Below are 114,863 nucleotides of genomic sequence, written 5' to 3'. Positions count from 1 at the left end.
ATGAAAAGGATGGTATTGGGCGCCTAAAGCGCTGAGGCGTCATCGCTTCGTAACGCCGTCAAGACCAACGAGCTTTGTGCTGAGCGTTTTGAGAACGATCTGCTCGGAGATTTACTGTTTGCTTGGCCGAGCTCTTCGACAAAGCTCACGGCCGGCCAAGTCAGCGACTGTCTGATCGCCGTGGTGCGTCACTTTGGAAAAAGCGAACCAAGTGCTGACCTCTCCTCTGAGATAATTTTAGTGCTTCAGGCCGCCCTAGCCGCACGCGAATAGTGCAGCGCACGCTAACAATTTAATCATCGCGCAGCCAGTCGCCCGCTTGACTACCTTTGTCACTTAACTATCTTCTATTGCGATTTATCGTCGCGTGACTACAGGAATACACATGGCCCAACCGCAGATACTTGACACTCGTTTTCGTTCGGCGCTTGCACGCTTGGCCAAGAGTGATCGTATCCTGACATTCGAAAAACCAGTCGACCCGCATCTAGAGATCGCAGCGATCCTCAAAAAGCACGACGGTCGGCAGACAATGCTGTTTCCCTCCGTAGTGGGTTACGATGTTCCTTTAGTCGGCAATCTTTTGAGTTCGAAGGAGAATTGCGAAGCGGCGTTTGGCATCGATTACAGCGGCATTCGCGGTCTTGTGCAGCGCGCCATGGGGGCACCGCTGCCGCCCGAACTAATTCCCAATGCGCCATCTCAGGAGGTCGTGCTCAAGACCGGATTCGATATCACGAAGCTGCTTCCGGCGCTCTTCCATGCACCCAACGATGCCGGTCGTTACATCACGGCGGGGATTGTCGTGGTGAAGGATCCGGAGACTGGCGTCTACAATGCGTCCTATCACCGCCTGCAATTGCTGGGGCCTGACAAGGTCGCCATCAAGCTGGATTTCGGCCGTCATCTGCGTCTGGCCTTCGATCGCGCCAAGGCTCAAGGCAGGTCGTTGCCGGTGGCGGTCTGTATCGGTACCGATCTTGCGCTGCATTTCACGGCGGCCACCATGGGCTCGCAGATGCCGGAAAGCGCGGACGAACTCGCGGTTGCCGGCGGTCTCGCCGGTCGTCCGCTGACGGTCGCCAAGGCGGTCTCGCAGGACATGATCGTTCCTGCCGAAAGCGAATTCGTGCTCGAAGGTGAGATTTCTTTCGACGAGGTTGCGCTTGAGGGGCCGTTCGGTGAATTCGTCGGCTTCGCGGCGCCGGCTGCCGATGCGCCGGTTCTGAACATCACTGCCGTGACCCATCGTCTGCGCCCGATCTATCACGTCATCAACGGCTTCGGCCGCGAGACCGTCATCCTGCGCAAATATGTGCTGGAGGCGAGCCTGCTGAAGGTGCTGCAGGCAGCGATCCCGATCGTGGTCGATGCAGAGATGACCTCCGGCGGTCTGCATCGCTTCCACGCCATCATTCAGGTCAAGAAAGAGAGCCGGCAGCATAACGGTCTGCAGCGCAACGCGATCCTGGCGGCGTTCGGTGCGCTGAAGGATCTCGACCTCGTGACCGTCGTCGATCACGACATCGATATCCGCGATCCCATCGATGTCGAATATGCCATTGCCACCCGTATGGAAGCGTCGAGCGACCTGTTCATGATCCCGGGCGCACGCGGGCATGAATATGTGCGCGTCAGCAAGGACGGCATCCGCACCAAGCTGGGCATCGACGCCACCATCCCGTTCGAGGACCAGAACAAGTTCCGGCGCGTCGAATTCGCAACGACCGATGTGCAGTTGAGCGATTTTGCAAGCGGAGAAGACAAGGCGATCCAGGCGCTCGGGATCGTCGGAACGAACATTGCATAGTCTGAAGCCGATTGAATTATCCTCTCAAAGAACAGGACTAAATCGATGAAGCGACTTCTCGTAGCGACCATGCTGGTAGGCGCAGGGATCGGTGTCTCCACTGCATCAGCTCAGGAATGGCCCAGCAAAGCGATCAAGCTAATCGTGCCATATGCGCCTGGCGGCTACACCGATGCTGTCGGTCGTATCACCGCACGCTTCCTTGAGAAGGAGCTCTCGCAGACCGTGGTCGTGGACAACCGTCCCGGCGGGGGTGGCATCGTCGGCTCCGATCTAGTGTCGAAGTCGCCAGGGGATGGCTATACGCTGTGCGTCTGCAGTGCCGGCGCGATCTCGATCGCACCGGTCGCGCAGACGACATCGTATGATCCGCTGAAGAGCTTCAAGACGATCAGCGTCGTGAGCACCATTCCGCAGACTATCATCGTCAACAATGCGCTTCCCATCAATTCGATGGACGAACTCGTGAAGTACGCAAAGGCCAATCCTGGAAAACTCACCTATGGGTCGAGCGGCGCCGGCGGCCTGATGTATTACTCGGTCGCGCTGTTCGATAGCCGCGTCGGCACGAAGATGATCCACGTGCCTTATAAGGGCGGCGCCCCTGCAACGATGGCTGTGGTTGCAGGCGAGGTGAATCTGTCCTTCACCAATATGACCGACGCTTTGCCGCAGATGGAGGCAAAAACCGTTCGCGCGCTGGCGGTGACATCGGCGAAGCGCAGCGAGTTCGCGCCGAACCTGCCGACCGTTGCCGAAACTGTGGTTCCTAACTATGCGGTGGAATCGTGGAATGGCATCATGGCGCCCGCATCGACGCCGGACGCGATCGTCACCAAGGTCTCGAATGCGCTCAAGAAAATGGCCGCAGATCCGGACGTGAAGAAGCAGATGGCGGTTGTCGGTGCATCCACCGTGTTCACGACCCCGGCAGAGTTCTCGACGCAGATCGGCAAGGAAGTCGATCAGTGGCGCGACCTGCTCAAGGAAATCGGCGAGAAGAAGACCTGAGATGGCGAACGGGCGGACGGTGTCCCCACCTCACCGTCCGCCTTTCTGACACGTTGGCTAAGGAGAGTGCCAATGAAGACCTTTGCACAGAAGGGCAATACGGATGTCTATTCGGGACTGCTTCTGGTCGCGGTAGCCGCTATTGCTCTGCTCTATATCCGAACGCTAACCATCGGCACAGTTCTCGACATGGGACCGGGATACTTCCCGCTTGGTCTGGCCTTGATCGTGTTGGCCATGGGCCTGGTGCTGGTATTCAAGGGACTGACGACGGCGGGCTTGCCGGTCGGCGCGATCCATCTCCGGCCTTTGTTCTTCATTCTGTTGTCCTTCGTCGCGTTCGGCTTTCTGGTCGAACGTGCAGGTCTCCTGATCGCGATCCTCGTACAGGTCGCAATCGCGCATTTTGCGTCTAGCGAAGCAACCTGGCGCGCAACTGCCATCACCGGCGTTTCGGTGGCCATCCTGTCGTCGGTTGTCTTCGTTCTGCTTCTTAAAATCCCGGTGAACATACTGCCATGATGGATATTTTCTCTGGGCTTGCGCATGGCTTTTCCGTCGCCGCCACGCCGCTGAATCTCTTATTCTGTCTAGTCGGCGCGATCTGCGGCACGCTGATCGGCGTTCTTCCCGGTCTCGGTCCAGTTGCAACGATCTCGCTGCTGCTGCCAGCAACCTATGCACTCGATCCGACCGGCGCGATCATCATGCTGGCTGGAATCTATTACGGCGCGCAATATGGTGGCTCGACCACGGCAATCCTGGTAAACATCCCTGGCGAGTCCACATCGGTCGTTACGGCCATCGACGGCTATAAGATGGCGCAACAGGGCAGGGCCGGTGAAGCGCTCGCCATTGCGGCGATCGGTTCGTTCATCGCTGGCTGCTTCGGTACTGTGATCATAGCGTTGCTAGGCCCACCGCTTGCGCTGATGACGCAGAAATTTGCGTCGCCCGACTATTTCTCGCTCATGATCCTCGGTCTTGTATCGGCTGTGGTACTGGCCAATAGCTCGCCGTTCCGCGCCATTTCAATGATCTTTCTTGGGCTGCTGCTTGGAATGGTGGGCATGGACATCAATACCGGCGAAGCGCGGATGACGTTCGGCCTGATCGAACTGTCGGACGGCATCAATTTCGTCGCATTGGTGATGGGTCTTTTTGGCGTCGCCGAAGTCATCTCCAATCTGGAAGGCGTGTCGCAGCGCATCGTCAATCATTCGAAGATCTCCAGCATTTGGCCATCGTTCAAGGTGCTTCGCGGTGCCTGGGGGGCGGTAACCCGCGGCACATTGCTCGGCACGTTGTTTGGCATTCTGCCTGGCGGCGGCGCGACAATTGCGTCCTTCTCGTCCTATGCGCTCGAAAAGCGCGTATCCAAGACACCCGAACGTTTCGGCAATGGTGCCATCGAGGGGGTGGCCGGTCCGGAGTCGGCCAATAATGCAGCTGCGCAAACCTCGTTTGTTCCTCTGTTGACCATGGGCATTCCGACCAGCGCCACGATGGCTCTGCTTGTTGGTGCCCTGACGCTGCACGGTATCTCGCCCGGACCGACAATCATCTCGCGTCAGCCGGACCTTTTCTGGGGCCTGATCGCGAGCATGTTCATCGGCAACGCGATGCTGGTGATCATCAATCTGCCGATGATCGGGATCTGGGTTCGCTTGCTCAATGTGCCGTATCGGATCCTATATCTCGTCATCGTCGTGATCTGCGCCATCGGCGTGTTCTCGGTGAACAATTCGAGTTTCGACATCTATATGACCGTCGGATTCACGGCTCTTGGCTACATCCTGCGCAAGCTCGATGCCGAACCGGCACCGCTCTTGATGGGCTTTGTGCTTGGGCCGATGGTGGAAGAGAACTTCCGTCGCAGCCTGATCACCGCGCAGGGAGATCCGACGATCTTCCTTCAACGGCCTATCAGTCTGGCGCTGCTGTTAATGGCGTTGGCTTTGTTGATCTCGATTCTGATGCCGTCGATCAAGAAGCGCCGCGAAGAAGTGTTCCAAGAGTAACATCGCGAGAGCTCCACGCACCGAACCGAAGAGGATCCGCGGATGATGGCATGTCAATCGGCTCAGGCAGGGATTCTGAGAAACGGTGGAGAAATCTTGGTCGCTGCCTTGCAAGGCGGCGGCGCGGACCGGATGTTTGGCGTCCCCGGCGAGAGTGCGTTGCCAATCTTCGACGCGCTCTACGAGTCCAATACGGGAATCCAATTCGTCGTATGCCGCCACGAGGCGACGGCGTCACATATGGCGGAAGCGGACGGAAAGATGTCGGGGCGCCCCGGTATCTGCATCGTCAGCCGCGGTCCCGGCGCCATGCATGCGGCGATCGGGCTGCACACTGCATGGCAGGACTCGACGCCGATGATCCTGATCATCGGACAGGTGCCGCGCAGTCATCGTGGCCGCGAGGGCTTTCAAGAAATCGACTACACGCGCACCTTCGATGAAATGACCAAATGGGTGGCGGAGATCGACAATGTCGACTGCATTCCAGAAATGGTCAGCCGCGCTTTCCATGTGTCCATGCAGGGGCGGCCGGGGCCTGTGGTGCTGTCGATCCCGGAAGACGTACTCAGCGCCACAAGTGCGGTCAGCGATGTCGTTCCCGCGACGACTATCGAGGCGGCGCCGTCCGCGGCGCAGATGGCGGACATTCACCGACTGCTGCTACAGGCCAAGCGGCCGCTTGTCATTGTCGGCAATTGCGGATAGACGCCGGATGCGGCGGCGGCCTTCCGCCAGTTCGTCGAGCGCAATGATCTGCCAGTCGTCGCGGGATTCCGGTCGCAGGACGTGCTCGACAATCGTAGCAACCAGTATGTCGGGGATATCAGCCTGGGCTGCAGCCGCGCTCTGATGGCACATGTCCAGACGTCGGACTTGCTCCTGGTGATCGGCGATCGTTTGGGAGACGTCACCACCAATCACTACACGCTCCTCGACGTTCCGGTTCCGAAGCAGGTGTTAATCCATGTATTTCCTGGACCGGAGGAACTAGGCCGCGTCTTCAGGCCCACAGTGGGAATTCCAGCGAATTCAGCACGCTTCGTCGAGGCATTGGCGACGGTGGCACCACTCGATAAGAATACTTGGGCACCATGGCGTGCCAAGTTGCGTGCAGCGTATGTGGATTATCAGGCGCCGCGGACGGATGCGCCACCTTTCGATCTCGCCAAGGTCGTCGATCATCTGAACGACGTTTTGCCCGATGATGCCATCGTCACCAATGGCGCCGGAAACTATACGATCTGGCTCCATCGATATTACCGCTATCGCAAATTAGGCACGCAAATCGCACCTAAGTCTGGATCCATGGGATACGGCCCGCCTGCCGCGATTGCGGCGCAGTTGCGACATCCCGAGCGGCGGGTGGTCTGTTTCGCGGGCGACGGTTGTTTCATGATGGCGTCGCAAGACTTTGCAACCGCCGTCCAGCATCAACTTCCGATCATCGTGGTGATCGTCAATGATGCGATGTACGGATCGATCCGCATGCATCAAAAGCTGAATTATCCGGGGCGACCGAGTGGTACTGACTTGCTTAATCCAGATTTTGCGGCGCTTGCGAGAACCTATGGGGCTCATGGAGAAAGCATCAATCAACATGATCAGTTCCCAGGCGCATTTGAGCGCGCCATGCTTGCGGAGATGCCGGCGGTGATTGAAATCCGTGTGGATGGGAAGCAACTTACTCCAGACAGGAAGCTGCCGCTCTCCTAAGGCGTCGTTGCCCAGCACGGCGCCGACCGGTACGAAGCTATTTCTTCGGAGGTCGAGCGCGTGAGCAACGTAAAACCGGGCTCAGCTTGCGTTTCGTAGTAAGTGAAGCCGGTCCTGTTGTCGCGACGTCCTTTCGATAGGACGGACAGACCTAGATCCATTGCTTGTTGTTCGGCCGCATCGGTGCTATCTGCCGAAAAGCCGATGTGATAGTCGCCTTCTCCTTTCGCATCGAGAAAATCCCGCTAAGGACACCGTTTGTGAAGCGGCTGGCAGAGTTGAACCTGCACATTCGGCAGACTGCAAACATGATACGTCAGCTCTGCGAATGCTTCGGAGTTCGGAGCAGTCAGTTCGGTATATTCGATCAGGGGTGGGTAATCCTGCCAAGGTCCGATGCCTATAGATTGGTAGTGCGCCTGTGTTTTGTCGATATCGTTCGCGACGAGGCAGATATGGTGAAGGTTGGCGAACAAGTTCATTCTCCAGCTCCTTGCTCGGGCATCACACAATTCAGCACGCGGCGTCCGCCGTCCAGATATATGGTTTCGCCGGTGATGTAGGAAGCGTCGTCGCTTGCAAGGAAGGCGACAACAGAAGCGATCGAGCGCTCCCATGGCGCCGAGCGTGCGACAGTTTCTCCTCATTCTTTGGAACTTCGAGGCCCGCACCGCAACCTTTCCATGCTCAAGCGCGAAAAGGCAGACATGCAGGGCTAAGTCAGCTCGCCGGATAGGTGTTCCCCTATTCCCTCGGCAATGGCGGACCATCTGTATTTGCTAGGCTTCCGGTCCGTTCCGCACCGGCTACCGACGGTGCCGGAGATCGACCTAACAGGTCACCTCGATCGTCTCTTCGGAAACATCAGAAGCGGCGTCATCGGCGGCCGGTCTATTGGTAATCAAGCTTGAAGTGTCCCCGCCCTGGCGTCTGGCGGTGACCGAGGGCATCGCCGAGCGCACGACGAACTTGAGTGCCTCGTAATTGAGAAGCTCGACACGTTAGGTTACAGGCGTTTCGTAGTGAACTCACTTCACTTTGCAGGTCTAGGTTGTCGGCGACGCATCCATGCTGACCGGAGGGGAATACTGAACCCGCAATTGTCAGAAGCTCGCCAGTCCGCTGCGTGTCATCGTCTGATCGAACGAGAGAACGAATTCCGGATGTCGATTACATGCTCGCGCATCAGCATTTCCGCTCGCCAAGATTCCCGTGCTTTGATCGCCTCGTAGATCCGATGATGATCGTCGTGCCGACGACGGACTTCCCGATGTTCAAACGCCACAATGTTCCTTGCAGACGAAGAGGGCACATTCTGGCAATTCCGGACCATCTCGGCGAGCATCCTATTGTCGGCGGCCGAGATCAAAGTCTGGTGAAAATCTGCGTTGATATCGCGATAAGCAAGCAAATCCGTTTCAGACAAGGTGGCGTGGGAAAGCAACTCGTCTCCCGCTACCAAGCTCGCTTCCATCACAGCGTGCTCGTTCGGATTAAACCCCCGTTCGGCAGCGAGCCTCGCTGCGAGCCCTTCAAGCGATGCCCGGATTTCGAACGCGCCAACGATGGCGCTCAACGGAAATTCCCGGACTGTGAAGCCGCGATTAGGTGAATAGTCTAATAGGCCTTCCCCGGCGAGAGCCTGAAGAGCGGCTCTGACTGGAGTTCGTGACACATCAAGCCGCTTGCTGAGCTGCACCTCGTTCATGCGTTCGCTTGCCGCGACAGTCCCGTCGAGAATGTCGTTGCGAACACGCTCCAGCACCGACAGAGATCGTGTACCCGCTCGAACCGGAAGGTCGATAGGAGGGGCGGCAATGGCAGTCACGGCAGCTAGCCTTATCTGAGGTCGGCGGTTGTATCAGAAACTGTGCGTAAGTCACTCAATCGCTACGATGGGATATTTGATCGATCTTTGCCGTTACGACGACGAGTCATCGAACGTACCAAACTTGTTTTTACGGTCGCGACATGTTCACGCATCAGAAGCTCAGAGCGATGGGCATCGCGCGTAAGGATTGCGTCATAGATTCTATGGTGGTCGTCGTGACGACGGCGCACATCCATATGCTCAAAAGCAACAATGTAATGCAGGGACGACTGAGGAACGATCTGGCAAAGACGGATCATTTCCACGAGCATCCGGCAACGTGCTGCCTTGTGTATAGTTTCGTGAATTATGAAGTTAATCGCACCGTAAACTTTTCGTTCGGTCTCACCGAGCGGCTCCTTGGCAAGTAGCTCGTCGCCATCCGCGAGGGCTTGCTCGATGACGTCGCGTTCCTCATCGCTGAGGCCACGTTCGGCCGCAAACCGTGCAGCCATTGCTTCTAGGTTCGCGCGGATTTCGTAAGCATCGATGATCTCTGGTGCTTGAAAACTTCGAACTGAGTATCCGCAATTCGGGGCGTATTCGAGAAGCCCGTCCGCTGCCAAGGATTGCAGTGCGGCACGTATTGGCGTCCGCGACACCCCCAACATCTCACTGAGCCTAACTTCTTGCAGTCGGGCGCCGGGTTCGAAGTCCCCCTCCAAAATGAAGGACCGGATGCGGTCGGCGACTGAAAGTGATCGCGTGGCGGTACGGTCGGGCGATTGAGCTGACTGATCGGACATGATTTCACGTTGTTTGCTTGGAAATGCATACAGTATCTCGATGAGTCTCGCAAGACGAATATTGCAGTGCACGCACCTCATTAGTTCCCTGTAAGCGCGATAAAAGGTCAAAAATTAGCTGCATCGCACGAAGTGAAGCAACAAATTGCCAATTTTTTGCTCTCAGAATGTATACAATAATTGTTGACTGTTGGGTGGATTGTACTCAATGTTGCGTAATCGAATACACGTTGGGGAAGGGCGTACGGAAAATGGAAATGAACGGCACGGCGCGACACGTAGCAAAGCGGGAGCGATCGGAAGTTGCGCTTCCGGAGTGTGTCTCGGCCTCATGCCTGCGTGAGTTCCAACGGTGGTTGGCGTGACCGGCCGGATGAAGCATCTCCTGGCGACCGGGGGGGCGGCTATTGCGGCAAACTCCGGTGGGGGCGCTCTTCCGGTTGTTGATGTACTGGCCGATTTCGGCGTGAGCTGTCTTTTCATCGACTGCGAGCGAACGGCGATCTCCGTGGAGAATGTTCCCGTCTTAGCTCGTGCGGCACAGGCGCGCGGGATGAGTGCGATCGTACGAGGCCCGTCCAAAGACTCGGCCGTCCTCACTCGATGTCTTGATTGTTGTATCGACGGTTTAGTTCTTCCAGGCGTAGAGAGCGCGCAAAAATGCGTGCTACTGAGGAGCGTCGACCGGACTGCTGCGCGCGGCCGCGAGGCCGATCTGGCCCCCATGGCGCAAATCGAAAGTCTCCCAGGGGGCTTCGCGTGGGCCGAGATCTCCTCGTCGTCTGGAATCGATGCCGTCCTCGTCGGGCCGAGCGACCTCGCGCATTCGATGGGCCGCCTTGGTGACATCGGCCACCCAGAAGTGGCCTCAGCGGTTGATGGACTCGTGACGGACTTGGCCATCGCGGGCAAGCCGTTTGGTCTCCCGGTGACTCCGAGCTCCGCCCGTGAATGGCTCGGGCGAGGCGCCCGTCTTCTCTACGTATCACTCGCAACCCTGATGGCGCCTGGTCTCCGAGATTTGCGGGGCATAGTCCGATGAATGAAGTCGGCCTCGTTAGTCCAACAGAGCTTGGCGGAATGCAGCGTTACTCGAAAAATCTGCTCGGCTTTTGCCCGCTTCTCGGATGCTTTGTGCGTCTATTACCTCACTGAAACTGTAGAGAATAAAGGAACTTCCGTATGACCGGCCCAACCTTGCCACGCGATCGATGCGACTATTCTGCAATCGTCGATCGTCCGAAGCTGAAGCTGCCGGGCAACTCCCGCATGATCGTTTGGACAATCGTGAATCTGGAGGTCTGGGATATCGCCAAGCCGATGGCGCGTCAGGTGCTGCCTGCGCCGACCGGCCTTCCGTTGTTGCCGGACGTCGCCAATTGGGGCTGGCATGAATACGGCATGCGCGTCGGCGTTTGGCGCTTCTTTGACCTCTACAAGAAGCTGGCTATCAAGCCGACGCTTTCGATCAATGCGCGTGTGTGTGAAGACTATGCCCGCGTTGCGCAAGAGGCGAAGGATCTCGATTGGGAGTTCATGGGCCATGCATACGAGCAGGGGCCGATTCATAAGGAAGAAAACCAGAAGGCGATGATTGATCGCTCAATGGATGTGATCGAGCAGTTTGCTGGTAAGCGCCCGGTTGGTTGGCTCGGGCCGGGTCTGACCCAGACGCTGGAAACGCCAGAATATCTTGCGGAAGCAGGCGTTAAGTACATCGGTGATTGGGTCTATGATGATGAGCCGACCGTCATTCGTACAGCGAAGGGGCCGCTTACGACGCTGCCATACACCGTCGAACTGAACGACATCCCGATGATGATGGTCCAGCACCACGACGCATCACAGCTCTTCAATCGGGCCAAGGATCAGTTCGACCGTCTCTACGCTGAGAGCGCCGATCGGCCGAAGATAATGTCGATTGCGATCCACCCGTACATCTCGGGTCAGCCGTTCCGCATCAAGTACCTCGAAGCAATCTACGACTACGTGAACAAGTTCGACGGGGTCGTACACTGGAACGGTGCCCAGATTCTCGATTGGTACAATGGCCAGGTGGCGAAGTGAACGCCGCCCGCCAACACGTGATCCCGCCGGTCCCGGCAACCGGCGTGCCGGTTGTCGGGGGAGGGTACTTTCCGGTCCGCCGCGTCTACTGCGTCGGCCGGAATTATCTCGATCACATCCGCGAAATGAAGGAGGGGGACGAGCGAGATCCGCCGTTTTTCTTCCAGAAACCGCGTGACAGCGTCGTTCCGGACGGCTCGCGTGTTCCTTACCCGCCGTACACTGAAGATTTTCAGTACGAAGTCGAACTTGTGATTGCGGTCGGCGAACCGGGGCGCAACATTGCGGTCGATGACGCTCTCGATCATGTTTGGGGCTATGCAGTCGGCATTGATCTGACCCGCCGCGATCGGCAACGCGACGCGCGCGATCTGCGGCTCCCTTGGGAGATGGGCAAGAGCTTCGATGCGTCGGCGCCATGCGGAGTGATCGCATCCGTCCGCGATGCAAGACTCTTCAGCAACTGCGCCATTATGCTTTCTGTGAATGGTGTCGATAAACAGTGCGGCGACATCGGCCAGATGATCTGGAATGTGCCGGAAATCATTTCTCAGCTTTCCAAACAGATAAAATTAGAGCCTGGCGACTTGATCTACACCGGCACGCCCGCGGGCGTGGGCGCCGTGGTGCCCGGCGACGTCATCGATGCGCGTATCGAAGGGTTGCCTTCGTTGACCATCACCATCACTGCAGCGGAGAGCGATCGTGCTGCCCACTGAACGCATTTCCTACTCACCGATTGACGGTCGCCCCAAGCTGGCGCTGCCAGACGGCAAGCGCATGGCGGTATGGGTGATCGTCAATGTTGAGGAATGGGACGCCAAGCAGACCATGCCGCGCACAGTTCTCACTCCGCCGGCTGGTGGCGTCCCGTCGCCTGATATCCCTAATTGGGCTTGGCACGAGTACGGAAACCGCGTCGGCTTCTGGCGCATGCTGAAAGTATTCGACGATTTTCGCATCCCGGCTGCACTCGCGATCAACGGTTCGGCGATCGTCGCCTATCCGTCGATCGTTGAGGCCGCCAAAGCGCGAAACTGGGAGTTCATGGGCCACGGCTTCACCCAGCGAAACATGCAGAAAGTGGAGAATGAGCGCGAGGATATCCGCAAAACCGCCGATGTAATTGAGCAGGTGACTGGCAAGCGTCCCCGCGGCTGGCTCGGACCAGGTCTCACCGAAACCTGGGAAACTCCGGATCTTCTGAAAATTGAAGGCTACGAGTACGTGTGTGACTGGGTTTTGGACGATCAACCAGTTTGGATCAAGACCGAGACGACACCCATTGTAAACGTTCCCTACACGCAGGAGTGTAACGATGTGGCGATGATGCTCATCCAGCATCACAAAGCATCAGAATATTACGATCGCGCCATCGATCAGTTCGAGCAGATTTATGAAGACGCGGAAGATTCCGCGCGAGTTATGGCACTGGTTGCGCATCCGTACATCATGGGCGCGCCGCATCGCCTGAAGTACTTCCGGCGCATCTTCGACACCATCGCAAGCAAACCGGATGTGGCTTTCATGACCGGTGAGCAAATCCTCGATTGGTACCTCTCCGTAGGTCCCAAGGCACCGACAGCATAGACGGCGTAGCTAGGCATGAGCTTCTTTCAAATCCTTAACGGCTTAACGTTCGCCGCACTGCTCTTCGTGGTTGCGAGCGGCTTCACACTGATCTTTGGTCTTCTTCGCATCGTCAATCTTGCGCATGGCGCACTTTACCTATTCGGCGGGTATGTCGGGTACAGCGTTGCCACGAAAAGCGGCAGCTTCGTACTTGGTGGAGTAGGTGCCATGGCAGCCATTGCGGCCATCGGTTTCGTCCTCGACCAGGGGCTTCTGCGCTTTGTCAGAGGAAGTGACACCAAGCAGGTCTTGATGACACTTGGCGTTGCATTCTTCTTGAACGACCTTGCGTTGGTCATTTGGGGTGGAGACAGTTTCACCGTTCCTATCCCGCAGATACTGCAAGGTGGCACACGAGTCTTCGGAACATTCTATCCGATCTACCGACTGTTTGTGCTTGGGATGGGGGTTTTCATCTTCATCGGACTTTGGATGATCCTTAATCACACACGGATCGGCGCTCTCATCAGAGCAGGTGTGGACGATGCTGAAATGGTGGAAGCATCGGGTGTGAACATCCGCCGTGTCTTCCTTTTCACTTTCCTTTTCGGTTCGGCGCTGGCGGGTCTGGGCGGATTGATGGGTGGCGCGTTCCTATCGCTCTACCCCTCTGCGGACGCAGAAATCCTCACGTTTAGTCTTGCGGTTGTGATCATCGGTGGTCGCGGCAGTCTGGTTGGCGTCGCCGTCGGAAGTTTGCTGGTGGGTCTCCTGAATACGCTCGGTCAAGTCATGTTCCCCGAGCTCGCCTATTTCGTAATTTTCGGGCCGATGGCAGTTCTTCTTGCCTTCCGTCCTCTCGGTTTGTTCGGACGTGCAGCATGATGAATCAGACAGCAAATCCCTCCCGTCTCGCCGGAATAACCGGCCGAGCCGCAATCGCCGCCGCAGCAATCGTCGTTGCTATCGCCACGCTGCCTTTGGTGCTTTCTAGCTATCAGGTCGGCCTTGCTACGGAAGTTCTGATCTTTGGGATTCTGGCGATGTCAATCGACATCTTGGCAGGATTTGCAGGGCGCACATCGCTTGGCCACGGCGCTATTTTTGGCGTCTCGACTTATGTGGTGGTGTATCTCTCGGCTCAGACAGAGATTTCTCCGTGGCTGGCGCTATTTGCGGGCGTAATCGCGGCAACGGCTGCCGCCGTGGTTTTCGCCGCCCTCGCGGTGCGTACGTCAGGAGTGTACTTCCAGCTGCTGACCCTCGCATTAGGCATGATCATCTGGGGCGTATGCCTACGTTGGACGCAGGTGACTGGCGGCGAGAACGGCATCCGCGGCGATGTACGTCCTCAGTTGTTGGCCGATCATGGCGCGTTCTTCTGGGCAGTTTTGGCAACTACGGTCATTGTGTCTTTCGCTATGTGGCGCTTTGTACGCTCGCCATTTGGTCTAACGCTCCGTGGTATCCGCGACAGCGAAAGTCGTATGCGAAGCCTTGGGTACAACGTGCCACTGCATCTGTTCATCGGCTTCACCGTCTCCGGCTTCTTTGCCGGTGTCGCAGGCGCGCTCTACGCGATGTTCAATAACTTCGTCAGCCCTTCGAGCGTTGCTCTCGCTCAATCTGTCGAAGGCGTCCTTATGATGATCGCGGGCGGCATTGGAACGCTGTTCGGTGGATTCATTGGCGCCGCAGCAGTAATCGCCCTCGAGAATATCGTCAGCGGAATGACAGAACGCTGGTTGATGGTGCTCGGTATCACGTTCGTCGTGGTCATGATCTTCGCGCCGGAAGGGGTTATCGGAAAAGTCCGTTCCCTTCTGTCACGCAAGAAACGCTAGTCGCCCCTTGGTTTCACATAAGCTTGTAACAAAAGGACTTCGAGATGGATCGTAGGACGTTTCTCAAGACTTCCACAGCTGCAGTTGCAGCGGCTGGTGTCGGTGTCGCGCCTTGGCGCAGCGCGCAAGCTCAAGCCGGGCCGATCAAGATCGGCCTTATGGCTTCGCTGACCGGCGTCGTCGCCGCCGTCGGCCGCGAAGTGGTCGAAGGCACTCAGTTTTATCTGGAGCAGAACAACCAGATGATGGGCGGCCGCAAAGTCGAGCTGATCGTGGAAGACGATGCCTCGAACCCTGACGTCGCTTTGCAGAAGGCACGTCGTTTGGTCGAGCAGGCAAACTGCCATCTGTTGCTTGGAAATGTGCTGGCAAATACCGGTCTCGCCGTTGCGAACTATGTGAAAGGCAACGGTACGCCGTACTTCATCTCGAACATTGCTGCCGATGACCTTACCCAGCGTGCACGGATCAAGAATGTCATTCGCGTGGCGGGCTACAGCGCGAGTGCATCGACCCATCCGGTCGGCGACTGGATGCTCAAGCAGGGCTACAAGAAGATCGCAATAATCAGCCAAGATTATACCTACGGCCATGAGCAGTGTGGTGGTCTCTCGCAGGTGTTCACCGAAGGTGGCGGACAGGTGGTCCAGCAGTTCTGGCATCCGCTCAACACCGCGGACTTTAGCCCTTACCTTGGCCAGATCGCTGATCTGAAGATCGATGCTCTTTATTCAATGGAGACTGGCGCAGACGCGACCCGATTCATTCAACAGTTCTCGTCGTTCGGTCTCAAAGGCAAAATTCCGCTTCTCATGTCGATGAACGGTACCGACCAGGCGGTTATCCGCACGCTTGGACCGGAATGCGAAGGCATCATCTCGTGCGCGCACTTCGCCGAAGGGGCGCCCAATGCCACAACCGGGGCCTTCGTGAAGGGGTATGAGGCGAAGTTTGGCAAGATTCCATCATTGTACGCATTCTCGATGTACTCGGGTACAATGTGGCTCGATGCCGCGCTTAAGAAGATGGACGGCAAGGTTGAAGATCGTGAGAAGTTGATCGAGACGGTACTGAGGACCGAGCTCGACAATTCGCCCCTTGGCCAGACAGTCAAGTTCGACGACTACGGCAATCCGGTTTACGACCATTACATCCGCAAGATCGTCAAGCGAGACGATGGCAAGTGGTGGAACGTTCCGTTCGAGACTTATCCGCAGGTCTCGCAATTCTGGAAGTACGATCCGGCGACCTACCTGAAGCAGCCGCCGTACTCGCGCGCCTTCCAGGGCATCAAGAAAACCTGACCTATCGACATTGAGGCGCGGCTTTGCCGCGCCTCCTTCAACGGGAAAGTTTCGTGTCCGAACCAATTCTCTCGCTCAGCGACGTGGCCGTCGCCTTTGATGCGCTTCGCGCAGTCGATGGCGTCAGTCTCACGGTACCGCGTGGCCAGCGCCGCGCCATCATCGGCCCCAACGGCGCGGGAAAAACCACGCTGTTCAACGCGATTGCCGGCGCTCATCCGCCGACATCTGGCAAAATTGTCTTCAACGGCTACGACGTCACCAAGATGCCGCCACATCGGCGCGCACAGCTCGGGATTTCGCGCACGTTTCAAATTACCAATCTGTTCCCCACGCTGAGCGTGCAGGACAACATGATGTTGGCGTTGCGAGGCTTAAAGCCGAGCAAATTCTCAATGTTCGGATCTCCGGAGCCTGATTCAACGGACGCCGACCGCGTAGACGCCGCATTGAAAGCTGCGCGTATCGCGGAGCGCGCTGACGTAATCGTGAAGGAAATGTCCTACGGAGAGCAACGCCAGCTGGAAATCGCGATAGCCTTGGTCACGACGCCCACGATGTTGCTGTTGGACGAACCTGCGGCTGGTTTATCGCCATCGGAACGATCGATGATTGCTGAAGTCATTCGATCGCTCGATCCATCAATCACTGTCGTCTTGATCGAGCATGACATGGACCTGGCACTGGGTCTCGTCGATCACGTCACCTGTATGTTTGAGGGCCGGGTACTTGTTGAGGAGCCGCCAGAGGGCATCCGTCGCAATGCAAAGGTTCAGGAAGTCTATCTCGGGAAGCCGCGTCATGCTTGAGGTTCGCGATCTGCACAGTGGTTACGGGGACGCCGTCGTCGTGAATGGCGTTTCTCTTGACGTCAAACGAGGCGAGATCGTTGCTCTGCTAGGCCGAAATGGAATGGGCAAGACGACGTTCATCCGCTCGATCATGGGGCTCACACCCCCAAGAGTTAAAGCTGGAACTGTCAGGTGGAAGGGAGAAACCCTCACTGGCCTCACTGCGCATGAAATCGCTGATCGGAAGATTGCGATCGTTCCGCAAGGCCGACGCTTGTTTCCGTCACTGACGGTGACCGAACATCTGACCATGTTGAAGAGCGCGCGCGCGAAGCACGGCTGGACGCTTGATCGTGTTTTCGGGATTTTCCCGCGGTTGGCTGAGCGTAAGAATCATCGTGGCGGGCAGCTCTCTGGCGGTGAACGAGGCATGCTTGCTGTTGGCCGCGCGCTGATGATCGACCCTCAATTGATTTTGATGGATGAACCGTCGGAAGGTCTCGCTCCGGTCATGGTGCAGCATCTGGAGGGCATCATCGAAGACCTGAAGAGGGAAGGCCTCTCGATCTTGCTTGTCGAGCAAAACCTCTACAGCGCCCTTGAAGTTGCTGATCGGGTTTACGTCATGGAAACGGGTCAGATCGTTCATCATGGAACGGCGGAAGAGCTGAATAATCAGAAAGAGGTGTTGTTTAAGCGCCTTGGTGTGCATTGAGGTGGTCATGAACGAAGCCCTACTTCGCGCCATAGCATCCGACCTTAACCAAGCGGAATCTGCTGCCACACGAACAAGTCGAATGGCAGCACTTGTTTCTGATACGAATGTTCGGGTTTCAGTACTGGCTTTGGATCAGATGACGCTCGACGACACGCCATATTCTTTCGTGTCGTGGTTGTCGGCGAAGGACTCTAGCAAATGAGTAAGTTGGATATCGCTGCGCTCGATCTGAGCGGGCTGGCGTCCGCCATCGCCAAGGCCGAGGTTACGTCGTTTGATGCCACGACGGTCGCTCTTGATCGTTTGGATAGCATCGGCCGCGTGCTTCATGCCGTAGTTCAGCTTGATCGTGAGAGTGCATTAGAAGCGGCGTCGATGGCGGATAAACTCCGTAACTCGGGGGCTCAGCTGGCTTCACTCCACGGTGTTCCGCTCGCGCACAAGGATCTCTTTTATCGGAAGGGACATATCTCCGGAGGCGGTTCGAAGATCCGTTCCGCTTTCCGGGCTGAAACGACTTCCACGGCAGTTGCTCGTTTGGATGCTGCTGGCGCGCTCGATCTCGGCCGTTTGCAACTCGCCGAATTTGCACTCAGCCCCACCGGCTATAACGAGTTCCTTGGGCATCCGCTGAACCCTTGGAATCCGGCACATGTTCCGGGTGGTTCCTCATCGGGGTCCGGCGTCTCCGTTTCTGCACGTCTTGTTACGGCATCACTCGGTACTGATACCGGCGGATCGCTTCGGCATCCTGGAGCAATGTGTGGCCTTGTAGGGCTGAAGCCGACATGGGGGCTTGTGCCGTCGGACGGTGTCATGCCGATGTCTTCGACGTTGGATTGCCCCGGGCCCTTAACGCGTACTGCGATGGATTCTGCCCAGATCCTATCGATTATCGCTGCGCGGGATTTTCTCGCAGGAATCGATGGCGGCATTGCCGACATGAAGATCGCCGTGCCCGGCGGCTATTACCGGGAATTACTGCATCCGGAGATAGCGTCAGCCCTTGGCGAAGCTACCATTGTTCTGAAATCGCTCGGTGCACTCGTCATTGAGACGTCTCCGCCCGATATGGCTACGATCAATGCGCTCATGCACCTTGTGATGAGCGTCGAAGCAGCGACCATTCACCGCCGCTGGCTAGTCGAACGTCCACAGGACTACGCCGATCAGGTCCGTGCACGTATCGAGCCGGGACTGTTCTATCCAGCGACGCGATATGTCGAGGCGCTGTCGATGCGAGCGAAGATCGCGCAGGAGTGGATTTCAGCTTCTATAGGCGAGGCCGATCTAGCGCTTCTGCCAGCGATATCGATCCCCGTACCCACGATTGCCGAAACAACGGAAGGCGACCCAGGTGACGTCGCGCGCGTGATTGGGCAAGTGACGCATTGCACCCGCGGCATCAACTATCTGGGTCTACCCGGAGCGTCGGTGCCTTGTGGCTTTGACAGCGCAGGACTCCCGATTGCCTTCCAGCTTGTCGGACGGCCTTACAGCGAAGGGGCCATCCTTCGTACTGCGCATGCTTACCAGGGAGCGACCGATTGGCATCATCGAGTGCCGCCCGCTGCCGCCATCAACTGACCAAGAGACAATAAAATGCCGATTATCGATATGCATACCCACGCGCTTAGTAAGCGCGTAGAGCCTCTGGTTGCCGGGAAATACGATCCAATGAGCAATCCCTATCGTCGCGACATGTCGCCGGCGAGTCGGGAGACGGATGCAGAGCAGGGCAAGATATTGCCCGGCCTCATGCTGGATATTGCGAAGCGACGCGAGATGATGGCGACGATGGGCGTCGACGTCCAGGTGATCGCGCCGGCGCCAGCGCAACAGAACTATTGGGCGGACGAGGCGTTGCTCGTGGCGCTCTCCCGCGTGCAGAATGAGGACATTGCAGCACTGGTGGCGCAAGATCCTACGCATTTCGTCGGTATGGGTACGCTGCCAATGCGATTCCCCGCGCGCGCGGTCGAAGAGGCCGTCCACGCCGTGGAAACACTAGACCTTCGTGGGTTCCAGATTGATACCCGTGTTGAGGAGCTCGAACTGTCCAATGCGGCTTTCGATCCGCTATATGCCCGCTTGGCCAAGCTTGGCGTGCCACTCTTCATTCACCCGCTGGGCTTCTCGCATGGCCAGCGTTTAGGCGATTTCTTCATGGTCAACAGCGTGGGCCAGCCCGTCGAAGAGACAATGGCGGTCGCTCATTTCATCCTGGGCGGTATTCTCGATCGCCATCCGGATCTGCAGGTCGTCATCGCCCATGGCGGCGGGTATTACCCGTTCTATGCCGCGCGCATGGATCATGCCTGGAAGGTACGTCCGGAGGTTCGCAAACTCACTGCAGATGCGCCTTCGACCTACCTAAGCCGTCTTTGGTACGATACCTGCGTGTTTTCTCCTTCGCTCATCGAAACGCTGGTGGCGACGGTTGGCATCGATCGGGTGATGTTGGGCTCCGACTATCCTTTCGACATGGGCGACGAAGATCCCGTCGGACTGGTCCGGCGCGCAAAACTTTTGGACGCGGACCGTGAGAAGATCCTTTTCGGCAACGCCAGCCGCCTGTTCCGGATCGGCTGAAAATCTCGCCGTGCCGTCGCCCGGCGGCGCGTTTTTTTGACTCAAGCAGCTAAGCTTCGATGGATCTATCATGATGAACAATGGCAAACCTTACGGTCTGTATATCGACGGTCGCTTTCAGCCAGCCAGCACCGGACGGACCATCCGTGTCGAAAACCCGAAGGACCGCAGCCATCTTGCTGACGTGGCTGAAGGTGACGCGCAGGACATCAACATGGCGATTGACGCCGCGGAGCGTGCGGCCAAGGTTTGGGCTGCAACGCCGGGTGCCGTACGCGGGGACATCATGCATAGGGCAGGTGAGTTACTTGCCAAGAAGCTTCCCGAGCTCATCACCATTGAGGTCGATCAGATCGGTCGCGCTCGGCGGGAGATGAGTGCGCAGCTCGGACGCCTGCCGGAGTGGTTCCGGTATTTTGGCGCGCTGGCACGCACTCACGAGGACACAGTGCCACCGTTCGGCGGTGATTTCCTCAACTACACCCGCCGCGTCCCGCTTGGCGTGGTCGGTCACGTGACGCCGTGGAATCATCCGCTGTTAATTTTGACGAAGAAGATCGCGCCGTCCATGGCGGCGGGTAACACTATGGTCGTGAAACCGAGTGAACTCGCGCCGATCACCCCGTTGCTACTGGGTGACATCTTCAAGGAAGCGGGGGTGCCGGACGGCGTTTACAACGTAGTTCCGGGCTTTGGCGCGACGGCGGGCAAAGCGCTTGCCGGCAGTACGAGGATCAAGAAGATCGATCTGACCGGCGGGACTGAAACCGGCAAGATGGTTGCTTCGATGGCAGGCGCCAATCTGACCAAGGTTGCCGCCGAGCTTGGCGGCAAAGCGGCGGTGATCATGTTCGACGACACCCCGATCGAGCGCGGCGTCGCTGCGGCTCTGTTTGCTTCGTTCATCGCGACCGGTCAGACCTGCGTGCAGGGCGCGCGCCTCCTTGTTCAACGTTCGATCCACGATGCAGTCGTTTCCGAGCTAGTGAAGCGGACCAGCGCGATCCGGATCGGCGATCCGCAAGATATGGCCATTCAGATGGGGCCCTTGGTCTCGGCCAAGCAACGCGAACTTACCGAGCGCTATGTGAAGATCGGTCTGGAGGAGGGTGCAACTCTGGCGGCCGGTGGCAAGCGGCCGGACGGTCAGATCTTCGACAAAGGATACTTCCACCAGCCAACCATCTTCACCAAAGTTAAGCCAAACATGCGCATCGCCCAGGAAGAAATCTTCGGGCCCGTGGTGTGTGTGATCCCCTTCAACACCGAAGAGGAAGCGATTGCGATTTCGAACGGAACTGAGTTCGGGCTGGCTACTTCGATCTGGACACGGGATGTCACCCGTGCGCACCGCGTAGCTCATCAGCTAGAGAGCGGCATCGTCTGGATCAACGACCATCATCGCATCGATCCTTGTTCGCCCTGGGGTGGGTTCAAGATGAGCGGCATCGGCCGTGAGAACGGCGTCGTGGCCTACGAAGAATATACCCAGATTCAGAATGTGGTCGTCAATCTCTCCGATGAGACATTCGACTGGTACGCCGACGACGGCCGAGAGAAGCGTTACAGCTAAAAGCTCTTTGGAATTCTTATCACTGGACTGACTTCATTGCCTCGGCCAGTGGGCAGCGTTGGCTAGTCAATGAGCGGCATTGCCGCCAATTTGAGGAGGAGACAGCATGATTAAAGCAGCCATTGTCGGATTGGGCTGGTGGGGACAGACGATTGCAGCGGCGCTTGCCGATAGCAAGGTCATGAAGCCGGTCCTCGGAATTGACCCGAACGAAGCGGCCTGCGACAAGGCGGCCGCGCTCGGACTTGAGATCGGCACGAGCTTTGCCGAGGTTCTCACGCGACCCGACATCGACGCCGTAATCCTCTGTACCCCAACTGAACAACACGCTGATCAGATTGTAGCTGTTGCTTCGACCGGTAAGCACATCTTTTGCGAGAAGCCGCTGTGTACGACCGAAGCGGAAGCCGAGCGGGCGATTGCTGCCGTTCAAGCGGCCAAGATCAAGCTCGGATTCGGTCACGAGCGTCGTTTTATGCCCGCCATTCTCGAAATGCGGCGTCGCCTCGCCGACGGTGAATTCGGCAATGCCATGCTGGTCGAAGGAAATTTCAGCCACGACAAGATGACTCATCTTTCTGCGGATAGCTGGCGTTTTTCCAACACGATTAATCCCGTGGGGCCTTTGTCCGCGCCAGGCATCCACATGGTGGACCTCTCGATCGCGATCCTCGGTCGGCCGAAGAACGTGCTTGCGAGGCTGTCAACGCTCGGCACCAGTTTTCCTAACGGCGATACTTTGGCGATTTCGATTGGATTCGAGAGCGGTGCAGCCGCGCTGCTCACGGCTATCCTTGCCACGCCCTTTATGGGACGATTCGCTGTCTTTGGGTCTAAGGGCTGGATGGAAGTGCGCGATCGCTCACATCCAGAGAACTCGACCGGATGGGATGTGACGCGCAAGGCCTTGGACGGCGATCCGATTTCCGCTTACTACCCGCCGCATCCTGCAATTCGCGACAACCTCGAAGCTTTTGGCAGAGCTGTGATGGGCGGCGATCCGTATCCTGTCACTCATGAGGAGATGCTCATGAACGTGCGTACCTTTGCGGCTATCCGCCGCTCCGTTGTTAGCGGCGCTATTGAGGACATCTGACGCGGCCAAATGAGGCAATCTCGGGTGGCGCGGTCGCCCGACGGCACCTAACAGTGAGGACGGCATATGACGGGATCAAGCGAAAAGCGCGTCGGGATAATCGGTGCTGGTATCATGGGGTCGGCGATGGCGAAGAACCTTCGCCATGCTGGTTTCGAAGTATTTGGATATGACCCGGTACCCGAGGCGCAGGAACGGCTGCGATCAATGGGCGCAAAAGCCCTTGCGTCTCCTCGCGAGGTCGCAGATGCCGCGCCGATTATGCTTTTACTATTGCCCAGCGCCGCTGCTCTCGACGCGGTTGTAGGTGGTCGAGACGGAATTGCAGCCGCTTGCAGAACGGGGCAAATCGTCGTCGAGAGTTCCACACTCCCGCTTGCGGCTAAGAAGGCGGCACTGGAGCGCCTTGAGCCAATAGGGATGAAGATGCTCGACTGTCCGGTCAGTGGCACTGGCGCCCAAGCTGAAAAGAAAGATCTCGTCATGCTTGGAAGCGGAGAGGAGGCGGTGTTCCAGAAGTGCCTTGAGGTCTTCGAAGGCATATCCCGTATTCAGCGCTACGTTGGTGATTTCGGACATGGGAGCATGCTCAAGTACATAGCAAATCACATGATTACAATCCACAACGTCGCCGCTGCTGAGGCAATGGTACTAGGTATGAAAGCAGGAATTGACCCTGCGCTCGTTTACGAGACCCTTTCTGACAGCGCCGCGACGTCGCGAATGTTTCAGGTCCGCGGACCGATCATGCGGGATCAGAACTACGAAGAGGCGACCTCTACAATCCGCCTCTATCGTAAGGATCTTTCCATTATTGATGGATTCGCAGCAGAGCATGGAGTTGCGCTTCCGTTGTACTCTGCAGCATCCGAAATGTACCATGCCGGGTTGTCGCTCGGTTTCGGTGAACTCGATCCCGCCGCGGTTTGTAAAGTCTTGGAGACGTTGAACGGGATTGATCGAAGCGCCTCCAAATCTCCTCCCAAATAATGCTTTGGGCGACAGGCAGGTATATTGCTCGGTTGTGGGGGCGGTTTCAGCGACCGCTCCCATTCCTCGAATACTGGAGAGATGAAATGCTGGCGTCGTCGCTTGAAATCCGGATCCGAAAATTCTTCCAGGACATGCTCTACTTGGCCCAGTTCTATGTCATCACCGATTGCCGGCAGCACGTCCCGGGCGGTAAGTGATAAGAGAAAACCCTGCGTCATCGACAGAGAGAAACGCTCTGTGCGAGGTGATCCGTTTCGGCAAGGTCAATGATCTGGTGCGTTCCGTCAGGCATGGCTTTGACGATGCCGTTGCCGAGGGTCTCGTCGATGAAATAGGCCGGAACGCCAGCTGCGTGAGCCGGCTTGATGGCCGGACGCCGAATTTCGCGATTTCCGCTTCGAACATATGAAGCATTTCGAGCGTCATGACCATCCTGCGAACAAACATACGCTTTCGAAAGAAAATGCCATCCGCGGGCGCGATCGCCCTTGGGAAAGAGTGACCTACGGCGACATCAACATCGCACCCGCGAGAACGATCATCAGGGCCAAAGGGGAGTGCCAAAGGGATCGTCTGTACCGTCTGCAGGACCGCATCGTAGGCCGTCGACATCCTCCTTTGCGCCTAGTGCCGCAGGTTTGCACCGATGCGTCATGGGTCAGCGGCTGTAAAGCGAACCTAAAGATTGACACCTGCCGCCACTAGAGATACGCATAGTCGTACATTCAATAAACGGAAGTGAACTTTCGAATGTCGAAAGTTGCAAGCGAGACAGGAGGTTCGCAAACGGTCGATAGGGCGCTTGCCGTTTTGCAGATCATCGTTGCGAATGAGCAGCCCGTCCTACTTGAAGATTTGGCTCGGCGTGCCGGCCTGAACGGTGGTGTGGTCTATCGTTTAGTTCGCTCTCTCGTGGCGGCAGGGTTCGCCTACCGTTCCGAGTCAGGGGGCTACGGCGTTGGAGCTGAACTTGTTTCGATAAGTGTCTTGGTTTCCAGCCGTATCGATCTTAGGCGCGCGATGCGTCCAATTATGCAGGCCATTGTTGATCAATTCGGTGAGACGGCGTCACTTCATGTGCAGTCCGGTGAAAAACGGATTTGTGTTGAAGTTGTTGATGGGACGCACGCCGTCCGCCGAGTCGTGCCAATCGGCGAATCCCTCCCGTTGTATGCTGGCGAGACCGGGCGCGTCTTTCTGTCGTTGTTGCCAGACCCAGAGCAGAAAACGTTCATCCAGCTGGCTGTGGCCTCGGGCATAAGCGAAGCCTTGCTCATCCGTGACATATCATTCGTCAGAAGAAAGGGATTCTTCATTGGCGTGGGTGAGCGAACACCGAATGTGGGCGCGGTTAGCGTCGCCATTAATAGTCCCGACGGTCTTCTTGGAGTTCTCACTATTTCGGGACCTGCGAGCCGCTGGACCCGCAATGCCATGGAGCAGGCGGTGCCGCAAATTATCGAATTGGTAAAGTCGCGATCCATCGCGCACGGAGACGGAAAATGAACCGTATAGAAAAGACGCAACCCTCGACGAACTATACGTTCCGCGAATTATCCAGAGATGAGTACGATCAGTCATCGACGAAAAGATGCGAGTACGTCAGCGAGCCGCCTGCGGCGATCAGCGAAGGGTTAGAGCGGATTGGCTTGTTTAACGATCGTGGCATGCTGCTCGGTTGGGGCTCAATCCGTGCGGAAGCGCTACCGCATTCAGCCTATGATCGTGCATGGAAGATCTGCGCCCTGACAACTTACGACGAGCAGGGCTCCGCGGGCGCAGCGTCAATACTGTTGACGCATCTTCTCGGTTTGGCGCGTTCGCATGCCGCATCTCTGATTTGGTGCGATGTCGGTAAAGCCAGTCTGCGATTATTACGGTCGTTTGGCTTCACACTCACAGAAGCAGATTGCAAAGATGAGAATGTTGTACGGGTCACCAGCCGGGTTGATGGAGTGGTAGATATCTCAAGGCCAAGCCAGGACGAGGAAATCGTGCGCATCGGCAACCTCCCACGCCTCAGTCGAGCAGTAGTTTTTAATCGCATGGTGCATATCGGGGGGCTACTTCCAAACAGATCCGATATATCAGCCGGTGATCAGGCACGTGAAATTCTCGAAAAAATTGATGCGATCTTGTTGGCCGCTGGCACAAGCCGGCATCGATTGATCTCTGCAATGGTTTTCCTCAAAGACTTACGTCACACCAAAGAAGTGAACGCTGTATGGGAAGCCTGGGTGCCCGCGGGCACAGCACCAGCGCGGGCGTGTGTCCAGGCTGTCCCTGGTTCCGAGGAATACGCCGTGGAAATCGCCGCTATCGCCGCAACCTAAATCCGATCAACGATCCGCGCCCTAGAAGCTGTCAAGCTGCTTAATTTGAGGATTGTCACATGAACCGCTGGACTGCGCGCCGCATCACTCGGCGAACACTTCTTGAGACGAGCGTTGCTGTGCTGGTAGGGCAGACCGCCCCGGCCTTCGCACAAAAAAGCTATCCCACAAAACCTATCAACATCGTCGTTCCGTTTCCTGCAGGATCGGTCGCCGATGCCATAGCGCGCCAATTTGGCCAATTCTTATCGTCGCGAACGAACGGCACGGCAATCATCGAAAACAAGGCCGGTGCAGGTGGAATGATTGGAACCGCCGCGGTCGCTCGTGCTGCGCCTGACGGCTACGTACTGGTCGCAACGACCAACACAACACACTCAGCGGTCGAAGCACTCTTCAAGAAAGTTGCATACGATCCCGTGACTGATTTCAGTCATATCGCTGCTGTAGCCCGCGTGCCGACGGTCGTTTGCGTAAAAGCGGATTCGTCGTTCCAGTCGATCGAAGCCGTAGTTCGCTTCGCCAAGGACAATCCAGGTAAAATTGAATATGGACATGGAAATTCCAGTGGTCAAATACTTGGTGAAACTCTGAAAACGGCTAACAATATAAATATCGTTAGGGTTAGCTACCGCGGTGTACCGCAGGTTCTCACAGATGTGCTCGGTGACCAGATTAAGGTCGCGATCATTGATTTAGCCAGTGCACTCCCTCTGATAAACTCTGGAGCGTTGAGATGTCTCGCGGTGTCAACGGCGGCCCCTAGTCCACTTTTGCCTGATGTACCATCGCTCAATGACACCGTAATTCCTGGGTACGACCTAACTCCATGGTTTGGATTTGCTGGTCCTGCAGGACTCCTTACGGAAGTGACCGCGACGTTAGGATCTCGGTTGGAGGCGTTCGCGAACGACGTGGAGGTCAGGAAGAGAATGTCGGATCTCTCGGTGGATATACGCTGGGTGGCACCTGGTCAGATCAACGAATTCGTACGGGATGAAAGAGACAAATGGTTGCGCTCCGTAAGAGCGGCTGGGATCTCGCCAGAATAGAGGGAATAAACTTACCCGCACAGTTTGCTAAAAATGAAGTTGACACGGAGCTCGGTGACCAATGCATAAGGGCGACAGGAGGCGGGCCCCCCGTCGTATCGAGGATGCTCGCCTAATTGCCGGGCAAGGCAATTATCTCGATGATCTGAAAATCGTCGGCCTCACTTTTGGATTTATGTTACGGTCGCCCCATGCACATGCTCGAATACGCTCGATAGACGTTGCGGATGCGCGCAGCGCCGATGGCGTGCTCGCTATCATCACAGGGAGCGACCTGTCATCCTCATCATTTGGATGCCTCCCGTCTCCGGGAGGGTACTTCCAACGAGATGGCTCGCCGATGTACGTGCCGAAAACGCCGTTGTTGGCCGTAGATAAGGTGCGGTGGGTCGGCGATGGCGTAGCTTTTATCGTCGCTGAAACGATGCAGCAAGCCCAGGATGCAGCAGAGCTGATAGTGATCGACTATTGTGCTTTGCCGGCCGTGATTTCGATCAAAGATGCACAACGCTCAGATTCGCCCTTAGTGTGGGACGACTGCAGGAACAACGAATGCTTCACTGCAATAGAGGGTGACCGTACGGCAGTCGAGGCGGCGTTCTCGAACGCCGATCATGTAGTTCACCAAGTTATGCCGATAAGTCGCGTAACGGCCGCGAGCATGGAGCCTCGTAGCGCCATCGGCATGTTCGACAAGTCTAGCGAGCGATTCACGCTGTACGCGGGTATTCAGCGAGCCCATCTATTTCGTAACTATCTTTCCCGCTACGTCATCAACGTTCCTGAAACGAAGATTCGCGTCGTATCACCAGATGTTGGTGGAAGCTTTGGCGTGAAAGGGGCGCTTTACCACGAGCTTGGCTGCGTTCTGATGGCCGCGCAGATCGTCGGGCGCCCCGTCAAATGGGTTTCAACCCGCTCAGAAGCATTTCTAGCCGACGCTCACGGTCGCGATAGCATCTTCGACGCATCTCTCGCACTCAGCAAAAGCGGCGAGTTTCTCGCCATGAAGGTATCCGGAATAGCTGCAGTAGGTGCATGGCTGCAGCCGATGATGCCCGCATGCGCCGGAAATTTCGGAGCGTTAGCTGGCGTATATCGCACCCCGAAGATCTGTTTCGAACTCACGGGCGTATTTACGAATACCAACCCGATAGGTCCCTATCGAGGAAATGGTCGTCCCGAGGCCGCTTACATAATAGAGAGATTGATCGATATCGCGGCTGATGAAATCGGAATGGATCCCGCTGAGTTGCGCAGCCGCAACTATATCGCGCCGCATGAGATGCCTTTTAAGACCGGCCTGACGTTTACCTACGACAGTGGGGAATTTGAAAACAATATGAGATCTGCGATGGAGCTCGCTGATTATACCGGCTTCGAGCGACGTCGCGCAGCCGCACGACGTCATGGAAAGCGGGCTGGCATCGGCATTGCCAATGTTATAGAGCGCGCATCTCCATCGGGCTATGAAAGCGCAGAGATACGTTTCAATGCGAGCGGTTCTGTAACTATTCTGACCGGAAGCGTCGGCCAGGGGCAGGGGCATCAAACGGCGTTCACGCAGATAGTGCGAGATCGACTAGGTTTATCTTTCAGCGAAATCGAGTTCGTCCAGGGAGATACGGACCGCGTCGCTCTTGGCGAAGGCACGGGCGGATCACGGTCGGCGACGCTAGGTGGGAATGCGCTTCTACTAGCGGCGGATGAGATAATTAGACAAGCCCGGCCCATAGCCGCTCATATGATGAATAGAAGTGAGGACTCTCTAACCTTTGACGATGGGGTGTTTTCGTCAATAGGCACGAATGAATCCGTGTCGATCCAGCAAGTGGCCGTGTACGTGTCCAGCACTGACCGACTGCCGACGGGGCTGGTGAGCGGCCTCCACGCATCATCAGTTTATCGGTGTGAGGCGCCTAACTTTCCAAATGGATGTCACATCTGCGAGGTTGAAATCGATGAAGCGACAGGCGTTGTTGATGTTACGCGATACAGCGTCGTCGATGACGTCGGAAACATAATAAATGATATGATAGTCGAGGGGCAGCTGCACGGCGGTATTGCGCAGGGAATCGGTCAGGCGCTGATGGAGAGCATACATTTTGACGATGACGGTCAGCTCATAACCGCATCGTTCATGGACTATGCGATGCCTCGCGCGGTGGATATGTGCAAATTTACTTCACGCAGCAATAACGTGCCGACTTTGACGAATCCGCTCGGGGTAAAGGGTGCAGGCGAAGGCGGGTGTGTGGGAGCGCTGCCGGCGGTCTCCAATGCCTTGGTTGATGCGCTAAGTGATCTGGGTATTCGCCACATTGAAATGCCAGTCACGAGTCAAACGATATGGACGTTGATACGCAACGCTAAGAGCGGATCTCATCCTATTCAAATCGGTTCTTGATACTTGTCAGTTTGGGAATCTGTAGGGACCAGAGGCCGAGCGAGCCGGCAATATTCCGGTCTCAGCACGGTTCCGACTCTGCATGGGCAGCTATATTGGCGCTCGTTGGGCCTTTCATGCGCGAAGCGCACCGGGTTTAAACATCCTTGGCACCTGCCGCCAGCTGGCTCCAGATGAGCTATGTCGGGGCGTTTTGTCTTTAAGAGGGAACAGTAATGGCACTGACGATAAGTGGACAAGTACGACTGGCGTCTTCCCGCGAGTTCATTTGGGAGAAACTCAATGACGCGGCCGTACTAAAAAAGGCGATCCCCGGATGCGAGGAGCTAGAGCATACAGAAGGCGGCGGGTTGCGTGCCACCGTCAAAGTGAAGATCGGCCCAGTTGCAGCGCGCTTCAGGGGAACGGTAGCGTTTACCGATATAGATCCGCCAAATGGATATAAGATAGTTGGCGACGGAGAAGGCGGAATCGCCGGTATTGCGAAAGGGATTGCCTTGGTTAGGCTGACGGACGTGGATGGTGGCACGCAGTTGACTTATGATGTCGAGACCCACATCGGCGGAAAGCTTGCTCAACTCGGCCAGCGCTTGATTGCCGGATCTGCGAAAAAGCTTATCGATGAGTTCTTCTCAAATTTTACCAACTCCATCAAACCATAGAGACAGCGCCGTGGATCCGATGATTTCAACGGTTGCTCATTTAGACGTAGTCGCTTGAATAACATCGCAATGACCGCGAGCGAAATAATCGTTGAAGGATGTCGACCATCGAACGCCATTGATCCATGTTTTGCGAGAGGAGCTCGCGGTGACAAGAAAACGTATTGGATGTGATACCATCGCGAGCATGAGTTGCGCGGCAAGAACAGTGAATAAGCGAGCGCGCGTCGTCGCGACGCGGGAGCAGCGCTCCCGGAGATCGAGCTTGTCATGACGGTAGTCTCCGGGGGATGGCAGAAGGCCCGAACGGTCCAATTGAAACGGCGTCGGGGTCAAGACCTAGCGCCGTTTGGCTTGGTCTGGCGGGGGTCGATCAGTGACCCAAGCCGAGAACGCCGCCAGCGGCGCAGAGCGATTCACCGGTCACCCAGTGCGAATCTTCCGACGCCAGGAAGACGGCGACCGGGGCAATATCCTCGGGTTCGCCGAAACGGCCGAGCGGCGTGTCGACAAGTACCTTTTCGCCGAATTCGCCGACGAACGCGCCGGCGGTAGCGGGCGTGTTCGTGTGGCCCGGCAGGATCGAGTTCACGCAGATCTTACGCGGCCCGAGTTCGCGAGCAAGCGCGAATGTCATGGTGTCGACGGTGCCCTTGGTAGCCGCATAGACGCTGAAGGCCAGGAATGGGCCCGTGCTCAGGATCGAGCTGATGTTGATGATGCTGCCGCACGGTGCGTGCCTGCGCATGACGCGCCTGATCGACCGTCCCGAAGAGTCCGCGGTGCTGGCGCCGATGATCGAGCGCGAGATCCTGTTTCGCGTGCTGCAGGGCCCGCAGGGCAACATGCTGCGCCAGATTGCCGGCACCGAAACATTCACTGATGACGTGGCCGCCAAGAACGACGAAGGCGCCGTATGGATCCATTCCGGCTGGTCCAGCGCCTTGCGCGACCGCTCGATTGCGAGTGACACAAAGAGACATGAAAGGTTCTGTCGACGTTCACCAGAAGATTTATGCGATATCGCGCTGCAGCCAGTCCAAATGTCGCGCAACAGATCTTGCCATGGCCTGCTTGCCGTTGGTCGCGATGACAGCATTCCAGAAAGCGCCATAGATGGCATCGTAGGCGAGCGGCTTGACACGATCTGAGATCTTCTGCACGGCGGCAGCGCCATGGGGAATGAAATTCGGATAGGAGCGCATGAATCCAAGATGCTTGCGATCGGCCACGACCTGCAGGATATCTCCTGACAGAAGCGCGCCGCGCCCATTCGCGCCTTGCGCCCAATGCATGATCGTGCCGCCGTCGTAGTGGCCGCCGAGGCGGACGAGGGTCATGCCCGGCGCAATCTCCCTGGTGTCACCCTGCCACAATGTCAGGCAATCATCCTTTCGCATGATCCATTCGCGGTCGGCCTCGTGCACATAGACTGGGACGTCAAAAGTGCGGCCCCATTCGACCATCGTCGTGTAATAATGCGGATGCGAGATCGCTACGGCGCGCAACCCGCCCAGGCCCTTGATGAGGTCGACCATGACGTCGCTGAGCAGACTGACGCAGTCCCACATCACATAACCCTGATCCGTCGGCACCAACAGCGCGCGCTGATTGATGCCGAAGGCCGGCATAATGCCGATGCCAATCAGCCCGGCTTCGTCGCGGAAGGCCGGCATGTGGCTGCGCTCGAGCCGCTCTTGGGTCGTCCAAGACTGGCCCGCTGGCAGCACGAACTGACGCTCTTCCTCGCAGATGATACATGCCGGCGGCGGCGCCGCCGACGGGTCATACTGCGTACCGCAGGTGGTGCAAATGAATGCGTCCATAGCCAAGATCCTTCCTCTGTGCTCGGTCAGGCCAAATCTCGCGGGGCAACCGCGGGTGACAGGAGCTCGACCGCGCAGGCGTCATAAGAATAGAGCCAGTCGGTCTCGGTCGGCCCGCGGAGCCAAGTATTCTCTTCGGAGATGCGGTGTACCTTTTGAATTCGCGGCAAGCGGTTGGCGACATACCACGCAAACGCGTCGGACGGATCGTCGGTGCCGTGATCGGCAATACAGCGCGCAAGCACTGCGCCATCCTCGATCGCCATGGCCGCGCCGGATGCCATGTAGGGCCGCAGTGGATGGCTGGCATCGCCCAGAAGCACGAGACGACCACGGCTCCAGGAAGCGACTGGCTCGCGATCGAAGATCGGCCATTCGGTCACTGTTGGCGCAGCACTGACGACCTGACGCAATTCGGGATGAAAGCCGTCGAAAGCGGCGATGAAAGCATCGCGATCACCTGCACGGAACGACGCCTCAGAATCCCATGATTGTGCGGGAACGCTGCTGACGACATAAACCTCTTCGCGCGCCTGGGTCATGTAATAAACGAGGATATGCCTTTTCGGCCCCCACCACTTGCTACAGGGGCGGATCGGCAGACCCTTGAGCAGCGCCGCCGGATAGACGGCGCGGTGTGCGATGTGGCCGCTGAAGCGCGCCGGATCCGGACCGAGAAGGAATTCCCGCACGCGCGAATTAACCCCATCGGCACCGATCACGATATCGGCCTCGGCGACGCTGCCATTGGCGAATGTCAGTTTCACGCCTGACAGCGTTTCTTCAAGTCCGGTCAGCTTGTGACCAAACGAGATGGTCGCCGGTTCGAGAGCGCTTTCCAGCACCGCATGCAGATCACCGCGATGCACGTTGATATAGGGCGCGCCGAAGCGGAGTTCGCCCTCGGCACCAAGTTTGAGTTCGAACAGTACGTCGCCGCTGTCCCACTGCCGGCTTACAAACGCATCGGGCGTTAGGCCGATGTCGACCAGCTTCCGTTCAATGCCGAGCCGGCGCATCACGATCATCACATTGGCACTGAGATGGATGCCGGCACCGATGCGAGAGAAGGCGTCGGCCTGTTCGTAGACGGCGACGGTAAAACCCGCGCGCTGCAGCAGCCCTGCCGTGGTCATGCCGCCGAGGCCGGCGCCAACGATCGCGATGCGGGTACTGCGTTGCATGCTTATATCTCCGTTTTGGCAGTGTAGCGCCGCGGTGTATCCGCCAGCAGCGCTTGGATGTTGCCGCTAAGGATGCCGTCGCGGGCATCATCGGACAGGTCAGGCAGCCGGGCGATCCGCTGCGGACCCACGGTTTCCATCATCTCGAACGGATAGTCGGTGCCGTAGACCATGCTGTCGGCCCCGACCATGTCCACAACAAATGACAGCGTTTTGTCGTGATGGGTCAGCGTGTCGAAGACGAAGCGCGACAGCAGGTCCGATGGCCGCTGTGTCAGGACCCTGCTGCATGCGGGATGTTTGTCGTAGCCGAGATCGAAGCGGCCGATCAGGAACGGCAGGAAGCCGCCGCTATGGGCGAGGCCGACCTTGAGTCCAGGAAACGCATCCATGACACCGCCGAACATGAGCTTGGCCGCGGCAATCGTAGTGTCAGTTGGAAAGGATATCAGGTTGTTGAGGAAGTAGTCGCGTGTGCGGTCCAGGCCGACCGGCCGCAGTGGCGGATGCAGGAACACGAACACGTTGCGTTCTTCCAGCCGATTCCACAGCGGGCGGAAATCCGGATGGTCGAGATCGCTGCCGTTTATGCTCGTGACGAGTTCGACCGAGCGCATGCCGAGATTGTCGACAATGTGATCGAGCTCAACCAATGCCGCGTCTACGTCCTGCAGCGGAAGCGTTCCCATGGCGGCGAAGCGGCCGGGAAACAGGTGAATGTCTTCAGCCAGCGTGTCGTTCTGCAGACGGACCCAGCGTGCGGCTTCGCGGGGGAAAAGGTTGTCGCCGGCAACATCGGTCCAGGTCGAGAGCACCTGCATAGCGATTCCAGCGGCGTCCATCGCAGGGATGCGATGGCCAAGATCGCAGAGCTCATGAAAGAATGGACGCGACAGCGGGCCGCCATCGAAGGCGACGGAGGCAACGCCGTCGACGTTGCGCTCCACCCGCACGCCGTAATAGGCGCCGTTGCGCTCGGCCTCATCGATGAGGCGAGGGGACATGTAGTGGGCGTGCATATCGACGATAATCATAAAACGTCCGGAGGCATCAATGAGCAAACCGACGTGTCCGCCCGCATTTACTTCGACAACAGATAGTTCGATATCGAACGATCCGAGATTAGGAGCTACGCGCGCTGCTGTCAACGCTTGCGTTCAGAGGAGATCGGCGGATCGATCGCGGCGCACAGGGTTTCGACTCCGCGCTGCAGCAGCGCGATCAGCGTCGCTCTGTCGCGGCTATCGAGCTCGGCAGAAATGTACCACCGCGCGGCAACGAAATGCGAAATTTTCATCGATTGGATGGACGCCGCGCCGCGAGCGCTGGATCTTCAGGCTGCGACGACCGTTCGGCTCGGGAAGGCGGACGATCAGGTTCTGCTGTTCCAACTTTTTGATGCGCCCAGTCGTGCCAGAGGCCGACCGCCTTCTTCGCTCAAATGACACGATGTGCCCATTGACAATTATTAATTGGTGACAATAAGTTTGAAAACTGATTAGGTATAGAACAATTCGCCATCGAACGAAATCACGGTTGTGCCGGAGAAGACATGTTGACCCGCTCGGTCGTCACCTATCCGCCTCGCGTGTCGCAGCCGTCTGGCTCTGGCCGTCCGGGAATCGGGGTTGTCACCGACGTTCTTCAAGGTGGCGCTCGTGCAGATCTGCGATGGCGTGATCGCGGGCGGCGTCGCGGCATTCCTGATCTCATTCGACAACATCTCGCTGTCGCTCTTCATCACCCGCGGCGACGCGCTGCCATTGCGCCTGTTGCAGCAATTGCTGGCTTGTGCCGATCCGAGCACCTCGGCCATCTCGACGTTGCTCGTGGTGGTCTCGCTGGTCAGCATGGTGTTTCTGCTGCCGCGCGCGATGCGGCAACGGCCAAGCGCCTGACAACTTGGGAAAGAGGATCATGATTAAAGCGAACATACACAAGATCGTCGAGCAGCTCGACGAGACGCTTTGGTATGTCAACGGGCGCGGGCATCTCGGAAGAGAACTGGTAGTTGTCACCGGCATGACCAGTGCCGTGAATCCGTTCGCTGGTCGTTCCGAAACCGTTTTCTCTAAGAGATACCCTCAAATGGTTCACGTGTCGGGCGCCAGTCACATAATCCAGTGAGATGACTCCCCAGTCTTTCTCGGCGCCCTCAACAGTTTTCTTGGCTCTTCTCCTCGAGAGATATCGCAATGACATTCAAGACATTTCGAATCGGTCAGATCGTACCTAGCTCAAACATCACGATGGAGACCGAAATCCCCGCGATGCTGACCGCTCGTCAGCTCATTCGACCGGAGCGTTTCACCTTTCACTCGGCGCGCATGCGCATGAAGCACGTCACTAAGGACGAACTGGCGGCGATGGATGCGCAGTCTGATCGCTGTGCGCTGGAATTATCCGATGCTCGCGTCGACGTGCTCGGATATGCTTGCTTGGTAGCGATTATGTCGATGGGGCACGGCTATCACCGCGAAAGTCAGGCCCGCCTGCAAAAGGTAACAGCAGAAAATGGCGCTCCGGCTCCGGTGGTGACGAGCGCGGGTGCGCTCGTGGAGGCGCTCGGGGTGATCGGCGCGAAACGGATTGCGGTTGTCGCCCCCTACATGAAGCCGCTGACCAAGATGGTAATCGACTATATCGAAGCCGAGGGCTTTACAGTGGTTACGCACCGGGCGCTCGAGATCTCGGACAATCTGAAGGTCGCTGCGCATGATCCTGCCAACCTTCCCGGGATCGTCGCCCAGCTCGATACTTCCGATGTTGACGCGGTCGTCCTATCGGCTTGCGTGCAGATGCCTTCGCTGGCGAGCGTGCCGAAAGTCGAGGCGATGACCGGCAAGCCGACGCTGACGGCAGCGATTGCAACCACCTATCACATGCTGAAGTCGCTGGATCTCGAACCGGTCGTTCCAGGCGCGGGTTGTCTCCTTTCCGGCGCATACTGAGAGCCGGATCATGAAGGAGTCCGCATCGCAAGACCACGAAATCGTTGTGGCAATCGCCGTGACCGACAGCGAGCGTCCGCTGCCGCCCGTTGGCGGCCTCGCCCACGGGGATGTGGCGGGCACCGACGGCCTGACCGGCGCCAAAAACATTCTCAGGACTTATCAGGTTCATGGGAAGCTATCCAAAATTCCATTCCGCTAAGTGAGAAGGCGGCTTGTGCCGCCGCGGCAACTGTCGCGCCGTTCGCATACGATGGGATCTGTGGCGTTTTCTGGAATTGTGCGACCCCGAGGCACGCGCAGAAAGCGATTACGATTACGCCGAGCGCCATATTCACCGGCGTTATCGTGGTGCGCAGTGAAGGAGAATACGATGGATGTAAATCGCCCAGATGTCGCGAGTGAAGTACGAGCGGTCTTCGACAGTTACGAGAAGGCAATCACCGACAATGATGTGGCGGCTCTGACCCAATTGTTCTGGGATAGTCCGATGACGTTGCGCTACGGAGCTGCCGAGAATCTCTACGGGGCCGACCAGATTGAAGCGTTTCGCGCAGCCCGTCCGTCTGGTCCACGGCCACGCGAATTACTTTCAGTTCGCATCGCCACGTTCGGGCAAGAATATGCCGTTGCAAACGCTGAGTTCCAGAATCGTTATGAAAAGCGGCTTGGACGACAAAGTCAGACTTGGGTCAAAATTTGCGGACAGTGGCGTATCGTATCAGCGCACGTATCTTACATGGACCCTGGTCCGGACGCAGTAGAGCGTGATCCTCGATGACGTCTCGGCCTCAAGACAGGCACTATGCTCGAAAAATCCCGCAGTCTACGTAAAAAGCGCAATATCCAATGAGTGAGCTGGAAGTTTACAAACGTCAAGGGTGGGGCAATCGGATTGGGTTTGGGCGGTCACCTGCTCTTTTGATAATCGACTTTGTTAATTCCTTCGCTGATCCCGATCAATTTGGGGGTGGGAACATCAATGCCGCGATCGATCAGACCGCTATTCTGCTAACGCACGCTCGAAAAGCAGGCATTCCGATAGCATATACCCGTATTGTCTATGCAGTAGACGGAAGTGACGCGGGCATCTTTTGCCGCAAGGCACCTTCCTTGAGATCCCTGACAGAGAATGCTCTTGGGAGCCAGGTTGTACCCCAACTCGCTCCCCAGCCCGGTGAGCTCATCATCCGGAAAAACCAGGCATCGGCGTTTTTCGAAACGAACCTTCGTTCCTGGCTTACTCTCCACTGCGTCGATACTTTGCTGGTCACAGGCGCCACGACAAGCGGATGCGTCAGAGCGACCGTGGTTGACGCCGCCGCAAACAATTACAGGTCGGTGGTAGTCCGTGATTGCGTTGGCGATCGTGCAATCGACCCACACAATGCTAACCTTTTTGACATGGAACAGAAGTACGCCGATGTCTTGAATCTTAAAGATGTCGTTGACTATTTGTCGACAGATCCGGCAACGCGCTGGACGCTTCTGTAATCAAAACCGAAAGGTAGCGTTGCTGAAACTCTCGGTCGCCAACGATTTAGGCCATCGAACCATTATAACGTATCGAACCTTTTATCACATAACCCTCGACCTGCGACGATCGGATGTGCAGCCATTTACCTGGTCGACACGGTCGCCTGCACGCCGATGGAATAAGGCCAGGTCAAGAACCAGGTCGGGCTTGCTCGCAAGCGCTTCTTCACACCGCTGCGAATTAAACCTCGATGAGTTGAGCGCCCGGCTACTGGTAAGCGGATCGCGTTCGCCAAGGCGCATCTTCGTCCAGGACTGACCAGGCAGACGATCTGGAGGATGTTCAAGGCCGATTCGACAACGACAAGTACTCGGTCGGGTTGCTGGCCGAGGTTCATGCCTACGCCGACCAATTACGACCCACTAGGGTTTTCGGCCGTGGCGAGGCGACCTAAGATCCCTGGCATTATGTGCCGTTGCTGGCGCGTAATCCCGGCAGCTTGCGCAAAGACGCCCCCTTCACAGATTGTGTGATGCGCGCTCTGATCGAGCGCATACGGCACAAGCTTGCCGGCGCCGAGGGCGGCAACCGGTAGATGGTCGACATGCTCTCCGCGGTCTCTCCGACGGTCTGTCGGCCGCCGAGGTGGCTTATGCCGAGTCCATCATCGGAGGTGTCAATTCCGCCGATCGGCGTAACTAGGTCGGGATCGCAAACCCCCGGTTGCGTCGTCATTCGAACGTTTATCGAGCAAGAACCGCGCAGCGACGGCGATAGCGACGACGCTGGTATTCTCGACGTCTTATGCTGGCCCGCCACCTGCGCGACTAATCGGTTCGAATCAATAAACGGCGCGAAGTGCATCGTCATTCGGCCGTGAGTCGGAGGCAAGAGGCGGGGACGGTTGCAGTGATGGATCGACATTGGGCTCGCGCGCTCCAAATAGGATACGTCCTCAGCATGAGGGTGAGATCCTTTAAACCTATCGTCAATGTGATCGGCTGGTTCTAGATCGTCTCGACTAGTTCAATATGCAAATGTACCAATCGACTTTTCAGTTTTCTTGCATCGTTGCGCCAAATACTTGCGTGCCGCTCGTATAGTGAATAGCGTTTACGAGCTGATTGGCGAGAACTAATCAGTAAATGTCGCTGTTGATTTACTGCGCTCGCTGACGCTCCTTTCGAACCAGCAGCTTATGCTCCTGATCGCCGACACAGTCGCGCGGACTTCACGTAAAAAAGTATGAAAGAGTTGGGGAAGAACAAATGTCGGAATCTAACAGCATCGATGTTCAAGAATTTCTGGATGAGCATCCGATCTCATCGTTTCAGTGGTTTCTTTATTCGCTTTGCTTTCTTGCCATTCTTTTGGATGGCTTTGACACTGCGGTGATCGGCTACATTGCCCCATCCCTGACGACAGAATGGAATCTGTCGCGGCTTGAACTGGCGCCTGTACTCAGCGCCGCGCTGTTCGGGTTAGCCGGAGGCGCGCTTCTCGCCGGCCCGGTGGCTGATAGGATTGGCAGGAAGACCGTGCTTATCGCCTCGGTAGTCGTAATGGGGGCTGCCACACTCGCATCCGCCTTTGCAGGCAGCCTCGATCAACTTGTCGTGGGACGATTCATCAGCGGTCTTGGCCTCGGTGCAGCGATGCCAAGCTCTGTTACCTTGATCAGCGAGTTCTGTCCGGCTTCGCGTCGCGCGATGCTGACCAACGCATCATTTTGCGGTTTTCCCGTCGGGGCGGCGTTAGGCGGCTTTCTTTCTGCCTGGATGATCCCAACCTTCGGATGGCGAAGCGTTCTCATTTTGGGCGGTATCGCGCCGCTCGCGCTGGCGATTGCAATGATCTTTGCGCCGGAGTCGCTCCGTTACATGGTAGCAAAGCAACGCCCGGTGGAACGTATTCGAGCCCTGATGCGTCGGATTTCGCCAGCCATTTCATCTACAGCGCAAATCTCGATGCGAGAGGTTCAAGTCGGTAAAGCCGACGGCGGGCTGCGTTTGGTGCTGTCTCCGCACTACATTGTCGGCTCGATGATGCTGCTGTTCGCGTATTTCTTCGCATTAATCGTTTTCTACGCGGTGGTTAATTGGATGCCGACGCTGTTCAAGGACGCCGGCATCAGCGGCAGCACTGCAGCTTCGATATCGAGCCTGTTCACCTTGGGCGGATGCGGTGCGATCCTCTCCGGGTGGCTGATGGATCGGCTCAACGCCAACATCGTTGTCGCGACCGGCTTCATCCTCGCAGCGTTCGGTATTTATACTGTCGGACATAACGTCAATAATATCGGACTTCTGATTACCTCCGTGTTCGTGGGAGGGGCTTTCCTGACGACGTCGCTCACTTCGCTTCCGGCACTTGCTGCATCCTTCTATCCGACCACTGGTCGCGCCACGGGGATTGCGTGGATGTTGGGGCTCGGACGCTTCGGCGGTGTCGCGGGATCGTTCCTTGTCGCTGAACTAAGCAGGCGGCACCTGACCTTCGATCAAATATTCACGATTGTCGCGTTAGCCAGCCTTGCTGCGGCCGCGGCCATTATCGTGATGCAGGTGGTCCATCCACATGTCAGGCAGGGGCGGGATGCCGCAGCATCAAGTGGGGCCACAGCGCACTGAGCGCATTAAATCGATGCGCATTTCATTTTTGAATTGCGCATCGGTCTGACAATAAAGGAAGCCGAATGAGTGCCTATGACGTCGTCGTGGTGGGACATGGCGCAGCAGGTTTATCTGCAGCCTTGGCTGCCGCAGAAAGCGTGCCGAAAGCGCGTATTGTCGTGCTGGAACACTTGCCGAAAGCGGAGAGTGGCGGCAACACAAGATGGAGTCCGGCCAACATGAAGATGAAGTCGGTGGATGAGATGCCACTTGGCTTCGAGGAAGATATGATGGAAGCAACCGAAGGGCAGGGCGACCCAGCCTACTTCCACAGGCTGGCAGCAGAAGCCCCGGCCACCATGCGATGGGTTGAAGATCATGGAGTCAGATTTGAATCATTCAATTACCTGATGAGTGCCGAGCATACGCGTATTCGTCCGGTTGGCGGTGGCGCTGCCATCGTGGAAACACTGTCTTCGCGAGCAAGAGAACGAGGCGTCACGTTTCTTTACGATGCGCGGGCTATGCGCCTGCATCTCAATCAAGAGGCTCGTGTTCACGTTGTGGAACTCGCGGACGGCCAACGCATCAAAGCGAAAGCCATTGTTCTTGCCAGCGGTGGATTTGAGGGAAATCCCTTAATGCTACGCGAGCATTTCGGGCCGGGGGGCGAGACGCTCAAGCCGATCTCGCCTGGCTCGGCCAGCAATGCCGGTGATGGAATCCGAATGGCCGTCGAGGCCGGAGCGAAAGTCGATGGTGACTGGGCAGGCATGCACAGTGAGCCGGTTGATCCGCGAAGCGAGCGCGCGGCAGCGCTGGTGCTCAACTATCCCTATGGAATTGTTGTTGACACGATGGGACGACGCTTTCTCGACGAGGGCTTGGGCCTTGTCCACGAAACCTAGGAGAAGTTCTCACGGGCCGTGCACTTCGAGACGCCCGACCGCCATGCCTGGATCATTGCTGATGATAAAATCTGGAGTCTGGCAGGGACTAAGAATGCCATTCGGACCGACATCGCTCCGCTCAAAGCGGACTCTATTGGGGGTCTTGCAGAGGCCATCGGGATTGCACCCGAAGCTCTTGAACGCACTGTGACCGCATACAACACAGCGTGTCCAGAGCATTCCGCCAATTTCGATCCGGGGCGTCCTGACGGACTCTCCACTACCGGCGCTCTGCTCCCCGCGAAATCGAACTGGGCACGGCCGCTGGACAAAGGGCCGTACATTGCGTTTCCGCTTGTCGGTGCGATCGTCTACACATTCGGTGGTCTGGCAACCGACATCAATGCGCGTGTGCTTGGTTCAAATGGCCCGATTGAACGGCTATTTGCGGCAGGAGAAATTACGGGGCATTTCTATGCAACAGCGCCAAATTCGGTCGCAGTTATGCGTTCCCTCGTCTTTGGGCGTATCGCTGGGGAGAAGCATCGATGCACGTCGACGCCGGTTCGTAGCAAACGTCCCGGTTAGCCTCTCGGATTGCGGAGAGCGTCAGTTCCTTCGGCGGTCGCTCACCAGATTATAGCTATTTCGCCAGACAGGATCCTTCTTAGCGAAATGATAAATTCGGAGTTGGCTTAAGCGCTTTAAGCATACACAGCCTTGCAAACTCGATCGGCCCGTCGTGGTCGGCGGCCTGGATCAGGAAGCAAACCGGCTTTGCGGAATGCCGCGCAGCCCATGAAGGCGAAAAGCGGCAGCGACGCAGTATATTGCGTTGTTGGAATTGCTGGACTGGAAGGTGGCCTCGCGAAGGCCCGGCGGCGCCGGAAACGCAGGCGCATATGAGACGGGCATGTCACCGGACTTTCCGCGGTCATTCCATCGAGCGGCTGAAGTTGTATAAATACATGATGCTGGATGGTTGCAGGGTCCATCTGGAAAGCTGGTTCAGCGCGGATCGATCGTGCCGATGTTCACAAAGGGCTTGTTGAGAAAAAAGAGAACTCGATCCGCTCGCGAACATGAAGTGGTCATGCCCGGCCGGCGCCTATCCTCTGCATGATAGCGAGGAGGGCATCGTGTCTGACGTCGGTAAACGGCTCTGCTAGGCGGTATCGAGGCCGGGTGGCTATCTCGGATGCCTGGGGCCGCTGTGCATGCGCATTCCTGGCACGTTTGGGAGGCACCTACTTTTGGCGGCGGTCAACTCATAAGGTTGGGCGACAAGTGTGAGATCCAGGGCCAATTAGGTTCCAGCATCAATCGCTATTCGCTTGCGAGGCGGCCTAGCGGTGTACGGTCCGGAACTGCTCGCTCGTTTCCTTGGTGGGATCTACAAGTCGGAATATGCGCCTCCTTAAAGAGATCGAATTCGCCGTTTGCTGGCGTTGGCTTCACTGAGCAACCCAAAAATCTTTGAAAATGCGTCGAGACGCATCATCAAGATGATGGAAGCTCGTGATCTACGTGCGGAGCGCTCCGATAACATCACCTAGCTACCGCAGGGAGCGCCGGGGGAAGACCTAACGCTCGCTGACGCCTAGTGCATCCTCTGTCCTTCGCTTCGGTGCCGCCGCTGTAGCATTGCCCCCTGCGCGGACGCGGCAGCGGTGAAGACGAACCTTGATCTTGAGGCGCTGCTCGGCCCGCACTCGACGATGCGCGCAAGACGGCATTCGCAAGACCAATGCGAGATGGTCTGCAGGAATCCGATGGAGCGCAGGTTCGGCTTCCTCGCGACAAGCCCTCCGAGGCGGCGCATTGACCCAGTGTCGGACAGCGCGCACGAAAAGCTTGGCGGAAGTTAGCGGGAAAGCATCCCGCATACTCATGCGAAGGAGCCTGAATATATCGGTCTATAGTGTGATGTTGATATTCTTGGTTTGCGTGAACGTCATGATCTCCGAGAACGTCTCCTCGCGCCCGATACCGGACATTTTAAAGCCCCCGAACGGCGCGCCAAGAATATGCGGACCTGCATCGTTGACCCATATGTATCCGCTCTCGATCGCAGATGCAGCGTGATGCGCGTTTCTCAGATTCGTTGTAAAGACTGCGCCGGTCAGTCCATAGTCCACGGCATTCACGTCAGCGAACATCTTTTCTTCGTCAGACCATTTGAGGACTGAGAGGATCGGTCCAAAGACCTCTTCGGATGCAATTCGCATCGACATATCTACGTTGGTAAACACTGTTGGGTGAATATAGAAGCCGCCCTTAAGATGGGGATCGGTCGGCGTCCCGCCGCCATAAGCCAGTTTCGCTTCTGTTCGTCCTAACTGGACGTATCCCCGGATCTTCTCCAATTGAGCTGCGGAAATGATGGCGCCCATGTTGGTGTTCCGTTCGGTCGGAATCCCAGGCTTGAATCTTGCGATGCCTTCGAGAACACCCTCAAGCACCGCATCGTAGACATCCTCATGAATGAAGAGGCGCGATGTCGATCCGCAGGATTGGCCGCACCAAGTGAAGTTCATGCCTTTCAAGGCGCCCTCGATCGTGCGGGAGATATCTGCGTCGGGATAGACCACCAGCGCATTCTTCCCGCCGAGCTCGAGGGCTGTCTTTTTCAAACGTGCCGCAGCGGCAATGGCGACCGCCTTGCCGGCGGGCACGCTCCCCACCAAGCCGACTACGGGCGTCAATGGATGCGATACGAGCGCCTGACCACATTCTAAACCGCCTGTTACCATGCTCAGAACGCCAGGGGGTAGTATGCCGTCCAGCAGCTCCATCATGCGTATCGTGGAAAGTGGAGCCTGCGGAGGCGGCTTGATGATGACCGTATTGCCGACCGCTAATGGGGCGGCCAACTTGCCTGCCGCGAACATCAACGGATGATTATAGGCCAATATCCGGACACAGACGCCATACGGCTCCTGGACCGTCATGTTCATCATGCCAGTGCCCATAGGCATCAACTCGCCTTTGGCCTCGGTGACAAGCCCTGCAAAGAATTCGATCAGCGCCGCGCCGTCATGGACGTCGCGGATCATGGCCGTAACGGGGTTGCCGCAGTTGGCCGAGTCCAGCAACGCGAGCTCTTCCGCGTTGGTGCGCAGTACGTTGGCCACTTTCCGCAGTAGCGCTCCGCGTTCAAGTGGCGGCAGCTTGCGCCATCTGGCGAATGCCCGGTGCGAGGCCTGGACGGCGCGATCCACGTCCGATGCATTGGCTTCGGCGATTTCGCCCAGATCGCGCCCAGTCCCAGGATTGATCGTCCTGCCGACGCCGCCCAATGCCTGTTGCCATTTTCCGTCGTAGTAGAGGCCGCGGTTACGCGGTAATGCAGCGTCGACCGCCGCGTCCATGCTGGGGTATTTGTCATAAAAAGACATACGTTTCTCTTCCTGTTTCTGGACTTGGATTGCCGATCGGCAACTCGTGGACATCCGATGCTGTCGTGATGACTCTCATCGAATGGAATCCCCGGCCAAGTGACGTCCCGACATCACGCTGCTAAGGTCGCGGCATCGCACATGCAGTCTTGGCGAGCTTGTTCAGGTGTCGAGTAATTCGCGCGCAAAGAGCTCTTCCGGGGCGATCTGCTGGGGGATCATTCCATCACGGAAGGACCATTCGATCATGCGTTCGACAACCGCGCGATTTGCCTTGAATCCATTCGGCCAGAAATCGTGACCCATGACGTCGATCGTACGTTTGACCTCCCGGCCCAACCACGGCAGCGAAACCTTGAGAGCCTGTTCCAGATGTAGATCCTCCATCGCCATAGATTGGGCCTCTGCAAATGCGTCGAACACCTCCCGAAGTATGCCGGGTTCTGCGACGGCAAGATCCCTTCGGACGGCCATCAGATGCATGATCGGGAAAATCCTCGTTTCCTTGAAGTAAGCTTCTTCGACAACACGAGTATCCTGAAACAGTCGAGCAACGCGGCCATCACCAGACTTGAACGGTTTGATCGGCTTGTAGGCTAGAACGGCATCGATCTCACCTGCGAGCAGCATATTGCTGAGAAGCTTGCCCTCAGGGGCGACGGTCAGGTCGATGTCGCGGTACAATTTAGGCAATTCAATCGCGTCGCGTTCTTTTTCGTCGACATCTCCCACGACCCAGCGCAACTCCTCGGAGCCGACCCCGAATTGATCCCGCAGGGCTCCGCGTGCAGCAAGCGCCGCGGTCATGGAGAATTCGCGCACGCCTATACGGCGGCCGCGTAAATCTTCCGGCCCGGAGATGTTGGCGTCTGTCCGAACGTAGAAGGTGCCATGCCGAAAGCTCCGCGACGGAAACACCGGAACGCCCACGTAGGGGCACTTTCCGGCAACGGTTAGCCGCAGGTAGTTGCTGAACGAAAGCTCGCTCACATCGAATTCGCCGGTCGTGAACGCCCTGGCGAATATTTCTTCCAGAGGCAGGTCGATAAGTTCGACCGAACGCGACTTGAGGCCTACGCGACCGTCGTAAATTGCTTGGGTACGGTCATAGCGCCACGTCGCGACGCTAAGAGGAGCAGTGTCGGTCATCGTGATGGTTCCGAGTTCAAGGTGAGGATAGGTATCGCTGGGTCAGGGAGTGATGTCGCCATCAGCCGGCGCCTGCGTCTTCCGCTTGCCGACGGCCTTAAATTCGAGCCAACCAATGAGGCTGTTCAAGATGATCATGAAGATCATCATGATTATGAGCATCGCGAAGACGCCATTGGGCTTGTAGGACGTACTATACATGTTGAGCCGATATCCCAGGCCTTCCGAAGCGGCCAGGAACTCGCCCACAATCACACCGATGAGCGCGAATGGGAGGCTGAGGCGAAGTCCATTGGCGATCCATACGCGGGCGCCGGGGAGCTGAACCTTTAGGAAGATGTGCCAGGGAGTCGCGCCCATGACACGTGCCACGTTGACTACCGCTTCATCGACGCCACGAATGCCGGACAGCGTTGAAAAGAAGGTCATGAAGTAAACCAAGGTCGCCGCGAGCACAATTTTGGAGCTCAGGTCGATTCCAAACCAGATGATGATGAGTGGTGCCAAGGCAATGCGCGGGATGCTGTTGAGCGCCACGAAGGCCGGATCAGCCACGTCGGCGACGAACTTCCATCGCGCGAGGAGGGCACCGGTTAGAATGCCGAGAGAGGAGCCGATGCAGTACCCCGCCGCCATCTCGATTGCGGTTATCATGAGGTCCCGATAGAACTGCGGGTCGGCGAGATCATGCTTCAGGACATCCCAAACGCCGGATGGACTGCCGACATAGAAGGGGTCGAATATCCCCCCGCCGCCGAACTGCCAGAAGCAGAGGACGATGACGATGAGTACGATTTGCGTGATGCGGACGCTTAGGGTGTAGCGGCGACGGGCATCCGCGAGTCGAGCAGCTTCGGCATGAGCGAGTTGAAGGCTCCGCTCCGAGATCTGAGCGTTCGTCATCGGGAGGATCCTTGGACTTGGCGCTCCAGTTCGAGCCAAAGCTTGTCGTACAGCTCGCGAAATTCGGGGCTATCGTGGATACGGAATACGTCTCGCGGGCGCGGCAAGGGGACCGGCTCGATCCGAGCGACGCGCCCGGGGCGGGAACTCAGAAGAACGACCCGATCGCCGAGGCAAATTGCTTCATGAAGATCATGGGTAATGAAGACGATCGTCATGTTTTTTCGCTCCCACAGAGCGAGGATCAGGTCTTGCAGCTTGGTGCGTGTCTGAGCGTCCAGCGGACCGAAGGGCTCATCCATCAGGATGACCTTCGGCTCGTAAATCATCGTCCTGACGATGTTCGCTCGCTGGCGCATGCCACCTGACATTTCATCCGGATAGGCGTTCTCGAAACCCGCGAGGCCCACCAGATTGATGAGCTCACGCGCCTTGGAGTGCCGCTCGGTTCGGGAGATGCCCGCGATCTCGAGCGGAAAGGAGACATTGTCGATCAGGGTGCGCCAATTCATCAGATTTGGCGCCTGCGTCACGTAGCCGATATCACGCGTGACGCCCTTCAAACCTTTGCCGTCGATTGTCAATTGGCCCTCGGTGGCGGGAAGCAGCCCGGACACCATATTGAGGATGGTCGACTTGCCGCAGCCACTCGGGCCCACGACGGTCACAAACTCCCCCTTTTCGACGTTGAGCGTGAGATCCTCGACCGCCGTCACCACTCTTTCCGGTGTGACAAACCGCTTCGAGACGTTGTCCAGGCGCAACATTTCTGCGATCTCCAAGCCTATTTCGGCAAATAGGCGCCGGAGATGACCGCTTCGTAGGGCACGGGCTTGTCGATTACCCCTGTCGCGAGCATGAATTCGAGGGCAGCATCGTAAGCTCGGTGCGAGATCGTTCCGGACGGTTCGATCGAGGCCTGCGTGTTGTCTAACGATGCTTTCAAGATCGCAGGATCGAGTTCGCCGAATTGCCTCTGCAAATCCGGAAGCTGCTTTTCAAATGGAGTCGTCTTGACGTAGACCAAGGCGCGTTGAAGCGCGCGAACGACCTTCCGCACATCGTCTTCGTTCGTCTTCGCAAAGTCCGGCCGGACATACAGCATAGCGAAGAGGAACTCGCGGTATTTCGGGTCATCGCCTTGCGTATTGTTCATGAACATAATGGATTTACCGCGGCTGACCGCGATTTCGGGCGTGGGGCTCGCAATGCAGCCAACGTCGATTTGCTTGTTCTCGGTCGCGGCCATCATTGCGGCACCGGCGCCGACGCCAATCACCTTCGCATCCTTTTGTGGCGTCAATCCCGTGCGCTTCAAGTAGCTTTCCGCTAAGAGGTTTGTGAAGGCACCTGGGCGGGTCCCGCCGAGGACGAGCCCCTTGAGCTTTCCAAGCTTGTCATCGATCGGTGTCGTCTCGGTTATGCCGAGCTGATCCGCCCTCTCCTTGTTCATGAAACAATTGATGCCGATGCGATTGGTGAGGCTCATGACGCCCAAAAGCGTCTTCCCGCCGGAATAGGCGGAGAGGAGGCGGTTCGGCGTAGTGGCGGAGAACTGCACGCTCCCGGCGATCAAGGCGTCGACATCGGGGCCATCACCGCCGACTGTGACCACGCTCATGTCGATGCCTTCGTCCTTGAAGTAGCCGAGATCGGTCGCGGCAATCACAGGATAGTAGATCAGCGCCTTCACCGGGATGGTGATGCGCAGTTTGGTCTCGGCACTGGCTTGTGCGATGCCCGAAGCTGCCATGAAGAGGCTGGCGAGGGCGACACCCGACATAACACGGCAAACGAAACGCATTCGGAATCTCCATTTGGATTTGATCAGGGTCGATCGCAATGACGATCGTTCAGCTCAGCTCACTCAAGAAATATGCCGCGATTTTTTGCTCAACCGACGTAGGCCACAACGTCGATCTCGACCAAAATGCCGGGTGCCAAAACGCTGCCGACCGTCGTCCGGACCGGGCAAGGCTCAGGCACCAGCTCGGCATAGACGACGTCGTAGCGTTTGAAGTTATTCAGATCCGAGAGGTGCACCGTCGATTTGACGACGTCAGCCATGGATGCTCCGGCAGCCTCGAGAATGCCGCCGATGTTTTCAAGCGTTCGCCTGGTCTGCTCCTCGATGGAGGCGCCCACGATTTCGAGCTTTGCATCGCGCGCGCTTTGACCTGCGACATAGATGAAGTCTCCACAGCGCAGCGCCGCACTGTAGGCGCCCCGCGGCGAAGGCAGATTCTCGGGAAGGACGATTTTCTCTTTGGGCATCTTGTGCTCCGTCAGTTGTAGTTGATGACCAGATGCTTAATTTCGCTCATCTCATCCATGGCGTAACGAGTTCCCTCGCGCCCGAGACCCGACTCCTTCCATCCACCGAACGGCATGTTGTCGATACGGTAGATCGGGACGTCATTGATCATCAGACCGCCCACTTCCCAATCTTCCAAAGCCTTGAACGCTTTGCGCAGGTCGTTGGTGAAGAGGCCGCCCTGCAAGCCGTAACGGCCGGCATTGGCTCGGGCGACTGCGTCTTCGAACTTGCCGAAGGGATTGACCGTGAGTACCGGACCGAAGATTTCCTCGTCTTCGACGAGCATGCCGGGACGCGTCCGAGCGAGCACGGTCGGTTGCACTACGGCATCTTCCCGCGTGCCGCCGACAAGGACCTGAGCGCCGTCGTTCTTGGCGCGGTCGACCCAATCCTGAATACGTCTGGCCGATCCCTCATCGATAACCGGGCCGACGTCTACGCCTTCGGCGCCCGGATCGCCCACCTTGCAAGCCTTCACCTTGGAAACTAGCAGGCTTACGAATTCGTCGTGAACCGCCTCGTCGACCGTGATGCGCTGAACGCCGATGCAATATTGACCGCCGTAGACCACGCCGCCGCGTACGCAGCGGGTCGCTGCGACCTCGAGATCCGCGTCCTGACAGACGATGACCGCGCCGTTGCCGCCTAATTCCAGGGCGACGCGCTTTCGGCCGGCGATCGATTTGATGTGCCAACCGACCTTTGCCGAGCCGGTGAAGGTCACCATCTCGAACCGTTCATCACGGACCATCTTTTCGGCCAGATGCACCGGGCAATGAACTACGCGCAGCGCGTCTGCGGGCAGGCCGGCGTCCTTGAGAAGTTGGGCGAGAAGTAGCGAAGTGAGCGGTGTCTGCGGCGCGGGCTTGAGGACGACGCTGTTGCCTACTGCAAGAGCCGGCGCGACCTTGTGGAGTACGAGATTCAGCGGGAAATTGAATGGCGCGATCGCGAGGATCGGCCCCAGTGGAAATCGGCGGGCGATGCCAATTCGGCGGGCGCCTGCCTGAAGCTGCTCCAAGTTGGCATCTCCGAGATCGATGCGTGCACCGCCGTCGCCGGTCGTTTGATACTCGAATATACCAGCGTCGGCATCCAGCGGGACTTCCACACCAGCATGACGGCGGGCTTCCGCCGCGGCGTTAGAGAGATTGAAAATCGCGCGCGCAACTTCGCCGCGGGCGTCGAACAATGGCTTGCCCGCTTCAGCGGAGATCGTACGAACGAACTGGTCGCGACGTTCGCGAAGGAGCTCGGATGCTCGCTGCAGAATGTCGGCCCTCGCGAAACGGGGCAGGCGACGCATGATCTCGAAGCCGCGCTGAGCCGCAACGATGGCAGCTTCGACCGCATGCTCATCAGCGATCGGCATCTCCCCAACAACGGTATTATTATAGGGCGATCGTATGAAATCGACCTTTGAACCCAGCGTCATCCTCTATCCTCAACGTGCTTAAATCGTGAGCAACCTTGATCGCTGCCCTCGTATTGAACGTTGCTCCTTACAAAGCTTTCTTGCAAACAGAGAGATTCGATGGAATCGTTCTCAAAATCAGAAAGGTCTGAGGGTGCTGCTCAATCCGCTGAAGTATTTCGTCGAGACGGCGAGGACGGGATCGATCAAGGCTGCTTCCGAACGGCTCCACGTGGCCGCGTCCGCCATCAGCCGGCACATTCAAATATTCGAGGTTGAAGGCGGCGCGCCACTATTCGAGCGCCATGCCAGAGGTATGGGGCTGACCGCGGCAGGCGAGATCTACATGCGATATGCGCAAGGCGTCCTGGCTGAAGCTGAAAATACTCAGTTGCAGATCGACGCCTTGAAGGGATTGAAACGGGGGCACATCCGTATCTGCTGTGTGGAAGGCGTTGTCGCGGGTCCGCTGTCAGAAGCGCAAGCAGCGTTCAAGCGAGACTATCCTGAAATCAGCTACAGCGTTCGCGTAGTCAGCACGGCGAACGTCATGCGTGTGGTTCGCGACGGCGAAGCCGATGTTGGAGTAGCTTTTCAGTCATCTCCGGTGGGTGGCGTGCACGTTCAACAGCGTATCGTCGATCCGTTACGCGTGATCCTGCGGCCCGGACATCCTCTGAGTAGAAAGGCCGAACTTAAGCTCGCCGACTTGGCGGATTATCCGGTAGCTATGCCCGACTGGACATTCGGAATTCGTCAGGTGATGGACGCCGCGTGCCATATCCATCAGCAGAGATTGAATATCAGCTTGGAGACGAACTCGATCGAGGCGATGCGTTCTTTCGCGCGAACGGGAGCAGGCATCACCGTTCTTCCGTCTCTCGCGGTCAAGTCAGATCTAGTGCGTGGGGACGTGATCGCCATACCGATCAACGAGTCCATCTTCGAGCAATCGTCGATGGATCTGATAGTCCGTGAAGGTCGCAACCTGACTTCGCTCGTGCACGAGTTTCTCGGCTACATGGCCGTTAGCTTCAAACCTATCGAATGAACGCGGCGACCCAACGGCGATCGGGTTGGCTGATCCAATACGGTTACCTTGGAGGACGGACGGATAATCGATCCGGAAGAAGTTTTAGGCCCGCGACGAAAGCGAAGAAGGTTGCAATGGTGGGCGACACCGAAACGACGGAAGGTCTGGACGGAGAGCGCCTACGTCGTCACGCTTTCGGGCGGCATCGCAGCACATTGTCCAATGCAGGCGGCGAGCGGGGTCGCCCGCAAGCTTCGGATCATCGAGGGAAACCCTCGTGCTATTGACGTCCCCAAAAATCGACCCCTGATTTGAATGCCTACAGCGCGGATACAACGTGCTCAAAGACGAATGACCAATAACTGTTCGGAGGCGGAGCCGCCGCGGCATTCGCCCTGCTCCACGGTGCCGGCGACGGCATCTTAACTATCGCCAGAGGCACGTTGCCCCTCTCGATCTTTGGGCCGGAGAACTACGGCTATCGGCTTCCCTATCGCACTCTTGAAGAGGCAAAGATTCCAATCCATGTGGTGACAACGGACATCATCTTGGGAGAAACAGTCGTGTCTCCGAAGGGGCTGTTGAGGATGCGATCGTAGCGACGACAGCAAATCCAGGCGCGTTCGCGCCTGTGAGATACGCCGGACGTTTCCTTTCGGACGGTATGATATCGAGCAACACACCCGTTCGCATCGCCCTGCGCGAAGGTGCCACGCGGTTGATCATCCTGCCGACCGGTTATGCCTGCGCAAATCAGTCGTCGCCCGTCGGGGCGGTTGCAAACGCGATACATGCCTTGACGTTGCTTATCGCGCGGCAGCTAACCGAGGAGATTGAATCGATACCGAGCGCGGTCTCCTACAGCGTGGTGCCTCCGCTATGTCCATTACTGGGATCCCCATATGATTTTTCGAGAACGGAATGGCATATGGAGCGCGCCTATGAAATCACGCAACAATGGATATTGTCCGGCGGCCTCGAACGCGGCGGAATTCCGGACGCAATGCGCCCACATAGGCACATGCCCGCGTGACGGGACACCTTGGCTTCGATGGCAATGCGACGCCATCGGTGACTCGCCAAAACAGGGAAACGCGCGAGGCGGGCTAAATTTCCTCGATGAGGTCGGTCTTCGGGTACACGCCGCAAGCCGGTCGGGGCGCTTTCTTACGAAGAGCGCAAGCGACCTAAAATCGCTCGGGCTCCAGCTTCCGCCGCGTACTGCTGCTCGGCGAGCCTGCAGCGGGCTGCAATTCGGTCCGCGCATTTAGAGCATCGTCCATCTGAGTTGGGACAGGCCGCCCATCGCGCGTGCTAACTCCGGGCGGTAAGAAGTGGAATATCGACCGGTTGGTGATCTTTGGTCATTCGGAGCGAACTGGCGCCATTCTAAATTAGCAAACTGGTCTGCTCTACCATCCGTTTGTGGCGCAAAGCAGCCTAACGGCGTGGGACAACAAACAAATCCCCGTTTGTCGTTTAGATGCCCTGTATTGCGACTCTAATTCCCTGTTCGCTTGCGTAGGGAATTTTCCGGTCGGAAAGTCCTTTCCGTGGGGATTTGACCGCATAGGCGGCATGCTAAGTGGTCAACCTCGTTTCCGCTGGAGGGGCTGGTCCGCACGGCCCGTGTCCGGGCGCGAAACCTTGTCAAGGGCGGGGCCGTTATAGCGCCGGCGGATGCGGGCAACTTCGAGAGCGTCAGGCACGGGCACAGGGTAGCGGCCGTCAAGGCCGCCCGCTCGTGCGTAGTGCTCGGTCGCGGATGCATCGCTGGCATGGCCGAGCAGCGCCGCCACTTTGGCAAGCCCAAGCTGCATTTCCTCCTCGGTCGTTGCGGAAGCGACGTAAACCATCTTGAAGCGGGCCGCCGCCACGTGGCGCACCGACGACAGTGTCGGGTGCGCCGCCTTCATCCTGCGCGAAAACAACGTCTTCGTACTCCGGCGCATCAGGGATTCCAGCGAGTCCTGCAGTGTATCCAACCTACCAATGGCCGCGGCTGCGTTGGCCACGTCTATCCAGTATTTCACTTGGGAAACGAGCTGATCCGGCAGCTCCGTCCATCGCAGAGTGCGGGTCTCGCCGTGCGAGCGGCCGTTGCTATTCTTGCCGTTCACGAGAACGAGCTCCCACGCGTAGCCCGCCAAAGTGCTTGGTCCAAACTTTGCCTTCGGCCACTCGACAAATCGGGCGCCGGTCAGTTCGCCGCAGTCGAGAAGTGCGACGAGCTTGTCCGCGTTCTCGCTCACGGTCGAGCGCACGTGATAGCGGATCCGCACGAGGTCGTCCGAGACGTCGACTTTCTGCTTCCACTGCGAGGTACGCGGACGCTTGCCGGTTGTGCCGCTCTCGCAACGCCAAGCGCGCAGCAGCACGATCGCGGCGTGCAGGGCGACTGCCCGCTGAGGGTGGCGCTTGGCTCCCTGGGTCATGGCAAAAACCATTGCCGACCGATATTGACGGATGCTTGCGGGCGCCAGGTTCCTGGCCATCACCGCCCGGACCAGCTCTTCCGGACTTAGCTTGCGGCCCGCGGCTTTCTCTTCGGTTTCGGCAATTTGTCTGGCGCGCTCGAGGTATCCCGTTTCGGTCTCACTTTTGCGAGACATGATTTAATCCTTGAGCCACGGCGGAAGCAGCGGATCGTGACGGCGGCAGTGGCGGGCAATTTCGCGCACGAACGACTCAGCTGCGAGCTTCGCGTCGCTGAGGTAGCTTGGGGAATAAGGCGAGTACACGATCGTCGTCTCGTTGGACTGCGGCGGCTGGATGTGACCCAGCCACAAAGCGATCTGGTCGTCCTCGACGCCTCGAGAGCGCATGTGGCGACCGAGAGCATGGCGGATTGAGTATGTGTTGCCGCCGGGCTCGAGCTTGGCGCGGGTGCAGGCGGCCATGAAGGCGGTGTCGATTTCGCCGACGGGCTGCGCGCGCCATTGCACGAGATGACCCGGTGGAAGTCCCTCCGTCCAAGGTGCCAGAGTCGCCGGAATAGGGAGCGTCGGCCGCCACTTGCTAGTCTGTACGCGGCCAGGCGGATTGAGATCGATGAGGCCCCGCCGATGATCGATCTGCGCCGCCGTAGCGTCGAGCAGTGCGCCGATCCGGCAGCCGAGACTGGCGAGCCAGATCAGGCAGAACAGAAAATGGATGAACTGTGCCTCGTCGATGACGGCGGCGATCTCCTCGATCTCCATCAAACGGCCCTTGGGCGGCGCCGCACGCAAGTGATTTTTGGTGCAGAAATACGGGACGACCGGCGCGTGATGTCGCGACAGGCGGCGCTCGGCGACCGCCACGGCACAGGCCGCGCGGAAAACCGTCAGGGTCCGGTCGACGCTCGACAAAGCAATACCCTCCGCCATGGCGGCGTCACGGAAGGCCTCGAAAGTGCTGGGCACCATGTGCTGCAGCATCGAGTTGCCCATCAAGCGCTTCATGCGCTCGATCGCGATCAGATTGGATTCAGCGCTTGCCTGCGCCTCGGCTTTCGCACGGTTAAAATCCAGAACTTCAGTCACCGTACGGAGTGGCTTCTGAACCAGCGCGTCTTTGGGGTCACCGGTGACGCCGCGTTCGATCAGGGACCGCACGGTGACGAGTGCCGTTTCGAGGTCGGTCGTGCCCAAGGACCTATAAAAAGACTTTTTATTATCCGGGTCGTAGCAGCCGACGTACAGATTATCCGTCCCCTCGTGAATGCAGACCGAGTACATTCCCATTTTATGGAGCTGAGTGTAGGCCATCAGCGCGTCATGCCCATCGGGCTGGCATCGCCTGCGCGATCCTCCGGCGCCGAGGTTGACCCGTTGGCACTTACGAAGTCGCGCACCGCTTTGGCCGAATAATACATCACGCGAAAGCCGCTGATGACTTTGAGTCTGCCATCCTTTGCCGCTTTGCGCACCGAGCCGGGGCTGAGCCCTAACGTTTCAGCGACCTCAGCGGTGGACAGGAGCTGATAAGGCGAGAGTTCTTCGATCTTGATGGGCATAAAGCTAGACTCCCAAGACTGGACGCAGTTTCCTATCATGACTAACATCACTGTTGCATCGCACGATGTTCGATAGTCCATCAGTTGGTAGGAGTCAAGTTCATGCAAACACCACTGAGGCATGATTGACGGATTCATTTCAGGACGTCTTTCAATCTGGCCATGACGCGGGGAATGCCGAGCAGGTGCTCTATTTCACCGCGAAGGCGGATGCGTCGTATTGTGGAGCTCGCAAGAAGCGTGATGACGTAGCCTGCGGGCAGCCGCCGATACGTTCGGTAGTACCGGAGCGTGAATGCTGCCGCCTGCGACCTTAGAATTTCGCGTTGGCGTATAAGAACCGCTACGCGGCGCGCCAGCCTACGCGGTGGGATGGGCATGCGTGTCCTCCGCGAGTTTCGATAGCGTTTTGCCCGTAAGACTCCACCACAGGGCCAGTTCGGAAGCGCAGGCGCGCGAGCGGAAGAGGTCGATCCCCAGGCGTCGCGCCAGGGCATCGCCATCCATCATCATGGCGGTGGCGACGTCGAGCCCGGCATCGGCGCACGTTTCGAGGGCCCGTCCGGCGACGCGCGGGATGGTCACGGTCGGGATCTCGCCCGCTTCTTTGCGGAGGCGGGTCAGGGTCTCGGCCTGCTCGCTGAGAGGAGGAAAGTCGAAATTGCCGGAGCGGCCGGACAGAACGAGGGCGCGCTGCAGACCGGGTGCGACCTTTTCAATGCCTGACAAATAGGTCCCGGCTTGGGTCATCGATTCCGCCGACGACGTGGACACGACCATGGACAAACCCCGCACGCCCAGGCCTTCCAGCGTTACGTCAAAACCGGTGGAGGCGAGAACGTCCAACCGATGCGCCGAGCTGCCGCCGGCCCAGTCGACGACGACCGCGGTTTTCGTTCTGGGGATTCCGAGGATCTCCTCCCAGAGCGCGGTGAGGACACCCGATAGGCCGCCCGTGCGGTTAGCTGCCGTGGCGAAGTCCTCTGTCCTGATATAGACCTCCCGGTCGGCGGCGCCCGTCTCGGCTGTTTGGCGGCGCCCTGTCTCGACGCGGACGAGCGTCACCGGTCGCCCCTTTTCGCGGATAAGGTGACAGAGGCGGTTGGCAATTGTTGATTTGCCGACGCTCGTGCCGTCCGCGACCACCTCCACCAAATCGGCGGTCTTGAAGTTCACGGTTTTCATCTTAGTCGTCATTCTGCTTGCTCCGAAGCTGTTCGAGGAGGGCCGCCGAGCGGCGGGTGAGCGTCGGGACCTGCGTGGTCACCGGCGAATTCAGCGGGCGCCGAATGTCTGCGAACTGGAGGGAATTAGGCGCCGCATGAGTGGAACTTCTTTGCTGGTGCTCGGCCGACTCTGCCTCGCGACCAAGGTCTGCAGGGTCGTGCAGGGGATCGCAGGCCTCTGCAGAGGAGTGCGCGAACATGCCGGCTCGCGCAGGCGCGTGCAGGGGCGCTTCGGACCTAATCTCCGCACGCTCTCTCGCGCGGGACATGGCGCTGGAGACCGTTCCAGCCGGCAGCGGCGTGCCGTCATTCCGGGCGATGCCGACCTCGGCCAGCATCTCACCTATCATGACAGCGGTAGCGCCTCGCCCGGCGAGATACTCGAACACGGCGAGGTGGTCATCGAAGACGTCCTGGAAGGCGTAACCGAACCGGCCAAGCGCGTCCCGGCCGATCATGATCAGCTCGTCGCGCCTATCCCGGGGCAGACGATCGATAAGGGAGTTCGGAATCTTGCGCGGCGCTCCGGCGTTCATGAACAGACTCCGGCCACGCGCGCGCTTCCACGAGGCTTCAACAAAACCGTCGAATTGCGCGAAAACAGGGCTGTATAAGCTTCAATGGGCGTGATCGAAAGCGGATGGAAATCAACGAGATGCGTGGAGGACCCCCACGTTGACATGGAAGGGGTCACAGGTTCGATCCCTGTCGCGCCCACCACGCACCTCACACTTTCGAAGACTGCCGGATTGGCGCCTTTTCAGGCGTCGGGAGACGTTTCTTTCCCTAATGCTCCGATTAGTGACAGTTTTATTTCGGAACCAGTCGTGTTCATGCCGTGACTCGGCTATAGCTCAATGGTCCAGCACTTTTCGACCGGAAGCTGATGCCAACGAAGACCCGGCCGGTAATCGGCGTGATCGGCAACGCGTATCGCATTGAGAACAGGTTCTCCGTCCAGGCGGTCGGAGAAAACAACCTTCGTGCGGTTGCTGAAGTGGCCAATGCCCTGCCGATGATGTTTGCCGGCACCCCCGACATCACCGATATCGGCCAGGTGCTCGATCTGGTCGATGGCATCCTGCTCACCGGCGCTCGGGCCAATGTCCACCCGACCCGGTTCGGCATGGAAGCCCATGCCCGTCACGAGCCCTATGACAATGGCCGCGATGCGGTGGCTCTGGCCATGATCGAAGCTTGTGTCGCGCGCGGGGTCCCGATCTTCGGCATCTGTCGCGGATTGCAAGAGATGAACGTTGCGTTCGGCGGTTCGCTGCATCCCGAGATCCGCGAGATTCCTGGCCGCATCAATCATCGCATGCCGCGGCTCGAGAGCGGCGAGATCCATCCCGATCCGGCGGTCGTATTTGCCGATCGCCACGACGTGCATCTGACCAGCAACGGCACCTTCGCCAGCCTGCTGGGGCGCGAGACCATCACGGTCAATTCCCTGCATGGTCAGGGCATCGATATCCCTGGCGAGCGAGTGGTGATCGAGGGTATTGCCGAGGACGGCACCATCGAGGCCATCCGCATTGCCGATGCGCCGAGCTTCGCGCTCGGTGTGCAATGGCACGCCGAATATGATCCGCAGATCAATCCGATCAACCGCACGCTGTTTCAGGCGTTCGGCGAGGCGGTGGCCGCTCGCAGGCAGCGTGGGGCCTTCACGGCTGCGGCCGCGCCGCTATCAGCAGGAATGCGCTGAGCGCGGCTGCGACACAAAGCACAGCACCCGCGACCGTCGCTGCGGCAAATGCGGTGATCAGCGCCGGCCCCTTTGCCGCCATGACCGATCCGATCAGCGCCGTGACCACAAGGCCGCCTGTGCGTGCGACCGCGCTGTTGAAGCCCGATGCTGACCCGGTGTGACGCGCATCGACGGACATCAGCACGGCCGTCGTCAGAGGTGCGACAGCGCCGGCCATGCCGATGGCGATGACGACCATGGCGGGGAAGACGCTGGTCCAGTAGCTGGTGTCGGGACCGATTCGGAGCGCCAGCAGAAAACCCATCGCCACAATCACCGGTCCCAGCGTCAGCATGATCCTCGGGCCGGTTCTGGCTGCGAGCGAGCCAGCGAGCGGTGATGTCAAAGAGATGACAAGCGGCAAGGGCAGCAGCGCGGCACCGGCCTGGGTCGCCGTGTAGCCGGCGGCTTCGATCAGGAGAAAAGGCATCAGGACGAACAGCCCACCGAGTGCGCCGTACAACAAGAATGTCAGCAGCGTCAGGCCGACGAAGCTCGCCGACCCGAACAGTGCGAGCGGCATCATCGCGCGTTCGCCTTTGCGGCCTTCCACCCACACGAACACAAGCAAGAGCAGGAGTCCTGCGACGAGCGCGCCAAGCGTGAAACCCGTCCAATCATGTGACGTAGCTTCGGTCAGACTCCAGGTCGTCAGGCCAAGTCCCACAGTCGCGAGGATGGCGCCGAGACTATCGAGCGGCTCGTCGCTGTCGTGTCGATCGCGGGGGATGCCTAGCCAGGCAAGCGCCATTGCCGCCAATGCGATCGGCACATTGATGAGAAAGATGAGATGCCAGCTGCCGATGTCGATCAGCCATCCGCCCAACACCGGTCCGAGCGCGCCGGCGGCAGCGCCGCTGGCAGCCCAGATGCCGATAGCGCGGCCCTTGGCTTCGCCGGAAAACGTCTGGCCGAGGATCGCCAGGCTGTTCGGCATCAGCATCGCCGCGCTGACGCCCTGAAGGAAACGCGCGGCCAGCAGCAGAGGCAGGCTGGGCGCCACAGCGCAGGCCAGCGAGGCCAGCGCGAACAGGCCGACTCCGCAGATCAGAAGCCTGCGGCGGCCGAAGCGGTCGCCTGCTGCACCGCCGAGCAAAAGAAGTGCACTGAGCGGCAGCAGATAGGCATTGATCACCCATTGCAGGTCGACGGCATCGGCCTGAAAACTCGCAGCAATGGCCGGAAGTCCGACATTCACCACCGATCCGTCGATGAAGGCCAGGCTGGAGGCCAGAATCGTGGTGGTGATCACCAGGCCGGGATGGCTGATATCATCGATCTTTTCCGTGGCGCCGGCGGCGCCTGCGTCACAAAGCGCATGCAAGGCGTTACTCATGACCGGGTTGTAGGGGGAACGGGAGCTCAGAACAAACCATTGTCCTCCGATCGGGCAATTCCGTTTTGGCCCCGATTGTGCAAGCATCCCGGGCGGTCGTGCCGGGGCGCTCGGTAAGAGAGTCGTCGGCGTGAGATCGGACTGTGTTGAGGAGAGGGACTATGAAACGAATTTATCTGTTGGGGACCATGATCGCCGCGGCGGTCTGCACGACGCAGGCGGGCGCTCAGGAGCTCACCGGCACGCTCAAGAAGATCAAGGACACCGGCGCCATCACCATCGGCTTCCGCGATTCCTCGGTGCCGTTCTCTTATCTGGATGACAATCAGAAGCCCGTCGGTTTCGCCATGGACATCTGCTACAAGATCGTCGATGCGGTGAAGAAAGAACTGAAGAACGACAAGATCGAGGTCAAGCTCAATCCGGTCACCTCGGCGACACGTATTCCGCTGATTGCCAACGGCACCGTCGACCTCGAATGCGGCTCGACCACCAACAATGCCGATCGCCAGAAGCAGGTTGCCTTCACCAATACGCACTTCCTGACGGCCAGCCGCTTCGTCTCGAAGAAGGCCGCCAAGCTTGACAAGATCGACGATCTGAAGGGCAAGTCGGTGGTCTCGACCTCCGGCACCACCAACATCAAGCAGCTTACCGAAGCCAATGCCGCGCGTAATCTCGGCATCAACGTCATTCCCGCCAAGGATCACGCCGAAGCATTCCTGATGGTCGAGACCGACCGTGCTGTGGCCTTCGTGATGGATGACATCCTGCTTGCCAGCCTTGCTGCCGGTGCGCGCGATCCGAGCGCCTATGTGATCTCCAAGGACGCGTTCTCGAAAGCTGAGCCCTACGGCATCATGCTCCGCAAGGACGACGCGCCGTTCAAGAAGGTTGTCGATGCGGCCACTGCCGAGCTCTACAAGAGCCCGGAAGGCGCCAAGATCTATGACAAGTGGTTCACGCAGAAGATTCCGCCCAAGGGCCTCAATCTGAACGTTCCGATGGGAGCCGAGCAGAAGAAGGCGTTCGCCAGCCCGTCGGATTCGCCTGATCCCGACGCCTACGCAGCCAACTAACTCTTGCTTACCTCTCCCCGCTTGCGGGGAGAGGTCGTCTTACATGCGCGTAGCGCGTGTAAGACGGGTGAGGGGGAGGCAGCGAGTAAAACACTGGCTCCCCCTCACCCGTCTCGAACGACTCTCGGTCGTTCGATCCACCCTCTCCCCGCAGGCGGGGCGAGGGAAGAGGCAATGGCCCGGCCATTGCATGGGTTTCTGCCTGAGGTTGCCAGGTTTTCGCGTGGACGGCGCGTGGGGGTGAATGCGTGAACTATAACTGGAATTGGGGAATCTTCTGGGATCAGACGCCTGATGCGACGGGGACCTATTTTGGCTCGCTGATGAGCGGCCTTCAGGTCACGATCCTGCTCGCACTCTGCGCCTGGTTCATCGCGTTCGTGATGGGCTCTCTGATCGGCATCATGCGGACGTTGCCTGCGCGCTGGGCGGTGTTTGTCGGCAATGCGTATATCGAGATGTTCCGCAACATTCCGCTGCTGGTGCAGCTGTTCATCTGGTTCTTCGTCATTCCCGAACTGTTACCCGGCGATCTCGGCATCTGGATCAAGCAACTGCGCAACGGGCCGTTCATCGCCGCGATGCTCGGGCTTGGCTTCTATATGTCCTCGCGTGTCGCCGCACAGATCACCGCCGGCATCAATGCACTGCCAAAGGGCCAGCGCATGGCCGGCACGGCAATCGGCCTCACCACTTGGCAGACCTATCGCTACATCCTGCTTCCGCTGGCCTATCGCATCATCTTTCCGCCGCTGACCTCCGAATTTCTCAACACCATCAAGAACACGGCGCCCGCACTCACCATCGGTGTGCTTGAACTGACGGCACGGGCGCGGTCCATGCAGGAGTTCTCGTTCCAGGTGTTCGAGGCCTTCTCGGCTGCGGCCGCCATCTACCTCGTCCTCAGTGCCGTCGTGACGATCGGAATGCGCATCCTCGAAAAGCGCCTGGCGATCCCCGGCTTCAACGAGGGGAAATAAGCGATGTTCAGCAATTTCGATTACGACGTCATCTGGCGTAGCCTGCCCTACCTGTTTCAGCAGGGCATGGCGTTCACCCTCACGCTGACGGCAATTGCGACGGTCTTCGGTCTCATCCTCGGCACCTTGATCGCGATGATGCGGCTGTCGTCGAGTGCCGTGCTGTCGGGCTTCGCCGTAAGCTATGTCAATCTGATGCGCTCGCTGCCGCTCGTGCTGGTGATCTTCCTGTTCTACTTCCTGATGCCCTATGTCGGACAGTGGATCATCCGCTCCGATCAGCCCGTGCAGGTCGGCGCCTACGCCTCGACTATCGTGACCTTCACGCTGTTCGAGGCTGCCTATTTCTCGGAGATCATGCGTGCCGGCATCCAGTCGGTGCCGCGGGGGCAGGTGATGGCCGGTTATGCCATCGGCCTTAACTATCGCGAGGTGATGCGCCATGTCGTGCTGCCGCAGGCGTTCCGCAACATGCTGCCGGTGATCTTCACCCAGACCATCGTGCTGTTCCAGGACACATCGCTGGTCTACGTGCTGTCGATCACGGATTTTCTGGGTGCCGCGTCCAAGGTTGCGCAGCGCGACGGTCGTCTCACCGAAATGTATCTGTTCGCGGCGCTGGTCTACTTCCTGATCTGCTTCACCGCCTCGTTCTTCGTGAAGCGCTTGCAGAAGCGCATCAGCATCATTCGCTAGCCACTTTCGCTTTCAGTCTTTGCCTCCAACTGTCGGTCGCTCATCATGCCCATGATCACCATCGAAAAAGTCAGCAAGTGGTACAACCCGCAGTTCCAGGTGCTGAAGAACTGCACGACGGCCGTCGAGAAAGGCGAGGTGGTCGTCGTCTGCGGTCCCTCGGGATCTGGCAAGTCGACGCTGATCAAGACCGTGAATGCGCTGGAGCCCGTGCAGCAGGGCACCATCATGGTCGATGGACTGAATGTGACGACGATGAAGAAGGACCTGCCGAAGCTGCGTTCGCGCGTCGGCATGGTGTTTCAGCACTTCGAACTGTTTCCGCATCTGAAGATCGTCGAGAACCTGTGTCTCGGCCAGACCATCGTGCTCGGTCGCTCGGAAGATGCGGCGAAGGCCAAGGCGATGAAGATGCTGGAGCGCGTCGGCCTCACGGCGCATGCGCAGAAATATCCCGGCCAGCTCTCCGGTGGTCAGCAACAGCGTGTCGCCATCGCGCGCGCGCTGGTGATGGATCCGATCTGCATGCTGTTCGACGAACCGACCTCGGCGCTCGATCCCGAAATGATTAACGAAGTGCTCGATGTCATGGTCGAACTCGCCAAGGAAGGCATGACCATGATGGTGGTGACCCACGAAATGGGCTTCGCCAAGAAGGTCGCCAACCGCGTCATCTTCATGGATGCCGGTGAGATCGTCGAAGACGCGCAGAAGGATGACTTTTTCGGTCATCCGCGCAGCGATCGCGCGCAGCACTTCCTGTCGAAGATCCTCGCGCACTGACGCAGGGAGCGGGCGCATACAGCATCGCGCAAGTGCCTCAAGTTTATGCAGATTCTTGAATGCTGCATGACGGGGCAATTAACGAATGTGTCAGAAATGGAGTGGTATCCTTCAACCGTGAGGGCGAGGGCCTGTTGGTCCGCTGATTGAACTCCACCGGAGCGATCGGGTCTTTGTCCTCACGGACAATTCCACGACGCCACGTTCTCAGCCTCTGCCCAATACTTCTCTGACCGTCTTCCAACGACCCGAGCCGAGGCTGCGCGAGCCATGCTTGCGCGCGTCCTGACTTGGCCCTTCTCCGGAAAGTGCATCGCATGATCAAGATCAACAGTGTCGGCAACAAATTGGGTCTTGCCGGTCTCGTTGGCATCTTGCTCTCGGCAGGCGTTGTCGCAAACCAGATGAGGACCGAGAGCGCGATCTCGGAGGTCAATCGTCTGGCTGATGTGCAGCAGAAAATCGCCGATAGCGCGATGGAGGCCGACGGCCAGATGCGCGCCATGCAGGTGGCCAGTCAAGGCCTGCGTATGGCCATCACGACACCCGAGATTGACAAGAACGCGGCCGAGATCAGGGCCGCCAAGGCTGCGCAGGACCGCATCATCGATGCCGCGTCCGCCCTGGCGACCAGGCAGGAATACAAGGACAATTTCGCGAAGATTAAATCGCTGACGTCAACCTATCTCGCCGCTGCCGACGAGATCGTCGGTCTGCAGAAGAAACTGCTCGAGCTCTATCGCAACCGCAACGTCGCCGTGATCGACTGGAACCGGCATCTCGACCAGCTGCGCCTCACCACTGCCGTGACCGAGGCGACGAACTGGCCTGAAGTCGATGGACAGCTCAAGATCGCGGACAATGCCATCAACGCTGTGCAGGCAGCCGCATGGCGTTATGCGTCGATGAATGAAGTCACGCAGAAGGGCCAGATCATCACCAAGGCCAAGATCCTCACCGATGCGCTGGCCAAGGCCAGCGTGTTCGAAGACAGCGAGCTCGTGCAGAGCGGCCTGATCCAGCTCGGCACCGACATGAAGAAGTTCATGACGGCCACCGATGAAGCGATCGGCAGTAACGACCAGAAGACCGATATCGTCCGCACCAAAATCACGCCCGCCGCTGCGGCAGCATCTCAACTGGTCGCGCAATCGGTCTCGTCGGCCAAGGCTGCGGTTGGAGAGGCCCGGGCGCAGGCCGCCGAGGAAATGACACGCTCCGGCCAGGTCAATCTCGCACTTGGACTGGCGGTCGTGCTGGTACTGATCTGCACCATGGTGTTCTCCTTCGTCGGCGTTGCCCGGCCGATGACGCGTCTGAATGGCGCCATGGGCAAGATGGCAGCCGGCGATCTCGATGTCGTCATTCCCGGCGCCAAGCGCGGCGACGAAATCGGCGATATCGCCAAGACAGTCACGGTCATCCGTGCGAATGCCGAACAGAAGGCGCGCGATGAGGCTGCGGCGCGCCTCGACCAGGACAATCTGGCCGCGGCGTCGCGCAAGCGCGAAATGGTCGAGCTCGCCGGGACGTTCGAACGCGCCGTCGGCAATATCGTCGACAACGTCTCCTCGGCGTCGAACAGACTCGAGGAGTCCGCGGGCGCGCTGACGGCAACGGCCGAACAGGCCAAGGAGCTGACCGCTGCAGTCGTTGCTGCATCGGACGAGGCATCCACCAATGTGCAGGCGGTTGCGTCATCGACCGAAGAGATGTCGTCATCGGTCAACGAGATCAGCCGGCAGGTCCAGGAATCTGCGAATATCGCCAACTCCGCCGTGGCGCAGGCGCGCAAGACCAATGACCGCGTGGCGGAGCTTGCCAAGGCCGCGGCCCGGATCGGCGATGTCGTCGAGCTCATCAATACCATTGCCGGCCAGACCAACCTGCTGGCGCTCAACGCCACCATCGAAGCGGCGCGCGCCGGCGATGCGGGCCGCGGCTTTGCGGTGGTTGCGTCCGAGGTGAAGGCGCTGGCCGAACAGACCGCCAAGGCGACAGGCGACATCAGCCACCAGATCAACGGTATCCAGGCGGCGACCCAGGAATCCGTCGGCGCCATCAAGGAGATCGGTGACACCATCGGCCGCATGTCCGAGATCGCCTCGACCATCGCTTCAGCGGTCGAACAGCAGGGCGCAGCGACTCAGGAAATCTCACGCAATGTTCAGCAGGCAGCGCAGGGCACGATGCAGGTGACGTCGAACATCACCGATGTACAGCGCGGCGCCAGCGCGACCGGATCAGCTTCGACGCAGGTGCTGTCGGCGGCGCAGTCGCTGTCCGGCGAAAGCGCGCGGCTCAAGCTCGAAGTCGGCAAGTTCCTCGCCTCCGTCCGGGCCGCATAAATTCATGCTTCTCCCATGATGGGGGAAGCCACAACGAAGACGGCGCCCGTCGCCGAAGCCAGATCAGATCCTACCTAGGAAGCCAATGATGTCGCTGCTCAATCTCCGTATCCGCGGTCGCCTCTATGGTGGTTTCGGCGCGCTGGTCCTGTTTGGTCTCGCCAGTTCGGGATTTGCCGTCTGGCAGATGACGGAAGTTGGAACGCAGGTCGACTCCCTGAACATTCTTTCGGCCAACACGATCCGGGCCTCGGAGATCGCCTCCGAACTGCACGCGATCCGCGGTGCCGTGTTGCGCTATTCGTTCGATCAGGATGAAGCGGCGCTTGCGGATGCCGACAAGCGTCTCGCCGGCGTCACCGCCAGCCTGGACACGGTGATCAAGACCAGTCGTTCGGAAGAGCGCCGCGCCGCCTACCGCACCATCGAGAAGGACGTCGCCGACGTGAAGGCGCAGCGCCAGGCGCTTGGCGAGGCCATCAAGCAGATGGTCGCCGGCCGGGAAGTGCTGCAGGAAGCCGGCGACAAGCTGTCATCTAGCCTGCGCAAGCTGGTGATCAGCACGCGCAACACCATGTATGGCCAGGGTTCGACCAAGCTCGAATCCGATACGCTCATGGTGCAGATTGCGAATTGGCGCTTCTTCGTCAGCCGCGACGAGAAACATATCGAATCTTTCAAGGATCACGTCCGCATCGCGGAGCAGCAGATCGGCGAAATGGAGAAGATGCAGATGCCGCCGACGCTCAGCGCGTTGTTCGGCACCATCCGCAACAACCTGAAGAGCTACGCCGCCCAGTTCGAGAAGGCTGCCGCCAGCCTGCAGACGGCAGACGGCATCTTCAACAAGTCGATCAGCCCGACCGTCGTGAAAGCGATCGGCAAGGTCGAGACCATCAAATCCGACATCCAGCAGGTTCAGTCGCAGACCGTCGCCGCAACCAGCAACCGCATGTCGACGACGAGCATGCTGCAGCAGATCGTGGCCGGCGTCGCTACTGTGGTCGGTCTAGCGATCGCCTTCCTGATCGCGCGCGGCATTATTGGCCCTCTGTCGGGCCTGACGGCGGGTATGAAGCGGCTCGCGGACGGCGATTTTAGCGTGGTGCTGCCGGGTCTCGCACGCAAGGACGAGGTCGGCGACATGGCACGCGCAGTCGAGACCTTCAAGGTACGGGCCGAGGAGAAGGCACGCGCCGAGGCCGAAGCCAAGCTGACGCAGGACCAGCAGGCAGCGATTCAGCGCCGCCGGGACATGATCCGTCTCGCGGACGATTTCGAGGGCGCTGTCGGCAGCATCGTCGAGAACGTGTCATCGGCTTCGAGCCAGCTCGAAGAATCGGCGGGCGGACTGACTGCGACCGCCGAGCAATCTCGCCAGCTCACCGCCATGGTGGCCGCGGCCTCCGACGAAGCCTCGACCAATGTGCAGGCGGTGGCGTCATCCACCGAGGAGATGTCGTCCTCGGTCAACGAGATCAGCCGTCAGGTTCAGGAGTCGGCCAATATCGCCAACTCCGCGGTGGCACAGGCCCGCAAGACCAATGATCGCGTGGCTGAGCTTGCCAAGGCGGCCGCGCGGATCGGAGATGTTGTCGAGTTGATCAACACGATTGCCGGCCAGACCAATCTGCTGGCGCTCAATGCCACCATCGAAGCGGCGCGCGCCGGCGATGCCGGTCGCGGCTTCGCGGTCGTTGCATCGGAAGTGAAGGCGCTCGCCGAACAGACGGCCAGGGCAACCGGCGACATCAGTCACCAGATCTCCGGCATCCAGGCCGCGACCGAAGAGTCGGTCGGCGCCATCAAGGAAATCGGCGACACCATCGGCCGCATGTCGGAGATCGCGTCGACCATCGCATCTGCCGTCGAGCAGCAGGGTGCGGCGACACAGGAGATCTCGCGCAATGTTCAGCAGGCCGCGCAAGGCACGATGCAGGTGAGCTCGAACATTCTGGATGTGCAGCGCGGCGCGAGCAACACGGGTTCAGCGTCGTCGCAGGTCTTGTCCGCTGCGCAATCGCTGTCCGGCGAAAGCGCGCGGTTGAAGCGCGAGGTCGGCAAGTTCCTGGATTCCGTTCGCGCGGCATAGGACAAAACGTCACACGATCGCGCGCGTTCGCCTGACGAATAAGATACAACTAGCAAACAGCCCGGATGCGTCATCGCATCCGGGCTGTTTGTTTTGGTGAGTCAAACGATGACACGCGCGACAAAAAGTCATTCCACTTTAAAGCGTTTGCGCGGCTGAAATTAACCTGAAGTTCTCGCAACCTGACGATGATCGGATTCGAGATTGCCTCTTGCGTTGCGGGTGCGATTCGCGACGTGCAAGGTTGGCTGTCAGTGGTTCTCCCAAGAAGGGCATGTCGCATGTCGCTATTCAATCTCCGCATCCGTGGCAGGCTGTATGGGGGCTTCGGTGCGCTCGTGCTGTTCGGGTTGGCCATGGCGGGTTTCGCGGTGTGGAAACTCACGGAAATTCGCGACGACGTCTCGGCGATGAATGCCCAGTCCGCCAATGCGATGCGCTCGATGGAGATTTCGGCGGAACTCCAGGCGCTTCGCCGCGCAATGCTGCGCTACACATTCGATCAGGATGAAGCGTCATTCGCTGAATCCGAGAAACTGCTGACGCAGGTCGGTGGTGTGCTCGAGGAGACGATCAAGGCGAGCTCGGAGGAGCGTCGCACGATCTACCGCGAAGTCGAGAAGACGATCGCCGATCTGAAGAGCAGGCGTGTCGATCTCGGTAATACCGTCAAGGAGATGCTTGCCAGCCGCAAGGCGCTGCTTGCTGAAGGTGAAAAGCTTCAGGCCGACCTGAAGAAACTCGTGCTCGCGACGCGTAGCTCGCCATTCGCACAAGGGGCGACCACCCTGCAATCCGAAACTCTGTTGGTTCAGATGGCGAACTGGCGGTTCTTTGCAGGTCGCGACCAGGACAATGTGACGTTGTTTGCCAACAGCGTGAAGAACGCCCAGCAACAGATCGCGGAAATGGAAAAATTTGATATGGCGCCGAGTCTTTCAGCGCTGTTCGAATCGATCAAGAAAGGCCTGGTCAGCTATTCCAGCGGGTTCGATAAGGCGTCGGCCAATCTGATGAAGATGGATCAGCTCTATTACAATACGATCACGCCGATGGTGGTCAGCGCCATCCGCAAGACCGACGGCATCAAGGCAGCGATCCAGCAGGAGGTCGTGAGCGCGACGACAGCCAATGAGCAGCGCATTTCCGGCACGATCACGCTGCAGCAGATCGTGGCGGGCGCGGCAACCATCACCGGTCTGCTGATTGCGTTCTTGATCGCGCGCGGCATCATCGGGCCACTGTCGGGTCTGACGGCGGGCATGAAGCAGCTCGCCGAGGGCAATTTCGGCGTGGTGCTGCCGGGGCTCGGCCGCAAGGACGAGGTCGGCGACATGGCGCAGGCTGTCGAGACCTTCAAGGTCAAGGCGGAGGAGAAAGCCCGGGCGGAAGCCGAGGCACGGATCACGCAGGATCAGGCGGCGGCCTTGCAACGCAAGCAGGATATGATCCGGCTCGCCGACGATTTCGAAGGTACGGTTGGTGAAATCGTCGAGGCGGTGTCGTCCGCATCGACCGAATTGGAAGCCTCGGCCAGCACGCTGACGTCGACGGCAGATCGGTCGCAGCAGCTCACCACGGTCGTCGCGACGGCGTCGGAAGAAGCCTCTACCAACGTGCAGTCGGTGGCGTCCTCCACCGAGGAAATGGCGTCGTCCATCACCGAGATCGGGCGTCAGGTTCAGGAATCAGCACGTATCGCCAACGAGGCCGTGGATCAGGCGCAGAAGACCAACGACCGCGTCGGCGAGTTGTCGAAAGCTGCCGGCCGCATTGGCGCGGTAGTCGAACTGATCAATACCATTGCGGGGCAGACCAACCTGCTGGCGCTCAATGCCACCATCGAAGCGGCACGTGCCGGCGATGCCGGCCGCGGCTTCGCAGTGGTCGCGTCCGAGGTGAAGGCGCTCGCCGAGCAGACCGCGAAGGCTACCGGCGAGATCAGCCAGCAGATCGCAAGTATCCAGACTGCGACCGATGATTCCGTATCGGCGATCCGCGACATCGGTACGACGATCGGCAAGATGTCGGAGATTGCGTCCACGATCGCTTCGGCTGTTGAAGAGCAGGGCGCGGCGACGCAGGAGATTTCCCGTAACGTGCAGCAGGCTGCGCAAGGCACGATGCAGGTCTCGTCCAACATCATCGACGTGCAGCGCGGCGCGAGTGAGACCGGCGGCGCGTCGTCTCAGGTGCTGTCGGCAGCGCAGTCGCTCTCGTCAGATAGCAACCGTCTGAAGCATGAAGTCAGTCGCTTCCTGAACTCGGTCCGCGCGGCCTGAGTTCTCCAACATCGCAATTCACTGGCTTGAGTAACGGTGCGTTCTCCGCACACCGCCACTCAAGCCGCTGTATGCTCCGAGAGAATTCAGGGCCTCGAATATCCCGTGCAGGGCATCGCACGATGATATTGCAATTTTAGATCGTTAATTTAGAACCTCTGATGCCTGAACTCGAACCCCATCACTGTCTGAAAAGTCCGAATTGCTCGACGACCATTGCGGTACCGGCTCAATTTGAGTGATTGCATCATCGGCGCGTTAACGTTTGTGTCAGAAGCGCGGTGGTAGGTTCCTGCCCATGAGCAGGTGATTTGATAGATCATCGAACGTATCGCCCGCTCATATGAGCCGATGACGCTTCTCGTTCAGGATCGGCTCACGCCAAGCTTCGCGTGCCCGTCGGATTGCCGCCGGGCTGCGCCAAAAATGACAACCGCTTAGCATTCGACCATTTCACGCGACGCCGGACTCCGTCCGGCGAAGGACGACCCGACTCATTTTTCTGCCGCTTCATTCCCAGGAACTGTCATGGCCTTCATCCAGAATCTGCGTATCGGCACGAAGCTCGCGATTGCGTCCGGGCTCGGCATCATTCTCCTCGGTGTCATGATCTATATGCAGACGATGGGAAGCGCAGGCGTTCGCCAGTCATATCAGACGGCCGGCGTCTATCAGGGCATTGCGCAGAACGCTGCCGAGGCCAAGGCCTCGTTTCGCGGCATGCAGATCGGCGTGCGTGACTTCCTCGGGTCAACGAAAGTGGCCGATGTCCAGAAGGCCGCCGACTATTTCACGGCGCGTACTACCGCCGGCCTTAAATTTTCGGCTCAGATGCTCAAGCTTGCGACCGCACCGGACGAGCGCGAACGCATCGGCAAATTCCTCGACATGATGACGACCCTCGGTAAGGGCGGCGACAAGATCGGTGTAATCCGCACAGATATCTTGAATCTGCAGGCGACACGCAACGAAGCTGGCGAATTGTCTGCGGATGCCTCCGCGCGCATCACCGCACTGGGTGCGGAGATCGTGAAGCTCCGCACCGACGTGCTGCTACCCATGAGTGCAGAACTCGACAAGCTGGCCGATACGATCGTCAATCTGGCTAAGGAGAAGGTCGAGCAGCAGACGACCGCTGCGGCGAACGAGGCCGCTGCGACCGAGCGAGACTCGCTAATTCTCGGTGGTGTGGTCGCCCTGATGCTGATCGGGACCTGCGTGTTCTCGGTGTTCACTATCGGGCGTCCGATGCGCGCGCTGAGCCGTTCGATGGAAGAACTCGCCGAGGGTAATTTCGGCGTGGTGTTGCCGGGCTTGGGCCGCAAGGACGAGATCGGCGACGTCGCTGGCGCCGTGGAGAAGTTCAAGGTTAAGGCACAGGAGCGCGCCCGCGCCGAAGCCGACGCTCAAAAGCAGCAGGAGCAGATCGCCGCCGAGCAGCGCAAGCGCGAGATGATCAAGCTGGCGAACGATTTTGAGGGTGCGGTCGGCGAGATCGTCGAAACAGTGTCATCGGCATCGACCGAACTCGAAGCGTCGGCGGGCACGCTGACGTCGTCTGCCGAGCGTTCGCAGCATTTGACCACCATGGTGGCAGCCGCTTCGGAAGAGGCTTCGACGAACGTACAATCCGTGGCATCGGCGACCGAGGAAATGGCGTCATCGGTAAACGAGATCAGCCGCCAGGTTCAGGAATCTGCGCGCATTGCCAGCGAGGCCGTGCAGCAGGCCCAGAAGACCAACGACCGTGTCGGCGAGCTATCCAAGGCGGCCAGCCGTATCGGCGACGTGGTCGAGCTGATCAATAGCATCGCGGGGCAGACCAACCTTCTGGCGCTCAATGCGACCATCGAAGCCGCCCGCGCCGGTGAAGCGGGCCGCGGCTTCGCCGTGGTGGCGGCCGAGGTGAAGACGCTCGCAGAGCAGACCGCCAAGGCGACCGGCGAGATCAGCATGCAGATCGGCAGCATCCAGTCCGCCACGGACGAATCGGTCAGTGCCATCCGCGAGATCGGCGTCACCATCGGCCGGATGTCGGAAATTTCGTCCACGATTGCTTCGGCCGTCGAAGAGCAGGGGGCCGCCACCCAGGAGATTTCCCGCAACGTGCAGCAAGCCGCGCATGGCACCCAGCAGGTCTCGTCCAACATTACGGATGTGCAGCGCGGCGCCAGCGAGACCGGGTCGGCCTCGTCGCAGGTTCTCTCGGCAGCACAGTCGCTGTCGTCGGACGGCGCGCGGCTAAAGGTCGAAGTCGCGCGATTCCTCAACTCTGTTCGCGCGGCCTAGGCCATGCGGGTTCAGAACTGATCATTCTACCGAGCGATAACAGGACGTCCAGCCATGCTCTCGAACATCTCTATCAAAGCCAAGATCACCATCGTTATCGCTTTTCTGCTAATCGCAATGACGGGGATGGGGGCGCTTGCTGTCAGCAAGATGCAGACGATTAATGCCAACGCGTCGGACATCCAGAAGAACTGGCTTCCAAGCGTCCGTGTGCTCGGCGGGCTGCGGGCGACGACCATCGATTACCGCAATCTGGTGCGCGCACACATCCTCGCAGCCAATGCTGACCAGATGCAGAAGACCGAGGCTGGTATCGACACCATCGTCAAGCGGGCCGCCGATGAGCGGATTGCCTATGATAAGTTGGTATCGAGCCCCGAAGAGCGCGCAATCTTCAACGATTGGAGCAAGGAGTGGGACAACTACGTATCACGCAGCCAGGAAATCTTTGTCCTCGATCGCAAGAATCTTGGCAAAGGCAGTCAGGAAGCCCATGAGCTCAATCTGAATGTGATCAATCCGCTGGGATCCAAAGCCGATTTTGCCCTGCGCAAGGCCATCGAATTCAACGACAAGGGTGCGGCAGCATCGGGACAGAAGGCCGATGAGAGCTATGGTTCGGCGCTGATGACGGTAATCGTGATCATTGCGGCGACCGCGGTCATCGGCATCGGTGTCGGCATTTATCTGGTCAAGGACGTGTCGTCGGGTATCGCTTCGATCGTGCAGCCGATGCAGGCGCTGAGCGCTGGCGATCTCACGGCGCATGTGGCGCATCAGGGCGAAAAGACCGAGATCGGCGCGATGGCCGACACGCTCCAGGTGTTCAAGCAGGCGCTGATCGACAAGCGCGCGGCAGATGAAGCTGCCTCTGCTGACGCCGAAGCCAAGATCGAGCGCGGTCGCCGCGTTGACAACATCACCCGCGAATTCGAATCGATGATCGGCGAGATCGTGGAGACCGTATCGTCGGCATCGACCGAACTCGAAGCCTCCGCAAGCACGCTGACCGCGACAGCCGAACGTTCCCAGGACCTGGCCACCACAGTGGCGGCAGCGTCCGAAGAAGCCTCCACCAACGTCCAGTCGGTGGCATCGGCCACTGAAGAAATGGCCTCGTCGGTCAACGAGATCAGCCGACAGGTGCAGGAGTCGGCGAGCATCGCCAATCAGGCGGTCGACCAAGCGCGGCGTACCAACGATCGCGTCAGCGAACTCGCCAGCGCTGCATCGCGCATCGGGGACGTCGTCGAGCTCATCAACAATATCGCCGGCCAGACAAACCTGCTGGCGCTCAACGCAACCATCGAGGCGGCGCGTGCCGGTGAAGCGGGCCGGGGCTTCGCGGTCGTGGCTTCCGAAGTAAAGGCATTGGCCGAGCAGACCGCCAAGGCGACCGGCGAGATCTCGACGCAGATTTCCGGTATCCAGGCGGCGACGCAGGAATCGGTCGGCGCCATCAAGGAAATCGGCGACACCATCGGCCGGATGTCCGAGATTGCCTCGACCATCGCATCGGCGGTGGAAGAGCAGGGTGCCGCGACGCAGGAGATTTCGCGTAACGTCCAGCAGGCGGCACAGGGTACCATGCAGGTCTCGTCGAACATCACCGACGTGCAGCGTGGAGCGTCCGAGACCGGCTCTGCGTCGTCGCAGGTGCTTTCCGCCGCGCGGTCGCTGTCATCGGACAGCACACGTCTCAAGAATGAAGTGGGCAAGTTCTTGAACTCGGTGCGCGCTGCCTGACGGGCTTGAATACAAGTGTACAGCGCAAAAAGCCGGCGCGTGAGCGTCGGCTTTCCTACGCGATAGTGTTGTTATGCGTGTGCGCCACACTCATTCGAGAAGTCATGCACAGGAAGCAGTCATGATGCACTGCTCCTTAACTTTATCCGGACAATCTCGATCACGAGATCGTTGAAAGCTATCGACGCTCGGCCGGCAGCTCCAATGCATGCCGTGTCTTCAAACCCAGAAAATGCCATTCGTGCAGTTGCGCGCCAACGGTCAAAAACCGAGGGACCATCACCTATGTTTGCCAGCCTGTCCATCCGCACCAAGATCGCTCTTGTCGTCTCGTTCCTGCTGCTCGCCATGTCTGCGATGGGCGCGCTGGCCATCAAGCAGATGTACACCATCAACGGAGCGACATCCGACATCGTCACGAGCTGGCTGCCGAGCGTGCGCGCTCTGGGTGAAGTCCGCGCTGCAACGATCAGCTATCGTTCGGTGGTTCGTGGACATCTGCTTGCGACCGATGCCGCAGATACGAAGGTCCAGGACGACACGCTGGTGCGCTACGCCGAGATGCTCGACAAGGCGCGCAAGAGCTATGAGCCGATGATTTCGTCGCCCGAGGAGCGCGCGACGTATAGCGAATTCAGCAAGCTCTGGAGCGAATACATCGCGGCGTTGCAGCCGGTTCTTGCGTTGTCGCGCAAGAACGCTCGTGATGAAGCGCGAGATATGAACGTGAAGGTCAACCAGATTGGCTTCAAAGCGGACGAAGCCCTGCAGAAGGATGTCGAGCTCAACAACAAGGGAGCTTTGACAGCCGGAGAACTGGCGACGGACAGCTTTGGGGTCGCCATCAAGATGGTGATCGGTTCGCTCTTGTTTGCGGTTGTTGTCGGCGTCGGTGCGGCTATCTTGCTGGTGCGCGATGTCTCCGCCGGTATTACATCGATCGTGTTGCCTATGCAGGCGCTCGGCACGGGTGACCTGACTGCAAATGTTCCGCATCAGGGCGAGAAGACCGAAATCGGAACGATGGCGGATTCGCTTCAGGTGTTCAAACAGGCGCTGATCGACAAGCGCGCGGCGGATGAAGCCGCAGCGGCCGATGCCGAAGCCAAGATCGAGCGTGGCCGCCGCGTCGACAGCATCACCCGCAACTTCGAATCGATGATCGGTGAGATCGTCGAGACGGTGTCGTCGGCATCGACCGAACTGGAAGCCTCGGCAGGTACGCTGACCGCCACGGCGGAACGTTCGCAGGAATTGACCACGACGGTTGCCGCAGCCTCCGAAGAGGCATCGGCCAACGTTCAGTCAGTGGCATCGGCAACCGAGGAAATGGCCTCGTCGGTTAACGAGATCAGCCGACAGGTGCAGGAGTCGGCGAGCATCGCCAATCAGGCGGTCGATCAGGCGTGCCGCACCAACGATCGCGTCAGCGAGCTCGCGAGCGCCGCGTCGCGCATCGGCGATGTGGTCGAGCTCATCAATAACATTGCTGGTCAGACCAATTTGCTGGCGTTGAACGCGACCATCGAGGCCGCGCGTGCTGGTGAAGCCGGCCGTGGTTTCGCAGTCGTGGCCTCGGAGGTGAAAGCGCTGGCCGAGCAGACCGCCAAGGCGACCGGCGAGATCTCGACGCAGATTTCCGGTATCCAGGCGGCGACGCAGGAATCGGTCGGCGCTATCAAGGAGATCGGAGACACTATCGGCCGGATGTCCGAGATTGCCTCGACCATCGCATCGGCGGTGGAAGAGCAGGGCGCGGCGACGCAGGAGATTTCTCGCAACGTTCAGCAGGCGGCACAGGGCACGATGCAGGTCTCGTCTAACATCGTTGATGTGCAGCGTGGTGCAACAGAGACTGGATCTGCCTCGACTCAGGTTCTCGCTGCGGCGCAATCACTGTCCTCCGACAGCACGCGGCTGAAGGATGAAGTCAGCAAGTTCCTAAACGCGGTGCGGGCGGCCTGATCATGGCTTGTAGGGTGGGCAAAGGCGCTCTTGTGCCGTGCCCACCGCGCGACGTTCGATGATGGTGGCGGGCACGCTGCGCTTTTGCCCACCCTACGGATGTTGGGCGTTCTATCTCGTACTCGCCGACACCAGCCCCGCGATATCCATATAGGTGCGCACCAGCGGGGCGACGAAACGATGCGCCGATGTCTTGGACACCAGCGTATCGTGCAGGATCAGATGATCGATGCCGGTATTGATGAAACACGCCATGGCGTCGCGCGGAGTCTCGACGATCGGTTCGCCCTTCACGTTGAATGACGTGTTGAGCAGCACCGGTACGCCGGTGAGCGCATCGAATTCCTTGAGCAGCCGATAGAGCACAGGATTGGTGTCTTCCGTGACGGTCTGGACGCGCGCCGTTCCATCGATGTGCACAATGGCCGGAATCTTCTCGCGCCATTCGGGGCGCACCGGGGCGGCGATCAGCATAAACGGCGAATCCTGATCGCCTTCGAAAATCTCTCTGGCGCGCTCGGCGAGCACAATCGGCGCGAATGGCCGGAACGGCTGACGATGTTTCACGCGTGAGTTGAGGGTGTCCTTCATCTCCGGCCGGCGCGGATCGGCGATGATGCTGCGATTGCCGAGCGCGCGCGGGCCGTATTCCGAGCGGCCCTGAAACCAGCCGATCACTTTCTGGTCGGCGAGCAGCTTGGCCGTATCGCGGCAGATATTGTCGCTGCGCACCGTGCTGGTCTGCGCCTTGACCAGCGTGCGCTGTGTCGCTGCCTCGATGTCGCGATCGGTATAGTTCCTGCCGGTGTAGGAATGCGTCATCACATAAGAGCGCGGCTGCTTCTGCACTTCGAGCAGGCCGTAATAGGCGCAGCCGATCGCGATGCCGTTGTCGCCGGCGGCGGGCTGGATCCAGACATTCTCGAAGCCGGCTTCGCGGGCGATGCGGCCATTGGCGACGCAGTTCAGCGCGACGCCGCCGGCGATGCAGAGGTTCTTTGCGCCGGTCGTTTCGCGCAGCCAGCGCGCGCGGGCGAGCAGCACCTTCTCGGTGTCGTCCTGCACGCGCCAGGCGAGATCCTCCCAGTGCCGCATGGACGGATGGGTGTCCCACTTGCCGTCGCTGTCGGCGATATAGGGCTGGTTATATTCGGGGGTCCAGCGCGGCACGCTGAGCACGTTGTCGGTGATGTCCATCAGCGGCTTGACCTGGTCGCGGCGGCCATAGGGCGCGAGCCCCATCAGTTCACCGCATTTGTTCCAGTCGCCGAACACATAGGTTGAAGCCCTGCTGTAGAGCGCCCCAAGGCCCGGCATGTTGTAGAATTCGTCGCTGAGGAAGCCGCGGTCCGGCTCCATCCAGACCTTCTTCAGACAATCGAGCTGCGTGCCTTTGAACGTGTAATAGCTCTCGGATTCCCGGGCGAGCTTCGAGCCCGGCTCGTCGCCGGGATAGGCCTCCATGACGTCGGAGCGATAGCTGCCGACGCCGTCGACAATCATGATCGCGCCCTCCTCGAAAGGGCAGACGGCGAATGCGCTATAGGCGTGCGCCAGATGATGCGAGATCGTTTTGACCTTGCCGGTGCGCGCCCGAAACAGCGGGTGGACGCTGGCGTCCTGCCGTTCATATTCGGGCAGGAAGCCCGGCATGTCCTGATAGATCAGGCGGTCTTCCATCTCCGGAACCGGCAGGATGTAGCAATTGCTCACCACCAGGTCGACGTCGTCCAGCGTGATGCCTTCGGCGTCGAGGACGTAGTCGATCACTTCCTTGTAGAACCCCGTCGCGTGTTTCTCGCGGGTAATCCGCTCCTTCTCGATCGCATAGGCCAGCGCGCCGTTGCGCAGCAGGCAGGCGCTGACGTCGTGATCGTAGGTGTTGAGACCGAGGATGTAGCTGGGTTTGGGCATGAATCAGCTTCTGACAATTCGCGGGAAGGGACGAATGATGGGATCGAGCTGCTAACGCAGACGCGGCGGGTGGGGCTGACCGCATATTCGCAGTTGCGAGGCGGAGCGATCAGCATAGTGCGAGGCAATATGAAGAGAAGATGAACGCAGGAGGTCAAAAGCGAGGTGACGCGTGAAGGTGCGCATTCGTTCGTAGTGACAGCGTTGCCGGCAACTTGACCGGCGTTCGAGCTTGACCCTATTGTAAAGTTGTTCGTGCGTGCACGCCTTGTGATGGCCATATTACTATTCTGGTTTCAGCACCTGTGTGAATCAAGAATTGCTCACTGAACGATTCGAGGCCGGAAGCATTCTAAAGCCGTGCTTCTGCAGAATGGGAGTTCCTAAGAATGGCTCAAACCAAAACGACGCGCCATAATATCGTGACCCGCTGCCTGGCAGCGATGGCGCTTGTGTCTGTCTACTGTGTTGGTCTGATCGGCGCATCCACGGTGTTGCTCACCACGAGCAGCACCTCGGCCGAGGCCCGTGGCGGTGGTCGCGGTCGTGGCGGCGGCGGTTGGGGCCGTGGACGCGGTGGCGGCTTCTATCGTGGCGGCGGTCGTGGCTATGGTCGTGGCTATGGCTTCTACGGTGGACCGCGCTTCGTGGCGCCAGGCTGCTATTTCAGCCGTCGCTGGGGCCGGGTGGTCTGCCCGTACTAAGTCATAAGCGCTACGGCGCTGAATGAACGAGATAGAGAGGCGCGCCGGGTAACCGGGGCGCCTTTTGCTTTCCAGGCTCGCCTTTCTCCAGGAAACGGGCCTTTCCTTCGGGAATGATTTGTCGAAAGCTACCCTCCTTGCACAATGCTGAGGTCGCTTTTGGCATGCCATCTTGTGTTTTCTCATCCAAATTCCAATGTCGGCATGGCAAGCTTGCGCGCCCGCGCATGGCAATTCGGTCCTCCCACCCTGGAACCTTCATGAGCGCCCTGTTCTCTCCCTTCAAGCTGCGCGACCTCACGCTGCCGAACCGCATCGTCATTGCGCCGATGTGCCAGTATTCTGCCGAAGATGGTCGGGCCACCGACTGGCACATGATCCATCTCGGCAATATGGCCCTGTCGGGCGCCGCCATGCTGGTGATCGAAGCGACCGCCGTGGAAGCCATCGGCCGCATCACACCCGGCGATCTCGGCCTCTATAATGACGCGACCGAAGCCGCGTTGAAGCCGGTGCTGGCGGCGATCCGCAAACATTCGAACATTGCCGTTGGCATGCAGATCGCCCATGCAGGCCGAAAGGCGTCGAGTCACGCCCCATGGGATGGCGGCCAGCAGGTCCCGCTCGACAAAGGCGGTTGGGTCGCCCACGCCCCGTCCGCCATTCCGCAAAAACCCGGCGAATTGCCACCGCAGGAGATCGATGCCGCGGGCCTCATGCGCATCCGCGACGCGTTCGTAGCCACGGCGAAGCGCGCCGAGCGGCTCGGCATCGATGCGCTCGAGATCCACGCGGCGCACGGCTATCTGCTGCACGAATTCCTGTCGCCGATCTCCAACCAGCGCACGGACAATTATGGCGGCTCCCTGGAGAACCGGATCCGGTTTCCACTCGAAGTCTTCGACGCGGTACGCGCGGCTTTTCCCGCGCACAAGCCTGTGGGCGTCCGCGTATCGGCCTCGGACTGGGTCGAGGGCGGCTGGGATATCGAGCAGACCATCGTCTTCGCCAGTGAGTTGAAGAAGCGCGGCGTCGACTGGATGGATGTGTCGTCCGGTGGTGTCTCGCCGCAGCAGAAGATCGCGCTCGGGCCGGGTTATCAGGTGCCGTTCGCCGAAGCCGTGAAAGCGGCGACGGGACTGCCGACGATTGCGGTGGGGTTGATCACCGAAGCGCAACAGGCTGAAGACATCGTGGCCTCCGGCAAGGCCGATCTGGTCGCCATCGCGCGTGGCATTCTCTACGACCCGCGCTGGCCGTGGCACGCGGCGGCCCAGCTCGGCGGCCAGGTGCAGGCGCCGCCACAATACTGGCGCTCGCAGCCATCGACGCAAAAGGCGTTGTTCGGTGATACGACGTTCGGCGGGCGCTAAACCACTTCAAGGCGCCTCACTTTCAACACCCACACATTGTCCCGCAAGCCGGGTGCGATGTGTGGGTGTTTGTCGTTGCTCCGCGTCCACTCCGCGAATGGCAGCCCTGCGGCAGCATCGTGTTTACATGACAGAATGTCGCACCTACACAGCGCAAAATTCTGCGCCGTAAAATAATCGTGGCATCCGGCGCTGCCCGCCTGTCGAGAGGAGCCCCGCCATGGCCCGCCATTTCCTATGGCTTCTGCTGATCCCCTTCGTCGGCCTGCTCTGGGTCCCGTTCTACAATTTTCATGATCCGGTGCTGTTCGGCTTTCCGTTCTTCTACTGGTACCAGCTCGCCTGGGTGCCGATGACCGCCTTTCTGACCTGGCTCGCTTACCGGACCTACCCCAATGAAGACTGAGCTCGATATTCCCGCCGTTGCGGTCTTTCTGTTCTTCTTCGCGCTCGTCACCGTGATGGGCTTCGTTGCCTCGAAGTGGCGCCGCCCGAAAACGCTGGCCAGTCTCGACGAATGGGGCCTTGGTGGCCGCCAGTTCGGCACCTGGATCACCTGGTTTCTGGTCGGCGGCGATTTCTATACTGCCTATACGGTGATCGCCGTGCCGGCACTGGTCTATTCGGTCGGTGCCTATGGCTTCTTCGCGCTGCCTTACACGATCCTGGTCTATCCCATCGTGTTCATGGTGATGCCGAGGCTGTGGCAGGTCGCCAAGGACAACGGCTATGTCACTGCCGCCGACGTTGTGCATGGCCGCTATGGTTCGCGCATGCTGGAAGCAGCAGTCGCCATCACCGGTGTCGTCGCCACCATGCCCTATATCGCGCTGCAGCTGATCGGTATGGCCACGGCTGTGAAGGCGCTTGGCTTCGAAGGCGAACTTCCGCTGATCGCGGCCTTTGTCGTGCTGGCGCTCTACACCTACTCGTCGGGCCTGCGTGCTCCGGCGCTGATCGCCTTCGTCAAGGATATCATGATCTATATCGCCGTCATCGCGGCAGTGTCGGTGATCCCCGGCAAGCTCGGCGGCTATGCCGCAGTGTTCGACGCCGCCGATCAGGCATTCAAGGCCAAGGGCTCGGGCAGTATCCTGCTGCAGCCCAGCCAGTATGTCGCCTATGCCACGCTGGCATTGGGGTCGGCGCTCGCGGCCTTCATGTATCCGCATACGCTGACCGGTATCTTCGCCAGCAAGAGCGCCACGACCATCCGCAAGAACGCCGTACTGTTACCGGCCTATACACTGATGCTCGGCCTGCTGGCGCTGCTCGGCTATATGGGCCACGCCGCCAAGTTGAAGCTCGCCAGCAATAATGACGTGGTACCGGCGCTGTTCCAGACGCTGTTTCCGAGCTGGTTCGCAGGCTTCGCTTTTGCGGCGATTGCCATCGGCGCGCTGGTCCCGGCAGCGGTGATGAGCATTGGTGCTGCCAATCTCTTTACCCGCAATTTCTGGAAGGCCTATGTCAATCCGCAGGTCGATACGGCGGGTGAAGCAGCCGTTGCCAAGATCGCGTCGCTGGTGGTGAAGGTCGGCGCGCTGCTGGTCATCATCTATCTGCCGACGCAGTTCGCGCTCGACCTGCAGCTTCTCGGAGGCCTGTGGATCCTGCAGACGCTGCCGGCCTTGATCTTCGGCCTGTTCACCCGCTGGTTCACCGCGCCGGCATTACTGACCGGATGGGTGGTCGGCCTGTTCGGCGGCACATATCTGGCCTGGACGGATGGTCTCAAGCCGCTGCACATGCTGTCGATCGGCAGCTTCCAGGCGACGGTTTATGTCGGGCTGATTGCCTTGGTCGCGAATATCGTGGTCGCAATGCTGGTCAATCTCGTGGTGCCGAAGCCGGTGGCAACAGCCGAGGCGGCGAGCACTTAAAGGCCTCGCTGTAAAGCCCGCGCGCGCATTGTTTCCGGGGCGCGCTGGCTTTATTGTCCGCGCGAATGCCCGCCATCCCTGTGCGGGACCGCCGGATGGAGCTTGCCTGAGTGACTGAAACGATGCGCATCGGCACGCGCAAAAGCACCATGGCGCTGGCCCAGACCGAAGAGATCGCGCGCCGGCTTGCGGTTGTCGCGCCGGAACTGGCCGTCGAGATCGTGAAATTCGAGCCGGTCGGCGACCGCGACCAGACCAGCAATCTCCTGAAGCATGGCGGCAAGGGCGGCGCTTTCGTCGGCGAAATTCGCGCGGCCGTGCTCAAGGGCGCGCTGCATGCGGCGATGCATTCGCTGAAGGACATGCCCGGCAATGAAGACACGCCGGGTCTCGTGATCGGCGCCACGCTGGTGCGCGATCCGCCGACCGATGCACTGGTGCTGCGCGAAGGCGTCAGCCTCGACGATCTCAAGCGCACGCATGGCAAGGGCTTCAAGATCGGCACCAATGCCGTACGCCGTGCCGCCTATATCCGCCGGCTGTTTCCCGAGATTGAGGTGATCCATTTCCGCGGGGCTGCCGATACGCGCGTGCGCAAACTCGACAATGGCGAGATGCAGCGGCTGCCTGATGGCGACGAGGTCGGCCCCGCCGACGCGCTGATCATGGCGCGTTCAGGCCTCGAGCGTGTTGGATTAGCGAGCCGCATCGCACGTGATTTCACGCCGCAGGAAATGTTGCCGGCCGTGGGGCAGGGCATCGTCGCAGTCGAATGCGCGGCGCATGATTGGGCCTCGCGGCGTCATCTGTCACTGATCGACGACCCTGCGGCGCATCTGTCCTGCGATGCCGAGCGCGAGGTGCTTTGGGTGCTGAACGGCCACTGCAATTCGCCGATCGCCGGCTATTCGGTGATCTCAGGGCACGAGATGTCGCTGACCGCATCAGTGCTGGATGAAGCCGGCGGGCGGTTCATTGAGGTAACGCGCATAGGGCCGGCGGATCGTCCGCGCGAACTGGGGCGGGCCGTCGGGCTGGAGCTGCTCGACAAGGGCGCCGGCGCGCTGATCGAGGCCAATCGGCCGGCGGAGTAGGTTCTTCCTGACCTCGCCCCGCTTGCGGGGAGAGGTCGATCATTACATGCGAAGCATGTGATGATCGGGTGAGGGGGAGTCAGTGTTTCTCTCGCTGTCTCCCCCTCACCCGTCTTCGCTTCGCGAAGCCACCCTCTCCCCGCAAGCGGGGCGAGGGCACGAGCGTCCCGCTATGTGCTCTCCGCCACCCCCACCGACCACAGTGCGAACGCATAGACGATCGCGATCTCATCCAGCCGGTTGAAACGCCCGGACGCGCCACCGTGACCGGCGCCCATATTCGTCCGCAGCAGCACCGGCCCGCCACCCGTCATCGTCGCGCGCAGCCGTGCGATCCATTTCGCCGGCTCCCAATAGGTGACGCGTGGATCGGTGAGGCCACCCATCGCCAGAATCTTCGGATAGGCTTTCGCCGCGACCTGGTCATAGGGCGAGTAGGACAGGATGGTCTTGAAGTCGGCTTCGCTCTCGATCGGGTTGCCCCATTCGGGCCATTCCGGCGGCGTCAGTGGCAGCGTGTCGTCGAGCATGGTGTTGAGCACATCGACGAATGGCACTTCGGCAACGATGCCGGAGAATAGCTCGCCGGAGCGATTGGCGACGGCGCCCATCAGCATGCCGCCGGCGCTGCCGCCATGGCCCACTATCTGTTTCTCGGACGTATATTTCGCTGATATCAGCGCGCGCGCAGCCGCGGCGAAATCGTCGAACGAGTTCGTCTTCTTGTCGCGCTTGCCGTCGAGATACCAGCCCCAGCCCTTGTCGGCGCCGCCGCGGATATGCGCGATGGCATAGACGAAACCGCGATCGACCAGCGACAGCCGGTTGGCGGAGAACGACGCCGGCATTGCCATGCCGTAGGAACCATAGCCATAGAGCAGTAGCGGCGCGTTGCCGTCCTGTTTGAGATCTTTGCGATGCAGGATCGACACCGGCACTTCGGCGCCGTCATGGGCCTTGGCCATGATGCGCGTGGTGACATAGTCAGCGGGGTTGTGGCCGGACGGGATCTCCTGACGCTTGCGCAACGTCCGTTCGCGCGTTGCCATGTCGTAGTCATAGACTTCCGACGGCGTCGTCATCGAGGAATAGGCGAAGCGAAGCGTGGTCGTATCGAATTCGTAGCCGCCCATGGTGTCGAGCGAATAGGCGGCTTCGTCGAAGGCGATGGCGTGTTCGTCTTTGGTGGTGAGATCGCGAATCACAAGCGACGGCAGCGCATTGGCGCGCTCCAGACGGACGAGATGGCCGGCAGTGAGATCCATGTCGAGGACATAGATGCCCTCGCGATACGGGATCAGATCTTTCCATTTGGCGCGCGCGGGCGATGTCAGCGGCGCCGTCACGATTTTGAAGTCGATGGCGCCGTCGGCATTGGTCAGGATGAACAGCTCGTCGCCGCGATCGGCCAGCGAATATTGCACGCCCTCTTCGCGCTTCGCCACGAGGCGGGGGGGCATGTCTGGTGCTGCGAGATCGATCAGTTGCTGCTCGGAGGTCTCATGATCGCCGCCGGCGATGACGCAGAAGCGGCCGCTGGCGCTTTCATGGATATGGGTGAACCAGCCGGAATCCTGCTCCTCAAAGATCAGCCTGTCATCCGCCTGTCTGGTGCCCAGCCTGTGCAGCCAGACCTGCATCGGGCGATGGTTGTCGTCGAGCTTCACATAGAAGAACGCCTTGCAGTCTAGCGTCCACACCACGCCGCCATCGGTCTCCTCGACCACGTCGTCGAGATCGTTGCCGGTGGCCCAGTCACGCACGCGGATGGTGAAATACTCCGAGCCCTTGACGTCGGCACTCCAGGCTTCCAGCGCATGATCGGGTGAATGGCGGGCGCCGCCGAACTTGAAATATTTGTGGTCGGCGGCAAGCCTGTCGCCATCGAGAATGATGGTGGCCTCGCCGCCATCCCGCGGCATGCGGCCGAATAATTCGTGCTGGCCGCCCTCGCGGAATTTCCGCAAGTAAGCATAGGGGCCGTCCGGCGACGGCACGCTGGAATCGTCCTCCTTGATGCGGCCGCGCATTTCCGCAACCAACTTGGTCTGCAGCGCCGCCGTGCCGCCGAGCAGGCTGTCGGTATAGGCGTTCTCGGCCTCCAGATAGGTGCGGATCTCCGACTCTAGCACGCTGGGGTCGCGCAGCACCTCCTGCCATTTGGCATCCTTCAGCCAAGCGTAATCATCGCTGACGGTGATGCCATGGGTCGTGAAGGAATGCGGATGACGCGGCGCAACCGGCGCGGGCATGGAGGATGTCTGCTTTGTCATGAACGCTCTTTTCGCGGAAGCCTGATCGGATATGATTACGGAACACGCGCGCATCGGCGCCTGCCCCGCATATTGGATATTCCATGGATATAGAGATTATCGACCGCCTTGCCATCCGCGATCTCATTGAAAACTGGGTGGTCTGGCGCGACGCCGGCGACTGGGATCGCTTTCGCACCGTCTGGTTTGACGATGGCCGTATGGTGGCCACCTGGACCCAGGGCACGGCCGACGAGTTCATCGCCATGAGCAAGGCTGGCTGGGCCAAGGGCGTCTCGATCATGCATTTCCTCGGCGCGCAATCGATCGATCTCGCTGGCAACCGCGCAATTTCGCAGACCAAGATGACCATTGCCCAGCGCGCGCTGGTGCACGGCGTCAATGTCGACGTGATGCTGACCGGACGCTTCTATGATTTCCTCGAAAAGCGTGACGGCAAATGGGGCATGGTGCTGCGCCAGCCGATTTATGAAAAGGACCGCATGGATCCCGTCGTACCCGGTGCGCCGCTGAAGCTCGATACGGATCTGCTCGCGAGCTTCCCCGAGGGCTATCGCCATCTCGCTTATCTGCAGAGCCAGATCGGTTATCAGATCAAGCCAGACATGCCCGGGCTGCGCGGCGACGCGGTGGAGGCGCTTTATGCCAGTGGGAAGAAATGGCTGAACGGCGAAAAGCTGGATCGGTAGCCGCCTTACCCTCAGCCGTCATCGCGAGGAGCCTCTTGGCGACGAAGCAATCCAGTCTTTCCGTGTCGCTTTCTGGATTGCTTCGTCGCTCCGCTCCTCGCAATGACGTGGATAGTTGATAAAGAACAAAAAAGACTGGGAGAAACAACATGCCCGACTTCATCACCCTCGATGCACTGGTCCGTGACACCGCCGCGTCCAAGCCGACCAAGATCGCCGTGATCGATGCTGATCGCCAGATCGACTACGCCGCATTCGACGCACTGATCGACCGTATCGCTGCGTCACTGCAGGCCAGCGGCCTCAAGCCGCGCGATGCGATCTCGATCTGTGCACTCTCCTCCATCGAATATGCTGCGGTCTTCCTCGGTGCACTGCGCGTCGGTGTGGCGGTGGCTCCGCTGGCGCCGTCATCGACACCCGCGGATTTCGCCGCAATGGTGAAAGATGCTGCGGCAAAAATCCTGTTCATGGACGACGCGACGGCGGCCTCCTTTGCGGATGCTGCGATCGATCCCTCGGTCCAGCGCGTCGCGCTCGACGGCGGCAAGGCCGGCAAGTCCTTCACGCAGTGGCTTGTGCCCGAAGGCACGAAGCCGGCTCCGGTGACCATCGATCCGGAATGGGTCTTCAATATCATCTATTCCTCGGGCACGACCTGTACGCCGAAAGGCATCATCCACACCTGCTGGATGCGCTGGCGGCAATATGGCCAGCTCGATCCGCTCGGCTACGGGCCGGATGCGGTCACCGTGCTGTCGACGCCGCTCTATTCCAACACCACGCTGGTCTGTTTCAATCCGACACTCGCCGGTGGCGGCACCCTGGTGCTGATGAAGAAGTTTGATGCGCGAGGCTTTCTTGAACTCAGCGCCAGACATCGTGCGACCCATGCGATGCTGGTGCCGGTGCAGTATCGCCGCATCATGGCCGTTGAAGATTTCGACAGTTTCGATCTCAGGTCTTTTGTGATGAAGTTCTCGACCTCGGCGCCATTCGGCGGCGCGCTGAAGGCCGATGTGTTGAAACGCTGGCCGGGCGGGCTGACCGAATATTACGGCATGACCGAAGGCGGCGGCACCTGCGTGCTGCTGGCTCATGAACATCCGACCAAGTTGCACACCGTCGGCCAGCCAGCGCCGGATCACGACATTCGCCTGATCGACGAGGATGGCAATTTCGTAGCTCAGGGCGAAATCGGCGAAGTGGTCGGGCATTCGCCTGTCATCATGCAGGGCTATCTCAACCAGCCCGGCAAGACCGCCGAGACGTTCTGGCACGACGCTTCCGGAAAGCGCTATGTCCGCACCGGCGATGTCGGGCGCTTTGACGAAGACGGCTTTCTGCAGCTGATGGACCGCAAGAAGGACATGATCATTTCCGGCGGTTTCAACATCTATCCGAGCGATCTCGAAGCCGTGCTGACGAAACACGACGACGTGCTCGAAGCCGCTGTTGTGGCCATGCCCTCGGAAGAGTGGGGTGAGACACCGGTCGCCTTCGTGGTGATGAAGGCGGGTGCCTCGGTCGATGCGCCGGGACTGAAGGCCTGGACGAATGAGCGTGTCGGCAAGTTCCAGCGACTCAACGATGTCGTGCTGGTCGATGTGTTGCCGCGCAGCGCCATCGGCAAGGTGCTGAAGCGCGAGTTGCGAGACCGCAAGCTGGCGGCGGATTTGTCGGTTTAGAGCACTGGCCTATCAGGTGTCGTCCCCGCGGAGGCGGGGACCCATAACCACGGTCAGTATGGTTCAAGCGGCAGAGTTATAGCCGCAGCGTCTTTTCTAACTCTTCGGCGTGTATGGGTCCCCGCCTCCGCGGGGACGACGGCTGAGTTTGGGATCGCCGCCTCAATAATGCGGCGGAGGTTCATTCCGCGGCGCACCCCTGTTGCTTTCGGCTTCCTGCAGCCGCTCGCTGAGCGTGGCGACCTGCCGCGTCAGCATGTCGATCTGTTTCCACTGGGCGGTGATCGTCGTATTCAGCGTCTCGATCGTGTCGTCCTGATAGGCGACGCGAGTTTCGAGTGCGTCGATACGTTCGCGTAAGCCTGTCAGGTCTTTTGCGGTCTCACTCATCGGATGCGCTCTCCCGCAGCATCGCAAAATCTTCCGAATTGATCGGCAAGTCAGGCTTGATCGACTGGCTTTCGACGAGGCCATGACCGAGCGCGACGCGCTGGTCAAACACGAAGCATTCGCCGCGCCAGCGGCTCTCGGCCTCAGGGATCTCCTCGAGATATTTCAGGATGCCGCCCTTGAGATGATAGACGTCGGCGAAACCGCGCGAGAGCAGATACGAACTCGCCTTCTCGCAGCGGATGCCGCCGGTGCAGAACATCGCGATTTTCGTGTGCTTGGCGGGATCCAGCGTACGCGCCACGAAATCCTTGAACTGGCCGAAGCTTGCGATCTCCGGATCGACCGCGCCCTCGAACGTGCCCATCGCCACTTCGAACGCGTTGCGCGTATCGAGCACCAGCGTGTTCCCGTTAGCGATGAGATCGTTCCAGTCGGCGGCGTCCACATAGGTGCCAACCCTCTTGGTCGGATCGGTCTGGGGATCGCCGAGGGTGACGATCTCCTTTTTCAACCGCACCTTCATGTGCAGGAACGGCATCAGGCTGGCGCGGGAGAATTTCAGCTCCAGATGGTTCAGTCGGCCGCTGAACATCACGCCGGTCTCAAGTTCGTGCACCAGCGCATCGATGGCGGCGTCTGTCCCGGCCACGGTGCCGTTGATGCCCTCGTCGGCCAGCAGGATCGAGCCTTTGATGCCGAGATTGACGCAGAGTGCGCGCAGTGGCTCGCGCAATTGCCGAAAATCCGGCAGCGCGGCGAATTGATAGAGGGCGGCGACCTTGAACATAGCGGGGGTTTACCAGCCGGACCCGCGAGGGGGAAGTCCGGGAACTGGCCGAAATATCGTTGCAATCAGGGCTTTGGGCCGGATGCTCCCCTGCGCAGGTATTGACCTATGTCATACCCGGCGAAACCAGCGCAACGCGTAGTGCCAGAACGCAAAAAACCGGCCCCTTACGGGACCGGCTTCTTTTGCAGCGTCACCTGCGACCGACGGAGGAGTCAAAACCCCGCCGGTTGGAATTGGTTAAAGTTTGCGGTTCGCAAGATCCGACGCCTTGTCGGCGGCGTCCTTGGCAGCCTGCTTGGCATCGCCGACGGCCTTCTGCGCGTGGCCCTTGCCTTCCTGGATCAGGCCTTCGCCCTGCAGGCGGTCAGAGCCGGTCGCTTCACCGATGCCCTGCTTGGCCTTGCCGATGGCTTCGTTTGCGGTTCCCTTGATCTTGTCTGCGGTGGCACCCATGGGATACTCCTGTCATGTAGCAGACGCAGTTCCGAGACCATTCTCGATACGCGCTGCTTGAGCTTCGCAGAGACAATTGCCAGCTCAATTGAATGTTCCTCACTCCCGGGGGCGTGATGCCGCATGCGGTGGCAGCATTTCTTCGGAACCCAAGAAGGCATTGAAATGTCCGGTCACGGCCACGATCACACTCATCCGCACGATCACGCGCATGATCATTCTCACGACCATGATCCAGATCGGTGGAAGCACGACGGCATTCGCGTCATTCCGGCTGACAACCTCGATACCAACGTGCCCTCGACCAAAGGTATGGACCGCGCGGCCGCGATCAATTTCGCGCGCGTCGGTGCGCAGAAGCTCTGGGCCGGCACCGTGTCGATCCAGCCGGATGCCAAGACCGGAGCGCATCACCACGGCCATCTCGAAAGCGTCATCTATGTGGTGAAGGGCAAGGCGCGGATGCGCTGGGGCGATCGCCTGCAGTTTACCGCGGAGGCCGGTCCTGGCGATTTCATCTTCGTGCCGCCTTACGTGCCGCATCAGGAGATCAATGCCAGCGCTGACGAAGTGCTGGAATGCGTGCTGGTGCGCAGCGACGGCGAGGCGGTCGCTATCAATATCGACATCGAGCCGGTAGAGAAGCCGGAGACGGTGTTGTGGGTCGATCCCACGCATCCCGATGGTGCGGTGAAGAAATAGTTATCTTACCTCGCCCCGCTTGCGGGGAGAGGTCGCTTTCCGCATGCGCAGCATATGGAAAGCGGGTGAGGGGGAGTCAGTGTTTCACTCGCTGACTCCCCCTCACCCGTCGCGACAAGCTTCGCTTGCCGCGCCACCCTCTCCCCGCAAGCGGGGCGAGGGAAGAAGGCTATTTGATCTCGGGCAATCCCGGCGAGAACGCCAGCGCACTCTCGATCCACTTCGCTACGCGCAGCGTGCGCAGATCGTTCAGATAGGGGCCGACCACCTGCAGGCCGAGCGGCAGATGGTTCCTGCCGAACCCGGCCGGCAGCGACAGCGCGGGCACGCCGATCAGGGTCCATGGCGCGCAATATTCGGCATCGCCGGTATAGCTCAGCCCTTCCGGTGCTTCGCCATAGGCCGGCAGCGTCAGCACCGCATCGTAATTCGTCATCTGCGCGGTGAAGTCCACGCGCAGCTTCGTCTGCAACGCCTTGGCCTTGAGATAGGCTGCCGCGCTGACGGCGCTGCCGGTTTCCACCAGTTTCTTCAGGTGATCGCTGGTCTTGTCGGGATAGCGCGCGACGAGATCGCCGAAGATCACCGCGCCTTCGGCGGCCAGAATGATGTTGATCGCGTCCCAGTTGCTGCGATCCAGTTCGGGGAGTTCCAGTTCTTCGATGACAGCACCCGCGCTGCGCAGTCGGGCGACGGAGGCTTCGAAGACCTGTTGCTGTTCGCTCTCGGCCTTGGCGAATTTGGCAAAGCGCACCACCGCAAGACGCGGCGACGGCAGCGGCGGTACACCGCGCTCGACGGAGATTTCGAAACCCGGCACCGGCGCGCCATGCGGATCGCTGTCGCTGGTGCCTGCGATCAGTGAAAGCGCATAGGCGACGTCGTCGACCTTGCGCGCAAAGAAGCCGATGTGGTCGAGCGACTGGCTGAGGTGGTGTGCGCCGCTGCGGGGGATAGCGCCGAAGCTCGGCTTGAAGCCGACGACGCCATTGAAGGCGGCGGGGCGGACGATGGAGCCGAGCGTCTGCGTGCCCAGCGCCAGCGGCACGATACCGGCGGCAACAGAGGCTGCGGAGCCGGAGGACGAACCGCCCGGCGTGTGCTTGCTGTTCCAGGGATTGGTGGTCGGGCCGGGATGGCGCCAGGCGAATTCGGTGGAGACGGTCTTTCCGAAGATAGTGGCGCCGAGATTGCGCAGACGTTCGACGACCCATGCATCGGCCGACGGCACGTGATCGGCATAGACGGCCGAGCCATTGGTGGTCGGCATGTCGGTGGTGGCGATGATATCCTTGACGGCGACGGGAATGCCGGAGAGCGGCCCTGGCTTGCGCACAGTGTCGGTGGGGAGGACCTCAAAGGCCTTCAGTATGGGCTCGGCAGCCTTGGCCTGTGCGAGCCGCTCCGATGCGTAGTGATCTGCCGCAGATGTGTTGCCCTTGAACAGCCGCAGCAGGTCCAGAACCCCCGCGCCAGATGTTGCAGTGCGCGCGGTTGCATTCGTCATGTCGTGTCGTCCTGAACGTTTCTTCTGGGATCAAGAGAGACGCGCAGCCGCGAGGTTGCGCGCCTTCGATATTACTTCATCGCCAATGCGGGCTCGATATATTTCTTCACGACAAACTTGTCATAGTCGGGCTGGGCCGCGAGATTGCCGAGCGCGATCTGGGTGTCCATGGAGATCTTCAGCGAGGGCGCAGAAATATCGACGCTGTCGGGATAGACGCCGTCGGCCAGCATGCGCTTGACGGCGGATTCGATCACTGCGGGATCCAGCGTTGGAAATTCCTTCTGCGCAATAGCCACGGTCTTGGCAGGATCTTTCTTCATGAAGCGCATCGCCATTTCCATTCCGTTGGTGACGCGCTGCGCCAGATCCGGATTGACGTCATTGCGGGCGGTCACCGACGAGAATGCATAGGCGCCGTAGCTCTTCGGGAAGCCGTAGACCACCTTCATGCCCTTCGCGACGACCTGATCGAGGCCGGGTTCGTACATCACGGCGACGTCGGCCTGTTTGGCGAGGAACGGGCCCGGCTCGCTGCCGATCGCGACGGGGATCATCTCCACATCAGTCTTGCCGTCCATGCCGTTCTCCTTCAGCAGTTTCAGGAAAAGCGAGGTGCTGGTGGTCGGCATGGTACCGACGACCACTTTCTGGCCCTTCAAGCTCTTGACGTCGGTGAACTTGAAATCCGGCGCGGTGGCGATCCACACCGCGGCGCCGTTGACGACATTGGCGATGATGCCGACCGGCGCACCCTTGGAGGCGGCGATCGCGGTCCATTCGGGACCATGGATCGAGAACTGCGCGCTGCCGGAGATCACTGCCGAGAGTGCGACCGTGGGCGAGCCTGCGGTTTCCTTGGTGAGGTCGAGGCCCTGCGCGGTGAAGAAGCCCTCATTAATGGCGACATAGAGCGGCAGGTACAGCATCGACTGGAAGGCCTGCGACAACACCACCTTCTTGTTCTGCGCCATCGCTGGCGTGGCGAGCAGGACTCCAGCCAGCGCGACCGCGCCGGTGATACGCTTCAACAACGACATAGAACGTCTCCGTTATGGTGGAAAGAGAGGGATTAAACCTGGACCTGGTGCGAGGTCGTCGCCTGCTTCCACGGCAGCGAAGTGCGCTCGATGATGTCGATGACATAATAGAGCACGAAGCCGAGGATCATCAGCGTGAACAACCCGACCCAGACCGAGTTGAGGTCGTACAGGCTGGAGGCGAGGAAGATCATGTGGCCGAGGCCGCGCTGCGACGAGATGAACTCGCCGACAACGGCGCCGACCAGGCCGAAGCCGATATTGATGCGGAAGGTGGCGATAATCGACGGCAGTGTGGATGGTACTACGGCCTTCCAGAACACCTGATGCTTGTCGGCACCCATGGAGATCATCAGCGACTGCAGATCGACGTCGGCATCCTTGGCCGCCTGATAAGCGGCGATCAGCGCTACCAGTGCAGTGAGTGAAACGGCGAGTGCGACCTTCGATATCAGGCCGGTGCCGAACCACAGCACCACGATGGGCGCGAGCGCGATCTTCGGCACGGAATTGATGGCAACGATGAAGGGCTCGACCAGCTTCGCGACGAACACCGAATACCACAGCGCCAGACCGAACAGCGATCCGAATATGGTGCCGATGATGAAGCCCAAAATGGCCTCGAACAGCGTGTACCAGGAATCCGACAGCAGTTCGCCGCTCAGGATCAGTTTGTAGAACGTGGCGAAGATGCCGGAGGGCGATCCCATCAGGAAGGCGGAGATAAAGCCGGCATGCACGCCGGCCTCCCATAGCGCGAAGAACACTGCGACGGCGAGCAATTGCAGCACGGCGCGGCCGAGCGTGGTGTCGAAGGTCGATCGCTTCTTGCGGGACTTGCGCGGTGCGGTCTTCTTGCGCGCGGATGTGCCGGACATCACGAGGCTCATGACGTTGTCTCCGTCTGGATATCGAGTTCGGCGCAAAGCGTCTTGAAATAGGTCGAGAATTTCACGTCGTTGCGCGCGGTGATGGGTGAGGTTGCCTCGATGTCGATCTCATGCACGACCTTCACCCGTGCCGGGCGGCCGGACAGCACGACGACGCGCTTCGACAGCGCCACGGCTTCGTCGATATCGTGGGTCACAAGAATGACCGTCTTGTTGAATTTCTGGACGGCATCCTTCAGCACGCCTTCGAGATACAGCCGCGTCTGGTAATCCAGCGCCGAGAATGGCTCGTCGAGCAGCAGGATGTCGGGATCCATGATCAGCGTGCGGATCAGCGCCACGCGCTGGCGCATGCCACCGGACAGGGTCTTGGGATAGGCGTTCTCGAAGCCGGCGAGGCCGAACTGCTTGAGATACTCACGCGCTTTCTCCTCGGCCTCCTTCTGGTCGACGCCGCGAGTCTCCAGCCCGAGCAGCACATTGCCCATCACCGTGCGCCACGGAAACAGCAGATCTTTCTGCATCATGTAGCCGACGCGGCCGCGCAGGCTTTCGATTTCCTTGCCGCGATAGGTGATCGTGCCGCCATCGGGCTCCAGCAGGCCGGCGATGATGTTGAAGATGGTCGTCTTGCCGCAGCCGCTGGGGCCAATGATGCTGACGAAATCGCGCTCGTTGATGGTGAAGGAGAGATCGTCGAGCACATTGACGTCGCCGCCCTTGCCGGCAAACGACTTGCTGATGTTCTGGATGGTGAGCTGAACTTGTTTCGGCGGCATGATGCGGTTTCCTGGGTACCGCACATACGCAAGCTGCGTGCCATCTTGGGCGCGAAAAAGCCTCAAGCAATCGCGCAGGTTTTCTGCTGAGTGCTTGAGGCTTGAAGTGTTTTGCTCCGGCTTTGGGCAGGCTGGATTTATTCTCGGCGATAAATTGAGCAGGTGTGGCGAAGTGTATTTTTGGCGAACACTTTAGGCGACCTCGCGCTCCGTTCTCTCGTTCGTCATGGCCGGGCTTGTCCCGGCCATCCACGTCTTGCTCGCCTCGGCCAAGACGTGGATACGCGGGACAAGCCCGCACATGACAGATAGGTCCGAGATCAGCCAGTCACCGCCATCACTGCTTCCTTGATCTTCGCCAGCGCGTAGTTGCCGACCATGGCGACGTCCACATGCGGCAGGTTCGGGAGCTCGTCGGGCGCCACCACGCAATCGACGATGGCGGGTCCGTCACAGGCCAGCGCGTCGGCGATGGCCTTCTTCAAATCACCCGGCTGCTTGGCCGTAAAGCCTTGCGCGCCGCAGGCGCGTGCCAGTGCCGCGAAATCGGGATTGGGGAATTCGATGGCTTCGCGGAACGGCGCCAGGCCGATGCTTTCGGCTTCCAGCGTGATCAGGCCGAGGGCGGAGTTGTTATAGACGATGACCTTGATGGGCAGTTTGTGCTGAACGGCGGTCATGAACTCGCCCATCAGCATGTTGAAGCCGCCGTCGCCGGTGAGCACGATCACCTGCTTGCTGCGATCGAGGATCTGCACGCCGTTGCCCTGGCCGACGGACGTGCCGACCGCGGCATTGTTGAACGAGCCGATGATGCGCTGGGTGCCGTTCTGGCGGATCCAGTTGGCCGACCACAGAGTGTTCAGACCGGTGTCGAACACGAAGATTGCATCGGGCCGTGCGAGATCGCTGGCGATGCGCGCGACGGCCTGCGGGTGGATCTTGTTCTTGCTGCGGGTCGGGTCGGCCTGCTTGTCGAGCATCTCATCCCACTTTTTGCGGGCGTGACTGGTCGTCTCGAAGAACTGGCCGTCGGTCTTGGTTTGCACCCTGTCCAGCAGCATCTTCAGCGCTGGCCGTGCCGAGCCGATGACGCCGAGGCTCGTCGGTGTGCGCCTGCCGAGCGCTTCGGCGCGCACATCGATCTGGATGACATTGCCCTTGCGCGGCAGGAAGTTGGAGTAGGGATAGTCGGTGCCGACCATGACGAGCAGGTCGCAATCATGTACGGCATTGTAGACGGCCTTGGTGCCGATCATGCCGAGACCGCCCATCCAGCTTGGATCGTCGAACGCCATGATCTCCTTGCCGCGCACCGAATGCACTAGTGGCGCCTTCAGTTTGTCGCTGAGCGCGCGCAGGAGTTCGGCGGTGCCGATGGCACCGTGGCCGCACATGATGACGACGCTGCCGGCCTCGTCGATGCGGCGCGCGGCTTCCTGTATGGCGGCATCATTCGGGAGGATCTCGCCGCGTGGCACCAGCGTGGCAAGGCTCGCTGTCGCCCCTTCGGCTTTCGACGACAGCACGTCGACAGGCAGCGTCAGATGCGCGACGCCAGGCCCTGCATAGGCGGTGGAGATGGCCTGATGGATCACGCCGGGCGCCTGCGCGGCGGTGGTGATGGTCTGGGTGTAGAGTGCGACGTCGCGAAACAGCAGGTCCGGCTCGGTGGTCTGGAAAAAGTCGACGCCTTTTGCTGCTCGCGCCATTTCGCCCGAGAGTGCCAGCACCGGGGCGTGATCGCGCGCCGCTTCATAGAGACCGGCGACGAGATGCGTGCTGCCGGGCCCGGTGGAGCCGGCGCAGACGCCGAGCTTGCCGGTGAGCTTGGCCTGGCCTGCGGCGGCCAGCGCCGCGCCTTCCTCGTGCCGTACCCCGACCCATTCGATCTTGCTGCGCCGGACCGAGTCCGCCAAAGGATTAAGCGAGTCGGCGATCAGGCCGAAAATCTGCTGTACGCCAATCGTCTCAAGAACATGGACAATCTCATCCGCGACAGTTTTCGACATTGGGGGCTCCGATTTCTAGAATTGGCTCTCCGCCGGGAGGCGGGCTGATGCAGCAATGCGGTCGGTCCAATCGTGATTGGAGCCGAATGGTCGCACTGCAGCAATAGCTGAACCGCGAAACGGTTTCATGATGGTCAATTATGTTTGCGCAATGCTTGGAGAAATGCGCGATGTGTTGAACGTCTGTTACGTGTATCGGAAGATCGGATCGCCATAGTCGATGGCCGGAAATACGTTCTTGTCGCTCCAGTAGTCCTGATTGTGCTGCCACTCCTGCTTGTTGCCGCGTTTCGGCAACAGGTGCATGCCGCGCATGATGTAGCCCGGGTTGAAGTCCTCGGGGTCGATCCATGGCAGTAGCGGCATGTCGCTGTCCTCCGGCCGCAGCATCGGCGTCACCATGGTCGTGCCGGTCTCTTCCATGTGCTTCAATAGCCCGCAGACGAAGTCGGCCACGAGATCAACACGCAGCGTCCAGCTGGCACGGAGATAGCCGAAGATCCACACCATGTTCGGCACGCCGGTGAACATCATGCCGCGATAGGTCACAGTGTCGGAGAAATTCAGCGGTGCGTCGTCGATCGAGAAGGCGATATCGCCGAGCATGTTGAGATTGAAGCCGGTGGCGGTGACGACGACGTCGGTGTCGATCGTCTTGCCGGATTTCAGCGTGATGCCGTGCTCCGTAAAGGCCTCGATCTCATCGGTGACGACACTCGCCTTGCCGGCCTTGATGCTCTGGAACAGATCACCATCGGGGATGAAGGCGATGCGCTGCCGCCAGGGGCGATAACGCGGTGTGAAATGTGTGGCGATGTCGTAGTCATTGCCGAGATAGGCCTGCACACCCTTCAGCAGTTCCTCTTTCACTACCTCTGGCTCGCTGTTGGTGCGTTTGGTGAAGGCCTGCTGATCGAACAGGATCTTGCGGCGGACGATCTCATGGATCCATTCTTCGTCGACATCCAGCTCGCGCAGCGTCTCGGCCAGCGCGTTGGCATTGCGGCCGGTGATGAAGAAGGTCGGCGAGCGCTGCAGCATGGTGACTTCAGCACATTTGTCCGCAATAGCCGGCACCAAGGTCGCCGCGGTGGCGCCGGAGCCGATCACCACGACTTTCTTGCCGACGATGTCGAGGTCCTCCGGCCAGGTCTGTGGATGCACCATGCGGCCCTTGAACCGGTTCATGCCGGGCCATTGCGGCGTGTAGCCCTGATTGTGATTATAGTAGCCCTGACACATCCAGAGAAAGCGCGTGGTGAAGAACAGCGTCTCGCCGGTGTCGTGGCGAGTGACCGTGAGGGTCCAGAGCTTGTCGGCATTCGACCAGTTGGCAGACAAGATCTTGTGGCGATAGCGGATATGCGCGTCGAGGCCGTTCTCGGCGATCACATCGCCCATATAGCGCAGGATTTCCGCGGCGGTGGCAATGGGCGCTGAGGTCCAGGGCTTGAAGCGATAGCCGAACGTATGCAAGTCGCTGTCGGAACGGATGCCGGGATAGCGATGGGTGTGCCATGTCCCGCCAAAGCTCTCCTGGGTTTCCAGAACCAGAAAACGCGTGTCCGGATTTTGCTTGGTGAGGTGATAAGCGGCGCCGATGCCGGAGATCCCGGCGCCGACAACAATGACATCGATATGTTCGGCGGAATTTTCGACGGATGGATCTGTGGCGATTTTTCCCTGGACGTTCATGGAGCTCCCGATCCTTTTCGCGCCGCCTCCTTGCTGAGGGCGGTTTGGGACAAGGGTAAGTGCCGGGAGAGCATTGCCGCAAGGGCTATTCCAAGGGAGCTGACAGGTGCGAGTAAACAGCACAACCCCACGCGGACAATAATTCCAGGACATCTACGTTTGCAGACGATATTTCATTGGGTTGTGCCAGGTAATTTGGCACCTTTAAGGAGAAATTTAGATCGTCTGGGCAGGATGGCACGCGTCAAGTTGAGGAGTGTGCATCGTGATCAGCCCTGCATCCTGGACGCCTTGGTACCAGCCATTCGTGACGCCGGCAGCCCCGTCTCCGCCCGATGCTGCAATGCCGTCGCCGCAAGCCGCGCCGGCCACGGCCGACTTCGATGTGCCGGACGCAACGGGCAAACCTGCCAAGACGACGACCGCGAGTATCGGCGTGTCGCCGGTGGTTCTCGCCTTTTTGCTGCGGATGCAGGAATTCAACCTCAAGCTCCTGTCGGGGACCGATGGCAATGACGCGATGCGTGCCGGGGGTGGCGCGCTGGTCGATGCTGGCGATGGTAACGACCGTATCGATGTCTGGTCAGACAGCGTGGTGGATGCAGGCGCCGGTGATGACGTGGTCAAGGCATGGTCGGGAGCCGGCGTCTTCGGCGGCTCAGGTAATGATCGCATCGATGCGTGGTCCGACAGTATCGTCGATGCAGGTTCGGGCGATGATTTCGTCAGGGCCTGGTCGAATGCCCGGGTGTCAGGCGGCGCCGGTCATGACCAGATCGCGGCATGGTCCGACAGCCAGGTCGATGGCGGCAGCGGCGATGACATGATCTCAGCCTGGTCGAACTCCATCGTCGCAGGCGGCGCCGGCAACGATGTCATCAGTGCATGGTCCAACAGCCGCGTGGCGGGCGGAGCCGGCGATGATGCGATTTCAGTGTGGAGCGATTCGGTGGTGAGTTTCGCCGCCGGCGATGGCCGGGACACAATCAACGCGTCGATGAATACGACACTCGAACTCGGCGCTGGGATTTCCCGTGACAAGACCCATGTCGCAATCTCGGGCAGCACGGCAACGATCACCTTCGATGGCAGCGAGGATCAGATCACGTTGAATCTCGATCCGCGCAGCCCCGCGATGCTGGCTTTTGCCGATGGCTCGACCATGGAGGTCAAGTCCGAACCCATCCGATTGATGCGCCTCGCCTGACGGCGAGGCTAGCCACGCGGGCGGCTTATGTTTCGGCCGCTGGAGCCACTGTCGGCGCCTGGGCCTTGCGTCTCGAGAACAGGATGCGCTGATACAGCCAGCCGATGGCTACCAGCACGAGGCCGAGGCACATGAAGGATAGTGCGCGGTAGACGCCGGTGAGCGACGACATGTCGACCAGGAACGCCTTCAGCACCGTCAATGCGATGACCACGGCGGAGGCGAGCCGCGCGCGCTGCGAGTTGAACAGGATGCCGATGCCGAGCAGCACGACGCCAAAGCCGAGCCACGCGATCGACAACGTATATTGCTCGGCGTCGGTGATTGAAGCGTTGTAGAAGATCGGACCGTGATAGATGCGGCGGATTTGCAGCGTCACGTAGGCCAGCGCCAGTACGAGCGCACCGCCAGCGATGGTGTTGCCATAGGCGGGCTTGCGACGGCCCGCTACGGCGTAGGACAGCAGCAGAGCGAGCACCGCGGGCAGAGCATAGCCGAGCAGCAGTAGGTTGAAGATTGCGCCGCCGACATCGATACGCCAGATGCCGGGATTGGTGATGAACAGCAACCCGCCGAGACTTGCGACGCCGGCGAACAATGTCAGCAGCCCGGCACTGACGCTGTGAACGATGCTGCGGCTCCGCTCCCACAGGCGTTCCAGTCCGATTGCCATGGCCAGCGCGACGCAGACCTGCAGCGCGACTTCGGTGAGGCTCGAGGAGGACCGATAGACATCGCCGCCATTTACGAAGTGGCGGATCTCCATAAAGGCCAGCAGCACCGTGAACAGGATCGCTGCGGACTCCACCATGCGCAGCGGTGCATCGTCGCCGCGCCGGCGCATCAGGATGCTGGCGGCCCAGAACGATGCGGCGGGCACGCCGTAGCCCCACAGCAGCCAGTTGAAGATCGGCGTGGTGCCGACGAGATCGCCGACAACGCGGGGTTCCCAGCCCATCCGGGCGACGACAATGCCAGCGAGGATGGCTGCGAGCCAGCGCAGGAACGGGATCGGCCGTTGCATGGAGATCCAGGCGGTGCCCAGCGCCATCAGCGACAGCGCGATGGTGAGCCAGCCCTTCTCCAGTGCAAAGGTCAGCCCCAGCGCCAGCGCGCCGAGCGTCCCGGTGGCGAACAGCGCGGTGGAGATCGTGAGACCCGGACGTGGCTCGCGCTTGCCGAGCAGTTCGGTGGCGGCCGCGAAGGCTGCGCCGATGATGATGGCGAGAATGGCGAAGGGGATCGAGCGATCGAGATGCGCGATGCGGGCATAGAGCGCGATCAGCAGCGCCAGCGGCGTGAATACCGCTGCGCCCGACCAGATCACCGGAATAACGGCGCTAACGAATCGGCCCTGTGCGAGGAAGCCGAGCACGCCGAAGCCGAGGGCGAAAACCGCCGCGGAGGCGAGATGCAACGACACCGAGCTTTCCACCGGGCTGGCGCCGATGCCCGCCAGTGGCCCGCCGGGCAGCACCAGCATGTCGAGATTGCCCTGGATGGCCCACTCCAGGAAGACCACGGCGACGAAGCCAGCGGCCACGGCAACCGCCGCGGTGGCCGCTTGTGCGTACCATGCGACGAACAGCGTGCCAGCGACGATCAGCGCGAAGGTCACCATGGCCATGTCGGCATGAAAACTGGAAAGTACGACCAGCGTCGCGCTGAGCAAGCTCGCACTGAGTGCGCCCGATGAGATGCCTTCGATGCGGCCTTCTTCGGCCGGCGGACCATACAGGAAGCCGCAGACGACCAGCAGTGAGGCCAAGATGAAGCCGGCCAGGACATGGAACGCATGGGGCGCGAGTGCCGGTGTGCCGGCGTCGAGGCCCGGCAGGGTCCACAGCGTCGCGAAGACGATGGTGGTCAGCGCCAACCAGCGCCACAGCCGGATACGCGCGAGGCTGAAGGCAGCGGCCATGACGATGGCGAGATAGATATACAGCGCCCAGTAGTCCGGCTTGCCGGACGACACCAAAACCGGCGTGACGAAGGCGGCGGCAATGCCGAGGCCCGCGAGCGCCGGGCCGTGCAGCAATGCCGCGGCCATGGTGCACATGGCGACGATGCCGAGCAGGGCGAAGGCTGTGCCGGGGACGAGGAAGTTATACAGCGCATAGGCCGCATAGACTGTGGCGAAGGCGACGGCAGTGCCAGCGGCCGTGAGGATCGCCGGAATATTGGCGATGGGCAGCGGTGCGATTGCCGAGAGGCTTTCCTTGCGGCGGGCGAATTCGCCGACGGCGAGCAATGCCAGGGCGAACAGGCCGCCGAGCAGCACGCGCACTTCGGGGCCGAGCAGGCCGGCCTCGATGGAATAGCGCACCATGAAGAAGCCGCCGAGCGCCAGCGTGAGGCCGCCGACCCAGACCACCCAGCGCGTGCCGATGCGTTCCTCGAAGCCGGGGCCAGCCGCAGGGGCGTCCACAGGCGCAGCGGGTTCGGGCGTAGTATGAGCAGGGACATCCGGCTGGATCGAGGGGGCAGCTTCGCGGGTCACCTCGGTTGGAGTCTCGGATACAGCAGGGGCGGATGCAATGTTCGGCGTGGTCGGTGTGAGGTCCGGCCTTGCGACGGCGGCCGGCCTTGCCGCCACGCGCGGCAGCGCCTCATAGGCGTCGACCCGGGCGCGCAGCACCTTCACTTCATTGCGCGCCTTGCGCGCGAAGATGAAGGCAACGATGGCAATCACTAGCGTGACGAAACCGAAATCATCGAACATCGACTATCAAACCTTCAGGAAGCAGGGCACACGCCAATCATGCCCCGGAACGGCGCCCGGGGACATGGCCATCGGTATGTGTTGTCGTGGAGAACTTTAGTTCACGCGCCGCGCGTAATTGCTGGAATTAATCCAGATCGAGGCGAAACGGCTTGCCGATCACGGTCAGATTGCCGGGGCCCATCTCGTCGAGCGCGCGGACCATGCGGCCGCCGCGGCCCAGCGCCTTGTCGGCGAGAGTCACGAGCAGGCGGTTGGGGGAGGCGATCGGCGAGGCGGCGCGGATTCGCAGCGCGATGTCGCGCTCGTCGCGGTCCGGATTGAGCATGCAGGCGGCGGCAAAGGCGCTGGCGGTGGAACGCGAGATGCCGGCATAGCAATGGATCACCAGCGGCGAGGCGCGATCCCAGCCGCGGACGAAGTCCAGCACCTGCGTGATGTGACCTTCGTTGGGCGCGACAAAGCCGTCCATCACCTCGGTGATGTCGTCGACCTGCACCCTGAGATGATTGGCCTCGCTGATCGACGGCGGCCGCTGCACCTGCGCGACATTGGCCATGATGGTGAGCACGTGGCTCGCGGCCGTGTCCTTCACGGTGGGATGCAGATCGGCGAGCGAGCAGACGTGGATCATCGGGGAACCTTTTGTTGAGCGTCGTTATAACGCTCCGTTCTCTTCACGTCATGCCCGGGCATGACGGAGTTTAAATTACGCCAGCAGCGCCTCAAACCTTGCCAGAAACCGCTTCTCAGCCTTCCCCGCCGACCACGGCGTCAGGTAATCTTCCACCATGGCTTCCGAGAGGCCGGGATCCTTGCCGAACAGACGCTTTGCCTCGGCTTCCTTGAAGCCTGCAAGGCGTGTGGCTTCCAGATAGGCGGCGCCCATATCGGCGGCCTTGATCTGTTTGGTGATCCCGGGCTCCAGCGCTGGCGGCAGGCCGAAGCGGATGTGGATGGCGCCGAGCAGGCGATTCTCGATCACCTTGTAATCGCCGCCGATCACCGCCTTGAACGGCGAGATCATGTCGCCGATGACATATTCCGGCGCGTCATGCAGCAGGGCCGCGAGCCGCACACGCTCATCAGCGCGCGGCATCTGCTCGCGCAACACGGCTTCCACGAGAAGCGTGTGCTGTGCCACCGAGAAAATATGAGCGCCGTGGGTCTGCCCGTTCCAGCGCGCGACGCGCGCGAGCCCGTGGGCAATATCGGCAATTTCGATATCCAGCGGCGAGGGATCGAGCAGATCAAGCCGCCGGCCCGACAGCATGCGTTGCCAGGCGCGTGTGGCGACGTCGCGGGAAAATCTTTGGTCGAATTTCGATTTGGCCATCGGTTCTTGGTCTTGAGTTTCTTGCTGCTACTTCGCCTTGAGGCGCGGCTTGCGCTTTAGGCCCATGCAGGCCTCGTGGCAAAAGCAGGTCACGAGATGATCGTTGACCATGCCGGTGGCCTCCATAAAGGCATAGACGATGGTCGGGCCGACGAATTTGAAGCCGCGGCCCTGCAGGTCCTTGGAGATCTTGGCCGATAGCGGTGTCGAGGCAGGCACGCTGCCATGGGTCTTGAAATTGTTGGCCAGCGGCTGGCCGTCCACGAAGTCCCACAGGTATTTCGAGAAGCCGGCGCCTTCCTCCATGATTTTCAGATAGCCTTTGGCGCTAAGGATCGCGCCTTCGATCTTGGCGCGGTTGCGCACGATGCCGGCATCGTTCATCAGCGCATGAACTTTCTTCTCGCTGTAGCGCGCGATCTTCTCCGGCTGGAAATCATCGAATGCTTTGCGGAAATTGTCGCGCTTGCGCAGGATGGTGATCCAGGAGAGGCCGGCCTGGAAGCCATCGAGGATCAGCTTCTCGTAGAGCGCGCGGTCGTCATATTCCGGGACGCCCCATTCGGTGTCGTGATAGGCGACATAGAATGGATCTTCACCCGGCCACGGGCAGCGCGTCTTGCCGTCGGCATGCGTGATCGCGGGTTTGCTCATGCCGAGATCTTTTTCATGCGGGGGTCTTCTTCGTGGCCAGCGCGCGCACGGCAGCGGTGTCAGCCAGATGAATGGCGATATCGCCAGCCAGGAAAGCGGCATCGGCATCGAGCGCATCACTGGCGCGGTCGGTGCGGATCATGGCGAGGCCACGGCCATCAGCAGAAGAGCCCATGGTGCCGATCGGCTTGTCCGCAGCGCGGATTTCGGTGCCGGGGGCCGGCGCCGCGCCATCCAGCGTGACGCCGACAATGCGCGTGCGCGCGGTGCCGCGATGCTGCATGCGGGAGACGACCTCCTGGCCGATGTAACAGCCCTTGTCGAAATCGACGCCGGAGAGCTTGTCCATATTGGCTTCGTGCGGGAACGCATCGCCATAGGCGAAGTCGGCGCCCCCACGTGGCACGCCGAGGCTGATGCGATGCGCCTCATAGGCCGGCGTATCGACCAGTTCGGCCCCGATCAGCGCCGTCGTCTTCGCGGCGAGATCCGCCGGCACGAGGATGCGATAGCCGAGCGCGACGTTGCGCGGATCGGCAAAGGCGAGGTCCGGCTTCATCCCGGGCTCGCCGTCCCACACCGCAAGCACGCCGAGCGTGTCGGAGAGATTCTCCACCGTCACCTTGGCGCGCAGCTTGTAGAAGCCGAGCTTGGTGGCCAGCGGTTGTGCCAGTTCGCGCGGGCAGTCGATCAGCAGCCCGCCGCCATGGCCGGCCGGTGCTTCGGTGATGAGGAAGTCGGCGATGATCTTGCCCTGCGGCGTCAGCAGCGCGCCGAACCGCGCGGTGCCCGGCGTCACCACCTCGATCTCGGAGGTTACGAGGTTGTTGAGGAAACCGCGGGCGTCGTCGCCGGCGATTTTCACCACACCCCGATCGGGGAGAAACGCTGCTTTCATTGGGAAAATCTCGAAAAATCCAATAAACGAGCCAGGAAACGAGGGTGAATCACGGCTGGCGGATATGACAGCTAAAGTTAAGCCGCTAAGATGCCGACAACAAGGCCCGCGCTCATCCTGCGCGGCATTCACAGGCTGTGACGAGACCAGATGACCCAGACATTCGATACGATTTTGAAGAACGGCACCGTCGTCAATCAGGACGGCGAGGGTGTGCGCGATATCGGCATTCGCAATGGCCGAATCGCGGCCATCGAATCGCTCGGCGCGGCCTCGGCCGCTGAAGTGATCGACTGCAAGGGGCTGCACATCCTGCCGGGCGTGATCGACACCCAGGTGCATTTTCGCGAGCCGGGCCTCGAACAAAAGGAAGACCTTGAGACCGGATCACGCAGCGCCGTGATGGGCGGCGTCACCGGCGTGTTCGAAATGCCGAATACCAACCCGCTGACCATCGACGAAGCCACTTTCACCGACAAGGTGAAGCGGGGTCATCATCGCATGCATTGCGATTACGCCTTCTTCATCGGTGGCACCCGCGAGAACGTGCAGGACCTGCCGGAGCTGGAACGCGCGCCCGGCTGCGCCGGCGTGAAAGTATTCATCGGCTCATCCACCGGCGCGCTGCTGGTCGAGGATGACGACAGCCTGCGCCGCATCTTCCAGGTCATCAAGCGCCGCGCCGCCTTCCATGCCGAGGACGAATATCGCCTCAACGAGCGCAAGAACCTGCGCATCGAAGGCGATACCCGTTCACACCCGGTGTGGCGCGACGAGACTGCGGCGCTGATGGCGACGCAGCGGCTGGTCAACCTTGCGCGCGAGACCGGCAAGCGCATCCATGTTCTGCATATCTCGACGAAAGAAGAGATCGAATATCTGCGCGACCACAAGGACGTCGCGTCCTGCGAGGCGACGCCGCATCATCTGACCATGGCGGCGCCAGAATGCTACGAACGCCTCGGCACGCTGGCGCAGATGAACCCGCCGGTGCGCGATGCCAGCCATCGCGACCGCATCTGGAATGGCATCAGTCAGGGCATCATCGATGTGCTCGGCTCCGACCACGCGCCGCACACGCTCGAGGAAAAGAAGAAAATCTATCCGGCGTCGCCCTCGGGAATGACCGGCGTGCAGACGCTGGTGCCGATCATGCTGGATCACGTCAATGCCGGCCGCCTGTCGCTGGCACGCTTCGTCGACCTGTCGAGTGCAGGTCCCGCGCGGCTCTACAACATCGCCATGAAGGGCCGCATCGCGGCGGGCTATGACGCCGACTTCACCATCGTGGATCTGAAACGCACCGAGACCATCACCAATGACTGGGTAGCCTCGAAGGCCGGCTGGACGCCCTATGACGGTGTGAAAGTCACCGGCTGGCCCGTCGGCACCTTCGTGCGCGGCCGCCGCGTGATGTGGCAGGGCGAACTGGTCACGCCGTCGCAGGGCGAGACGGTGAAGTTCCTGGAAACGCTGAGGGCGTGATGGCGTGCGGCATTGCCGTATCGCTCAACTCTCCGCTGTCATCACCCGCGGAAGCGGGTGATCCAGTAAACGCCATCGGAGTGTGAAGCTGTGAAGCCAGTGTCTACTGGGTCGCCCGGTCAAGCCGGGCGATGACATTTGAGTCTGTTGAAGACGCCTGAGGATAACTGGTGCTTAGCCGTTACTGCCGTGCCAGTGTCAGCGAGAACTCGCCATTGCGCACGCGGCCCGGAAGACCCTCGACAAACTTCGCTACGGCGTCTTCGCCATAGGTGCCGACGAGCTCGGCAAAGGCCGCAAACAGGCTGGCCTGCGCGAGGCAATCGCCATCGACGCCGTCATGCCGTGCTTCCGCCCAGGCTTCGTTGAGATAGCTCAGCGCGGCCTGCTTCTGTTCCTGATCCGGTAGCGGATCGCGGGCGGGGCGGTACGACAATGATTCGCTCATGAAATTCCCAAAACGGTCTTCGGTGCGCATCAAAGCGAAGCGCGCCTCGCAAGTTCGAATCGAGATTTACCACGCGGAGCAGGTTCCGCGAGCGACATCTTTAAGAAAGGTTAACGACAGTGACTCACATTGTCCGACATTATGTTAACAGCGGGAACCGGTCATCTTGACCGGTTGAGGAAGCCTATGGACGCAAACAGTTTTTCGTCTTTCGCGAGTCCCGGCGACGCTGCGCGCGCAGCAGAGTTGCGCCGCGTCAAGGCGATTGCGGCGCTGGTGCTGGCGAGCTGTCTGGTCGTGTTTGTCGGTGCAAAAATCTTGCTGCCGATTCATCCCGCGTTCGGATTCGTTGCGGCCTTCGCGGAAGCGGCCACCATTGGCGGATTGGCGGACTGGTACGCCGTTGTCGCGCTGTTCCGTCGGCCGCTGGGTCTGCCGGTTCCGCACACCGCGATCATCCAGGCGAATCAAAATCGCATTGCCGACAAGTTGGGTGAATTCATCGAGGTGCATTTCCTCGAAGCCGGGCCGGTTGAGGCCAAATTACGTGAGGTGGATTTTGCGAGTTTCGTTGCAGACTGGCTGAGCGATAAAAAGCGTAGCGCGGATCTCGCGCGTTTCTTGCTGCGGCTGCTGCCCGAGGCGATGTCGGCGACGGAAACATCCGGCCTCAAAACCTTCATTATCCGCCGCGTGATGACGCAGCTGCAGTCGGTCGATCTCGCGCCGATCGCGGCCGGCACCATGCGCGGCTTCATCAGGGATGGTCGCCATCAGGGCCTGCTCGACAATCTGCTCGGCGCCATGCATGGCGCGCTGACCGAGCCGGACACGCTGGCTGTCATCAAGAACAAGATCCGTGACGAGTTGCCGACGTTGCTCAAACTCTATCGCGCCGATGCGTTCCTGCTGAAGCGCATCGTCGCGTCGGCCACGACCTTCTTCGACGATGTACGCAAGGATCCAGCGCATCCGTTCCGTGGTGAGTTCGACCGCATGCTGCTCTCCTTCGTCGATCGGCTGGAGACCGAGCCCGGCTTCACCGGCCGCATCGATGGGTTGAAGCGCGATCTGCTGGCGCGCCCCGAGCTTGCCGAACTTGGGCGTAATCTCTGGAACAATGCGCGCAGCTTCATCGAGCGCAGTGCATCGGGTGAAAGCAATGTACTGGCACATCATCTCGCCAATGTATTCGTCGAGGCCGGCGCAGCGCTGCGCGCAGATGCCGAGATGCGCGGCGAGATCAACCAGGGCATCGTCGTGGTGCTGCGCACGTTCATCGCGGATCAGAAAAGCGGCGTGTCGAGTTTTATCGCCGATCAGGTGAAGGGCTGGGACATGCAGCAGCTGATCGGTGTCATCGAAGTCAATATAGGCCGCGATCTGCAATATATCCGCTTCAACGGTTCGCTGATCGGCGGGCTCGCCGGGCTGGCGCTCTACGCGATCGAATATTTGTTGCGACTGCTGTGAGACCAGTTTCGCATTGCGGAAGTGAGGCGCGGGAGGGGGGTATCGGGATGCGCTTGAACTACCGCAAACCCGACCTTAACTTGAGTGAACTGATACTTGCTTCGGTGCGTTGTGTGATTCCCTCCCTGTGAGGCTGCATTCAAATCAATCGATATGACCGGCCAACGCGCCGGCGAGAGGAAATCAGATGTCGGCTACGGCCCAGGCGCAGCGTCCCCCATCGAAAACCCTGATGTTTCTTGAAGGCCGTGCGGTTCACGAATTCGGCGCCTTTCTCGGCGCGCTGCCGCTGCTGAATCTCGCGCCGCGTGGCGATGGTCATCCGGTACTGGTACTGCCCGGCCTTGTGGCCTCGGATGTTTCGACAGGTCCGCTTCGCACGTTCCTTAAGGGCCGCGGCTATGCCGTCAGCGGCTGGAAGCAGGGCCGCAATCTCGGCCTGCGCGACGGTGTGCAGGGCAGCATGGTCGAATTGCTGAAAGAGATGAACGAGACCCACGGCCGCAAGGTAAGTCTGGTCGGCTGGAGCCTCGGCGGCCTTTACGCACGCCAGCTTGCCAAGATGATGCCGGACCGCGTCCGCTCGGTGATCACGCTGGGTAGCCCGTTTGCCGGCCATCCGAAATCCACCAATGCCTGGCGCGTCTATGAATTCGCCAGCGGCAAACGCGCCGATGACACCGACGACGATTTCGGTGGTTCGCTTGCCGATACGCCGCCGGTCCCGACCACCGCGATCTACAGCCGCACCGACGGCGTCTGTGCCTGGCAGGGCTGCATGGAGAAGTCATCGGCGATGTCGGAGAGCATCGAGGTCGAGAGCAGCCATTGCGGGATGGGGCATCACCCCGCCGTCGTCTATGCAGTGGCGGAGCGTCTCGCGCAAAAGGAAGGCGCGTGGGCGCCGTTCGATCGCTCTGGCTGGCGCAGCCTGGTCTATCCGGATCCGAACAGGTAAAGGCACACACTCCACTTTCCGCCGTCATTGCGAGCTCTGACGAATTGGCAAGGCCAATTCGTTTGGGCGAAGCAATCCAGAAGGCCGCAAGCGAAGACTGGATTGCTTCGTCGCAAGGGCTCCTCGCAATGACGTGGAGAGGTTTGCGGGTTACTCAGCCGCCTTGGTCACGATCCTGATCTCAGATGTCAGTGTCCGGTGTACCGGGCACTTGTCAGCGATCTCCATGAGCTTTGCGCGCTGCTCGGCGTCGAGCTTGCCGTCGATCGTGATGACGCGCTCAACCTGGTCCAGCATGCCGTCCTTGGTCTCGCATTCCTCGCAATCCCTGGCGTAGATCTTCTTGTGGTTCAGCGTCACCGTGACGTGGTCCATCGGCAGCGCCTTGCGATCCGCATAGAGCCGCATGGTCATGGCGGTGCAGGCGCCGAGCGCGCTGAGCAGCAGATCATACGGACCGGGCCCGGTGTCCTCGCCGCCGGCGGCGATCGGCTCGTCGGCGAGCATCTGATGCGGGCCGACATTGATGACCTGCTGGAATTTGCTGGCGCGCGTCTCGCTCACCACCACCTTGCGCGGCTCTTCGGGCAAGTTCGCTACGGGCGTGACGGCAACCGCATCGAGATAGCGCCCGGCCCAGGCGGCGATGACATCGGCGACATAGATCGCGTCATGCTTTTGCGTGAGCAGATGGTCGGCGCCGGCCAGCGAGACGAAGCTCTTTGGATGTTTGGCAGCGACGAAAATCTTCGTGGCGTTGTCGATGCCCACTGTGTCGTCGGTGGGCGCATGCATGATCAGCAGCGCCTTGTGCAGCCTGGCGACCTTGGCCATCAGATTGTGCTCGGCGATATCGTCGAGGAATTCACGCTTGATGCTGAATGGCCGACCGGCGAGCTTGACTTCGACCTCACCCTTTTCGCGGATCGCGTCCACATGTTCGGCGAACATGTCAGTGACGTCAGCGGGATCGGATGGCGCCGCGATGGTGACAACGGCCTTGGCTTCCGGCATCTGTTCAGCGGCGGCGAGGATCGCTGCGCCGCCGAGACTGTGGCCGATCAGGATCGCGGGCGCCTGTCGTATCTCGCGCAAATGGTCGGCAGCCTTTACGAGATCGGCGATATTCGACGAGAACGTGCTATTGGCGAAATCGCCCTCGCTGGAGCCGAGGCCAGTGAAGTCGAAGCGCAGCACGGCGATGCCCTTGAGCGTCAGCGCCGCGGAGATACGCCGAGCCGCGAGCACATCCTTGCCGCAAGTGAAGCAATGCGCGAACAGCGCATATGCATGGACAGCGCCATCGGGCAGGTCCAGCGCCGCCGCCAGCATATGGCCGGCCGCGCCGGGGAATTGAAAGCGTTCAGTTGGCACGGTGGGCTCCTGTCGTGACAGATGTCTCTTTCTACACCGATTCCACCCAATCAATCAGTGGGTACCCAACACTCGTGCGAGAATGAGGCCGAGCTGCTCTCTTCGCGCCGCACCTCGGGTTGAACTTTAGTTCTGCGCGGCCGCTCGAGCACGCGCTTGCCGGCCTCCGATGTCGGTGCTAGATGTCGGGTCATCGTACAACTTTTGGGGTGCGCTGCCGCTACAAGCTGATGGACGGCGGGCCGGCACGCTCCTAGAATTGTGACAAGATCGACCCCGCAAAGGGGCGAACCAGAATAATGGCCAACGCGCCGCATCGGGAAATTCACAGGGAGGATTTCGTCCATGAAGAGAAGAGATGTCGTCAAAGGCGGACTGGCCGCGCTCGCGGTTGGCGCTACCGGTCTCGGGCGGTTCACGCCTGCGCAGGCGCAGGCCAAGATGGTCCTCAAGGCCTCTGACGTCCACCCGCTTGGCTATCCCACGGTCGAATCCGTGGTGCGCATGGGCAAGAAGCTGGATGCCGCGACCAGCGGCCGGCTCACCATCCAGATGTTTCCCTCCATGCAGCTTGGCGGCGAGAAGGAAGCCATCGAGCAGGCCCAGGTCGGCGCTCTGCAGATCGCGCGCATTTCCGTCGGCGCCGTCGGCCCCGTGGTCGATGACGTCAACGTCTTCAACATGCCGTTCGTGTTTCGCGATTCCAAGCACATGGAAGCGGTCCTCGATGGCGAGATCGGCACCGAGCTGCTGAACAAGATCACGGCCAATGAAAAAACCGGTCTGGTCGCGCTTGGCTGGATGAATGCCGGCTCGCGCAACATCTATAACAGCAAACGCCCGATCAAGACGCTCGCCGATCTCAAGGGTCTCAAGATCCGGATGATCGGTAATCCCTTGTTCATCGACACGATGAATGCGCTCGGCGGCAATGGCGTCGCCATGGGCTTCGATCAGGTGTTTAGCGCCATGCAGACCGGCGTCGTAGATGGGGCCGAGAACAACCTGCCATCCTTCGTGGCGCAGAACCACTTCCAGGTCGCCAAGTATTTCTCGATGACAGAGCATCTGATCATTCCGGAATTGCTGGTGTTCTCGAAGGCGTCATGGGCGAAGCTCACGCCGGACGATCAGGCGCTGCTGAAGAAATTCGGCCGCGAAGCGCAGCTCGAACAGCGCGTGCTCTGGTACGAGGCGGAGAAGACCGCGCTGGACAAGATGAAGGAAGTCGGCACCGACATCGTCACGTCCATCGACAAGCAGCCGTTCCGCGATGCCGTGAAGCCGGTGTGGGACAAATACGGCGCGAAATACGCCGAGATGACCAAGCGCATTGCTGCGGTGAGCTAGCGGCATGTTCTCAATGTGTCGTCCCCGCTTTCGCGGGGGCGACAGAATAGACCTGCGCTTCCGTCGCGTTACCTGAGGTCTTCATGTCTGACGTTATTTCCAAACTGCCGGCTGCATCCAATCATCACGCTGACACGGCCAGCCATGGTGCGGCATACGCATTCCGCCGCGCCATGAACGCACTGTACTGGACCGGTGCCGTGTTTTCTTGCCTGGCGCTTGTGCTGATCTCCGCGATTATCCCTTGGGCTGTTTACACCCGCTACATTTTGAACAGCGCGGCGTCGTGGCCGGAGCCTCTGGCGGTGTTGCTGACGATAGCGGTGACTTTCATCGGCGCCGCCAATTGCTATCGTCAGCGCATCCACATGAACATGACGGTAGGTACCAACCTGCTGCCGCCTCACGCGCGTGTCGTAGCTGCTTTTATCAGCGAGTTGCTGATGGCTGCGGTGGCACTGTTCATGGTGATCTGGGGCATGAAGTTGGTGATGACCACCTGGGGCAATTCGGTGGATGAATTTCCCTGGTTGTCTGTCGGGATTACCTACATGCCGATCCCCGTTTCCGGCGCGATGATGTTTCTCTTTGTCGTCGAACGCCTGACCATCGGTCCGCCGCCGCAGGATGGCAGCGACGCACACATACCTCTCGACTAGCTTCGCCGATCAGCTCCAGCCATAACAAAGAAAATCCGACATGGACATCGCCGTTCTTCTGCTCAGCATGTGTCTGTTCTTCGCCGTCGGCATGCCGATCGCCTTTGCGCTGGCGCTTTCCGCGCTGGTCGGCGCATTGTGGATCGATCTGCCCGTTGCAGCTGTGATGCAGCAACTCTCCAGCGGCGTCGGCAAGGTGTCGATGCTGACCGTGCCGTTCTTCGTGCTGGCCGGCGCCATCATGGCAGAAGGCGGCATGGCGCGAAGGCTGGTGGATTTTGCAGCCGTGGTGGTCGGTTTCACGCGCATCCGCGGCGGCCTCTCCCAGGTTAATATTCTGGCTACGACCATCATGTCCGGGATCTCCGGCTCGTCGGTCGCGGATACGTCGGCGATTGGCTCGGTGATGATCCCGCAGATGGCGGCGAAGGGATATCCACGGGTGTTCGCCACCAATGTGACCATCTCCGCCTCGGTCCAGGCGATCCTGGTGCCGCCGAGCCACAATGCGGTTATCTATTCGCTGGCGACCGGCGGCGTGGTCTCGATCACCAGCCTGTTCCTGGCAGGTATCGTGCCCGGGCTATTGCTTGGCTTCGCGATCATGTTGTTGTGTCTCTACTTTGCCTATCGCGATGGTCATCCGAAGGGCGAGCCGGTGCCAGTGAAGCAGGCGCTGAAGATGCTGGGGGATGCCACTTGGGGAATCGTCACGCTGGTAATTGTGCTCGGTGGCATTCTCACAGGCGTGTTCACGCCGATCGAGGCTGGCGCTGTGGCGTGCGTCTGGGCCTTCTTCGTCACGATGTTTATCTATCGCGACTACAAATGGTCCGAGCTGCCGATGCTGACCTACCGGACGCTCCAGACGGTGGCGATGGTGTTGACGCTGGTCGCGACCGCGTCGTGCTTCGGCTATGTCGCTGCGATGATGCGGATGCCGGCGCATATGACCGAGTTCTTCGTCGCCATCTCGTCGAACAAATACGTGCTATTGATGTGGCTCAATATCATGCTGCTGATCCTCGGCACGGCGCTCGATCTCGCGCCACTGCTGCTGATCTGCACGCCGATCCTGCTGCCGGTGGTGAAGAGTTTCGGGATCGACCCCGTGCATTTCGGCATCGTGATGCTGCTCAATCTCGGCATCGGCCTGCTGACGCCGCCTGTTGGCACCACGCTGTTCGTGGGCTGCGCCATCGGCAAGGTCTCGGTAGACGAGGTGATGCGTGGGATCTGGCCGTTTTACTGGGTGATGTTCGCGGTCTTGATGCTGGTGACTTACGTACCGTGGTTCTCGATGGCGCTGCCGCACGCGTTCGGCTTCAGGTGAGCTACTGGACTGGATCGACTGACAACTGCTTGTAGCGTTCCTTGCCGTTCAGCAAATGCCGGCGCATTGCATCGCGAGCCTTGCGCGGCGAACGGGCGCTGATCGCATTGACGATGACTTGGTGCTCCTTCTCGATGCTCTCGAGATAGCGCTTCTGCAATTCGGCCTTGCCATCGAAGGTGCGGATGCTCTGGCGCGGGATGATAAGACCGCCAAGGAATTCCAGAAAACCGACAAAGCGCGCATTCTGCGTGGCGACAGCAATGGCGAAGTGGAAGTCAAAGTCCTCCTTCACCGCACGGTCGCCATTGGCGATGGCGCGGCTGAAGATAGCCGCGGCCTTGGCAATGGCTCGGATCTGGGCAGCGGTGGCGCGCTCGCTGGCTATAGCCGCGGCCTCCATCTCGACGGCCGTGCGCAGTTCAAGAATTTCGATCACGCTGCCAAGCGAGCCCAGGCCGTCGGGGTCGATGGCATAAGGCTGCTGATCGGGCTCGCTGTTGACGAAGGCACCGGCGCCTTGCCGGGTGGTTACAAGACCCCGGGCGCGGAGTGCCGCGATCGCCTCGCGAACGACCGTGCGGCTGACGCCCATGGCCGCCATCATGGCCTGCTCGGTCGGTAGGCGCGCGCCTGCGGGCAAGCGGCCTTCGATGATCTGGGCAGCGATGCGCTCGACGACTTCCTCAGTACGGCGGCGCACGGGATTGAGCGGTCGCAGCAAAGGCGTGCCTGCGGCCCCATTGGTTGTCTTGCGCTTGGTGCGTGGCTTAGCTTGTCCGGTCATCGTACAACCGGGCTATCATCGCCGATGTCGCTGCGCAAGCTTGCGGCACGCGTCATTGCGCTGCACGCTCTTACATTGTTTCGAGTTCGGGGAGCTTGAGATCGCATTCGACCCAGGCGCCGTTAATGGTGAAGCGCTGGAACGGCGAGTTGGGCACCGGAGCCTGCAATGGGGCGAGGAACTGCGCGTCGGCGGGGCTGCGGAGGTGAAACTGGATATGGCTGGCGGAAAGGGCGTTGCGCGACAGCCAGATCATGCCGGAAAACAGCTCGATCAGCAGTTGTCCGTATTTATCGAGACCGGCACTCCCGAAGTCGTAGGTCGGCGACACGGTCATGAAACGGCAACGCAGCACGGGACCTTCGAATTTGGGCATCAGAAGTTTGCTGACCTGACAGA

At 59.8% G+C, this 114,863-nt stretch carries 102 protein-coding genes and 5 pseudogenes (2 of these 107 running past the window's edge); 65 read left to right on the top strand and 42 right to left on the bottom strand.

Annotated elements, in window-relative coordinates; genetic code table 11:
• From AB8B20_RS15950 to AB8B20_RS15915, 8 genes and pseudogenes are all read left to right on the top strand, one after another.
• Positions 1-27: the end of a TIGR02444 family protein gene (locus AB8B20_RS15950; RefSeq protein ID WP_439074693.1), read on the top strand. Its footprint begins 255 nt before the window's first position; the window shows 27 of its 282 coding nt (coding positions 256-282); its start codon lies off the left edge, out of view; it ends in the stop codon at positions 25-27.
• A 358-nt stretch (positions 28-385) separates the two neighbouring features.
• Positions 386-1,810, top strand: a complete 1,425-nt coding sequence (locus AB8B20_RS15945) for a UbiD family decarboxylase (RefSeq protein ID WP_439074694.1) — start codon at positions 386-388, stop codon at positions 1,808-1,810.
• A 45-nt stretch (positions 1,811-1,855) separates the two neighbouring features.
• On the top strand, positions 1,856-2,821 hold the full coding sequence (locus AB8B20_RS15940) for a Bug family tripartite tricarboxylate transporter substrate binding protein (protein WP_439074695.1): 966 nt from the start codon (positions 1,856-1,858) through the stop codon (positions 2,819-2,821).
• A 72-nt stretch (positions 2,822-2,893) separates the two neighbouring features.
• Positions 2,894-3,343 carry a tripartite tricarboxylate transporter TctB family protein gene (locus AB8B20_RS15935; protein WP_439074696.1) on the top strand — a complete coding sequence of 150 codons (450 nt, stop codon included), beginning with the start codon at positions 2,894-2,896 and terminating at the stop codon, positions 3,341-3,343.
• On the top strand, positions 3,340-4,842 hold the full coding sequence (locus AB8B20_RS15930; protein ID WP_439074697.1) for a tripartite tricarboxylate transporter permease: 1,503 nt from the start codon (positions 3,340-3,342) through the stop codon (positions 4,840-4,842). The genes AB8B20_RS15935 and AB8B20_RS15930 overlap by 4 nt, the downstream gene beginning before the upstream one ends.
• A 42-nt stretch (positions 4,843-4,884) precedes the next feature.
• The gene (locus AB8B20_RS15925) at positions 4,885-5,550 is read left to right on the top strand and encodes a thiamine pyrophosphate-binding protein (RefSeq protein ID WP_441253328.1); all 666 of its coding nucleotides are present in this window, start codon (positions 4,885-4,887) and stop codon (positions 5,548-5,550) included.
• Positions 5,551-5,568: 18 nt separating this feature from the next.
• Positions 5,569-5,886: pseudogene (locus tag AB8B20_RS15920) on the top strand (thiamine pyrophosphate-binding protein); the annotation flags it as partial.
• 18 nt (positions 5,887-5,904) lie between these two features.
• On the top strand, positions 5,905-6,558 hold the full coding sequence (locus tag AB8B20_RS15915) for a thiamine pyrophosphate-dependent enzyme (RefSeq protein WP_441253342.1): 654 nt from the start codon (positions 5,905-5,907) through the stop codon (positions 6,556-6,558).
• 245 nt (positions 6,559-6,803) lie between these two features.
• Here the strand turns inward: AB8B20_RS15915 and AB8B20_RS15910 are convergent, their stop codons facing one another.
• The 4 genes and pseudogenes from AB8B20_RS15910 to AB8B20_RS15895 form a co-directional block, all read right to left on the bottom strand.
• Complete coding sequence (locus AB8B20_RS15910) at positions 6,804-7,040, bottom strand: hypothetical protein (protein WP_439074698.1); 237 nt, start codon at positions 7,038-7,040, stop codon at positions 6,804-6,806.
• Positions 7,037-7,162 (bottom strand): annotated as a pseudogene (locus AB8B20_RS15905) (SDR family oxidoreductase); the annotation flags it as partial. The pseudogene AB8B20_RS15905 and the gene AB8B20_RS15910, both read right to left, overlap by 4 nt.
• Positions 7,163-7,687: 525 nt before the next feature.
• On the bottom strand, positions 7,688-8,386 hold the full coding sequence (locus AB8B20_RS15900) for a GntR family transcriptional regulator (protein WP_439074699.1): 699 nt from the start codon (positions 8,384-8,386) through the stop codon (positions 7,688-7,690).
• A gap of 62 nt (positions 8,387-8,448) precedes the next feature.
• On the bottom strand, positions 8,449-9,174 hold the full coding sequence (locus tag AB8B20_RS15895) for a GntR family transcriptional regulator (RefSeq protein WP_439074700.1): 726 nt from the start codon (positions 9,172-9,174) through the stop codon (positions 8,449-8,451).
• A gap of 373 nt (positions 9,175-9,547) precedes the next feature.
• Between AB8B20_RS15895 and AB8B20_RS15890 the strand changes: the two genes are divergently transcribed.
• The 19 genes from AB8B20_RS15890 to AB8B20_RS15800 all read left to right on the top strand — a co-directional run bounded on the left by AB8B20_RS15890 (position 9,548) and on the right by AB8B20_RS15800 (position 30,178).
• Positions 9,548-10,216, top strand: coding sequence for an aldolase/citrate lyase family protein (locus AB8B20_RS15890; protein WP_439074701.1), 669 nt, complete (start codon positions 9,548-9,550; stop codon positions 10,214-10,216).
• 278 nt (positions 10,217-10,494) lie between these two features.
• Entirely contained in the window at positions 10,495-11,241 is a 747-nt protein-coding gene (locus AB8B20_RS15885; protein ID WP_439074702.1) for a polysaccharide deacetylase family protein, read from the top strand.
• Entirely contained in the window at positions 11,238-11,960 is a 723-nt protein-coding gene (locus AB8B20_RS15880; protein ID WP_439074703.1) for a fumarylacetoacetate hydrolase family protein, read from the top strand. The genes AB8B20_RS15885 and AB8B20_RS15880 overlap by 4 nt, the downstream gene beginning before the upstream one ends.
• Entirely contained in the window at positions 11,947-12,831 is an 885-nt protein-coding gene (locus tag AB8B20_RS15875) for a polysaccharide deacetylase family protein (protein WP_439074704.1), read from the top strand. Before AB8B20_RS15880 ends, AB8B20_RS15875 begins: the two co-directional genes overlap by 14 nt.
• Before the next feature lie 15 nt (positions 12,832-12,846).
• Positions 12,847-13,698 carry a branched-chain amino acid ABC transporter permease gene (locus AB8B20_RS15870; protein WP_439074705.1) on the top strand — a complete coding sequence of 284 codons (852 nt, stop codon included), beginning with the start codon at positions 12,847-12,849 and terminating at the stop codon, positions 13,696-13,698.
• Entirely contained in the window at positions 13,695-14,657 is a 963-nt protein-coding gene (locus AB8B20_RS15865) for a branched-chain amino acid ABC transporter permease (RefSeq protein WP_439074706.1), read from the top strand. Before AB8B20_RS15870 ends, AB8B20_RS15865 begins: the two co-directional genes overlap by 4 nt.
• Positions 14,658-14,701: 44 nt before the next feature.
• Positions 14,702-15,961 carry an ABC transporter substrate-binding protein gene (locus AB8B20_RS15860; RefSeq protein WP_439074707.1) on the top strand — a complete coding sequence of 420 codons (1,260 nt, stop codon included), beginning with the start codon at positions 14,702-14,704 and terminating at the stop codon, positions 15,959-15,961.
• A 23-nt stretch (positions 15,962-15,984) separates the two neighbouring features.
• A complete protein-coding gene (locus AB8B20_RS15855) occupies positions 15,985-16,770 on the top strand; it encodes an ABC transporter ATP-binding protein (RefSeq protein ID WP_439074708.1) in 786 nt (261 codons plus the stop codon).
• Positions 16,763-17,467, top strand: coding sequence for an ABC transporter ATP-binding protein (locus tag AB8B20_RS15850; RefSeq protein WP_439074709.1), 705 nt, complete (start codon positions 16,763-16,765; stop codon positions 17,465-17,467). The genes AB8B20_RS15855 and AB8B20_RS15850 overlap by 8 nt, the downstream gene beginning before the upstream one ends.
• 201 nt (positions 17,468-17,668) lie before the next feature.
• A complete protein-coding gene (locus AB8B20_RS15845; protein ID WP_439074710.1) occupies positions 17,669-19,057 on the top strand; it encodes an amidase in 1,389 nt (462 codons plus the stop codon).
• 15 nt (positions 19,058-19,072) lie between these two features.
• On the top strand, positions 19,073-20,062 hold the full coding sequence (locus AB8B20_RS15840) for an amidohydrolase family protein (protein ID WP_439074711.1): 990 nt from the start codon (positions 19,073-19,075) through the stop codon (positions 20,060-20,062).
• Between the two features lie 70 nt (positions 20,063-20,132).
• Entirely contained in the window at positions 20,133-21,635 is a 1,503-nt protein-coding gene (locus AB8B20_RS15835) for an aldehyde dehydrogenase (RefSeq protein WP_439074712.1), read from the top strand.
• Between the two features lie 106 nt (positions 21,636-21,741).
• The gene (locus tag AB8B20_RS15830; protein ID WP_439074713.1) at positions 21,742-22,731 is read left to right on the top strand and encodes a Gfo/Idh/MocA family protein; all 990 of its coding nucleotides are present in this window, start codon (positions 21,742-21,744) and stop codon (positions 22,729-22,731) included.
• A 66-nt stretch (positions 22,732-22,797) separates the two neighbouring features.
• Complete coding sequence (locus AB8B20_RS15825; RefSeq protein WP_439074714.1) at positions 22,798-23,721, top strand: NAD(P)-dependent oxidoreductase; 924 nt, start codon at positions 22,798-22,800, stop codon at positions 23,719-23,721.
• A gap of 753 nt (positions 23,722-24,474) precedes the next feature.
• Complete coding sequence (locus AB8B20_RS15820) at positions 24,475-25,230, top strand: IclR family transcriptional regulator (RefSeq protein WP_439074715.1); 756 nt, start codon at positions 24,475-24,477, stop codon at positions 25,228-25,230.
• Positions 25,227-26,057: a RidA family protein gene (locus AB8B20_RS15815; RefSeq protein WP_439074716.1), complete on the top strand. Its 831-nt coding sequence runs from the start codon at positions 25,227-25,229 to the stop codon at positions 26,055-26,057. Before AB8B20_RS15820 ends, AB8B20_RS15815 begins: the two co-directional genes overlap by 4 nt.
• 59 nt (positions 26,058-26,116) lie before the next feature.
• A complete protein-coding gene (locus AB8B20_RS15810) occupies positions 26,117-27,109 on the top strand; it encodes a Bug family tripartite tricarboxylate transporter substrate binding protein (RefSeq protein WP_439074717.1) in 993 nt (330 codons plus the stop codon).
• Between the two features lie 61 nt (positions 27,110-27,170).
• The gene (locus tag AB8B20_RS15805) at positions 27,171-29,516 is read left to right on the top strand and encodes a xanthine dehydrogenase family protein molybdopterin-binding subunit (protein ID WP_439074718.1); all 2,346 of its coding nucleotides are present in this window, start codon (positions 27,171-27,173) and stop codon (positions 29,514-29,516) included.
• Between the two features lie 215 nt (positions 29,517-29,731).
• Positions 29,732-30,178: a CoxG family protein gene (locus AB8B20_RS15800; RefSeq protein WP_439074719.1), complete on the top strand. Its 447-nt coding sequence runs from the start codon at positions 29,732-29,734 to the stop codon at positions 30,176-30,178.
• Positions 30,179-30,551: 373 nt separating this feature from the next.
• Here AB8B20_RS15800 and AB8B20_RS15795 read toward each other — a convergent pair whose 3' ends face one another.
• The gene (locus AB8B20_RS15795; protein ID WP_439074720.1) at positions 30,552-30,926 is read right to left on the bottom strand and encodes an SDR family NAD(P)-dependent oxidoreductase; all 375 of its coding nucleotides are present in this window, start codon (positions 30,924-30,926) and stop codon (positions 30,552-30,554) included.
• Between AB8B20_RS15795 and AB8B20_RS15790 the strand changes: the two are divergent.
• Positions 30,913-31,042 (top strand): annotated as a pseudogene (locus AB8B20_RS15790) (AraC family transcriptional regulator N-terminal domain-containing protein); the annotation flags it as partial. The gene AB8B20_RS15795 and the pseudogene AB8B20_RS15790 sit on opposite strands and share 14 nt — an antisense overlap.
• A gap of 149 nt (positions 31,043-31,191) precedes the next feature.
• Here the strand turns inward: AB8B20_RS15790 and AB8B20_RS15785 are convergent.
• From AB8B20_RS15785 to AB8B20_RS15770, 4 genes are all read right to left on the bottom strand, one after another.
• The gene (locus AB8B20_RS15785) at positions 31,192-32,004 is read right to left on the bottom strand and encodes an MBL fold metallo-hydrolase (RefSeq protein ID WP_439074721.1); all 813 of its coding nucleotides are present in this window, start codon (positions 32,002-32,004) and stop codon (positions 31,192-31,194) included.
• 26 nt (positions 32,005-32,030) lie between these two features.
• Entirely contained in the window at positions 32,031-33,188 is a 1,158-nt protein-coding gene (locus AB8B20_RS15780; protein WP_439074722.1) for an FAD-dependent monooxygenase, read from the bottom strand.
• 2 nt (positions 33,189-33,190) lie between these two features.
• The gene (locus AB8B20_RS15775) at positions 33,191-34,222 is read right to left on the bottom strand and encodes an amidohydrolase family protein (RefSeq protein WP_439074723.1); all 1,032 of its coding nucleotides are present in this window, start codon (positions 34,220-34,222) and stop codon (positions 33,191-33,193) included.
• 110 nt (positions 34,223-34,332) lie between these two features.
• Positions 34,333-34,485: a hypothetical protein gene (locus AB8B20_RS15770; RefSeq protein WP_439074724.1), complete on the bottom strand. Its 153-nt coding sequence runs from the start codon at positions 34,483-34,485 to the stop codon at positions 34,333-34,335.
• A gap of 331 nt (positions 34,486-34,816) precedes the next feature.
• On the opposite strand from AB8B20_RS15770, the gene AB8B20_RS15765 reads away from it, so the two are divergent.
• From AB8B20_RS15765 to AB8B20_RS15730, 8 genes and pseudogenes are all read left to right on the top strand, one after another.
• The gene (locus AB8B20_RS15765; protein ID WP_439074725.1) at positions 34,817-35,086 is read left to right on the top strand and encodes a hypothetical protein; all 270 of its coding nucleotides are present in this window, start codon (positions 34,817-34,819) and stop codon (positions 35,084-35,086) included.
• A gap of 19 nt (positions 35,087-35,105) precedes the next feature.
• Entirely contained in the window at positions 35,106-35,315 is a 210-nt protein-coding gene (locus tag AB8B20_RS15760; RefSeq protein ID WP_439074726.1) for a hypothetical protein, read from the top strand.
• 122 nt (positions 35,316-35,437) lie between these two features.
• On the top strand, positions 35,438-36,139 hold the full coding sequence (locus tag AB8B20_RS15755; RefSeq protein ID WP_439075053.1) for a maleate cis-trans isomerase family protein: 702 nt from the start codon (positions 35,438-35,440) through the stop codon (positions 36,137-36,139).
• 10 nt (positions 36,140-36,149) lie between these two features.
• Positions 36,150-36,341, top strand: a complete 192-nt coding sequence (locus tag AB8B20_RS15750; RefSeq protein ID WP_439074727.1) for a hypothetical protein — start codon at positions 36,150-36,152, stop codon at positions 36,339-36,341.
• Positions 36,342-36,512: 171 nt separating this feature from the next.
• Positions 36,513-36,920, top strand: coding sequence for an oxalurate catabolism protein HpxZ (hpxZ, locus tag AB8B20_RS15745; RefSeq protein ID WP_439074728.1), 408 nt, complete (start codon positions 36,513-36,515; stop codon positions 36,918-36,920).
• Between the two features lie 68 nt (positions 36,921-36,988).
• On the top strand, positions 36,989-37,633 hold the full coding sequence (locus AB8B20_RS15740; protein WP_439074729.1) for an isochorismatase family protein: 645 nt from the start codon (positions 36,989-36,991) through the stop codon (positions 37,631-37,633).
• 1,251 nt (positions 37,634-38,884) lie between these two features.
• Positions 38,885-40,246 (top strand): MFS transporter, encoded by a 1,362-nt coding sequence (locus tag AB8B20_RS15735; RefSeq protein ID WP_439074730.1) that lies wholly within the window; start codon positions 38,885-38,887, stop codon positions 40,244-40,246.
• A 65-nt stretch (positions 40,247-40,311) separates the two neighbouring features.
• Positions 40,312-41,706: pseudogene (locus tag AB8B20_RS15730) on the top strand (FAD-binding protein).
• Between the two features lie 1,328 nt (positions 41,707-43,034).
• Here the strand turns inward: AB8B20_RS15730 and AB8B20_RS15725 are convergent.
• From AB8B20_RS15725 to AB8B20_RS15695, 7 genes are all read right to left on the bottom strand, one after another.
• Positions 43,035-44,516, bottom strand: a complete 1,482-nt coding sequence (locus AB8B20_RS15725) for an aldehyde dehydrogenase family protein (protein WP_439074731.1) — start codon at positions 44,514-44,516, stop codon at positions 43,035-43,037.
• 162 nt (positions 44,517-44,678) lie between these two features.
• On the bottom strand, positions 44,679-45,665 hold the full coding sequence (locus AB8B20_RS15720; RefSeq protein ID WP_439074732.1) for an ABC transporter substrate-binding protein: 987 nt from the start codon (positions 45,663-45,665) through the stop codon (positions 44,679-44,681).
• Between the two features lie 42 nt (positions 45,666-45,707).
• The gene (locus AB8B20_RS15715; protein WP_439074733.1) at positions 45,708-46,568 is read right to left on the bottom strand and encodes an ABC transporter permease; all 861 of its coding nucleotides are present in this window, start codon (positions 46,566-46,568) and stop codon (positions 45,708-45,710) included.
• Complete coding sequence (locus AB8B20_RS15710; RefSeq protein ID WP_439074734.1) at positions 46,565-47,335, bottom strand: ABC transporter ATP-binding protein; 771 nt, start codon at positions 47,333-47,335, stop codon at positions 46,565-46,567. Before AB8B20_RS15710 ends, AB8B20_RS15715 begins: the two co-directional genes overlap by 4 nt.
• 17 nt (positions 47,336-47,352) lie before the next feature.
• On the bottom strand, positions 47,353-48,321 hold the full coding sequence (locus AB8B20_RS15705) for an ABC transporter substrate-binding protein (protein ID WP_439074735.1): 969 nt from the start codon (positions 48,319-48,321) through the stop codon (positions 47,353-47,355).
• A gap of 140 nt (positions 48,322-48,461) precedes the next feature.
• Positions 48,462-48,842, bottom strand: a complete 381-nt coding sequence (locus tag AB8B20_RS15700; protein ID WP_439074736.1) for a RidA family protein — start codon at positions 48,840-48,842, stop codon at positions 48,462-48,464.
• An 11-nt stretch (positions 48,843-48,853) separates the two neighbouring features.
• Positions 48,854-50,320 (bottom strand): aldehyde dehydrogenase family protein, encoded by a 1,467-nt coding sequence (locus AB8B20_RS15695; protein ID WP_439074737.1) that lies wholly within the window; start codon positions 50,318-50,320, stop codon positions 48,854-48,856.
• 25 nt (positions 50,321-50,345) lie between these two features.
• Here AB8B20_RS15695 and AB8B20_RS15690 point away from each other — a divergent pair, with 25 nt between their 5' ends.
• The 3 genes and pseudogenes from AB8B20_RS15690 to AB8B20_RS15680 all read left to right on the top strand — a co-directional run bounded on the left by AB8B20_RS15690 (position 50,346) and on the right by AB8B20_RS15680 (position 52,365).
• Positions 50,346-51,350 (top strand): LysR family transcriptional regulator, encoded by a 1,005-nt coding sequence (locus AB8B20_RS15690; protein ID WP_439074738.1) that lies wholly within the window; start codon positions 50,346-50,348, stop codon positions 51,348-51,350.
• Between the two features lie 344 nt (positions 51,351-51,694).
• A pseudogene (locus AB8B20_RS15685) lies at positions 51,695-51,820 on the top strand (MFS transporter); the annotation flags it as partial.
• 104 nt (positions 51,821-51,924) lie between these two features.
• On the top strand, positions 51,925-52,365 hold the full coding sequence (locus AB8B20_RS15680; RefSeq protein ID WP_439075055.1) for a patatin-like phospholipase family protein: 441 nt from the start codon (positions 51,925-51,927) through the stop codon (positions 52,363-52,365).
• A 556-nt stretch (positions 52,366-52,921) separates the two neighbouring features.
• Here the strand turns inward: AB8B20_RS15680 and AB8B20_RS15675 are convergent.
• From AB8B20_RS15675 to AB8B20_RS15655, 5 genes are all read right to left on the bottom strand, one after another.
• Entirely contained in the window at positions 52,922-53,944 is a 1,023-nt protein-coding gene (locus tag AB8B20_RS15675) for a hypothetical protein (protein ID WP_439074739.1), read from the bottom strand.
• 3 nt (positions 53,945-53,947) lie between these two features.
• On the bottom strand, positions 53,948-55,081 hold the full coding sequence (locus AB8B20_RS15670; RefSeq protein ID WP_439074740.1) for a hypothetical protein: 1,134 nt from the start codon (positions 55,079-55,081) through the stop codon (positions 53,948-53,950).
• Positions 55,081-55,329 (bottom strand): helix-turn-helix domain-containing protein, encoded by a 249-nt coding sequence (locus AB8B20_RS15665; RefSeq protein ID WP_439074741.1) that lies wholly within the window; start codon positions 55,327-55,329, stop codon positions 55,081-55,083. The genes AB8B20_RS15670 and AB8B20_RS15665 overlap by 1 nt, the downstream gene beginning before the upstream one ends.
• A gap of 360 nt (positions 55,330-55,689) precedes the next feature.
• On the bottom strand, positions 55,690-56,526 hold the full coding sequence (locus AB8B20_RS15660; protein WP_439074742.1) for a hypothetical protein: 837 nt from the start codon (positions 56,524-56,526) through the stop codon (positions 55,690-55,692).
• A complete protein-coding gene (locus AB8B20_RS15655) occupies positions 56,516-57,091 on the bottom strand; it encodes a hypothetical protein (RefSeq protein ID WP_439074743.1) in 576 nt (191 codons plus the stop codon). The genes AB8B20_RS15660 and AB8B20_RS15655 overlap by 11 nt, the downstream gene beginning before the upstream one ends.
• A 350-nt stretch (positions 57,092-57,441) precedes the next feature.
• On the opposite strand from AB8B20_RS15655, the gene AB8B20_RS15650 reads away from it, so the two are divergent.
• Positions 57,442-58,263: a gamma-glutamyl-gamma-aminobutyrate hydrolase family protein gene (locus AB8B20_RS15650; RefSeq protein WP_089265824.1), complete on the top strand. Its 822-nt coding sequence runs from the start codon at positions 57,442-57,444 to the stop codon at positions 58,261-58,263.
• Here the strand turns inward: AB8B20_RS15650 and AB8B20_RS15645 are convergent.
• Positions 58,223-59,641, bottom strand: coding sequence for a DHA2 family efflux MFS transporter permease subunit (locus AB8B20_RS15645; protein WP_439074744.1), 1,419 nt, complete (start codon positions 59,639-59,641; stop codon positions 58,223-58,225). The two genes, AB8B20_RS15650 and AB8B20_RS15645, sit on opposite strands and share 41 nt — an antisense overlap.
• A 161-nt stretch (positions 59,642-59,802) precedes the next feature.
• Here AB8B20_RS15645 and AB8B20_RS15640 point away from each other — a divergent pair, with 161 nt between their 5' ends.
• The 10 genes from AB8B20_RS15640 to AB8B20_RS15595 all read left to right on the top strand — a co-directional run bounded on the left by AB8B20_RS15640 (position 59,803) and on the right by AB8B20_RS15595 (position 75,901).
• On the top strand, positions 59,803-60,720 hold the full coding sequence (locus AB8B20_RS15640) for an amino acid ABC transporter substrate-binding protein (protein ID WP_093757187.1): 918 nt from the start codon (positions 59,803-59,805) through the stop codon (positions 60,718-60,720).
• 248 nt (positions 60,721-60,968) lie between these two features.
• Positions 60,969-61,700: an amino acid ABC transporter permease gene (locus AB8B20_RS15635; protein WP_089265827.1), complete on the top strand. Its 732-nt coding sequence runs from the start codon at positions 60,969-60,971 to the stop codon at positions 61,698-61,700.
• A 3-nt stretch (positions 61,701-61,703) separates the two neighbouring features.
• The gene (locus tag AB8B20_RS15630) at positions 61,704-62,396 is read left to right on the top strand and encodes an amino acid ABC transporter permease (protein ID WP_068728918.1); all 693 of its coding nucleotides are present in this window, start codon (positions 61,704-61,706) and stop codon (positions 62,394-62,396) included.
• A gap of 51 nt (positions 62,397-62,447) precedes the next feature.
• A complete protein-coding gene (locus AB8B20_RS15625; protein WP_089265828.1) occupies positions 62,448-63,179 on the top strand; it encodes an amino acid ABC transporter ATP-binding protein in 732 nt (243 codons plus the stop codon).
• Positions 63,180-63,496: 317 nt separating this feature from the next.
• Positions 63,497-65,527, top strand: coding sequence for a methyl-accepting chemotaxis protein (locus AB8B20_RS15620; RefSeq protein ID WP_439074745.1), 2,031 nt, complete (start codon positions 63,497-63,499; stop codon positions 65,525-65,527).
• Between the two features lie 88 nt (positions 65,528-65,615).
• Positions 65,616-67,619: a HAMP domain-containing methyl-accepting chemotaxis protein gene (locus AB8B20_RS15615; RefSeq protein ID WP_089266236.1), complete on the top strand. Its 2,004-nt coding sequence runs from the start codon at positions 65,616-65,618 to the stop codon at positions 67,617-67,619.
• A gap of 281 nt (positions 67,620-67,900) precedes the next feature.
• A complete protein-coding gene (locus tag AB8B20_RS15610) occupies positions 67,901-69,901 on the top strand; it encodes a methyl-accepting chemotaxis protein (RefSeq protein ID WP_439074746.1) in 2,001 nt (666 codons plus the stop codon).
• Between the two features lie 528 nt (positions 69,902-70,429).
• On the top strand, positions 70,430-72,190 hold the full coding sequence (locus AB8B20_RS15605) for a methyl-accepting chemotaxis protein (RefSeq protein ID WP_439074747.1): 1,761 nt from the start codon (positions 70,430-70,432) through the stop codon (positions 72,188-72,190).
• A 54-nt stretch (positions 72,191-72,244) separates the two neighbouring features.
• Positions 72,245-73,936 (top strand): methyl-accepting chemotaxis protein, encoded by a 1,692-nt coding sequence (locus AB8B20_RS15600; protein ID WP_439074748.1) that lies wholly within the window; start codon positions 72,245-72,247, stop codon positions 73,934-73,936.
• A gap of 285 nt (positions 73,937-74,221) precedes the next feature.
• A complete protein-coding gene (locus AB8B20_RS15595; protein ID WP_439074749.1) occupies positions 74,222-75,901 on the top strand; it encodes a methyl-accepting chemotaxis protein in 1,680 nt (559 codons plus the stop codon).
• Between the two features lie 111 nt (positions 75,902-76,012).
• Here AB8B20_RS15595 and AB8B20_RS15590 read toward each other — a convergent pair whose 3' ends face one another.
• Positions 76,013-77,815, bottom strand: coding sequence for a carbamoyltransferase family protein (locus AB8B20_RS15590; protein ID WP_439074750.1), 1,803 nt, complete (start codon positions 77,813-77,815; stop codon positions 76,013-76,015).
• A 389-nt stretch (positions 77,816-78,204) separates the two neighbouring features.
• Here AB8B20_RS15590 and AB8B20_RS15585 point away from each other — a divergent pair, with 389 nt between their 5' ends.
• From AB8B20_RS15585 to hemC, 5 genes are all read left to right on the top strand, one after another.
• Positions 78,205-78,519, top strand: coding sequence for a hypothetical protein (locus AB8B20_RS15585; RefSeq protein ID WP_089265834.1), 315 nt, complete (start codon positions 78,205-78,207; stop codon positions 78,517-78,519).
• A 260-nt stretch (positions 78,520-78,779) separates the two neighbouring features.
• Positions 78,780-79,892, top strand: coding sequence for an NADH:flavin oxidoreductase/NADH oxidase (locus AB8B20_RS15580; RefSeq protein WP_439074751.1), 1,113 nt, complete (start codon positions 78,780-78,782; stop codon positions 79,890-79,892).
• 220 nt (positions 79,893-80,112) lie between these two features.
• Positions 80,113-80,298, top strand: coding sequence for a DUF3311 domain-containing protein (locus AB8B20_RS15575; RefSeq protein WP_092145849.1), 186 nt, complete (start codon positions 80,113-80,115; stop codon positions 80,296-80,298).
• Positions 80,288-81,775 carry a monocarboxylate uptake permease MctP gene (gene mctP, locus AB8B20_RS15570; protein WP_320445537.1) on the top strand — a complete coding sequence of 496 codons (1,488 nt, stop codon included), beginning with the start codon at positions 80,288-80,290 and terminating at the stop codon, positions 81,773-81,775. The genes AB8B20_RS15575 and mctP overlap by 11 nt, the downstream gene beginning before the upstream one ends.
• A gap of 110 nt (positions 81,776-81,885) precedes the next feature.
• Positions 81,886-82,869, top strand: a complete 984-nt coding sequence (hemC, locus tag AB8B20_RS15565; protein ID WP_439074752.1) for a hydroxymethylbilane synthase — start codon at positions 81,886-81,888, stop codon at positions 82,867-82,869.
• Between the two features lie 170 nt (positions 82,870-83,039).
• On the opposite strand, the gene AB8B20_RS15560 is transcribed toward hemC, so the two are convergent.
• Entirely contained in the window at positions 83,040-85,142 is a 2,103-nt protein-coding gene (locus tag AB8B20_RS15560) for a S9 family peptidase (protein WP_439074753.1), read from the bottom strand.
• Between the two features lie 83 nt (positions 85,143-85,225).
• Here AB8B20_RS15560 and AB8B20_RS15555 point away from each other — a divergent pair, with 83 nt between their 5' ends.
• Positions 85,226-85,831: a nuclear transport factor 2 family protein gene (locus tag AB8B20_RS15555; RefSeq protein ID WP_439074754.1), complete on the top strand. Its 606-nt coding sequence runs from the start codon at positions 85,226-85,228 to the stop codon at positions 85,829-85,831.
• Between the two features lie 149 nt (positions 85,832-85,980).
• On the top strand, positions 85,981-87,519 hold the full coding sequence (locus tag AB8B20_RS15550) for a class I adenylate-forming enzyme family protein (protein ID WP_439074755.1): 1,539 nt from the start codon (positions 85,981-85,983) through the stop codon (positions 87,517-87,519).
• Positions 87,520-87,681: 162 nt separating this feature from the next.
• Here AB8B20_RS15550 and AB8B20_RS15545 read toward each other — a convergent pair whose 3' ends face one another.
• From AB8B20_RS15545 to AB8B20_RS15535, 3 genes are all read right to left on the bottom strand, one after another.
• Positions 87,682-87,909, bottom strand: coding sequence for a SlyX family protein (locus AB8B20_RS15545; protein ID WP_439074756.1), 228 nt, complete (start codon positions 87,907-87,909; stop codon positions 87,682-87,684).
• Positions 87,902-88,699 (bottom strand): oxygen-dependent tRNA uridine(34) hydroxylase TrhO, encoded by a 798-nt coding sequence (gene trhO / locus AB8B20_RS15540; protein ID WP_439074757.1) that lies wholly within the window; start codon positions 88,697-88,699, stop codon positions 87,902-87,904. The genes AB8B20_RS15545 and trhO overlap by 8 nt, the downstream gene beginning before the upstream one ends.
• Positions 88,700-88,939: 240 nt before the next feature.
• Positions 88,940-89,155, bottom strand: a complete 216-nt coding sequence (locus tag AB8B20_RS15535; RefSeq protein WP_439074758.1) for a CsbD family protein — start codon at positions 89,153-89,155, stop codon at positions 88,940-88,942.
• Between the two features lie 165 nt (positions 89,156-89,320).
• On the opposite strand from AB8B20_RS15535, the gene AB8B20_RS15530 reads away from it, so the two are divergent.
• Complete coding sequence (locus AB8B20_RS15530; protein WP_089266238.1) at positions 89,321-89,857, top strand: cupin domain-containing protein; 537 nt, start codon at positions 89,321-89,323, stop codon at positions 89,855-89,857.
• Between the two features lie 169 nt (positions 89,858-90,026).
• Here the strand turns inward: AB8B20_RS15530 and AB8B20_RS15525 are convergent, their stop codons facing one another.
• The 6 genes from AB8B20_RS15525 to AB8B20_RS15500 form a co-directional block, all read right to left on the bottom strand.
• Positions 90,027-91,364, bottom strand: coding sequence for an amidase (locus AB8B20_RS15525; protein WP_439074759.1), 1,338 nt, complete (start codon positions 91,362-91,364; stop codon positions 90,027-90,029).
• A 71-nt stretch (positions 91,365-91,435) separates the two neighbouring features.
• On the bottom strand, positions 91,436-92,404 hold the full coding sequence (locus tag AB8B20_RS15520; protein ID WP_120287165.1) for an ABC transporter substrate-binding protein: 969 nt from the start codon (positions 92,402-92,404) through the stop codon (positions 91,436-91,438).
• 32 nt (positions 92,405-92,436) lie between these two features.
• Entirely contained in the window at positions 92,437-93,294 is an 858-nt protein-coding gene (locus AB8B20_RS15515) for an ABC transporter permease (RefSeq protein ID WP_439074760.1), read from the bottom strand.
• Positions 93,291-94,073 carry an ABC transporter ATP-binding protein gene (locus tag AB8B20_RS15510; RefSeq protein ID WP_439074761.1) on the bottom strand — a complete coding sequence of 261 codons (783 nt, stop codon included), beginning with the start codon at positions 94,071-94,073 and terminating at the stop codon, positions 93,291-93,293. Before AB8B20_RS15510 ends, AB8B20_RS15515 begins: the two co-directional genes overlap by 4 nt.
• Positions 94,074-94,393: 320 nt before the next feature.
• Positions 94,394-96,085, bottom strand: coding sequence for a thiamine pyrophosphate-dependent enzyme (locus tag AB8B20_RS15505; protein ID WP_439074762.1), 1,692 nt, complete (start codon positions 96,083-96,085; stop codon positions 94,394-94,396).
• Between the two features lie 186 nt (positions 96,086-96,271).
• Positions 96,272-97,780, bottom strand: a complete 1,509-nt coding sequence (locus tag AB8B20_RS15500; protein ID WP_439074763.1) for a flavin-containing monooxygenase — start codon at positions 97,778-97,780, stop codon at positions 96,272-96,274.
• 265 nt (positions 97,781-98,045) lie between these two features.
• On the opposite strand from AB8B20_RS15500, the gene AB8B20_RS15495 reads away from it, so the two are divergent.
• Positions 98,046-98,987 carry a hypothetical protein gene (locus AB8B20_RS15495; RefSeq protein ID WP_439074764.1) on the top strand — a complete coding sequence of 314 codons (942 nt, stop codon included), beginning with the start codon at positions 98,046-98,048 and terminating at the stop codon, positions 98,985-98,987.
• A 25-nt stretch (positions 98,988-99,012) separates the two neighbouring features.
• Here the strand turns inward: AB8B20_RS15495 and AB8B20_RS15490 are convergent, their stop codons facing one another.
• The 5 genes from AB8B20_RS15490 to ygfZ form a co-directional block, all read right to left on the bottom strand.
• Positions 99,013-101,709, bottom strand: coding sequence for a DUF2339 domain-containing protein (locus AB8B20_RS15490; RefSeq protein ID WP_439074765.1), 2,697 nt, complete (start codon positions 101,707-101,709; stop codon positions 99,013-99,015).
• Positions 101,710-101,836: 127 nt separating this feature from the next.
• Entirely contained in the window at positions 101,837-102,343 is a 507-nt protein-coding gene (locus AB8B20_RS15485; protein ID WP_231079197.1) for a tyrosine phosphatase family protein, read from the bottom strand.
• 75 nt (positions 102,344-102,418) lie between these two features.
• A complete protein-coding gene (locus AB8B20_RS15480) occupies positions 102,419-103,045 on the bottom strand; it encodes a YfbR-like 5'-deoxynucleotidase (RefSeq protein ID WP_439065046.1) in 627 nt (208 codons plus the stop codon).
• Positions 103,046-103,072: 27 nt separating this feature from the next.
• The gene (locus AB8B20_RS15475) at positions 103,073-103,699 is read right to left on the bottom strand and encodes a DNA-3-methyladenine glycosylase I (protein ID WP_439074766.1); all 627 of its coding nucleotides are present in this window, start codon (positions 103,697-103,699) and stop codon (positions 103,073-103,075) included.
• Positions 103,700-103,712: 13 nt separating this feature from the next.
• A complete protein-coding gene (ygfZ, locus tag AB8B20_RS15470; RefSeq protein WP_439074767.1) occupies positions 103,713-104,597 on the bottom strand; it encodes a CAF17-like 4Fe-4S cluster assembly/insertion protein YgfZ in 885 nt (294 codons plus the stop codon).
• Positions 104,598-104,747: 150 nt separating this feature from the next.
• Here ygfZ and AB8B20_RS15465 point away from each other — a divergent pair, with 150 nt between their 5' ends.
• Complete coding sequence (locus AB8B20_RS15465; protein WP_439074768.1) at positions 104,748-106,082, top strand: dihydroorotase; 1,335 nt, start codon at positions 104,748-104,750, stop codon at positions 106,080-106,082.
• Positions 106,083-106,263: 181 nt separating this feature from the next.
• Here the strand turns inward: AB8B20_RS15465 and AB8B20_RS15460 are convergent, their stop codons facing one another.
• The gene (locus tag AB8B20_RS15460) at positions 106,264-106,530 is read right to left on the bottom strand and encodes a hypothetical protein (protein ID WP_068730348.1); all 267 of its coding nucleotides are present in this window, start codon (positions 106,528-106,530) and stop codon (positions 106,264-106,266) included.
• Positions 106,531-106,716: 186 nt separating this feature from the next.
• On the opposite strand from AB8B20_RS15460, the gene AB8B20_RS15455 reads away from it, so the two are divergent.
• Both AB8B20_RS15455 and AB8B20_RS15450 read left to right on the top strand, forming a co-directional pair.
• Positions 106,717-108,003: a DUF445 domain-containing protein gene (locus AB8B20_RS15455; protein ID WP_439074769.1), complete on the top strand. Its 1,287-nt coding sequence runs from the start codon at positions 106,717-106,719 to the stop codon at positions 108,001-108,003.
• Positions 108,004-108,190: 187 nt separating this feature from the next.
• The gene (locus AB8B20_RS15450; RefSeq protein ID WP_120287155.1) at positions 108,191-108,961 is read left to right on the top strand and encodes an esterase/lipase family protein; all 771 of its coding nucleotides are present in this window, start codon (positions 108,191-108,193) and stop codon (positions 108,959-108,961) included.
• Between the two features lie 150 nt (positions 108,962-109,111).
• Here the strand turns inward: AB8B20_RS15450 and AB8B20_RS15445 are convergent, their stop codons facing one another.
• A complete protein-coding gene (locus tag AB8B20_RS15445; RefSeq protein WP_439074770.1) occupies positions 109,112-110,335 on the bottom strand; it encodes a bifunctional alpha/beta hydrolase/OsmC family protein in 1,224 nt (407 codons plus the stop codon).
• 345 nt (positions 110,336-110,680) lie between these two features.
• Here AB8B20_RS15445 and AB8B20_RS15440 point away from each other — a divergent pair, with 345 nt between their 5' ends.
• From AB8B20_RS15440 to AB8B20_RS15430, 3 genes are all read left to right on the top strand, one after another.
• Positions 110,681-111,685, top strand: coding sequence for a TRAP transporter substrate-binding protein (locus AB8B20_RS15440; RefSeq protein WP_089265858.1), 1,005 nt, complete (start codon positions 110,681-110,683; stop codon positions 111,683-111,685).
• An 83-nt stretch (positions 111,686-111,768) separates the two neighbouring features.
• On the top strand, positions 111,769-112,344 hold the full coding sequence (locus tag AB8B20_RS15435) for a TRAP transporter small permease (RefSeq protein WP_093757159.1): 576 nt from the start codon (positions 111,769-111,771) through the stop codon (positions 112,342-112,344).
• A 40-nt stretch (positions 112,345-112,384) separates the two neighbouring features.
• Positions 112,385-113,677 carry a TRAP transporter large permease gene (locus AB8B20_RS15430; RefSeq protein ID WP_089265860.1) on the top strand — a complete coding sequence of 431 codons (1,293 nt, stop codon included), beginning with the start codon at positions 112,385-112,387 and terminating at the stop codon, positions 113,675-113,677.
• Position 113,678: 1 nt separating this feature from the next.
• Here AB8B20_RS15430 and AB8B20_RS15425 read toward each other — a convergent pair whose 3' ends face one another.
• Both AB8B20_RS15425 and AB8B20_RS15420 read right to left on the bottom strand, forming a co-directional pair.
• Positions 113,679-114,464: a FadR/GntR family transcriptional regulator gene (locus AB8B20_RS15425; RefSeq protein ID WP_439074771.1), complete on the bottom strand. Its 786-nt coding sequence runs from the start codon at positions 114,462-114,464 to the stop codon at positions 113,679-113,681.
• Between the two features lie 70 nt (positions 114,465-114,534).
• Positions 114,535-114,863, bottom strand: partial view of a hypothetical protein gene (locus AB8B20_RS15420; protein ID WP_089265862.1) — the 3' portion only. The gene runs 193 nt beyond the window's last position; 329 of the gene's 522 nt are visible here — the last part of the coding sequence; the start codon falls outside the window, past its right edge — the gene reads right to left on this strand; its stop codon occupies positions 114,535-114,537.

Source organism: Tardiphaga sp. 866_E4_N1_4, from assembly GCF_052076075.1.
GTDB classification, from domain to species: Bacteria; Pseudomonadota; Alphaproteobacteria; order Rhizobiales; family Xanthobacteraceae; genus Tardiphaga; species Tardiphaga robiniae.
Note: the sequence above shows the minus strand (reverse complement) of the source record. Positions and strands in the feature narration are given on the sequence as shown.

What these genes read in the sequence shown, in the direction of transcription:
- AB8B20_RS15945 (WP_439074694.1), top strand. Translation starts at nt 386, where the DNA reads ATGGCCCAACCGCAGATACTTGACACTCGTTTTCGTTCGGCGCTTGCA.
- AB8B20_RS15940 (WP_439074695.1), top strand. Translation starts at nt 1,856, where the DNA reads ATGAAGCGACTTCTCGTAGCGACCATGCTGGTAGGCGCAGGGATCGGT.
- AB8B20_RS15935 (WP_439074696.1), top strand. Translation starts at nt 2,894, where the DNA reads ATGAAGACCTTTGCACAGAAGGGCAATACGGATGTCTATTCGGGACTG.
- AB8B20_RS15930 (WP_439074697.1), top strand. Translation starts at nt 3,340, where the DNA reads ATGATGGATATTTTCTCTGGGCTTGCGCATGGCTTTTCCGTCGCCGCC.
- AB8B20_RS15925 (WP_441253328.1), top strand. Translation starts at nt 4,885, where the DNA reads ATGATGGCATGTCAATCGGCTCAGGCAGGGATTCTGAGAAACGGTGGA.
- AB8B20_RS15910 (WP_439074698.1), bottom strand. Translation starts at nt 7,040, where the DNA reads ATGAACTTGTTCGCCAACCTTCACCATATCTGCCTCGTCGCGAACGAT.
- AB8B20_RS15895 (WP_439074700.1), bottom strand. Translation starts at nt 9,174, where the DNA reads ATGTCCGATCAGTCAGCTCAATCGCCCGACCGTACCGCCACGCGATCA.
- AB8B20_RS15890 (WP_439074701.1), top strand. Translation starts at nt 9,548, where the DNA reads ATGAAGCATCTCCTGGCGACCGGGGGGGCGGCTATTGCGGCAAACTCC.
- AB8B20_RS15885 (WP_439074702.1), top strand. Translation starts at nt 10,495, where the DNA reads ATGGCGCGTCAGGTGCTGCCTGCGCCGACCGGCCTTCCGTTGTTGCCG.
- AB8B20_RS15870 (WP_439074705.1), top strand. Translation starts at nt 12,847, where the DNA reads ATGAGCTTCTTTCAAATCCTTAACGGCTTAACGTTCGCCGCACTGCTC.
- AB8B20_RS15865 (WP_439074706.1), top strand. Translation starts at nt 13,695, where the DNA reads ATGATGAATCAGACAGCAAATCCCTCCCGTCTCGCCGGAATAACCGGC.
- AB8B20_RS15860 (WP_439074707.1), top strand. Translation starts at nt 14,702, where the DNA reads ATGGATCGTAGGACGTTTCTCAAGACTTCCACAGCTGCAGTTGCAGCG.
- AB8B20_RS15850 (WP_439074709.1), top strand. Translation starts at nt 16,763, where the DNA reads ATGCTTGAGGTTCGCGATCTGCACAGTGGTTACGGGGACGCCGTCGTC.
- AB8B20_RS15845 (WP_439074710.1), top strand. Translation starts at nt 17,669, where the DNA reads ATGAGTAAGTTGGATATCGCTGCGCTCGATCTGAGCGGGCTGGCGTCC.
- AB8B20_RS15840 (WP_439074711.1), top strand. Translation starts at nt 19,073, where the DNA reads ATGCCGATTATCGATATGCATACCCACGCGCTTAGTAAGCGCGTAGAG.
- AB8B20_RS15835 (WP_439074712.1), top strand. Translation starts at nt 20,133, where the DNA reads ATGATGAACAATGGCAAACCTTACGGTCTGTATATCGACGGTCGCTTT.
- AB8B20_RS15830 (WP_439074713.1), top strand. Translation starts at nt 21,742, where the DNA reads ATGATTAAAGCAGCCATTGTCGGATTGGGCTGGTGGGGACAGACGATT.
- AB8B20_RS15825 (WP_439074714.1), top strand. Translation starts at nt 22,798, where the DNA reads ATGACGGGATCAAGCGAAAAGCGCGTCGGGATAATCGGTGCTGGTATC.
- AB8B20_RS15820 (WP_439074715.1), top strand. Translation starts at nt 24,475, where the DNA reads ATGTCGAAAGTTGCAAGCGAGACAGGAGGTTCGCAAACGGTCGATAGG.
- AB8B20_RS15815 (WP_439074716.1), top strand. Translation starts at nt 25,227, where the DNA reads ATGAACCGTATAGAAAAGACGCAACCCTCGACGAACTATACGTTCCGC.
- AB8B20_RS15810 (WP_439074717.1), top strand. Translation starts at nt 26,117, where the DNA reads ATGAACCGCTGGACTGCGCGCCGCATCACTCGGCGAACACTTCTTGAG.
- AB8B20_RS15805 (WP_439074718.1), top strand. Translation starts at nt 27,171, where the DNA reads ATGCATAAGGGCGACAGGAGGCGGGCCCCCCGTCGTATCGAGGATGCT.
- AB8B20_RS15800 (WP_439074719.1), top strand. Translation starts at nt 29,732, where the DNA reads ATGGCACTGACGATAAGTGGACAAGTACGACTGGCGTCTTCCCGCGAG.
- AB8B20_RS15795 (WP_439074720.1), bottom strand. Translation starts at nt 30,926, where the DNA reads ATGCGCAGGCACGCACCGTGCGGCAGCATCATCAACATCAGCTCGATC.
- AB8B20_RS15785 (WP_439074721.1), bottom strand. Translation starts at nt 32,004, where the DNA reads ATGGACGCATTCATTTGCACCACCTGCGGTACGCAGTATGACCCGTCG.
- AB8B20_RS15780 (WP_439074722.1), bottom strand. Translation starts at nt 33,188, where the DNA reads ATGCAACGCAGTACCCGCATCGCGATCGTTGGCGCCGGCCTCGGCGGC.
- AB8B20_RS15775 (WP_439074723.1), bottom strand. Translation starts at nt 34,222, where the DNA reads ATGATTATCGTCGATATGCACGCCCACTACATGTCCCCTCGCCTCATC.
- AB8B20_RS15770 (WP_439074724.1), bottom strand. Translation starts at nt 34,485, where the DNA reads ATGAAAATTTCGCATTTCGTTGCCGCGCGGTGGTACATTTCTGCCGAG.
- AB8B20_RS15760 (WP_439074726.1), top strand. Translation starts at nt 35,106, where the DNA reads ATGATTAAAGCGAACATACACAAGATCGTCGAGCAGCTCGACGAGACG.
- AB8B20_RS15755 (WP_439075053.1), top strand. Translation starts at nt 35,438, where the DNA reads ATGGAGACCGAAATCCCCGCGATGCTGACCGCTCGTCAGCTCATTCGA.
- AB8B20_RS15750 (WP_439074727.1), top strand. Translation starts at nt 36,150, where the DNA reads ATGAAGGAGTCCGCATCGCAAGACCACGAAATCGTTGTGGCAATCGCC.
- hpxZ (WP_439074728.1), top strand. Translation starts at nt 36,513, where the DNA reads ATGGATGTAAATCGCCCAGATGTCGCGAGTGAAGTACGAGCGGTCTTC.
- AB8B20_RS15740 (WP_439074729.1), top strand. Translation starts at nt 36,989, where the DNA reads ATGAGTGAGCTGGAAGTTTACAAACGTCAAGGGTGGGGCAATCGGATT.
- AB8B20_RS15735 (WP_439074730.1), top strand. Translation starts at nt 38,885, where the DNA reads ATGTCGGAATCTAACAGCATCGATGTTCAAGAATTTCTGGATGAGCAT.
- AB8B20_RS15725 (WP_439074731.1), bottom strand. Translation starts at nt 44,516, where the DNA reads ATGTCTTTTTATGACAAATACCCCAGCATGGACGCGGCGGTCGACGCT.
- AB8B20_RS15720 (WP_439074732.1), bottom strand. Translation starts at nt 45,665, where the DNA reads ATGACCGACACTGCTCCTCTTAGCGTCGCGACGTGGCGCTATGACCGT.
- AB8B20_RS15715 (WP_439074733.1), bottom strand. Translation starts at nt 46,568, where the DNA reads ATGACGAACGCTCAGATCTCGGAGCGGAGCCTTCAACTCGCTCATGCC.
- AB8B20_RS15710 (WP_439074734.1), bottom strand. Translation starts at nt 47,335, where the DNA reads ATGTTGCGCCTGGACAACGTCTCGAAGCGGTTTGTCACACCGGAAAGA.
- AB8B20_RS15705 (WP_439074735.1), bottom strand. Translation starts at nt 48,321, where the DNA reads ATGGCAGCTTCGGGCATCGCACAAGCCAGTGCCGAGACCAAACTGCGC.
- AB8B20_RS15700 (WP_439074736.1), bottom strand. Translation starts at nt 48,842, where the DNA reads ATGCCCAAAGAGAAAATCGTCCTTCCCGAGAATCTGCCTTCGCCGCGG.
- AB8B20_RS15695 (WP_439074737.1), bottom strand. Translation starts at nt 50,320, where the DNA reads ATGACGCTGGGTTCAAAGGTCGATTTCATACGATCGCCCTATAATAAT.
- AB8B20_RS15675 (WP_439074739.1), bottom strand. Translation starts at nt 53,944, where the DNA reads ATGTCTCGCAAAAGTGAGACCGAAACGGGATACCTCGAGCGCGCCAGA.
- AB8B20_RS15670 (WP_439074740.1), bottom strand. Translation starts at nt 55,081, where the DNA reads ATGGCCTACACTCAGCTCCATAAAATGGGAATGTACTCGGTCTGCATT.
- AB8B20_RS15665 (WP_439074741.1), bottom strand. Translation starts at nt 55,329, where the DNA reads ATGCCCATCAAGATCGAAGAACTCTCGCCTTATCAGCTCCTGTCCACC.
- AB8B20_RS15660 (WP_439074742.1), bottom strand. Translation starts at nt 56,526, where the DNA reads ATGACGACTAAGATGAAAACCGTGAACTTCAAGACCGCCGATTTGGTG.
- AB8B20_RS15655 (WP_439074743.1), bottom strand. Translation starts at nt 57,091, where the DNA reads ATGAACGCCGGAGCGCCGCGCAAGATTCCGAACTCCCTTATCGATCGT.
- AB8B20_RS15650 (WP_089265824.1), top strand. Translation starts at nt 57,442, where the DNA reads ATGCCAACGAAGACCCGGCCGGTAATCGGCGTGATCGGCAACGCGTAT.
- AB8B20_RS15645 (WP_439074744.1), bottom strand. Translation starts at nt 59,641, where the DNA reads ATGAGTAACGCCTTGCATGCGCTTTGTGACGCAGGCGCCGCCGGCGCC.
- AB8B20_RS15640 (WP_093757187.1), top strand. Translation starts at nt 59,803, where the DNA reads ATGAAACGAATTTATCTGTTGGGGACCATGATCGCCGCGGCGGTCTGC.
- AB8B20_RS15630 (WP_068728918.1), top strand. Translation starts at nt 61,704, where the DNA reads ATGTTCAGCAATTTCGATTACGACGTCATCTGGCGTAGCCTGCCCTAC.
- AB8B20_RS15625 (WP_089265828.1), top strand. Translation starts at nt 62,448, where the DNA reads ATGATCACCATCGAAAAAGTCAGCAAGTGGTACAACCCGCAGTTCCAG.
- AB8B20_RS15620 (WP_439074745.1), top strand. Translation starts at nt 63,497, where the DNA reads ATGATCAAGATCAACAGTGTCGGCAACAAATTGGGTCTTGCCGGTCTC.
- AB8B20_RS15615 (WP_089266236.1), top strand. Translation starts at nt 65,616, where the DNA reads ATGTCGCTGCTCAATCTCCGTATCCGCGGTCGCCTCTATGGTGGTTTC.
- AB8B20_RS15610 (WP_439074746.1), top strand. Translation starts at nt 67,901, where the DNA reads ATGTCGCTATTCAATCTCCGCATCCGTGGCAGGCTGTATGGGGGCTTC.
- AB8B20_RS15605 (WP_439074747.1), top strand. Translation starts at nt 70,430, where the DNA reads ATGGCCTTCATCCAGAATCTGCGTATCGGCACGAAGCTCGCGATTGCG.
- AB8B20_RS15600 (WP_439074748.1), top strand. Translation starts at nt 72,245, where the DNA reads ATGCTCTCGAACATCTCTATCAAAGCCAAGATCACCATCGTTATCGCT.
- AB8B20_RS15595 (WP_439074749.1), top strand. Translation starts at nt 74,222, where the DNA reads ATGTTTGCCAGCCTGTCCATCCGCACCAAGATCGCTCTTGTCGTCTCG.
- AB8B20_RS15590 (WP_439074750.1), bottom strand. Translation starts at nt 77,815, where the DNA reads ATGCCCAAACCCAGCTACATCCTCGGTCTCAACACCTACGATCACGAC.
- AB8B20_RS15585 (WP_089265834.1), top strand. Translation starts at nt 78,205, where the DNA reads ATGGCTCAAACCAAAACGACGCGCCATAATATCGTGACCCGCTGCCTG.
- AB8B20_RS15580 (WP_439074751.1), top strand. Translation starts at nt 78,780, where the DNA reads ATGAGCGCCCTGTTCTCTCCCTTCAAGCTGCGCGACCTCACGCTGCCG.
- AB8B20_RS15575 (WP_092145849.1), top strand. Translation starts at nt 80,113, where the DNA reads ATGGCCCGCCATTTCCTATGGCTTCTGCTGATCCCCTTCGTCGGCCTG.
- mctP (WP_320445537.1), top strand. Translation starts at nt 80,288, where the DNA reads ATGAAGACTGAGCTCGATATTCCCGCCGTTGCGGTCTTTCTGTTCTTC.
- AB8B20_RS15560 (WP_439074753.1), bottom strand. Translation starts at nt 85,142, where the DNA reads ATGACAAAGCAGACATCCTCCATGCCCGCGCCGGTTGCGCCGCGTCAT.
- AB8B20_RS15555 (WP_439074754.1), top strand. Translation starts at nt 85,226, where the DNA reads ATGGATATAGAGATTATCGACCGCCTTGCCATCCGCGATCTCATTGAA.
- AB8B20_RS15550 (WP_439074755.1), top strand. Translation starts at nt 85,981, where the DNA reads ATGCCCGACTTCATCACCCTCGATGCACTGGTCCGTGACACCGCCGCG.
- AB8B20_RS15545 (WP_439074756.1), bottom strand. Translation starts at nt 87,909, where the DNA reads ATGAGTGAGACCGCAAAAGACCTGACAGGCTTACGCGAACGTATCGAC.
- trhO (WP_439074757.1), bottom strand. Translation starts at nt 88,699, where the DNA reads ATGTTCAAGGTCGCCGCCCTCTATCAATTCGCCGCGCTGCCGGATTTT.
- AB8B20_RS15535 (WP_439074758.1), bottom strand. Translation starts at nt 89,155, where the DNA reads ATGGGTGCCACCGCAGACAAGATCAAGGGAACCGCAAACGAAGCCATC.
- AB8B20_RS15530 (WP_089266238.1), top strand. Translation starts at nt 89,321, where the DNA reads ATGTCCGGTCACGGCCACGATCACACTCATCCGCACGATCACGCGCAT.
- AB8B20_RS15525 (WP_439074759.1), bottom strand. Translation starts at nt 91,364, where the DNA reads ATGACGAATGCAACCGCGCGCACTGCAACATCTGGCGCGGGGGTTCTG.
- AB8B20_RS15520 (WP_120287165.1), bottom strand. Translation starts at nt 92,404, where the DNA reads ATGTCGTTGTTGAAGCGTATCACCGGCGCGGTCGCGCTGGCTGGAGTC.
- AB8B20_RS15515 (WP_439074760.1), bottom strand. Translation starts at nt 93,294, where the DNA reads ATGAGCCTCGTGATGTCCGGCACATCCGCGCGCAAGAAGACCGCACCG.
- AB8B20_RS15510 (WP_439074761.1), bottom strand. Translation starts at nt 94,073, where the DNA reads ATGCCGCCGAAACAAGTTCAGCTCACCATCCAGAACATCAGCAAGTCG.
- AB8B20_RS15505 (WP_439074762.1), bottom strand. Translation starts at nt 96,085, where the DNA reads ATGTCGAAAACTGTCGCGGATGAGATTGTCCATGTTCTTGAGACGATT.
- AB8B20_RS15500 (WP_439074763.1), bottom strand. Translation starts at nt 97,780, where the DNA reads ATGAACGTCCAGGGAAAAATCGCCACAGATCCATCCGTCGAAAATTCC.
- AB8B20_RS15490 (WP_439074765.1), bottom strand. Translation starts at nt 101,709, where the DNA reads ATGTTCGATGATTTCGGTTTCGTCACGCTAGTGATTGCCATCGTTGCC.
- AB8B20_RS15485 (WP_231079197.1), bottom strand. Translation starts at nt 102,343, where the DNA reads ATGATCCACGTCTGCTCGCTCGCCGATCTGCATCCCACCGTGAAGGAC.
- AB8B20_RS15480 (WP_439065046.1), bottom strand. Translation starts at nt 103,045, where the DNA reads ATGGCCAAATCGAAATTCGACCAAAGATTTTCCCGCGACGTCGCCACA.
- AB8B20_RS15475 (WP_439074766.1), bottom strand. Translation starts at nt 103,699, where the DNA reads ATGAGCAAACCCGCGATCACGCATGCCGACGGCAAGACGCGCTGCCCG.
- ygfZ (WP_439074767.1), bottom strand. Translation starts at nt 104,597, where the DNA reads ATGAAAGCAGCGTTTCTCCCCGATCGGGGTGTGGTGAAAATCGCCGGC.
- AB8B20_RS15465 (WP_439074768.1), top strand. Translation starts at nt 104,748, where the DNA reads ATGACCCAGACATTCGATACGATTTTGAAGAACGGCACCGTCGTCAAT.
- AB8B20_RS15460 (WP_068730348.1), bottom strand. Translation starts at nt 106,530, where the DNA reads ATGAGCGAATCATTGTCGTACCGCCCCGCCCGCGATCCGCTACCGGAT.
- AB8B20_RS15455 (WP_439074769.1), top strand. Translation starts at nt 106,717, where the DNA reads ATGGACGCAAACAGTTTTTCGTCTTTCGCGAGTCCCGGCGACGCTGCG.
- AB8B20_RS15450 (WP_120287155.1), top strand. Translation starts at nt 108,191, where the DNA reads ATGTCGGCTACGGCCCAGGCGCAGCGTCCCCCATCGAAAACCCTGATG.
- AB8B20_RS15440 (WP_089265858.1), top strand. Translation starts at nt 110,681, where the DNA reads ATGAAGAGAAGAGATGTCGTCAAAGGCGGACTGGCCGCGCTCGCGGTT.
- AB8B20_RS15435 (WP_093757159.1), top strand. Translation starts at nt 111,769, where the DNA reads ATGTCTGACGTTATTTCCAAACTGCCGGCTGCATCCAATCATCACGCT.
- AB8B20_RS15430 (WP_089265860.1), top strand. Translation starts at nt 112,385, where the DNA reads ATGGACATCGCCGTTCTTCTGCTCAGCATGTGTCTGTTCTTCGCCGTC.
- AB8B20_RS15425 (WP_439074771.1), bottom strand. Translation starts at nt 114,464, where the DNA reads ATGACCGGACAAGCTAAGCCACGCACCAAGCGCAAGACAACCAATGGG.